Annotated in this window: 57 protein-coding genes and 2 pseudogenes (1 of these 59 cut by a window edge); 29 read left to right on the plus strand and 30 right to left on the minus strand. The window is 71.1% G+C overall.

Annotated elements, in window-relative coordinates:
• Window positions 1-149, minus strand: the start of a protein-coding gene (locus ACFWRV_RS11600) for a PLP-dependent aminotransferase family protein (RefSeq protein WP_384331908.1). The gene continues 1,195 nt to the left of window position 1, outside the view; only the first 149 of its 1,344 coding nucleotides appear in the window; it begins with the start codon at window positions 147-149; the stop codon falls past the left edge of the window.
• Window positions 150-330: 181 nt separating this feature from the next.
• On the opposite strand from ACFWRV_RS11600, the gene ACFWRV_RS11605 reads away from it, so the two are divergent.
• Window positions 331-978, plus strand: coding sequence for a LysE family translocator (locus tag ACFWRV_RS11605; protein ID WP_384331910.1), 648 nt, complete (start codon window positions 331-333; stop codon window positions 976-978).
• 14 nt (window positions 979-992) lie between these two features.
• Here ACFWRV_RS11605 and ACFWRV_RS11610 read toward each other — a convergent pair whose 3' ends face one another.
• Entirely contained in the window at window positions 993-2,051 is a 1,059-nt protein-coding gene (locus ACFWRV_RS11610) for a VWA domain-containing protein (protein ID WP_384331913.1), read from the minus strand.
• A 343-nt stretch (window positions 2,052-2,394) separates the two neighbouring features.
• On the opposite strand from ACFWRV_RS11610, the gene ACFWRV_RS11615 reads away from it, so the two are divergent.
• Window positions 2,395-3,105 carry a GntR family transcriptional regulator gene (locus ACFWRV_RS11615; protein ID WP_384331916.1) on the plus strand — a complete coding sequence of 237 codons (711 nt, stop codon included), beginning with the start codon at window positions 2,395-2,397 and terminating at the stop codon, window positions 3,103-3,105.
• Window positions 3,106-3,153: 48 nt separating this feature from the next.
• Here ACFWRV_RS11615 and ACFWRV_RS11620 read toward each other — a convergent pair whose 3' ends face one another.
• From ACFWRV_RS11620 to ACFWRV_RS11650, 7 genes are read right to left on the minus strand one after another with little or no spacing between them, the layout of a single operon-like run.
• Entirely contained in the window at window positions 3,154-4,155 is a 1,002-nt protein-coding gene (locus tag ACFWRV_RS11620; protein ID WP_384331919.1) for a proline racemase family protein, read from the minus strand.
• 1 nt (window position 4,156) lies between these two features.
• The gene (locus ACFWRV_RS11625; RefSeq protein WP_384331922.1) at window positions 4,157-5,062 is read right to left on the minus strand and encodes a dihydrodipicolinate synthase family protein; all 906 of its coding nucleotides are present in this window, start codon (window positions 5,060-5,062) and stop codon (window positions 4,157-4,159) included.
• A gap of 9 nt (window positions 5,063-5,071) precedes the next feature.
• On the minus strand, window positions 5,072-6,565 hold the full coding sequence (locus ACFWRV_RS11630; protein WP_384331925.1) for an NAD(P)/FAD-dependent oxidoreductase: 1,494 nt from the start codon (window positions 6,563-6,565) through the stop codon (window positions 5,072-5,074).
• Window positions 6,558-6,839, minus strand: a complete 282-nt coding sequence (locus tag ACFWRV_RS11635) for a (2Fe-2S)-binding protein (protein WP_384331928.1) — start codon at window positions 6,837-6,839, stop codon at window positions 6,558-6,560. Before ACFWRV_RS11635 ends, ACFWRV_RS11630 begins: the two co-directional genes overlap by 8 nt.
• A complete protein-coding gene (locus ACFWRV_RS11640; RefSeq protein ID WP_384332090.1) occupies window positions 6,836-7,996 on the minus strand; it encodes an NAD(P)/FAD-dependent oxidoreductase in 1,161 nt (386 codons plus the stop codon). Before ACFWRV_RS11640 ends, ACFWRV_RS11635 begins: the two co-directional genes overlap by 4 nt.
• 39 nt (window positions 7,997-8,035) lie before the next feature.
• Window positions 8,036-9,289: an FAD-dependent monooxygenase gene (locus ACFWRV_RS11645; protein ID WP_384331931.1), complete on the minus strand. Its 1,254-nt coding sequence runs from the start codon at window positions 9,287-9,289 to the stop codon at window positions 8,036-8,038.
• Window positions 9,286-10,683, minus strand: coding sequence for an MFS transporter (locus ACFWRV_RS11650; protein ID WP_384331935.1), 1,398 nt, complete (start codon window positions 10,681-10,683; stop codon window positions 9,286-9,288). Before ACFWRV_RS11650 ends, ACFWRV_RS11645 begins: the two co-directional genes overlap by 4 nt.
• 133 nt (window positions 10,684-10,816) lie before the next feature.
• Between ACFWRV_RS11650 and ACFWRV_RS11655 the strand changes: the two genes are divergently transcribed.
• Window positions 10,817-11,470, plus strand: coding sequence for a TetR/AcrR family transcriptional regulator (locus ACFWRV_RS11655; protein WP_384331938.1), 654 nt, complete (start codon window positions 10,817-10,819; stop codon window positions 11,468-11,470).
• A 70-nt stretch (window positions 11,471-11,540) separates the two neighbouring features.
• Here ACFWRV_RS11655 and ACFWRV_RS11660 read toward each other — a convergent pair whose 3' ends face one another.
• The 11 genes from ACFWRV_RS11660 to ACFWRV_RS11710 form a co-directional block, all read right to left on the minus strand.
• On the minus strand, window positions 11,541-12,698 hold the full coding sequence (locus ACFWRV_RS11660; RefSeq protein ID WP_384331941.1) for an agmatine/peptidylarginine deiminase: 1,158 nt from the start codon (window positions 12,696-12,698) through the stop codon (window positions 11,541-11,543).
• A gap of 69 nt (window positions 12,699-12,767) precedes the next feature.
• Window positions 12,768-13,565, minus strand: coding sequence for an ABC transporter ATP-binding protein (locus ACFWRV_RS11665; RefSeq protein WP_384331944.1), 798 nt, complete (start codon window positions 13,563-13,565; stop codon window positions 12,768-12,770).
• Window positions 13,558-14,646 carry an ABC transporter ATP-binding protein gene (locus tag ACFWRV_RS11670; RefSeq protein ID WP_384331948.1) on the minus strand — a complete coding sequence of 363 codons (1,089 nt, stop codon included), beginning with the start codon at window positions 14,644-14,646 and terminating at the stop codon, window positions 13,558-13,560. Before ACFWRV_RS11670 ends, ACFWRV_RS11665 begins: the two co-directional genes overlap by 8 nt.
• Window positions 14,643-15,503: an ABC transporter permease gene (locus tag ACFWRV_RS11675; protein WP_384331951.1), complete on the minus strand. Its 861-nt coding sequence runs from the start codon at window positions 15,501-15,503 to the stop codon at window positions 14,643-14,645. Before ACFWRV_RS11675 ends, ACFWRV_RS11670 begins: the two co-directional genes overlap by 4 nt.
• Window positions 15,500-16,459: an ABC transporter permease gene (locus ACFWRV_RS11680; RefSeq protein WP_384331955.1), complete on the minus strand. Its 960-nt coding sequence runs from the start codon at window positions 16,457-16,459 to the stop codon at window positions 15,500-15,502. Before ACFWRV_RS11680 ends, ACFWRV_RS11675 begins: the two co-directional genes overlap by 4 nt.
• Window positions 16,456-18,123 carry an ABC transporter substrate-binding protein gene (locus tag ACFWRV_RS11685; RefSeq protein WP_384331957.1) on the minus strand — a complete coding sequence of 556 codons (1,668 nt, stop codon included), beginning with the start codon at window positions 18,121-18,123 and terminating at the stop codon, window positions 16,456-16,458. The genes ACFWRV_RS11680 and ACFWRV_RS11685 overlap by 4 nt, the downstream gene beginning before the upstream one ends.
• Before the next feature lie 70 nt (window positions 18,124-18,193).
• Window positions 18,194-19,300, minus strand: a complete 1,107-nt coding sequence (locus ACFWRV_RS11690; RefSeq protein ID WP_384331960.1) for an agmatine/peptidylarginine deiminase — start codon at window positions 19,298-19,300, stop codon at window positions 18,194-18,196.
• Window positions 19,301-19,385: 85 nt separating this feature from the next.
• On the minus strand, window positions 19,386-21,134 hold the full coding sequence (locus tag ACFWRV_RS11695; RefSeq protein WP_384331963.1) for an urease subunit alpha: 1,749 nt from the start codon (window positions 21,132-21,134) through the stop codon (window positions 19,386-19,388).
• Window positions 21,131-21,841 (minus strand): urease subunit gamma, encoded by a 711-nt coding sequence (gene ureA / locus ACFWRV_RS11700; protein ID WP_384331966.1) that lies wholly within the window; start codon window positions 21,839-21,841, stop codon window positions 21,131-21,133. The genes ACFWRV_RS11695 and ureA overlap by 4 nt, the downstream gene beginning before the upstream one ends.
• Window positions 21,842-22,056: 215 nt before the next feature.
• Window positions 22,057-22,638 (minus strand): TetR/AcrR family transcriptional regulator, encoded by a 582-nt coding sequence (locus ACFWRV_RS11705; RefSeq protein ID WP_384331969.1) that lies wholly within the window; start codon window positions 22,636-22,638, stop codon window positions 22,057-22,059.
• A gap of 101 nt (window positions 22,639-22,739) precedes the next feature.
• A complete protein-coding gene (locus ACFWRV_RS11710; protein WP_384331972.1) occupies window positions 22,740-24,452 on the minus strand; it encodes a serine/threonine-protein kinase in 1,713 nt (570 codons plus the stop codon).
• Window positions 24,453-24,649: 197 nt separating this feature from the next.
• Here ACFWRV_RS11710 and ACFWRV_RS11715 point away from each other — a divergent pair, with 197 nt between their 5' ends.
• Together ACFWRV_RS11715 and ACFWRV_RS11720 are read left to right on the plus strand one after the other, a co-directional pair.
• Window positions 24,650-25,285, plus strand: a complete 636-nt coding sequence (locus ACFWRV_RS11715; RefSeq protein ID WP_384331975.1) for a TetR/AcrR family transcriptional regulator — start codon at window positions 24,650-24,652, stop codon at window positions 25,283-25,285.
• Window positions 25,286-25,453: 168 nt separating this feature from the next.
• Window positions 25,454-26,608: an agmatine/peptidylarginine deiminase gene (locus tag ACFWRV_RS11720; protein ID WP_384331978.1), complete on the plus strand. Its 1,155-nt coding sequence runs from the start codon at window positions 25,454-25,456 to the stop codon at window positions 26,606-26,608.
• A gap of 156 nt (window positions 26,609-26,764) precedes the next feature.
• Here the strand turns inward: ACFWRV_RS11720 and ACFWRV_RS11725 are convergent, their stop codons facing one another.
• The 5 genes from ACFWRV_RS11725 to aztB all read right to left on the minus strand — a co-directional run bounded on the left by ACFWRV_RS11725 (window position 26,765) and on the right by aztB (window position 31,610).
• Window positions 26,765-26,974 (minus strand): hypothetical protein, encoded by a 210-nt coding sequence (locus ACFWRV_RS11725; RefSeq protein WP_384331981.1) that lies wholly within the window; start codon window positions 26,972-26,974, stop codon window positions 26,765-26,767.
• 234 nt (window positions 26,975-27,208) lie between these two features.
• Window positions 27,209-28,417, minus strand: coding sequence for a zinc metallochaperone AztD (gene aztD, locus ACFWRV_RS11730; protein ID WP_384331984.1), 1,209 nt, complete (start codon window positions 28,415-28,417; stop codon window positions 27,209-27,211).
• Between the two features lie 88 nt (window positions 28,418-28,505).
• Window positions 28,506-29,471, minus strand: coding sequence for a zinc ABC transporter substrate-binding protein AztC (gene aztC / locus ACFWRV_RS11735; protein WP_384331987.1), 966 nt, complete (start codon window positions 29,469-29,471; stop codon window positions 28,506-28,508).
• Entirely contained in the window at window positions 29,468-30,703 is a 1,236-nt protein-coding gene (locus ACFWRV_RS11740) for a hypothetical protein (protein WP_384331991.1), read from the minus strand. Before ACFWRV_RS11740 ends, aztC begins: the two co-directional genes overlap by 4 nt.
• Window positions 30,704-30,713: 10 nt before the next feature.
• Window positions 30,714-31,610 (minus strand): zinc ABC transporter permease AztB, encoded by an 897-nt coding sequence (gene aztB / locus ACFWRV_RS11745; RefSeq protein ID WP_384331994.1) that lies wholly within the window; start codon window positions 31,608-31,610, stop codon window positions 30,714-30,716.
• Window positions 31,611-31,624: 14 nt separating this feature from the next.
• On the opposite strand from aztB, the gene aztA reads away from it, so the two are divergent.
• The 3 genes from aztA (at window position 31,625) to ACFWRV_RS11760 (ending at window position 34,243) form a co-directional block, all read left to right on the plus strand.
• Complete coding sequence (gene aztA / locus ACFWRV_RS11750; RefSeq protein WP_384331997.1) at window positions 31,625-32,368, plus strand: zinc ABC transporter ATP-binding protein AztA; 744 nt, start codon at window positions 31,625-31,627, stop codon at window positions 32,366-32,368.
• A gap of 204 nt (window positions 32,369-32,572) precedes the next feature.
• Window positions 32,573-33,328, plus strand: a complete 756-nt coding sequence (locus ACFWRV_RS11755; protein ID WP_384332000.1) for an SDR family NAD(P)-dependent oxidoreductase — start codon at window positions 32,573-32,575, stop codon at window positions 33,326-33,328.
• Window positions 33,329-33,397: 69 nt separating this feature from the next.
• Window positions 33,398-34,243 (plus strand): helix-turn-helix transcriptional regulator, encoded by an 846-nt coding sequence (locus ACFWRV_RS11760; protein ID WP_384332003.1) that lies wholly within the window; start codon window positions 33,398-33,400, stop codon window positions 34,241-34,243.
• A 101-nt stretch (window positions 34,244-34,344) separates the two neighbouring features.
• On the opposite strand, the gene ACFWRV_RS11765 is transcribed toward ACFWRV_RS11760, so the two are convergent.
• Window positions 34,345-35,064 carry a TetR/AcrR family transcriptional regulator gene (locus tag ACFWRV_RS11765; protein WP_384332006.1) on the minus strand — a complete coding sequence of 240 codons (720 nt, stop codon included), beginning with the start codon at window positions 35,062-35,064 and terminating at the stop codon, window positions 34,345-34,347.
• A gap of 123 nt (window positions 35,065-35,187) precedes the next feature.
• On the opposite strand from ACFWRV_RS11765, the gene ACFWRV_RS11770 reads away from it, so the two are divergent.
• The 15 genes from ACFWRV_RS11770 to ACFWRV_RS11840 all read left to right on the plus strand — a co-directional run bounded on the left by ACFWRV_RS11770 (window position 35,188) and on the right by ACFWRV_RS11840 (window position 78,906).
• Window positions 35,188-36,168, plus strand: coding sequence for an ABC transporter ATP-binding protein (locus ACFWRV_RS11770; protein ID WP_384332009.1), 981 nt, complete (start codon window positions 35,188-35,190; stop codon window positions 36,166-36,168).
• The gene (locus tag ACFWRV_RS11775) at window positions 36,161-36,958 is read left to right on the plus strand and encodes an ABC transporter permease (protein WP_384332012.1); all 798 of its coding nucleotides are present in this window, start codon (window positions 36,161-36,163) and stop codon (window positions 36,956-36,958) included. Before ACFWRV_RS11770 ends, ACFWRV_RS11775 begins: the two co-directional genes overlap by 8 nt.
• A gap of 639 nt (window positions 36,959-37,597) precedes the next feature.
• Window positions 37,598-38,503: a 3-hydroxyacyl-CoA dehydrogenase family protein gene (locus ACFWRV_RS11780; RefSeq protein ID WP_384332014.1), complete on the plus strand. Its 906-nt coding sequence runs from the start codon at window positions 37,598-37,600 to the stop codon at window positions 38,501-38,503.
• A complete protein-coding gene (locus ACFWRV_RS11785) occupies window positions 38,503-39,564 on the plus strand; it encodes an HAD-IIIC family phosphatase (protein WP_384332017.1) in 1,062 nt (353 codons plus the stop codon). The genes ACFWRV_RS11780 and ACFWRV_RS11785 overlap by 1 nt, the downstream gene beginning before the upstream one ends.
• Window positions 39,557-39,862: a phosphopantetheine-binding protein gene (locus tag ACFWRV_RS11790; protein ID WP_384332020.1), complete on the plus strand. Its 306-nt coding sequence runs from the start codon at window positions 39,557-39,559 to the stop codon at window positions 39,860-39,862. The genes ACFWRV_RS11785 and ACFWRV_RS11790 overlap by 8 nt, the downstream gene beginning before the upstream one ends.
• A complete protein-coding gene (locus tag ACFWRV_RS11795) occupies window positions 39,855-41,015 on the plus strand; it encodes an acyl-CoA dehydrogenase family protein (protein WP_384332023.1) in 1,161 nt (386 codons plus the stop codon). The genes ACFWRV_RS11790 and ACFWRV_RS11795 overlap by 8 nt, the downstream gene beginning before the upstream one ends.
• Window positions 41,012-50,890, plus strand: a complete 9,879-nt coding sequence (locus ACFWRV_RS11800) for an amino acid adenylation domain-containing protein (RefSeq protein ID WP_384332026.1) — start codon at window positions 41,012-41,014, stop codon at window positions 50,888-50,890. Before ACFWRV_RS11795 ends, ACFWRV_RS11800 begins: the two co-directional genes overlap by 4 nt.
• Window positions 50,887-52,152, plus strand: coding sequence for an ACP S-malonyltransferase (locus ACFWRV_RS11805; protein ID WP_384332029.1), 1,266 nt, complete (start codon window positions 50,887-50,889; stop codon window positions 52,150-52,152). Before ACFWRV_RS11800 ends, ACFWRV_RS11805 begins: the two co-directional genes overlap by 4 nt.
• Entirely contained in the window at window positions 52,149-56,798 is a 4,650-nt protein-coding gene (locus ACFWRV_RS11810; protein WP_384332032.1) for an SDR family NAD(P)-dependent oxidoreductase, read from the plus strand. Before ACFWRV_RS11805 ends, ACFWRV_RS11810 begins: the two co-directional genes overlap by 4 nt.
• Window positions 56,786-61,462, plus strand: a complete 4,677-nt coding sequence (locus ACFWRV_RS11815) for an SDR family NAD(P)-dependent oxidoreductase (RefSeq protein ID WP_384332034.1) — start codon at window positions 56,786-56,788, stop codon at window positions 61,460-61,462. The genes ACFWRV_RS11810 and ACFWRV_RS11815 overlap by 13 nt, the downstream gene beginning before the upstream one ends.
• Window positions 61,463-61,464: 2 nt before the next feature.
• Window positions 61,465-68,304: an amino acid adenylation domain-containing protein gene (locus ACFWRV_RS11820; RefSeq protein ID WP_384332037.1), complete on the plus strand. Its 6,840-nt coding sequence runs from the start codon at window positions 61,465-61,467 to the stop codon at window positions 68,302-68,304.
• Between the two features lie 50 nt (window positions 68,305-68,354).
• Window positions 68,355-71,597, plus strand: coding sequence for an amino acid adenylation domain-containing protein (locus ACFWRV_RS11825; protein WP_384332040.1), 3,243 nt, complete (start codon window positions 68,355-68,357; stop codon window positions 71,595-71,597).
• A 49-nt stretch (window positions 71,598-71,646) separates the two neighbouring features.
• Window positions 71,647-77,484 carry a beta-ketoacyl synthase N-terminal-like domain-containing protein gene (locus tag ACFWRV_RS11830; RefSeq protein WP_384332043.1) on the plus strand — a complete coding sequence of 1,946 codons (5,838 nt, stop codon included), beginning with the start codon at window positions 71,647-71,649 and terminating at the stop codon, window positions 77,482-77,484.
• Entirely contained in the window at window positions 77,484-78,248 is a 765-nt protein-coding gene (locus ACFWRV_RS11835; protein WP_384332046.1) for a thioesterase II family protein, read from the plus strand. Before ACFWRV_RS11830 ends, ACFWRV_RS11835 begins: the two co-directional genes overlap by 1 nt.
• 4 nt (window positions 78,249-78,252) lie before the next feature.
• Window positions 78,253-78,906, plus strand: coding sequence for a 4'-phosphopantetheinyl transferase family protein (locus tag ACFWRV_RS11840; protein ID WP_384332049.1), 654 nt, complete (start codon window positions 78,253-78,255; stop codon window positions 78,904-78,906).
• Window positions 78,907-79,504: 598 nt separating this feature from the next.
• Here ACFWRV_RS11840 and ACFWRV_RS11845 read toward each other — a convergent pair.
• A pseudogene (locus ACFWRV_RS11845) lies at window positions 79,505-79,711 on the minus strand (ATP-binding protein); the annotation flags it as partial.
• An 82-nt stretch (window positions 79,712-79,793) separates the two neighbouring features.
• A complete protein-coding gene (locus ACFWRV_RS11850; RefSeq protein ID WP_384332052.1) occupies window positions 79,794-80,180 on the minus strand; it encodes a WXG100 family type VII secretion target in 387 nt (128 codons plus the stop codon).
• Window positions 80,181-80,412: 232 nt separating this feature from the next.
• On the opposite strand from ACFWRV_RS11850, the gene ACFWRV_RS11855 reads away from it, so the two are divergent.
• From ACFWRV_RS11855 to ACFWRV_RS11870, 4 genes and pseudogenes are all read left to right on the plus strand, one after another.
• On the plus strand, window positions 80,413-81,588 hold the full coding sequence (locus ACFWRV_RS11855; RefSeq protein WP_384332055.1) for an RNase A-like domain-containing protein: 1,176 nt from the start codon (window positions 80,413-80,415) through the stop codon (window positions 81,586-81,588).
• 26 nt (window positions 81,589-81,614) lie between these two features.
• Window positions 81,615-82,175 carry a hypothetical protein gene (locus ACFWRV_RS11860; RefSeq protein ID WP_384332058.1) on the plus strand — a complete coding sequence of 187 codons (561 nt, stop codon included), beginning with the start codon at window positions 81,615-81,617 and terminating at the stop codon, window positions 82,173-82,175.
• Between the two features lie 115 nt (window positions 82,176-82,290).
• Window positions 82,291-82,531 (plus strand): annotated as a pseudogene (locus tag ACFWRV_RS11865) (hypothetical protein).
• 13 nt (window positions 82,532-82,544) lie between these two features.
• Complete coding sequence (locus ACFWRV_RS11870) at window positions 82,545-83,201, plus strand: contact-dependent growth inhibition system immunity protein (protein WP_384332061.1); 657 nt, start codon at window positions 82,545-82,547, stop codon at window positions 83,199-83,201.
• 551 nt (window positions 83,202-83,752) lie between these two features.
• Here ACFWRV_RS11870 and ACFWRV_RS11875 read toward each other — a convergent pair.
• Both ACFWRV_RS11875 and ACFWRV_RS11880 read right to left on the minus strand, forming a co-directional pair.
• Window positions 83,753-85,081, minus strand: coding sequence for a class I SAM-dependent RNA methyltransferase (locus ACFWRV_RS11875; RefSeq protein WP_384332064.1), 1,329 nt, complete (start codon window positions 85,079-85,081; stop codon window positions 83,753-83,755).
• A gap of 136 nt (window positions 85,082-85,217) precedes the next feature.
• Entirely contained in the window at window positions 85,218-87,266 is a 2,049-nt protein-coding gene (locus ACFWRV_RS11880) for an APC family permease (RefSeq protein WP_384332067.1), read from the minus strand.
• Between the two features lie 322 nt (window positions 87,267-87,588).
• Here ACFWRV_RS11880 and ACFWRV_RS11885 point away from each other — a divergent pair, with 322 nt between their 5' ends.
• Together ACFWRV_RS11885 and ACFWRV_RS11890 are read left to right on the plus strand one after the other, a co-directional pair.
• Entirely contained in the window at window positions 87,589-88,257 is a 669-nt protein-coding gene (locus tag ACFWRV_RS11885; protein ID WP_384332070.1) for a potassium channel family protein, read from the plus strand.
• Window positions 88,257-88,934: a potassium channel family protein gene (locus ACFWRV_RS11890; protein WP_384332073.1), complete on the plus strand. Its 678-nt coding sequence runs from the start codon at window positions 88,257-88,259 to the stop codon at window positions 88,932-88,934. Before ACFWRV_RS11885 ends, ACFWRV_RS11890 begins: the two co-directional genes overlap by 1 nt.
• Window positions 88,935-88,986 lie beyond the last annotated feature (52 nt).

The following is an 88,986-nucleotide window of genomic DNA, read 5'->3' on the forward strand; positions in this document are numbered from 1 at the left end:
AGCTCCTGGTAGACGCGCGAGGCGGTGGAGTCGGCGATGGCGTGGAGCCGGGCGAACTCCCGCTGCGGAGGCAGGCGTTCCCCTGGCCCGAGCCGGCCGGTCGCGATCTCCTCCGCCACGGTGTCGGCGACGGACCGGAAATCCTTCATGGGCTTCCCCCTCCCCTGGTGAACCGACGGAAAGGCATCGAAGCACAGCATTGCACCGAGTGCAATGTCCGCTATTGAACCGACTCGAAAAGCGAACCTAGACTCCGATTGCACCGAGCAGGGCGGTCGGTGCGCAGGGGCCGGGCTGTCCGGCTCCGGGTGAACAGGGCGGCGGACACGCATGGTTGAGCTGAGCGGGGTGCTGGGGGTCGGAATGATCGCCCTGGGCATGGTGCTCACCCCGGGGCCGAACATGATCTATCTCGTCTCCCGGAGCATCACCCAGGGGCGACGCGCGGGGGTGGTGTCCCTCGGCGGCGTGGCCGTGGGCTTCCTGGTCTATCTGCTGGCCACGAATCTCGGCCTGTCGGTGGTCTTCCTCGCGGTGCCCGAGCTGTACGTGGCCGTGAAACTGGCCGGCGCCGCCTACCTGGCCTATCTGGCCTGGACCGCCCTCAGGCCCGGCGGCGTCTCCGTCTTCGCCCCCAAGGAGCTGCCGCGCGACTCCCCGCGCAGGCTGTTCACGATGGGCCTGATGACGAATCTGCTCAACCCGAAGATCGCCATCATGTATCTCTCCCTCATCCCGCAGTTCATCAGCCTGGAGGCGGGAAACGTCCTGCTCCAGGGCTTCGTGCTGGGCTCCGTCCAGATCGCGGTGGCCCTCACCGTCAACCTGGGCATCGTCCTGGCGGCGGGAGCCATCGCCCTCTTCCTCGCCCGGCGCCCTTCCTGGCTCCGCGCCCAGCGCTATGTCATGGGCACCGCCCTGGGCCTGCTCGCGGTGTCGGTGGCGACGGACACCTCGGCGCCGGCGGCCTCGGGCTGAACGGCCGGGCGGGGTCAGAGCATGATGAGCAGGCGCGTATCGGCCTTGAGCTTCCTGTTCACCGAGCGGCTCTGGACGTAGACCTCCAGCTTGGGGTTGTTGCCGGCCTTCACGGAGACGGTCCCGCGGACCCCGGAGCCGAACAGCAGGTTGCGCGCCGCCTCGCCCGTGTAGGCGCGGTCGGTGTCCTTCTCGACCACGATGACCTCCTTGTCGGGCTGCACCTGGACCCGGGTGCCCAACTGGTAGTAGCAGGAGCCGCGCTCGTAGGTGACGCCCGGGTGCGAGTCGACGAAGGCCCGGATCTCCATCTCCTTGTCGACCTTCAGCAGCCGGTACTTGTCGGCCGCGACCGGTTCGAGGGTGGCCCGCACGTCGTCCACGGATATGTCCTGGCCGACGGCGAACAGGTTCTTCGTGCCGCGCACGCCCTGTTCGCGGCCGCGCAGGAAGCTGGTGGCGGCGGCGCGCACGGTGCCGATCGCGTCCTCGACGCCCTTCTGGGAGTCCGCGTCCCAGATCGCGATGTTGCCCGCCGGGAAGCCGTAGTTCTGGGCGGTGCGCTTGGCCAGGGAGTTCGGCACGAGGATCGCGGACGTCCAGTGCCCCGGGAGCCCGTTCATCTTCGCGGTGATCCGGTCGAGCCACGGGCCGAGGATGGTCATGTCGCCGTCGTGCCGCCGGTCGCCGCCGGAGGCGTTCTCCTCGCCGTCCGTCACCACGATCTGGAGGAAGCTGTGCTCGCCGTACTCCTCCCAGATGTGGCCGAGGTCGTCCAGGGACTTCAGTGAGGCCTCGATGAGGGCCGTGGCGCCGTTGTTGACCTTGTACAGCCCGCGCATGGACGGCAGGTGCTTCACATCCATGTCCCAGACCAGGTTCTCCACCCGGTGGTCGAAGGAGTAGAGGCTGATCCGGGTCTCGTGGCCGAGGCTGTCGGACTCGGCCTTCAGTCCCGCCACGAACTCGTCCACGACGCGGATCAGCTGACCCTGGTGCTGGTACATGGAACCGGAGGCGTCCACGACCAGAGCGACGTGATTCACCTTGTGCTGGATCCTGTTGGCGGACATGGCTGTGCCCCTTCTCCGGTGTTCCCCGAGTCCCCCGGTGCGTTCCCCGAGCGATGTTTCGACTGTATGGGGAGGCACTGACAACGGAGCCCGGCCGGCCGCGGGACCCCGCGCACGGCCGGCCGGGGCCCGTGGCGGTTCGGTTTGCCGCAGTCAGGGCTCAGCGGGAGGAGTTGGGCTGGGCCCGGGCCGAGGCGTGCGACCGGATCCGCTTGCCGGCCGGGGGAGGACGGTGCGGGTGGGAAGTCGCGCCCGTCTCGCCCCAACTGCGCTGGCCAGCAGGGACGACGCGCTGCGCAACGTGACATTGTAGAGTGCGGTCCCCTATCGCTGGAGGGAACGCATGGGCGAGCTGAAGTCCCGCAAAATCGTCTCGGTGCCGGAGCATCTGCGCGACCAGGTGGCCAACGCCCTGCGTGCCGGGCTGATAGCGGGGGAACTCCAGCCCGGCGTGATCTACTCGGCGCCCACTCTGGCCGCCGAGTACGGCGTCTCGGCCACACCCGTGCGCGAGGCCATGCTGGATCTGGCCCGCGAGGGCCTGGTCGAGGCGGTGCGCAACAAGGGGTTCCGGGTCACCGAGCTCTCCGAGCGGGACCTGGACGAGTACACCGAGATCCGCGCGCTCATCGAGATACCGGTCATCGGCCGCGTGACCCGCACCGCCTCCCGCGAGCAGTTGGAGGCGTTGCGCCCGGTGGCCGAGGAGATCGTGGCCGCCGCGCAGCGGGGCGACCTGATCGGCTACCTGGAGTCGGACCGCCGCTTCCACCTCGACCTGCTCGCCCTCGCGGGGAACGCGCGCCTCGTCGAGACGGTGGCCGACCTGCGGGGGCGCTCCCGGCTGTACGGACTCACCGACCTCTCGCAGGAAGGGGCCTTGGTGGGTTCGGCACAGGAGCACACCGCGCTCCTGGACATCATGATCGCGGGAGACGCGGAGGGGGCCGAGGAGCACATGCGCCGCCATCTCGCGCATGTGCGGACCCTGTGGGCGGCCCGGAATGGGGAGGCCGAACGCGTCGCCCCGCCCCGCAGGGCCGGCGCTCGCTGACCCCGAAAGCCGTTTGCCCAGGGGGCTGTTCCCCCGACCGGTGTGCGGTCAGACGGTGAATCCGGTCGGATACGGGTCCGTCGGATCGAGCAGATACTGCGCGGTCCCGGTGATCCAGGCGCGGCCGGTGACCGAGGGCAGGACGGCGGGCCGGCCGCCGACCGTGCTCTCCCCCAGGATCCGGCCGGTGAAGCGGGAGCCGATGAAGGACTCGTTGACGAAGTCCTGGCCGGCCTTCAGCAGTCCCCGTGCGTGGAGTTGGGCCATCCGGGCACTGGTCCCCGTCCCGCAGGGCGAGCGGTCGAACCATCCGGGGTGGATCGCCATGGCGTGCCGCGAGTGCTCGGCGGTGGAGCCGGGCGCCTCCAGGTAGACATGGTGGCAGACGTCGATCGCGGGATCCTCCGGATGCGCCACCGGGTTCTGCTCGTTGATCGCCCGCATGACGGCCAGGCCCGCGTCGAGCAGCCGCCCCTTCTCCGCCCGGTCGAAGGGGAGGCCGAGGTCCTCGGTGCGCACGATGGCGTAGAAGTTGCCGCCGTACGCCATGTCGTAGCGGACGGGACCGAACCCCGCCACCTCGACGACCTGGTCCAGCGCGTGGCTGTACGACGCGACGTTCTCCAGGGTGACGGACTCCGCGCGGCCGCCCCGCACGGCGACCCGTGCCGTGACGAGACCGGCGGGAGTGTCGAGGCGGATGAGGGTCTCCGGCTCGACCGCCTCGACCATGCCCGTCTCCACCAGGACCGTCGCCACACCGATGGTGCCGTGGCCGCACATGGGCAGGCAGCCGGAGACCTCGATGAACAGCACGCCGAAGTCGGCGTCCGGCCGGGTCGGGGGCTGGAGGATCGCGCCGGACATGGACGCGTGGCCGCGCGGCTCGCACATGAGCAGGGTCCGCAGCCCGTCGCGTTCCGCCATGAACCGCTGCCGCCGCTCGGCCATGGTCGCGCCGGGCAGGACGCCCACCCCGCCGGTGATCACCCGGGTCGGCATGCCCTCGGTGTGCGAGTCGACCGCGTGGTAACAGACCTTCGAGCGCACGTCAGTTCACCCCCGCGTCGACGAGGGCCCGGGTGGCGGAGCGCACGACGGCCTCGGTCTCCGGGGCCAGGGGCAGACGGGGCGGACGGCAGACGCCGCCGGGGCGGCCGATCATGTCCTGGCCGAGCTTGATCGCCTGGACGAACTCGGTCCTGCTGTCCCAGCGCAGCACCGGGTGGAGCCGTCGGTAGAGCGGGAGCGCGGTGTCGAGATCGCCGGCCAGCGAGGCGTGGTAGAGGTCGAGGCAGGCGCGCGGGAAGACCTGGGGGTATCCGGCCACCCAGCCCTTGGCACCGGCGACGGCCACCTCCAGGAGGGTGTCGTCGGTGCCGATGAGGAGGTCGAGACCGGGGGCGAGTTCTTGGATCGCGTAGCACCTGCGAACGTCCCCGGAGAACTCCTTCACGCCCACGATGAACCCCTCGGCGTGCAGCTTGGCGAGCAGTTCCGGGCGCAGGTCGACCTTGGTGTCGATGGGGTTGTTGTAGGCGGTGACGGGAAGACCGGCGGAGGCCACCATCGCGTAGTGCTCCAGGACGGCGCGGTCGTCGGCCCGGTAGGCGTTGGGCGGCAGGCACATGACGGCCTGACAGCCGGCGTCTCTGGCGAACCGCGCGTGCCGCCTCGCCTCGATCGCGCCGTACGCCCCGACGCCGGGCATCACGGTGAAGCCCTCGGGGGCGTTGGCGACGGCGGTCTCGACGACGCGGTCGCGCTCCTCGTACGTCAGGGTCTGGTACTCGCCCAGCGAACCGTTCGGGGCGACGCCGTGCAGGCCCTGTTCGGCGAGCCAGGCGACGTTGTCCCCGTAGGCGCCGTGGTCGACGGCGAGGTCCCGGCCGAACGGGAGGCTCGTCGCGACGATGACGCCGTGCCAGGGCATGCGGGTGCGGTCCGTGCGGTCCATAGGAGCTCCTCAGGTGTGATCGGCAGGGGGCTCGCCGGAATCGGCGAGCGCGCCGAGGGTGACGGGGGTCGCGATCAGCCGTTCGGCGGGGGTGTACGGCTCGTCGCGGGCGGAGACGAGGCAGTGCACGGCGGGTCCGCACATCCGGCCCTGGCACCAGCCCATGCCCGCCCTGGTCAGCTGTTTGACCTGCCGGTGGTCGGCTGCCGAGCCGTGGGCGCGGGCGGAGCGGACCGCCCCCGCGGTGACCTCTTCGCACCGGCAGACCGTGGTGTCGTCGGTCAGCCAGGCCGGCCAGGCCGGCGGCAGGGGATGCGCCTGCGCCAGGGCCCGGGCGAAGGCGCGGTGCCGGGCCACCGCCCGGCGTTCCGCGGCGAGGCGTCGCATGCCCGGCAGGCCCGGCGCGGAGAGGTCGGTGAGCACGGAGACGGCGGCGACCCGGCCTTCGCTCACCGCGAGGGCGGCCCCGCCCACACCGCAGGCCTCCCCCGCCGCGTAGAGGCCCGGCACCGTGGTGCGCTGTCCGTCGTCGACCTCGGCGGCCATCGTGCCGTCGCCCGCGTCGACGAGATCGCAGCCGAGCGGGAGCAGCAGGTCGAGCTGGGGGACGAAGCCCCAGCCGACGCCCACGGTGTCGGCCTCGGTCCGGCGTTCCGTATCCGGGAGCGGTGTCCCGTCGGCGTCCAGGGATGCGGTACGCACGACGGCGACCCGCCCCTCCTGTCCTTCGGCTCCTGCTTCGGCTCCTGCTTCGGCGCCGACGATCGCGGTACGGGTGCGGACCGGGATGCGGTGCCGGGCGAGGGCGCCCGCGTACCGGGCTGCTTCGGCCCACTTGGCGGGGTTGCGCAGCAGCGGTACGGGGCTGCGCAGCCAGGCCGAGGGCGCGGCCGCCTCGCACACCGCGACGACCTCGGCCCCGCGTGCGGCGAGGGCGGCGGCGACGGGCAGCAGGAAGGGGCCCGTGCCGCCGAGGACCACCCGGCGGCCGGCGACCACTCCCCCGCCCTTGAGCAGCGTCTGGAGCCCGCCGGCGGTGAGCACGCCGGGCAGGTCCCAGCCGGGGAAGGGGAGTTGGCGGTCGTAGGCGCCGGTCGCCACCAGCAGGGCCGGTGCGCGCAGCACGACGGCACGCTCCTCGGGGGCCCGGCCGCGGTCCACGGCGTGGACGGTGAAGCCGTCCGCCTCGCGGGCCGTGGTCCACACGGAGTGGTCGAGCAGCAGCGTGAGCCGTCCGGTGCGCTCGTGGGCGGCCAGGGCGGTGCGGAGGGCCCGGTAGGTGCGCAGGTCGTGGTGCAGGTCCTCGGTGGGGACGGCCTCGCGCGCGTGGTCCGGGGGGTGGCGCCAGAACTGGCCGCCCGGGGCGGGGCCCGAGTCGACGAGGAGGACCCGAAGCCCGCCGTCCAGGGCGGTGGCGGCGGCCGCCATACCGGCCGGTCCCGCGCCCACCACCACGAGGTCGCCGGACTCACGCAGCGCACCGAAGTCCGGGGGCTCACTCATCGTCGCCCTCCCCGGTCGTGACGGCCATGCCCGCGCGGGCCCGCACCAGGCAGGCGCGCTGCCCGCCCCTTCCGTCGACGGTCACCAGGCAGTCGTAACAGACGCCGATCCCGCAGAAGACGCCTCGGGGCCGCTGTCCGCCCCGGGTGGTCCGCCAGGCGACCCGCCCCGCGGCGACGAACGCGGCGGCCAGGGTCTGTCCGGCGACGAACGGCAACGGTTCGCCGTCCACGGTGACCACGGTCGCCGCCCTCACGTCGGGAGCCTCGGTCACGTCGGCACACCTCCGGTGGTGAGGAGTCGGTCGGGCAGGAGGCCGGTGTGGGCGCCCGGATCGGCGCCGCGCCAGGGCCGGCCGAGCAGATGAGCGGTGATCAGGGCGCCGGTGCCGGGGGCGAGGCCGATGCCCGCGCCCTCGTGGCCGCACGCGTGGAGGACGCCGGGGACGCGGGGGTCGGGGCCGACGACCGGCAGGTGATCGGGGCAGTACGGCCTGAAGCCGCGGTAGGCGCGGATCAGGTGGACGTCCCGCAGGAACGGGAAGAGGCGGCACGCCTGCGCGGCGAGCCGGGTCACCACGGCCGGGTTCATCGCGGTGTCGAAGCCGACGCGTTCGCGGCTGGCGCCGATCAGGATGGTGCCCGCGCGGGTGCCTTCGACGACGCACGAGGTCTCAAGACCCTCGTCGCTGGAGGCGACGTTGGCGACGTAGTCGGCGGAGTAGACCTTGTGCCGGATCATCGGCGGCAGTGGTTCGGTGACGAGGACGAAACCCCTTCGCGGCAGGATCTCGACGGGGGCGCCGAGGCGGCGGCCGACCTCGCCGCCCCACGTACCGGCCGCGTTGACCACGGCGTCTGCGGGCAGCACCGTGCCGTCGGCGGTGCGAACTCCGCTGATCCGTCCGTCGGTTGCGGTGACCGCGGCGACGGCCTCGCCGGTACGCACCCGGGCGCCGCGCCGGACGGCGGCCCGGAGCAGTCCGGCCGCCGCGAGGACGGGCTGTACCTGGGCGTCCTGCGGGTAGTGGACGCCGCCGGGGAGGCCGGGCGCGATGTGCGGTTCGAACGCGCCGACGCGCTCGACGGGTTCGGTCCGGACGCCGGCCGCCGCCTGGCGTGCGGCGAACGCGTGCAGGGCGGTGAGGCCTTCGGGTGTGCTCGCGACGACCAGGCCGCCCTTGTTCTCGAACTCAACCGCGTGTGGGCCGAGTTCCTCGCTCGCCTCGTCCCAGAGATCGCGGCTGAGCCGGGCCAGCTCCAGTTCCGGGCCGGGCTCCTTGTCGGAGAGGAGGATGTTGCCCTCGCCCCGGCTGGTGGTGCCCGCGCCGACGGGGCCCCGGTCGAGCACCGTGACGTCGAGACCGGCGCAGGCGGCGTGAAAGGCGCAGGCCGCGCCCACGATGCCCGCGCCGATGACCACGACTTCCATCGCCACCCCCAGGTGCAATGTCACATGCCATCGCCCAAGCTATACATCGGCATGGCCCGAGGACAATGCCGCCGACGGGGTGAACTCGGGCAGGACGAGGGCCGAATGGGCCGGCCGCCCCTCCGCGGCCGGGGGCATGGCGACGAGATCGCGCAGCAGGGTGTTGCGCTCCTCCAGGGCCCGGGCGGTGGTCGGGAAGAGCAGGGCGTCACCCGTGCCGACCAGGTCCTGATTGAGCGTCACGAACGCACGGCTGTCGCGTTCGTAGGCGGTGAAAGCCGCGGTGTGGTCCCGTTCCGACGCCAGGGAACCGGCCAGCATGTACGCGCCGACGAGCGCGAGGCTGGACCCCTGGCCGGTCAGGAACGAGGGCGCGTACGCGGCGTCGCCCACCAGCGCGACCCGGCCGCTGGACCAGCGGGGCATGCGGATCTGGCTGACCACGTCGAAGAACAGGTCGTCCGCCTCGCGCAGGGCCGCGAGCATGCCCGGGACCTCCCACCCGGCGTCGGCGAAGACCTCCGCGACCAGGTCCCGTTGGGCTTCCGGGTCGCGGAAGGCCCCCAACGGCGCCTCCGGGCGCGCGAAGTTCAGGAAGCCGTGCACGTCGTCGCCGTCCCCCACGGCGTACAACACCGCTGCCCGGCCGGGGGCGTTCCACATCGTGGTCTCGTGATCGAGCCCGAAGGTGTTGGGCAGGGTGAACCCGGCGAAGCAGTATCCGAGATACCGGTGGAAGCTCTCCTCCGGGCCGAACACGAGCCCGCGGGTGTGGGAGTGCAGTCCGTCCGCGCCGATCACCAGGTCGAACGTCCGCCGGCCGCCCCCGCGGAAGGTGACGTCGACCCCGCGAGGGTGCTGGTCGAGGGTGTCGATGGAGTCGTCGAACAGGAACTCCACATCGTCACGGACCGCCGCGTGAAGAGCACCGGCCAGGGCCCCGCGCCGCACCTCCAGGTCCGTTCCCTCGACACCGCCGGTGACGGCGTGCGGGGCGATCGAGGCCAGCTGGGCCCCGTCCTCGGCGAGGAAGGTCAGCCGGCGCAGGTCGATGTGGGCGTCCCGCAGTCGCGGCAGGATTCCCATCCTCCGGACGACGTCGAGCGCGGTGCCGCGTACGTCGATGGGGTAGCCGCCGTCGCGGAGCGCGCCCGCCTTCTCGACCACCGTGACGGCGAATCCGTAACGGTTCAGCCAGAACGCGAGGGCGGGTCCCGCGATACTGGCCCCGGATATCAGGACCGTACGCCGGGGACCGGCGGGGACATCCCTGAACTGATCGGTGCGGGTCATTCCTTGACTCCTTTGCTCATGGTGCGAAGGACGAGCAGGGACAGCGCCGTGACGGCGGCGGCCAGGACCAGGCCGGTGACGAAGGCCGATTCGGCCGGGATCTTCGACCCGGAAGGGGTTCCGGCGGTGAGGATCGCCCCGGTGACCTGCACGCCCACGGCGAAGCCGATCACGCGGGTCACCAGGACCAGACCGGTGGCGATGCCGGTGTCACCGCGGTCGACGGAGGTGGCGGTGCTGGTCACCATCGCCGTGACGCACAGCCCGTTGGCGAGCCCGACCAGCGCCTTGCCGGCGACGAGGTGCCAGATCTCGGTGTGCACGGCCGCCAGGCCGAGCAGGCCGGCGGTCAGGGCGAGGACCCCGGCGGTGACCACGGCGCGCGGGCCGAGACGCCGCACCCCGATTCCGCTGATCGGCCCGGCCAGCGACGCGGCGAGAGCACCGGGCAGCAGGAAGAAGCCGATCTCGGTGGCGCTCGCCCCGAATCCGTACGCGTCGGCGGGGACCGCGAAGAGTTGCGGGACGAGATAGGTCGCCGCCGAGGTGCCGACGCAGATCAGGAACGTCAGCACGCACGACGTGCCCACGGCGGGCCGGGTCAGCATCCGCAGATCGACCATCGGCGAGGGCGCACGGCGCTCGACGGCCACCCAGCCGGTCCCGAAAGCGGCCAGCAGCACGATGAGCGCGACGAGCGCGAGGGGCTGCGCGACGAGGTCGGACGCCAGGCCGAGGACCAGCATGAGCGTGACCAGCGTTCCGCTGAGGAGGACCAGGCCGGGCCAGTCGATCCCGGTGCCGTCCGGCCGGCGCGGCGGATCGTGCGGCATCAGCCGGTTCACCAGCACCGTGGCCCCGATCACGGCGAACGTCGGCAGCGCGAACATCCAGTGCCGGGACAGTCCTTCGGCGACGGGCCCGGCCGCCAGCGTGCCCGCCATGGCGCCTCCCACGAACAGCCCGCTGACCAACCCGATGGCCACCTTGGACTCCGCGGCGGGAAGGTGTTCGCGTACGAGGATGAACGACAGGGGCAGCGCCCCCACCATCGCCCCCTGCAGCACCTGACCGAGCAGCAGCACCGGCAGGTTCGGCGCCAGGGCGGAGACCAGACCACCGGCGCAGACCACCGCCATCAGCCGGACCACGACCCGTTTTCCGCCGTAGCGGTCGCCTAACTTGCCCGCGATCGGCGTGACGAGCGCACCGGTGACCAGGAGCACGATGCTGAGCAACGCCCCTTCGGCGGGGCTCATGTCCAGCTCGCGCTGCAGGAGCGGGAGCGTCGGCGTCACGACCGATTCCAGGGCCCCGGTGGCGACCGCCAGCGCACCGAGGGCCCCGACGGCCGCCTTCCCGATCGGGAGCGCGGGAGCGTGAGTTGTGGTCATGGACGTCCTTTCCGTCGCGGCCCGGCAGGAGGGGCCGGCAGGAGGGTGCGGCCGCACACGGCTCTACGGGCACGGCGCGCATCGAGCCAGAACTACACTACACCGTGCAGTGTAGTTCCGTTAGGATGAGCCCATGCCGACCACCAAGACCCTGCGCGAGGGGTCCGCACAGAAGCGGGCCGCGATCCTCACCGCGGCCCGGGAACTCTTCCTCGCCGACGGCTTCGACCGGTCCAGCGTCGACGCGGTCGCCGCCCGGGCCGAGGTCTCCAAGCGGACGGTCTACGACTACTTCGGCGACAAGCGGACGCTGCTGCGGGCGGTCGTCGACTCCGTCGGCCAGTCACTGATCACCACGATCCGGCGCACCCTCGACGACACCCTCACCGGGCTGACGGACGCCGAGGACCTGGAGGACGGACTGGTCACGTTCTCGATGCGCATCGCGACCGACATGCTCGGCTCGGCGGAGTACGCGACGCTGCAACGGCTGCTCAGGACGGAGTCGGACCACCTGCCGCACCGGGACTACAACTCCATGGCCGACACCCCCGACGAGGCGATCGCCGATCGGTTCGCCGCCTTCGCCGAGGCCGGGCTGCTCGACGTCCCCGACCCCCGGCTGGCGGCCGACCAGTTCCTCGCGCTGACCTTCGGCGTCGCACTGGACCGGCTCGGCTCCGCGAACGCAGCGCAGGACACCCGGGTACGGCCGCTCGTCGTCGAGGGAGTACGGACCTTCCTGCGGGCCTACCGGGCCGGTCGGGGCGCGAGCGGCACCGCCTGACGTCGGCCCGCCGGCCGGGCTCCGGCGGGGCCGCCCGCCGGAGCCCGGTCCGCCGCCGCAACGGCACGCCCTACGGCACCGGCTGCTGCTGGGTGACGCAGTGGATGCCGCCGCCGCCCGTGCCGAGGCGGTCGATGTTCAGCTGCTCGATCACGCGGTCCGGGTAGAGCCGGGCCAGCGTGGCCTTCGCCGCCGCGTCCGCGCGGGAGTCGCCGAAGTGGGCGCAGATGACGGCGTCGTTGCACAGGTAGTAGTTCGCGTACGAGGCGAGGAAGTCCGGGTGGGTGGAGCGGATCCTCTCGTAGTCCGGTCCCTGGAGTTGCAGGACGTCCATCGGGCCGCCACCGGCGGTCGTCGACCCGGTGAGGATGCGGTGCTGCTGCCGGGCGTCCTTGGCATAGGCGTCGTTGTCGGTCGCGAGGGGCATCTGGACGAGGGCCTCGCCCGGCGCGAGGAAGCGTGACGTGGCGTCGACGTGGTTGTCGGTGATGTCCTGCCCGTAGACCCCGTCGAACCAGATGACCTTGGACGCGCCGTACGCCTCGCACATCTCGGCCGTCAGCGTCCGCTCGGACATGCCGGGGTTGCGGTTGCGGTTGAGCAGGCTGCTGCGGGTCGCCATCAGGGTGCCCGCGCCGTCCTGTTCGATGGCGCCGCCCTCGCCGACGAAGTCGGCGGAGGTGAACGGGACGCCGACGTACGAGGCGATGTGTCCGGCGACGCGCGCGTCCTTGCGATGGGTCTGCTTGTTGCCCCAGCCGTTGAAGTTGAGGCCCACCGCGTCGAGGCCGCCGGCCCCGTCGGTGCGGAACACCGGGCCGGTGTCCCGCATCCAGCAGTCGTCGACGGGGATGGAGCTGATGACCGTCACCGACGTGCCGCACAGCGAGCGCGCCTTGGCCGCGCTCGCGGAGTTGGCGCACATGACGACCGGCTCGTACCGGGCGATGGTGCGGGCGATCAGCGCGATGTCGGCCTGGATGCCGGCGAGGCCTCCGCTGCTCCAGATCGCGGTGCTGTCGGGCCAGGCCATCCACGTACGGGTGTGGCGGACGTCCTCCACGGGGACGCGGAAGGCGCCGGCGGCGGGGCGGCGGGCCGGTGCCGCGCCCGCCCGGCTCTGGACGGCGGCCAGGGCCGCGCCCGCGGCGGTCAGCCCGGCGGCGGTCAGGAATCTGCGCCGGTTCGGCCCGGGCCTCGCAGGGGTGCGGTGGGTGTCGGTGCTCACGTGATGCCTCCTGTGGTCTGCCCGCGAGGGAGGGCGGGCGGTTTGCGGGGAAGGCTCGGTGACCGGCTGTCACAGAGCCCTTCGGGCGGCGGCGATCTGTTCCGGGTCCCAGCCGGGGTGCGGCACGGAGTCCAGGAGCAGTCGGGTGTAGGGGTGGCGGGGCGCGGTGAGCACGTCTGCGGTGACGCCCGCCTCGATGACCCGCCCGTGGCGCATCACGATGACGTCGTCGGTGACGCAGCGGACCACGCCCAGGTCGTGGGTGATGAAGAGGTAGCCGATACCGGTCTGTTCGCGGATGTCGGCGAGGAGGTTGAGGATCTGCGCCTGGACGGACACGTCGAGGGCGGCGACGGCCTCGTCCAGGACCAGGACGGCGGGCTCCACCGCGAGGGCACGCGCGATCGCGACCCGCTGGCGCTGACCGCCGGACAGCTGCCCGGGCCGCGCGTCGGCCGCCCGCGTGGCGAGGCCCACGTGGCCGAGGAGTTCGCGCACGCGGTGCGTGGGGTCCCGGTCGGGGAAGTGCAGCCGCAGGGTCTCGCGCAGGACCGTTTCGACGGATGTTCTCGGGTCGAGGGAGAGATAGGGGTCCTGGAAGACCATCTGTACCTCGCGTGCGCGGGCCAGCCGCCCGGCCCGCCCGCGTACCGCCGCCGGTCGGCGCTTTCCGCCCACGACGACCTCACCGGAGTCGGCCTGCTCCAGGCCCACGACGATCCGGGCGGTGGTGGTCTTGCCGGAGCCGGATTCGCCCACGATGCCGAGGGATCCGCCTCGGGGCAGGGCGAAGGACACCCCGTCCACGGCTCGTACGGTTCCGTAGGCGCGGGTGAGGTTCACGGCCTGGAGCACGGGCTCAGACATCAGCGGCTCTCCCTTCGAGGCCTTCACGTCCTTCGTGGGCTTCTGGGACTTCGGGGGCTTCGGGGGCTTCGGGTACTTCGGGGACGGGGAGGGCCGCAGGTCCTTCCATCCCTCCGAGGCGGTCGCTGTGATGGCAGGCGGCCCGGTGTCCGGGGCGGTCCGGGATCGACCGGAGGTCCGGCTCCTGCTGGTCGCAGGCTTCCGTGGCCAGCCGGCAGCGCGCGGCGAAGGAACAGCCGGTCAGGGTCGTCCGCAGGTCGGGCGGCTGGCCGTCGATGGCCGCGAGGCGGCCGGCGGGAGCGTCGAGCCGGGGTGTGGAGGCGAGCAGCGCCGCCGTGTAGGGGTGACGGGGGTGGGCGAACAGCTCGTGTGCGGGGCCGCTCTCGACGATCCGTCCGGCGTACATGACATAGACGCGGTCGCTGAGGGTGGCGGCCAGGTCGAGGTCGTGGGTGACGAACAGGAGTCCCGTTTCGAATCGCCGCTGGAGCCGGGCGAGAAGGGCGACGACCTCGGCCTGGGTGGTGACGTCGAGCGCCGTGGTCGGCTCGTCCGCGAGCAGCAGGGCCGGGTCGCCCATGAGGGCCCCGGCGATCATGACGCGCTGGAGCATGCCGCCGGACACCTGGCCCGGGTACCTGTCCAGGACGGAGTCCTCCACGCCCACGGCGTGCAGGAGCTCGGTCGCACGGGCGGTCGCGTCGGCCCGGCTCATGACCTTGGGCAGGACGACGCCTTCGGTGAGGAAGTCGCCGATGCGGCGCAGCGGGTTGATGGCCGCCCGCGGGTCCTGGAAGATCATGGCGGCCTCTCCCGTGCGCAGGGCGCGCACCCGCTCGGCGTTCATGGCGAGGACGTCGTCGCCGGCGACGGCCACCCTGCCCTCGACGAGCGCGCCGGGCGGAAGGAGGCGCAGGGCGCTGCGGGAGGTGAGGGTCTTCCCGGAGCCCGACTCGCCGACGAGGGCCACGGTCTCGCCCGCCGCCACGGTCAGGTCCACGCCGTCGAGCACGGGCCGCGCGGTGCCGGGCAGGGTGATGCGCAGCCCGTGGATGTCGAGTGCGTACGTCGTCGTGGTCATGGGGTTCTCCTGGCGACACGGTCGGCCCAGTGCTCGCCGACCACGTTGAACGCGACGACGGTCAGCACGATCAGGACGCACGGCAGGACCGCGGACAGGGGGTATCCGTGCTGGATGGCGGTCTGCCCGTCGAAGACCATGCGGCCCCAGTCGGGGGTGAGCGGAGGCACGCCGAGTCCGAGGAAGGAGAGACCGGCGAGGTCCATCAGCGCGTAGCCGAAGTTGATGGTGGCCTGGGCGAGGACGACCGGGGCGATGTTGGGCAGGATGTGGCGCACGCAGATGGCGAGCGGGGCGTGGCCCTGGACCTGGTAGGCGCTGACGTAGGGGCGTTCGCGTTCGGCGAGGACGAGGGAACGGGTGAGCCGGCTGACGTAGGGCAGGTACGCCACGGCCAGGGCGATGACGGGGGCGAGCAGCCCCTCCCCGTAGACGGAGATGATGAGGATCGCCAGCAGCAGGCCGGGGAAGGCGAAGACGAGCTCCGTGCCGCGGGAGAGCACGGAGTCGAGCCAGCCGCCCCGCCAGGCCGCGGCCATGCCGACGGCGACGCCGAGGACGGTGGAGAAGGCCACGACGCCGAGCGGGCCCAGCAGCGAGGCACGGGCACCGATGAGGAGCCGGGACAGGGTGTCCCGGCCCGCGGTGTCGGCGCCCAGGGGGTGGTCGCCGCCGGTGCCGGCGAGGGCGTCGCCGAGGTCGACCGCGTTGGGGTCGTAGGGGGCCAGCCAGGGGGCGAACAGCGCGGCGAGGACGACGAGCACGGCCACGCCCAGACAGAGCACGTTGAGCGGTGAACGGGCTGACGCGGAGCGGACCTTGGCGAGTCCGGGTCGGCGCGTGAGGGTGGCGGTCATGCCGATGCCCCCCTCGCGCCGAGAGTGATCCGCGGGTCGACCACCGGGAGCAGCAGGTCGACGACGAGGTTCACCGTCATGAACAGCGCCACGACGATCAGGGAGATGGCCTGCACGGTGGGGAAGTCCTTGGTGCTGGTGGCGAGTTCGAGGAGCTGGCCGATGCCGCCGATGCTGAACGCGGTCTCCACGAGGATCGTGCAGACGAGCAGCGTCGAGACGATCAGGCCGCCGGTGGTCAGCACGGTGCCCAGCGCGTTGCGCATCACATGACGGCGGATCACGTGCCGCTCGGGCACCCCGCGACTGCGGGCGACGGTGACGTGCTCGGCGCCGAGGGCTTCGAGCATGGCGGACCGGGTGACCCGGGCGAGCATGCCGATCAGGTACAGGGCGAGGGCCACGGCGGGGAGGGTGAGATGCCACAGGGTGTCGAGGAAGCCGTCACCGGCCCCGCTGCTGGGGAACCAGCCGAGCTTGACGGCGAACAGCCCCTGCAGCAGGACGGCCGCGACGAACGACGGTGTGCCGACGGCGACCGTGGTGCTGATCAGGACGGCCGTGTCGGTGGCGCCGCCGCGTACGGCGGCGATCCGGCCGAGGAGCAGGCCGATGGTCACGACCACGGTCAGCGCCATGGCGATCAGCAGCAGAGTGGTGGGGAGGCGGTCGGCGATCAGGCGGGAGACGTCGGTGCGGTAGGTGAGGGAGCGGCCGAAGTCGCCCTGCGCCATGTCGCCGAGCCAGCGGAGGTAACGGACGGCGAAGGGATCGTCGAGGTGGTACTGCGCGTTGATCGCGGCGACGGCTTCGGGCGAGGCCGACCGGCCCGTGAGCAGAAAGCTCGCCGGGCTGCCGGGGGCCAGGTACATCGCGCCGAACACGACGAACGAGGCGGCGAGGAGGGTGGCGGCCATTTCCGCCACCCGTCGTACGGCGAATCTCAGGAGGTTCACGGTGCGGCCCCCACATCGGCCGCCCACGGGTAGTACAGGTACGCGATGGTGGTGGGGGCGCCGGTGATCCGCCGGTTGAGGAACACGGAGGTGGGCCATTCGGCGACCGGGATCCACAGCAGGCGGCCGGCGGCGTGGTGCTGGAGCTTCGTCTCGATCTCCATGCGCCGCTCGGGGTCGTGGGCGGCGGTGGCCCGGTCGACGAGTTGGTCGTAGCGCCTGTCGCTGTATCCGGCGAAGTTGAGGTAGGCGCCGGTCCTGAAGTTGGCCAGCAGGTCCAGCGGGTCGGTGACGGAGTTGTAGTAGGTGAGCGGGAACATGTCGATGCCCTCGCGTGCGCCCGGGTCGGTGAACAGGGCGGTGAAGGCGTTGGGGGCGATGGACCTGAGCCGGATGTCGAGGCCGATCTGTGTGCCCGCCGCCTGCACGGCGGTCGCCAGGAGGGAGACGTCCTGGCCGATGGAGCTGGTGGCCACGGTCAGTGTGGCGCCGGACGCGCCGGCCTCCTTGACCAGCGCCCTGGCCTTTTCGAGGTCCGGCTCGGTCGGGGGCAGTCCGGCGAACGCCGCCTTCCGGGTCGGGTCCGACGCCCGGGCCCAGGCGGCGCGCGTGGTGAGCGAGGTGGTGGCGCTGCCCGCCTCGCCCAGTCCGGCCTTGACGAACCCGGACCGGTCCAGCGCCAGGGACAGCGCCCGGCGTACGCGGACGTCGCCGAGCGGACCTTTCAGGTTGGTGATGTTGACGTTGACCGTGCTGAGGCCCTCGCCGAAGTAGAGGGTGCCCGTGACGCTCCTGCTGAGACGGGCATAGCTCTCGGTGGGGATCAGATATCCGCCGTCGACCTCGCCGCTGAGCAGGGCGTTGGTCCGGGCCGACGGGTCGGTCAGGAAGCGGAACTCCACCTTGTCCGCCTTCGCCCCGGTCCCCCAGTAGGCGTCGAACCGGTCGAGTTCGACCGACTGGCCCTTGTGCCAGGCGCCGAGTTCGAACGGGCCGGAGCAGGCGAGGCCGCCGGTGGTTCCGTAGTCCCGGCCGGCTTTCTCCACACCTGCCTTCGAGGCCACGACGCCCGCTGCCGTCGCCATGTACTGCGGGAACTGGGAGTCGGGCTTCTTCAGCTTCACCGTGACCTGGAGCGGGCCGGTCCTGGTGATGGCGGTGACGTTCCGGAAGACCTGGGCCCAGGCGGCGGCGTTGTCCGGGTTCCGTTGCCGCCCGAGGCTGTGGACCACGTCGTCGGCCGACATCGTCCGGCCGTCGTGGAAACGGACGCCTTCGCGGAGGTCGTAGACCCAGGTGGTCGGGTCGGGGTGCGACTCCTTGCGGGCCAGGCCCGGCTCGACCGTGAGACCCGGGGTCCAGCGCATCAGGCTCTCGCAGACGTTGGACAGGATCGTGTTCTGCGGGTAGTCGAAGGCCACGGTGTAGTCCAGCGTGGGCGGTTCGGCGTACACCGCCCAGCTGAACGAGTCGATCGGCCCGGCGGCCCCGGGCGTGCCGGGCGACAGCGTGAAGAAGCTGCCGGAGGAGTCCGACGTGCCGTTCGGCGGTCCGGAACAGGCCGCCAGCACCGCGAGGGCGGACAGGGCGCCGGTCACCGCGGTGAACCGGCCGTACCGGCCGCGGCGGCGTCCGCCGGGGCGGAGCCGGGGTGGAATCGTCATCGTGGCACTCTTTCCGCGCGGCACAGGGATGGGCGGGGCGGCCGGTCCAACGGCCGGACGGTGGAGGGACTCACGCTGTGGGGTCCGAGGCGGGGGTCCGCTGGGCGGTCGGGGGTCGCTGGGCGGCAGGAGACTGCTGGGCGGCGGGGATCTGCTGGGTGATGCAGTGGACGCCGCCACCGCCGTACGCGATCGCGGGCGCCGCCACTCCGACGACCTTGCGGCCGGGATACGCCTCGGCGATCACCTGGAGGGCGGCCTCGTCCTGCGGGGCGCCGGCCACCGGGACGATCACACCGCCGTTGGCGAGGTAGAAGTTCAGGTACGACACCTCGACCTCGGTTCCGGCGATGCCGGCGCCCGCGGTCTGCGGGATGTCGATGATCGTCAGCGGCCGGCCCTGGGCGTCGGTCGTGACCTCCAGTACGGCCCGGTTGGCCCGCATCCGGGCGTGGTCGGGGTGCGCGGGGTCCTCGGGGAGCGAGACGACGACCGTGCCGGGGGCCGCGAAGGCGCAGACGCCGTCGACATGGCCGTCGGTCTCGGTGTCGAGGAGTCCTCCGTACGGAAGCCAGATCACCTTGGTGACGCCGAGCCGGGCCTTCAGCTCGGCCTCGATGTCCGCCCGGCTCATGCCGGGATTCCGGTTCGGGTGGAGCAGGCACTGTTCGGTGGTGATCAGCGTCCCCTCGCCGTCCACGGTGATCGCTCCGCCTTCGAGGATCATGTCGGAGTGGATGCGCTCGACCGCCAGGTGTTCGAGCAGCAGGCCGCTGACGCGGTCGTCGGCGTCGAAGGGCGCGTGTTTCCCGCCCCAGGCGTTGAACCGGAAGTCGACGCCCGCCCGGCGGCCGCTGCCGTCGAGGACGAACAGCGGGGCGCTGTCACGGAACCACGAGTCGTCGAGGGGCAGTTCGATGACGGTGACGCCGTCCCCGCACCACGTACGGGCGTCGTCGCCGCAGCCCGGGGGCGCGACCATGGTGACGGGCTCGAACGCGGCGACCGCCCGGGCCACGGCCGCGTACTCGCCCTTCACGGTGTCGAGGACATCGCCCCACAGGTCGGTGCGCGTGGGCCAGGCCATCAGGCACCCCTCGTGCTCGGACCACTCGGCGGGCATACGGAACGGTGCGATCATGTCGGACTCGTTTCTGTTCTCTGTGGTGATCAACATCGACTCTGTTCTCTGTGGTGATCAACATCGACGCATTAACTGAAAATTCAGTCAACATTGAAGGCAAGAGAGAGGAGGGAGGGACTCAGAGGAAATAGAGGCGGCTGAGGGAGACCTTGTCGGCCGGCTCCGAACGCAGGGGCTCCCCGTCCAGCGTGACCAGGCCGTCGCGCGCGTCGACCTGGACCTCCCCCGTACGTCTGTTGGCGATCATGTCCGCCGGGCCGATGCCGCGTGTGCCGCGCACGGCCACCCGCCGCCGGCGCGTCGCCATCGCGTCGTGAGGCCGGCCGGACGATCCCGATTCGGCGGCGGCGCGGCTGACGAAGGCCACCGAGAGATCCGCCGGCGCAGCCCCGTGGGCCCCGAACAGCGGCCCGAGCACGAGCGGTTCGCAGGCGTCGTTCGCCGCGTTGGGGTCGCCGGTCACTCCGTAGGCGGGAAAGCCGTTCTTCAGGACCATCTGCGGCTTCGCGCCGAAGAACGCGGGACGCCAGAGCACGATGTCGGCCATCTTGCCGACCTCGATGGAGCCGATCTCATGAGCGAGCCCGTGGGCGATGGCGGGGTTGATGGTCAGCTTGGCGATGTAGCGGAGCACCCGGGCGTTGTCGTCGTGCGGACCGTCGCCGTCCATGGGGCCCAGTTCGGCCTTCATCTTGCCCGCCATGGCGAAGGTGCGCCGGATCGTCTCCCCGGCCCGGCCCATGCCCTGCGCGTCGGAGGAGGTGATGGCGATCGCGCCGAGGTCGTGGAGTACGTCCTCCGCGCCCATGGTCCCGGCCCGGATCCGGTCCCGGGCCAGGGCCGCGTCTCCGGGCAGGTCCGTCTTCAGCGCGTGGACGGAGACGATCATGCCGTAGTGCTCGTCGATCGCGTCCCGCCCGAACGGCAGGGTCGGGTTGGTGGAGGAGCCGATGACGTTCGGCACTCCGGCCATCTTGAGGACGTTGGGGACGTGCCCGCCTCCGCAGCCCTCGATGTGGAAGGCGTGGATGGTCCGGCCCTCCAGCACGCTGAGGGTGTCCTCGACGGTGAGGCACTCGTTGAGGCCGTCGCTGTGCAGGGCGACCTGGACGTCGTGCTCGTCGGCGACCCGCAGGGCGGTGTCCAGGGCCCGGGTGTGGGCCCCCATGTCCTCGTGGACCTTGAAACCGCAGGCTCCGCCTTCGGCCAGCGCCTCCACCAGGGGGGCGGGGTCGGAGGACGAACCCCGCGCCAGAAAACCGATGTTGACCGGCCAGGCGTCGAAAGCGTTGAAAGCGTGCTTCAGCGCCCAGGGCGAATTGACGCCGACGCCCCAGGCGGGACCGATCTCCTGGCCGATGACCGTCGTGACACCGGACGCGAGGGACGCCTCCATGATCCGGGGCGAGAGCAGGTGTACGTGGGTGTCGACGGCGCCCGCGGTGGCGATCAGCCCCTCCCCCGAAACGATCGTCGTGCCGGTGCCGACGACGATGTCCACACCGTCGAGCGTGTCCGGGTTCCCCGCGCGGCCGATCGCGTGGATGCGGCCCTGACGGATGCCGACGGACACCTTGCGGATGCCCTGCACCGCGTCGATGACCAGGACGTTGCTGATCACCACGTCGCAGGTCTCGGACACCGCGGCGGCCTTGAGGTGCAGGCCGTCGCGCGCGGTCTTCCCGAAACCGGCGAGGAACTCGTCACCGGGCCGCTGGCTGTCGGACTCGACGCGCACCACGAGCCCGGAGTCGCCGAGCCTGACCCGGTCGCCCGCGCGGGGGCCGTGGACGGCGGCGTACTCCTGCGGGTCGATGTGCCGGCCGCCGGGCGCGCAGTGGTCGCTGTGCCGGGAGGGTCTGCTCATCGGGTCGCTCCCGACGGTCCGGGCGCCTCGGCGGCACCGAGGTACCCGCGGGCGGCGGCCCGGCGCAGGGCCTCCTCCTTGGCGCCGGGGGCGTCGAGGCGACCGTCGACGAGGCCGGCGAAGCCGATCGCCGTGCGCGCTCCCCCCATCGGTACGAGGCCGACCTCGACCGCGCTTCCGGCGTCGAACCGGGTCGACGCGCCCGCCGGGGCGGCGAGCCTCATGCCGTACGCGGCGGCGCGGTCGAAGCTCAGGCGCGGGTTCGCCTCGAAGAAGTGGAAGTGGGACGTCACGCTGATCGGCACCGGCGCCGTGTTGCGCACGATGAGCACCAGGTCCGGCTCGGGAACGGCGTGGGCCGGGCCGGGCAGCACGGCGCCGGGGGCGGCCTCGCCCGAGTGGCCTCCGCCGAAGGGGTCACTGACGACCGCGAGCCGGGTGCCGTCCTCGAAGACGGCCTCGACGTGGATCTCGGTGACGACGTCCGCGACCCCGGGGAGGATGTCGTCGGGGGTCAGGACGGAGCGGCCCCGCTCCAGCGCGGTGGCCAGCCGGTGCCCGTCACGGGCCGCCTCGCACACCGTGTCCGCGATCAGCGCGGTCGCTTCGGGGACGTTGAGGCGCAGACCTCGCGCACGGCGGGCGCGGGCCAGCTCCGCCGCGGTGAACAGCAGCAGCCGGTCCCGCTCCGTGGGCGTCAGCGGCATGACGGCCTCTGCCGGACCGCTTGGGCCCGTATACGGATCACCACTGTCAGGAACACGCTCTTCCTCCGGGGGGGTCGTTCGAGGTCGATCCACGCGCAGCTCTCAGAAGGCTCAGCGGGTCCTCGATGGCCCTCACTGTGGCACTGGCTGAAAATTCAGTCAATAGTTGAGGCGCGACGAGAAAAGAGATGAGAAAGGAAGGGAGAGGGAGCCCTCTACCGCTGTTCCAGGCCGGCCAGTTCCGCGGCGATGCCGCTCTCCATGAGGGCCCTCGCATGGTCGATCCCGACCCCGCCGCTGAGCCAGCGCATGCTCAGCCCCTCCAGCAGCGCCGTGAGCCGTTCGGCTGCGGCGGCCAGCTTCGCGGCAGGCGCCATCGGCCGCACCTGACCCAGCAGCGCCGCCACCTCCTGCACCCAGACGAGCGTGGCGCGGGCCAGATCCTCGCGCAGGGCAGGGTCGAAGACGGCGCTCGCCCGCAGCTCGCCCCAGGCCGCGCTGTTCTCGCGGACCTCTTCGGAGTCCTGCAACTCCAGCAGCAGGACCTGCTGGAGCTCCTCGCGCGGGCCGAGAGGCGGCGCGTCCGGGTCCCGGGCGTTCGTGTAACGCTCCGCCCGGTCGTTGATGAACTCCAGCGTGTGGCGCAGGATCCCGGTGCGGTCCTTGAAGTGGTAGTAGATCAGCCCCGTGGACACACCCGCTTCGGCCGCGAGTTCCTCCACACGCAGGCCGCGGACACCGCGTCGGGCGATCACCCGCGCGGCCGCTTCGAGAATCCGGGTATTGCGGGACGCCATGACGACCAACCCTATCGGGCCGACCGGCGTCTCCCGCGCCCGGTCGGCCGCCGGCGGGAGGCGGACGGCGGCAACCGGGCCCAGTAACGCCGCGGGGCTGGTCAGCCGCCCCGGGTGTAGTGGCTGAGAACGACCGTGACGGGGCCGTCGTCCTCCTCCGCCTCGGCGTGCACGAGCCGGACGATCACGATCTCCTCCCCGTCCGGGCTCCGGACGCAGAAGGGGCGCTCGTCGGCGAGGTCATCGAGGAGCAGTTCCGTGACCGGTTCCGTCTCGATGCCCCGCTCGCAGTCCGCCGGACCGAGGACGTACCCGGCCCCGACGAAGGCGTCGCTGTCCTCCGGCAGGACGAACGCGTTCCCGCTCCGGGCCAGATACCAGGACGACGTCTCGGCGGGGACCACTTCCCCGGCCCAGAGATCGAATTCGTAACTCTCGTCGGGGGCGGTCAGTTCGGCGTCCGCGTAGGCCGGCGTGTACCGGGCGGGAGGCGGCGGCGTCGACGCGGCGGAGGAGGCCGGCGGATCCGGTACGGGGGTCCGCGGGCCCGGTGGCGGCGGAGCTTGCGAGGAGTGCGCGTCGGCTCGGTCCGGACGGTCGCGGAAGTGCGGTACGGCGACGACCGCCACCAGGGCGAGCCCACAGGCCGCCCCCACCAGGGCGACCCGGACCCGTCGCCTCCTGCGAGGACGTCGCGCGTCCGGGTCGGCACCGGCACCCCGACCCGCACCGGCACCGGCACCCGAGCCGGCGGACGCCTCGCCGGTCGCTGCCGGGACGTCGCCGGTCGCAGCCGGAAGGTACGGGTCACGCGCCGCCTCCGCGGCAGGCGTGAACTGCGCCCGGGTGGGCGTCGGCCGGGCCCGGGTGGGCGCCAGGTGCACAGGGGTGGGCGGCCCGTGCTCGTCGCGCTGCCCGATCTCCCCGTACAGGCCCGGGGGAAGCCAGCCGGGGGTGAACCCGACGGACGGGGCGACGCGGGCGTGAGCGTGTACGGCCGCGATGAGGTCGTCCGGCGCCGGGCGCAGCTCCGGCTCTTTGGCCAGGCAGCCCCACAGCAGATCGCGCAGGTCGGGCACCACCCGGGAGAGGTCGGGCGGCTCGTGCGCCACCCGGTACAGGGTGGCCGACTCGGGCCCGGGCCCGAAGGGCGGCGCTCCACCGGCCACGTAGGCGGCGAGCGCGCCGAGCGCGAAGACGTCGGCGGCCGGGGTCACGGGCAGGCCCATGGCCTGTTCGGGCGCCATGTAGGCAGCGGTGCCGATGCGCACGCCGGTGCCGGTGAGGTGGGCGGCGTCGGCGGCACGGGCGATGCCGAAGTCGATGACGCGCGGACCGTCCTCGGCGAGCAGGACGTTGGCGGGCTTGAGGTCCCGGTGGACGACACCCGCACCGTGGATGGCCTGCAGCGCCTCGGCGATCCCGGCGACGAGCAGCAGCACCGTACGCGGCGGGAGCGGGCCGTGGCGCTGGACGGCCTGCTCCAGGGACGGGCCGGGGACGTAGGTGGTGGCGAGCCACGGGACCGGATCGTTCACCCCGGAATCGATCACCTGAGCGGTGAACAGTCCGTGGATACGCCGAGCGCTGGCGACCTCGTCGGCGAACCGCAGACGGAATCCGGGGTCCGCCGCGAAGTCCTCCCGCACCACCTTGAGAGCGATGGGACGCCCGCCCCGGGTGTGGGCGAGGTAGACCACGCCCATGCCCCCGGAGCCGAGCCGGGCGTGGAGACGGTAGCCGCCGATCTCCTGAGGGTCTTCGGCCGACAGCGCCGTGCGGACCGGGTGCGTCCCGGGAGGCTGAGTGGACATGCGCTGACTCTTTCGGCGAGGCGGAACAGGGGGACGGGGGCGGGAAGGGTCGGACGGGATGGGCGGGGCGGCGTCCGTGGCGGGACACGAGCACACCTGGCCCGTCGGACGATCGTGCACTTGACTAAAGTTTCAGTCAACACGCCATCGGCGTCGACCGGCGCCCCACGAGGGCGCCCCATCAGGAGGAGCACGCGTTGAGCGACCGCAGGACGGCCATTCTCGAAGCGGCGGCGACCGTCATCGCACGCCGCGGCGTACGGGGACTAAGGGTGGAGGAGCTGGCGGAGGAGGCCGGCGTCTCCAAGGCGCTGATCTATTACCACTTCGACGACCGCGCCGGCCTGCTCCGGCGGACCCTGGCCTTCGTCAACAACCGCGCCGAGCGGTACACCGCCGAGCAGTCGGCCGCGGACGCGCCGGCCGGTCCGCTCCGGAGGCTGGAGCAGGCACTCCTGCTGGAACTCCAGGACCTCCCCCACGTACGGGAGAACAGCACCGCCTGGGGCGAACTGCGCGCGAGCGCCGTGTTCGAGACGGAGCTGCGGAGCGAACTGGCCCTCGCGAGCGTGATCTGGATCCGGGAGGTGGCCGACCAGCTGGGCGAGGTCCGGCCGACGGCGCCGGAATCGGCGCTCGTCGCCTCCGCCGAGCGGCTGACCGCACTGCTGGAGGGCCTCAGCGCCCGGTGGCTCTGCGGCATCCTGCCCCTGCCGGACGCCCGCGCCGCGATGCGCGAGGGAATCGGGGTGGAGGTGGCCTGCCTCGCCCGGCGCGCGGCCGGGCCGGACGAGGCCGAGGACACGCCGTCGAGCCGAACCAACCTTGACTGACTTTTCAGTCAGTGTCAGAGTACTCCCAGCACCGAACCGGCGGACGCAGCTCACGCAGAGCGCAGCTGCCCGGACCCGGCCCCCGGGCCGGAGCCCTCGCGTCGTCGCGCCCTCGCGCGGTACCCCGTGCCGCCGGATAGTCTTTAACGTTCACGATCGGAGCACCTCGTGTCTCACCTTCCCCCCACCCGCCGTACGGTCCTCCGGACCCTTTCCGGGCTCGGCGTACTCGCCTTCGGCGCCGCGGCCTGCGGCCCGGAGGACTCCGCCTCCCTCGCCTCCGGCACCGGCGCCGACCGCGCGTCCGAGGGAGAGCGCCGGTTCGGCGCGGAGTGGGACAGCCACGCGCGCACCTTCATGTCATGGCCCGCCCTGGAATCGGTCTGGGGCGAGGACCTCCCGTACGTACGTGAGGACATCGCCCGTATCGCCCGGGCCATCGCGGAGTACGAGTACGTCGTCATGATGGCCAGGCCCGACCAGCGGAAGGCGGCCCAGCGGGCCTGCGGCTCGCAGGTCGAGGTCATCCCCCTCGCCGTGGACGACATGTGGGCGCGCGACACGGTCCCGGTCTTCGTCGAGGAGGGCGGCAAGGTCATCGGGGTCGACTTCAACTTCAACGGCTGGGGCGAGAAGCAGGAACACACGAACGACGCGCGCGTCGGCCGTACGTTCCTGTCGAAGTACGGGATTCCGCGGGTCGAGGCCCCTCTCGTCTCCGAAGGCGGCTCCTTCGAGACCGACGGGGAGGGGACGCTGCTGATCACCGAGAGCTCGATCGTCAACGAGAACCGCAACCCGGGCCTGAGCCGCGACGACATCGAGGCCGATCTGATCGAGACCCTGGGCGTCGAGAAGGTGGTGTGGCTGAAGGGCGTGCGCGGCGAGGACATCACCGACGCCCACGTGGACAGCCTCGTCCGCTTCACCGCGCCGGGAGTGGTGCTGCTGGACCAGGCGTTCCCCGGCACTCCCCCGGACTCCTGGTCACGCGCGGCCGACCAGGCCAGGGCGGTGCTGAGCAAGGCGACCGACGCCCGCGGCCGCCGCTTCGAGGTGATCGACCTGCCGCAGCCCGACCTGGACCGGATCACCGGCGAGGGAGACGACTTCGTGTCGACCTACGCCAACTTCTACGTCGCCAACGACTCGGTGTTCATGCCCCGGTTCGGCGACCGCAAGGCGGACGACCGGGCCCGGGGAATCCTCCAGGAGCAGTTCCCCGACCGCGACGTCGTACCGGTGGTGATCGACACCGTCGCCTCCGGGGGCGGTGGCATCCACTGCGCCACGCACGACCAGCCCGGCAAGCCGGTCGACTGACACCCGCCCGGCGCGGGGAACAGCGGGCCTCCTTCGGGGCAGGCGCTCACTGGACGGCAACGGCTGCCACGCCAAGCCGCTGCGCACCGCCAAGCGTCGGTGACCTCGAAAGACGCGCGGGTCCGGGAAGCCTCCCTTCCCGGACCCGCGTGGCCATCACGCGCCTGCGGCTGCGTCGAGGCGGCCGGCCTTGGCCTCCTCGATCAGGGACCCGAACTGGTCCGGGCTCATCTCCACCCGCTGCCCGAAGTCGTCGGTGATCACGATCCGGCGTTCGGGCGGGGCGCTCTCGTCCACGAACAACTGCGGGCAGCCGCAGTCGCAGTTCCCGCAGAAGGTGGCCAGGGGCTCGGGTGATGCGGTCATCGCGCTCTCTCCTCGACCTTGTCGGACCCCGGGCGGAGCCAGGAACCCGAGTACCGAGGTGATGCCCACGGTCCGGGCATCACACGCTCCGCCGGCGCTGGGCACGGAAGCACGGCGAGCCGGTCACGCGCACCCGGTGCTTCCGAAACCGCTGGGCCGACGGGAACCGGAAGGCTCCCCCGTACGACCTGTCACCGGTCGGCGGACCGCAGGGAGTGCTCGGCGCGGGACCGGTCAGTGGCCGTCCACCGTCCCGGACAGTTCGTTGGTGGCCTTCGGCAGCGTCACGGACGTCCGCTTCTCCCCCGAGTCCAGGTCGAAGGAGTGCAGTTGGCGCTTGCCCGGTTCGGAGACGTACGCCGTGTGGTCACGGACGAACAGGGTGGGCCTGGGCTGCTGCCAGTCCAGGGGCTCGGTCCAGTCGCCGACCGCTTCGATCTTCTTCTCCACTTCGCCGGTCTCCGGGTCGATGACGTGGAGGACACCGTTGGTGCCGAGCACGAGGGCTTCGCCGTGCGGGCCACGGGCGAGCGAGCGGAAGGAGTAGCTGGTGCCGAGGTCGACCAGCTTCATCTTCGCCGTACGGGTGTCGATCAGCGATATGCGGGTGGGGCGTTCCAGTTCCGCCTCGGGGTCGGTCTTGTAGTCGCCGAGCAGGATCGGGGAGACGTCGCTGCCGGCCTGGTTACCGGTACGGGCGTAGTCGCCGGGGGCGTCGGCCTTGGTGAACTCGCCGTCCTTGTAGAGCAGGACGCCGTCCTCACAGCCGAGGCCGACCACCTCGCCCTCGGCGGCGGCCTCGCCGTGGACGCCCGGGCAGTTCTCGGCGCGTGCGATCTCCTTGTCGTCCTTGTCCAGGACGAGGGCTCCGGTGCGCTTCTCCTCGGTGCCCAGGGTGGTGAGGAGTTCACCGCCGGCCAGTTCGATGGCGACACCGTGGTGGGCGTCGGCGGACGTGTAGCTGCGCCCCTGCGGCCGCTTGCCGCCGGCCAGGTCGGCGGGATCGAAGACGTTCACCTCGCCGGTGCCGTCGGTGAACAGGGCCGTCCGGCCGCCGTGCCGCACGACGTGGCCGGGCTTGGCACCCTTGAAATCGGCGTCCGTGAAGGTCTGCCGGGCCGCGTCGTACACGCGGAAGCCGCTGTCGGTGGAGATGACGACATGGTCCTTGTCACCCGCCGGGTTGACCCGGTTGAAGCCGGGCAGCTCGACGCTCTTCGCGAGCTTCAAGGTCTCGCCGTCGAGGACGTACAGTCCCCCGTCGTAGGAGGCGACCAGCGGGTTCTTCACCGCGACGGCCTCGCCGCTCTTCGCCTGCTTCGTCTGCTTCGGCCCGGCCTCGGACGCGGCGTCGCCACTGCCGCCGCAGGCGGTCAGCGCCATGGACGCCGTCAGCACGAGGGCGGTGCCCGTGAGCATTCCGGCGCGTGTCGACCTGTTCATCGTGTGTGTGTCCTCTCCGGCCCTCAGGGCACGGGATGGTGGGGTGGAGGGGTCGGCGTTCAGTAGGCCGGCCCTCGGGGGAAAGCGGTCAGTCGCCGGTGAGGCCCTCGGTCATGGCCGAGGTGTTGGCGCGCATCATTTCCAGGTAGGTGCCGGCGCCCTTGCCCTTCTCGGTCAGCGACTCGGAGTGGAGCGGGACGACGTCCACGTGACCGCCCATCTCCTGGCGCAGGACGTCGGCGAGCCGGGTGGGCTGGGAGGAGTCGGCGAAGACTGTGCGCACCTCGGCCCTCTCCATGGCCCGGGTGAGGGAGCGCAGGTCGGAGGAGCTGGGCGAGGCGAGCGTCGTGCCGCTGGGGATGACCGCGCCGATCACGCGGAAGCCGAAGCGGTCGGCGAGGTAGCCGAAGACGTGGTGGTTGGTGACCAGGGCGCGGCGGCCCTCGGGAATGGCCGCGAAGGACTTCTCCATCCAGGCGGTGAGGTCGGCGAGTTGCCCGTCATAGCGTTCGGCGTTGTCCCGCACGGCCTTCTCGTCGACGCCGTCCACGTGCGCGACCACCTGGTCGGTGATCAGGCCGGCCACCGTGCGCACGCGGTCGGGATCGGTCCAGAAGTGCGGGTCGGGCGCTCCGGCCCCGCCGCCCCGACCGCCCTCCTCGTCGGCGTGGAAGGTCAGGGGGTCGGCCGCCTCGCCCGCCGCGAAGGTGGCCACTCCCGATTCCCGGGCCGCCTCCACGTGCCGCAGGACGTTCTCCTCCAGGCCCAGGCCGTTGTGGACGACCAGATCCGCGCCCTCCAGTTCGGCGGCCTGCACGGCGGAGAGTCCGAAGGAGTGCGGGTCGGCGTTGGGTTTCATCAGGACGCTGACGTCCGCCTCGCTTCCGGCGATCTCCCGGGTGATGTCGCCGAGGATGTTGGTCGTCACCACGATCCGGGGGCGGTCGTCGTCGCCGCCGCCCGCGCAGCCGGTCGCCGTACCGGCGACGACGAGGAAGGTGACCAGGGTCAGCAGCAGGGCGCGCAGCCGCGCCGCCCTCACCCGTACGCTCATCGGCCCGTCTCCACCATCAGGGACGGCCGGACGTCCAGGTCGAAGGTGCGGGCGACCCGGAGTCCGTCGTTGTAGTCGATCTCGTACACACGGCTGCCGGCGGGATCGTTGAGGTAGGCCCTGCTCCGGTCGACCTCGATCACCGGTGCCCCGGTCCCGCCGCCGGCGGCCTCGGGGACGTCCTTCAGCAGACGGTCGGTGGCGGTGGTCTCCCGGCCGGTGGATATGTCGTAGCCGTGCAGGGCTCCGTCACGCTCCAGGACGACGAGCGGGGCGCCTTCACCCGCGGTGTTGGCGGCGACCACCGGGCCGGTCGCCACGCGCTTCCAGGCACGCTCGGTGACGTCCAGGATCCAGACGGCGTTCTTGCCCGCCCGGGCGGTGAGCGTGGTGCTGCCCGGCCGGTGCCGGAACTCCGCGGCCCGCTCCGGGCCCGGCACCTCCTCGCCGTACGGGATCTTCTCGGCGGTGAAGGCGCCGTCGTCCTCGCGGACGAGCAGGGCGCCGTCGGCGCAGCCGAGGACGACCCCCCGCCGGGTGACCGCGTCGCCCTTCGGGTCCTCGCACGCGGACCGGGGGGCGGCGACGCGCTTGCCGGACCGGTCGAGGACCACGGCCTGCGCGGGAGCGTCGCCGTCGCGCACGAGCGTGACCAGGTGTTCGGCGTACGGCACGACGGGACCGGCGTGGGTGCCCGGGAGTCGCTCCGGCGTACCGAGGGTCCCCTTCTCCAGTTCGGCGCGGCGGTAGGCCATCGCCGTCCCGTCCGCCGCCGTGGCGACGGTGACGCCCTGGTCGCTGCGGATGCTCGTGCCGGTGCCGCCCGGGAGCTCTCCCACCTCCTTGGTCTTCGCGCTGTAGTAGTGCACATGGTCTCCGTGGTCGACCATCCACGCGCCGCTGTCGAGGACGTGGGTGCCGTTCGGGCCGTGGAAGTAGCCGAAGCGGCCGTCCGTGGTGAGTTCGGTGACTCCGACTCTGCGCGCGGTGTCGTGGATCCTGCCGGTGATCAGGTCCAGCACGCGCGTGTCGCCGGAGTCGGCGTCACCGAGGAGGAGCCGGGACTGCTGCTCGGCGGCTTCGGTGGCGCCTTCCACGTAGCCGTGCGGAGCAGCGGGCGAAGTAGGGCTTTCGGTACGGGACTTGGCGTCGCCCTGGCTCGCGCAGCCCGCGGTCATGAGGACCGCGGAGAGGAGTACCGGTGCCAGGGGGACGTTCGTTCGGACGAACAAGGAGATCGCCTCAGGTTTCGTTCGGTCGGGTCGTGGGGGCGTTCGCGGTGAACGTGCCGGCCCGGGCGGGGAGGCCTGCGCGGCGCGTACGACGTCGGTGGTGGAACCCGGACGCCAGGTGGGACAGGAAGAAGAGGCCGACCGCGAGGGCCGAGACGGTCGCGCCGGCCGCCGTGCGCAGGTGCCAGGAGAGCAGCAGGCCGCCGAGGGTGGCGGCCGCGCCGAGGGCCGCGGCAAGGGCCATGACGCCGTGGACGCTTCGCGCCCATGGGAGGGCTGCCGCGGGCGGGGCGATGAGCAGGCCGAGAACGAGCAGCGTGCCCACGATGTGGAAGGAGGCGACGATGGCCAGGGCCAGCAGACCGAGCAGCACGGCGTGCGCGAGCCCGGGGCGCAGGCCGAGCGTCCGGGCCTTGCGCTCGTCGAACGCGAGGGCCAGGAAGGCGCGGTGGCCGAGCACGGAGACGACCAGCGCCAGCAGCAGCGCCACCGCGAGGAGGACCACGTCGCTCTCGCGGACGGCGAGGACGTCGCCGAAGAGGAAGCCGGTGAGATCCACGGCGAACGACTGCGAGCGCGACACGATGATGACGCCGAGGGACAGCATGCCGACGAAGAGCAGGCCTATTCCGGTGTCCTGGGACAGCCTTGGGGTGCGACCGAGGGCGGTGACGCCTGCTGTCATGACGGCCGCGCTCGCCACCGCCCCCACCAGCAGGTTGCCGCCGAGCAGCGCGGCGACCGCGACGCCCGGGAGCAGACCGTGGGACATGGCGTCACCGAGGAAGGCCATCCCCCTGAGCACCACCCATGTCCCGGCCAGGGCGCATATCGCCGACACCAGGATCCCGGCCCACAGGGCACGCTGCACGAAGGCCGCCTCGAAGGGGGCCGTCAACCACTCCATGCGATGACCCTACAATGACAATCATGTTCAATAACAGCGTGCCGACGCCGCCCGGCGGCGAACCACGGGGCGAGCGCGTCCGGTTCCACGACCTGAACGCGGGCTATCCCGGCCGTCCGGTGCTCCACCAACTCAGCTCGGTGATAACGGCGTTGACCATGACGGCGCTGGTCGGACCGAACGGCAGCGGCAAGTCCACGCTGCTCGGCGTCCTCGCCGGCGTGATCGATGCCACATCCGGTCAACTCCGCTACGCGGAAGGGCGCCCGCCGGCCTTCGTCCCGCAGCGCGGCGCCGTCGGCGACGCACTCCCCCTCACCGCACGGCAGACCGTGGAGATGGGCCGCTGGGCAGAGCGAGGGCTGTGGCGAAGGCTGGCCCGGCAGGACCGAACCGTGGTCGACTCCGCCATGGAACGACTGGGCGTCGCCGACCTCGCCGACCGCCGGCTCGGCGAGCTGTCCGGCGGGCAGCGTCAGCGCGTACTGATCGCCCAGGGCCTCGCCCAAGAGTCCGACCTGCTGCTTCTGGACGAGCCGACCACCGGGCTCGACCCCGAAGCCCGGAACCGGATCACGGCGCTGCTGACGGATCTGGTCGCCGACGGCACGACCGTCGTCCAGGCCACGCACGACCTGGAGGCCGCCCGCTCGGCCGACGCCTGCCTGCTCCTCAGCGACGGCCGGCTGGTCGGGCAGGGCCCACCCGGGCAGGTGCTCACGCCGACGGCCCTGTCCCGCGTCTGGCAGCCGGCGTGAGACAGGGGCTCCGGACAGAAGACCGGTGCGCCTGACCGCGCGGGCTCGGCACCAGGCAGGCCGCAGGTCGTGGCGGAGCCGTACGGGGGGATTCGCGATCCCTGGATCACTGCGGCCTTCATCCGCCCTTCGGCCTGCGACACCGTGGACGGATAGGCGGCGGACCGGCGGTCCTGCCCGCACCTCACGGAAAGGGAGCCCACCATGACGCGCATCGCCCTGATCACCGGAGCCAACCGCGGCCTCGGCCGCAGCACTGCCCTGCACCTCGCCGCAGCAGGCACCGATCTGATCCTCACCTACCGCTCACACGCCGAGGAGGCCCAGGCCGTCGTCGAGGAGGCCCGGAAGCTGGGCCGTACGGCGGTCGCCCTGCGGCTGGACACCGGGGACACCGCCGCGTTCCCGGCCTTCACCGCACAGGTGCGGGCGGCGCTGGCCGAGGAGTGGGGCCGCGAGGACCTCGACATCCTCGTCAACAACGCCGGACACGGCGTGCACGCACCCTTCGAGGAAACCACCGAAGAGCAGTTCGACGGGCTGATGGGCGTCCACGTCAAGGGCGTCTTCTTCCTCACCCAGGCGCTGCTGCCGTTGCTCAAGGACGGCGGGCGCATCCTCAACGTCTCCACCGGCCTGACCCGCTTCATCGCCGCACCCACCGCCGCCTACGCGGCGGCCAAGGGCGCGGTGGAGATCCTCACCCGCTACCTCGCCAAGGAACTGGGCCCGCGCGGTATCGCGGTCAACGCCATCGCACCGGGCGCCACCGGCACCGACTTCGGCGGCGGCGGCGTCCGTGACAACCAGGAGATGCGCTCCATGCTGAGCGGCGTCACGGCCCTGGGGCGTCCCGGAGAGGCCGAGGACATCGGCGCCGCGGCCGCCGCGCTGCTCGCCGAGGGCACGTCCTGGGTCACCGGGCAGCGCATCGAGGCGTCGGGCGGCATGCTGCTCTGACGCCCCACCCGAACAACACCACCACCACCGTCCCGGCCTCGGGTGCGGGGCATGAGGGAGACTGGAACCGTGGACCGAGTCCAACTCGCGGACTTCCTCCGCACCCGCCGCGAAGCCCTGCAACCGGAGGACGTGGGCCTGCCCCGCGGGCCGCGGCGCCGCACCCGCGGCCTGCGCCGGGAGGAGGCGGCGGCGCTGAGCGGGATGTCCACCGACTACTACAGCCGGCTGGAACAGCAGCGCGGGCCGCAGCCGTCGGAGCCGATGCTCGCCGCCATCGCCCGCGGCCTGCGCCTCTCCCTCGCCGAGCGCGATCACCTCTTCCGCATCGCCGGGCACAACACGCCCTCCCGCCCCGGCGATCTCCGCTCGGACCACATCACGCCCGGCCTGATGCGCATCCTCGGACGGCTGGACGACACCCCGGCGCAGGTCGTCAGCGACGTGGCGGAGACCCTCGCCCAGACCCCGATGGCCTCAGCGCTCCTCGGCGACCAGACGGGGTACACCGGACCCGAGCGCAGTCTCACCTACCGGTGGTTCACCGACCCCGCCACCCGGCTGCTGTATCCGGAGGAGGACCATCCGCTGCACAGCCGCTTCTTCACCTCCGGCCTGCGCGCCGCCTACTCCCGGCAGGGAGCGGGCGGTCGCGCCGAGGAGCTGCGCGACCGCCTCCTGGAGCGCAGCGACGAGTTCGCCTCGCTGTGGAGCGCGCACGAGATCGACGCTCCGCGCGTGGATCCCAAGCGTGTGCGCCATCCCGAGCTGGGCGTCCTCACCCTGCAGTGCCAGGTACTGGTGGACCCGGAGCAGAACCAGACGCTGCTGGTCTACACAGCCGCGCCGGGCTCGGCGGACGACGAGAGGCTGCGACTGCTGCCGGTACTGGGAGCACGACGGGTGGGCACCTAGCCGGCCAGGCCCGTCCCCGGCGCTCCTCCGGCCCGCCGGCGGAGCGGCGCCGTCGACCCGGGTCCTCCCGGCAGCGGCGCGGCTTCCCGACGGGGGCCGGTTCAGGCGTCCGGGGTGTCCCGGGTGAGCCGGCGCACCCACTCGATGTCCGGCAGGTGGGGAGCATGGCCGCCCCGGGCCGGTGACGGTTCGACGGCGGCGCTCTCCGGGTCGAGGAGGCGGCGCAGGCCGGTGCGCATCAGCCCGCCGTCCACGGAGGCGATGCCGCTCAACTGGAGCACGGAGACGCCCTGGTCGAGTGCGGTCATGAGCTGTGCGATGTCGTCGACGGGCAGGTGCTCGCCCTCCGGGCGCCCGGCAGCGGCGACCCGCCCGTAAGCGTTCAGCTGGACCTCCACGCGGGCTCGCAGCAGACCGATGAGCTTCTCGTCCCGGGCCGCGGTCGCGATGAACTCCAGCATGGCCAGACCGAAGCCCCGCACCATCTCCGCCGCGTCCTCCCCCGGCTCCGCGTCCGGCTCGGACAGCGCCGCGCCGGACGGTTCGGGCACCGCGAACGGGTCCCAGTCCGCGCCGCGCAGCGCCTGGAGATTGTGGTCCATCACCGCGAGGAACAGTTCGGCCTTGCCGCCGAAGTTCGAGTAGACCGCGCCCTTGGAGAACCCCGCCTCATTGGCGATTCCCTCCAGGCTCGCCCCGTGATAGCCGTCCCGGGCGAACGTCCCCAGTGCCGCCAGCGTCAGCGCCTCGCGGGTTTCCCGCTTCTGCTCGGCGCGGCTCTTGCGTACCCGGGGCGTCGTCATCGGGGCGAGTTGATCCATGCCCGCATCCTAGTTGACGTACCGACCGCATCGCGATACCGCTAGACTTTAGATACCCAGCGAATCTAAATACCGCTAGTATCGCAAGCACCCGGGCGCACCGGGGATGACGGAGGAACGCATATGAGTGACGCGGTGCTGGAGGTCGAAGGCCTCACCAGGAAGTTCGGATCGGTCGTCGCGAACGACGGGATCGACCTGAGGGTCAGGGCCGGCGAGGTGGTCGGCCTGCTGGGGCACAACGGCGCCGGCAAGACCACGCTGGTCTCGCAGATCGTGGGCCTGCTCAAGCCCGACAGCGGTTCGATCCGGGTGGCCGGCGCGGACGCGGTCGCGGACCCGGCGACGGCTCGCCGCTGCGTGGCACTCCAGCCGCAGTCGCAGGCGCCCATCGAGGGCCTGACGCCCCGCGGCGCCATCGAGATCGCCGGGCGGGTACGCGGCATGTCCGGCGCCGACGCGGCCGCCTCCGCCCGCAGGCTCGCCGAGGACCTGGACATCCACGAGTGGTTCGACCGGCGCGCCCTCCCGGACGGCCGGGGCGTGTCCGGCGGAGTGCGTCGGCTGACCGCGTTCGCGATGGCCGCGGTCGCGCCCGTCCCGCTGGTCATCCTCGACGAGCCCTCCAACGACGTCGACGCGGGCCGCAGGCGGCGGTTGTGGGACACCGTGCGCCGCCTCGGCGACGAGGGCGCGGGCGTACTGCTGGTCACCCACAACGTGGTGGAGGCCGAGCGCGTGGTGGACGAACTGGTCGTGCTCGACCACGGCAAGGTCGTGGCCGCCGGATCACCGAGCGACCTGCGTGGCCCCGGCGACAAGGACCTGCGGCTCGAACTCTCGCTGAACTTCGACGGGCCGGACCCCTCGGACTCCCCTACCGGTGCGCCGATCCCGTTCACGCGCCGGGTCCGGGTCGGCCGCCGGGTCCTGCTGACGCTCGGCCCCTCCGACGCCGAAGCCGCCGTCGCCTGGGCCACGAGGCTCCGCGCGGAGCACCTCATCGAGGAGTACTCCCTGGCGCCCGCCACCCTCGAAGACGTCTACCTCGCCGCCACCGCTTCGAGCGCGGCCGCCACTACGGAGGAAGCCGCCCATGTCTGAGGCAACCATGACCGCCCCCCGCACCCGGACCGCCCGTCCCGTGCCCCCGCGCACCGGCCTGGTGACGACCTATCTGACCCTGCTGCGCTGGAACATGGCCCAGATCGGCGCGATGCTGCCGCTGATCCTCGTCGTGCAGGCAGTGCTCGCGGCGGGCATCATCATCGGCTTCGGGTTCCTCATCGACGACCTCAACACTCCGGCCGCGCTGTTCCTGTCCACGGGCACCCCCACCGTGCTGCTGATGGTCATCGGTCTGGTGATGGTCCCGCAGGGCGTGGCGCAGTCCCGCACCAGCGGTACGTTCACCTACCTGCGGGCACTGCCGGTGCCCCGCCCGCTGCACCTGCTGGCCGACCTGACGGTGTGGCTGGTCGTCGCCCTTCCGGGCATCCCCGTCTCGGTGTTCGTGGCCTGGCTGTACTACGACCTCACCTACAGCTTCGACTGGCCCCTCCTGATCGCCGCTTCCGTGCTGACCGCGGTGATGGCGACCTCGGTGGGCTACGCGCTCGCCGTACTGCTCCCGCCGCTGCTCGCCCAGCTCGCCAGTCAGGTCCTGGTGTTCTTCGTGATGCTGTTCTCGCCGATCACCTTCCCCGCCGGCCAGCTGCCCGACTGGCTGGGGGCGGCGCACGACTGGCTACCGTTCCGCCCCGCGGGCGACCTGCTGCGCGCGGGGCTGGTGTCCGACGGCAGCACGGTGCACGGGACCGACATCGCCGTGCTGGTGGTCTGGTGCCTGCTCGGCGTCACGATCAGCGTGCGCGCGCTGGTCCGCCGGGCCTGAAGAATCCCGCCAGGCGGCCGGCGGAGGACGAAAGCCCTCCGCCGGCCGCAGACGTGTCCGAGGCGGGCGTCACCCCTCTGATCACGGGCCTGACCAGCGACTATCCGCCGGAAATCCCAAACCGGGCATAACCGATAATCCAGATCGCCGTTGCTTTACCGATGCTTTAACCACTCTTGGATCTACCTTTACTTGGTCTGGATCTGCCCCTATGCTTCCGACAGCGGAGATCGAAGAGCAGGCCAGCGCGAAGCACATGCGGTGCCGACCTGCTCCATCTTTTCTTGGGGGAGAAATGCGCAGTGGGGGCAGTCCGTCGTCAGCACGGATACACGGCAGGCCGAGGGCGTGGGGAGATGTCCGCCCTCCGACAGGTCTGCCGATAACAGCCCACTTCTAGGCCACCCATAGGTCTCTAAGGGCGCGCGGCCGGACGGCCGCCATTCTCAGGTGCAGTCGCAGGACGAGCACGAATCATTTGCGGCACTGGTTGCAGCAGATTCCCTGACACGGCTTCGCACCGCCATTTTCCGGCGTACGCACGCCATGCTCCGCGGCGTCCCTCCACGGGACCTCCGCAAATTCGGCATGGCCAGGGCGCATGTCTCCTCGTGAGGTATCGAGCAAGAGGTAGTGAGCATGGCCACGGTTGGAGTAATCGGTGCGGGTGTCATGGGCAAGGACGTCGCCCTCGCCTGCGCCGCTCGCGGATACGAAGTCATTCTTTGCGACAGTGAAGGATTAGTACTGAAGGCTGCTCCGGGACAGCTGCGCCGACTCATCAGGAAGTACCGCATGATGTCGGCGACCCTTTCGGAGTGGAACGCGGAAGAAATCCTCGGCCGCATCACCTGTAGCCCTGACCTCGACCGGATGGCCGACGCCGACTGGATCGTCGAGAACATCGTCGAGGACCGGGAAGCCAAACGGGAGCTCTACCTCCGGCTGCGCGACGTGTGTGGAGCGGACGTTCGCATCGCGGTCAACACCAGTTGTCTGCCCATCACCCGGATCGCCTCGCTCATGCCGTACCCGCAGCAGATCATCGGCATGCACTTCATGAACCCCGTCCCTCTGATCGACGGCGTGGAAGTGATCCGCGGACATCACACGTCGGACGGGACCGTGCAGGCGGCGGAATCCTTCGCGGCCTCTCTCGGTAAGCAGGCCATCGTCGTGAACGACATGCCGGGCTTCGTATCCAACCGGCTGTCCCACCTCTTCATGAACGAAGCCGCCTTCCTGGTGCAGGACGGCGTCGCGGACGCGGAAAAGGTCGACGCCGTCTTCACGCTCGGCTACGGGCACCGGATGGGACCCCTGGCGACAGCGGACCTCATCGGCCTGGACACCGTGGTCAACTCGCTGGCTGTCCTGTATGAGGAGTTCCAGGACACCAAATTCCGCTGCTGTCCGCTGCTGAAGAAGATGGTCGACGCCGGGCTGCTCGGACGGAAGAGCGGCCAGGGTTTCTACAGCTACGGCACGCACGCCGATCCGATTCCAGCCGGCCGCACGGGCCTGGCAGAAGCAGGGGCGCACTGATGCCGAAAGCCACCCGTTCCGTGGACGACCGAGCCGTGAAGAGCGCCAAGTGCGTCGTATGGGACCTCGACGACACCCTGTGGCACGGGACCCTGTCCGCCGACGACGACGTCACGTTGAAGGACGGCGTCCTCGATCTGCTCAGGACACTGGATTCCCGGGGAATCCTGCTCTCGATAGCCAGTAAGAACAACCACGACGACGCCATGCGGAAGCTGACGGAACTGGGCATCGCCGAGTACTTCCTCCACCCGCAGATCAGCTGGAACAGCAAGTCGAGTTCGGTCGCCGAGATCCAGAAACGGCTCAACATCGGCATCGACACGTTCCTGTTCATCGACGACCAGCCCTTCGAGCGCGACGAGGTCGCCTTCGCGTTGCCCGAGGTGGAGACCGTCGACGCGCTGGACTACCGCACCCTCGCCACGCTGCCCCGGCTGACGCCTCCCGTGGTGACGGAGGACGCAAGGCGGCGCCGCCTCATGTACCTGGACGACGAGCGGCGCCACGAGTCCGAACTGGCCTACCAGGGGCCGCGCGAAGACTTCCTGCGCGAACTCGGCATGGTCTTCGGCATCTCCGGGGCCGGCGGCGACGACCTGCTCAGGCTGGAGGAACTGACCAAGCGCACCAGCCAGTTGAACTCCACCGGCATCCACTACTCGTACGAGCAGATCGAGCGGCTGATGCGGGACCCACACCACGACCTGTGGGTCTGCGAGCTGACCGACCGGTACGGCTCCTACGGAAAGATCGGCATGGCCCTGGTGGAGAAGGGCCGGGACCGCTGGACGATCAAGCTCCTGCTGATGTCGTGCCGGACGGTCTCCAAGGGCGTGGGCACCGTTCTGCTGTCCTTCCTCGTCAAGCGGGCCGCCGAAGCGGAGACGCGCCTCTTCGCGGACTTCCGCCGCACCCCCCGCAACCGTCAGATGCTCCTGACGTATCAGCTCGCCAATTTCCGAGTGGCGTCGCAGGACGGCGACGACTACACGTACGAGAACGACCTCACTGTCAGTCAGGGCTATCCCGAATACATCAAGGTGGAAGTCAATGCCTAGCGAAGCGGTCATGGACGTCAAGACGGTCACGCCTGTCGAGGACAGCACAGTGGCGAAAGCAGCGACCACCGTCAGGAACTACGTACGAGCGAACATGAGCGCGCTGCGGGACGAGGACCTGCACGACGAGGACAACATCTTCGAGAAGGGATTCGTCACGTCGATCTTCGCGATGCAGCTCCTGGACTTCATCGAGACCACATTCGAGGTGGAAGTCCCGGACGACCGCATCACCCTGCAGAACTTCAGCTCGGTCCAGCGAATATCAAGACTGGTGGGTGAGCTGAAGAATGCATGAGGAGAAGGAAGATCCCTCCGGCGTACAGCAGCGCGCCCGTCACTTCGCCGAAACGGACATCGCGAAGCGTGCGTCCGAGTTCGACCGCAAGGAGCACCTGCCGAAGGACGTCATCACGAAGATGGCGGACGCGGGATTCCTCGGTGCGGCGGTTCCCGAGAAATGGGGCGGCCTGGGACTCGACCCGCTGGAGTACGGCGAACTCACCGAGTCGATAGGCAAGGCCTGCGCGTCCACCAGGGCACTGCTGACCGTGCACACCTCCTTGGTCGCCGAAACCCTCGTCGAGCGGGCGTCGAACCGGCTCAAGGAGAAGTACCTCACCGATCTGGCTCTCGGAAGAAGGATCGGGTGCTTCGCCCTCTCCGAGGCCGGCGCCGGTTCGGACGCCGCGTCGGTCACCACGGTTTACCGCAGGGAGCAGGACGTCTTCATCCTCGACGGGCGGAAGAAGTGGATTTCGTTCGCCGGCGTCGCCGATCTCTTCCTGGTGTTTGCGAAAGAGAACGACCTGACGAGCGCCTTCCTCGTCGAACGGAACACGCCGGGTGTGGAGATCCGGCCGATGTCCGGGATGCTCGGCAACCGGGCGGCGCACATGGCGGAGATCTCCTTCACAGGCGTCGAGGTCCCCGTCGAGAACCTCGTCTCCGGCATCGGCCTGGGGTTCGGGCTCGTCGCGAACACCGCGCTTCACCACGGGCGTTACAGCATTGCCTGGGCCGGAGTCGCCATCGCCCAGGCCGCGCTGGAGACGATGTGCGCCTACGCAGCCGAACGCGAGCAGTTCGGCGTGAAGATCGGCAGCCAGCAGCTGGTGCAGAAAATGATCGCGGATGCCGTCACCCAGGTCGGGGCGGCACGCGAACTCTGCCGCCGCGCGGGCCGACTGCGGATGGAACGCAGCACCGATGCGGTGATCGAGACCAACATCGCCAAGTACTTCTCCTCGACGATTGCCCAGCAGGTGACGTCGGACGCGGTGCAGGTGCTCGGCGGAAACGGCTGCTGGGACCAGTACCCGGCGGAACGGCTGTTCCGCGAGGCGAAGGTTCTGGAAATCATCGAAGGCACCTCGCAATTGCAGCAGTTGATGATCGCCGATCACGGGTTCAAGAAGTTCGCCGGCTCAGGGTCGGGGTGGGGGAAATGAAGCAACCGGACACCGGGCCGAACGCGCGACCCGCGTTCGTCTTCCCCGGACAGGGCGCGGTCTGGCCCGGCATGGCCGTCGAACTGCTGGACAGCTCACCGGTCTTCGCCCGGCGGATGGGCGAGTGCGCGGACGCCCTGGCGCCGCATGTGGACTGGTCGCTGATGGACGTGGTCCGGTCGGCGGACCCCGGCGTGTACGAGCCGGTGAACGTCTCGGTGCCCGCGGTGTTCGCGGTGCAGACCTCCCTGGCCGCCCTGTGGCGGTCCCACGGAGTGGAGCCGCATGCCGTCACCGGTGCCAGCCTCGGCGAGGTCGCCGCGGCGCTCTGCGCCGGCGCGTTCTCCCTGGACGAGGCGGCGAGAGTCATCGCCGTCTGGAGCGAGGCGCAGGCACGCGTGCGGGCCTCCGGGGCCATGGCGATGCTGGCCCTCTCCCCGGACGAGGCGCGGGCACGGCTGGAGCCGTTCGGCGACGCCCTCGGCATCGCCGGTGTCATGGCCCCGCGTGCGGTGGTGGTCGCAGGCGATCTGGACACGATCGTGCGGCTGGTCGCCGAGGCGCGAGCCGGCGGAACGTACGCACAGCGGCTCTCGATCCGCGTCGCGGTCCACTCGCCGCAGATGGAGGAGCAGCGCGACTGGCTGTTGGCCTCCCTGGGCGAGATCGACCGGCGGACCTCCGAGATCCCCTTCTACTCCGGCGTGACCGGCGGCCTGCTGGACACGGGTCTGCTGGACGCCGGCCACTGGTACCGCAATCTGCGCCGGAGCATGCTGTTCGAGCAGGCCACCCGAAATCTGCTGGACGACGGGCACACAGCCCTCGTCGAGCCGAGCCCGCACCCCACGCTGGTGACCGCGATGCGCTCGACGGTGGAGTCGGCGGGCAGCACTGTGCCGGTGACCGGAACCCTGGCCCGCGGACAGCAGGGCATGGACCGCTTCCTGTCGTCGCTGGCGGAACTGGCACCAGGCGCGTCCCCCTCCCCCGAGGGCCCACGTGCGACCGGGACGACCTGTCGCGCGGACGCACCGCGGGAGCCGATGCCCGCCGCGGACGCGTTGGTGGAGGCCGTGTGCGCGCTGGTCGTCGCCGGAGTGCGAGGCGAGACGCCGCCCGCGGTGACCGTCGGCGAACTCACCCTGAGCAGCCACGATCACGAGACCGGCCTCTTCGACCTGGGCTTCGACTCGCTGAGCCTCGTCTCGCTCCAGGAGAGTCTGGAGCGCCGCCTGGGCGTTCGTCTGGAGAGCACCTTCACCCTCGACCACCCGACCGTCGGCGCGCTGGTGAGGGAGCTGGCGCCGAGGGCGCGGCAGCAGGACACCGGGCGCCGGGAACCGGCCCCCTCCCGCGCCGAGGCCCCCTCCGAGCCCGTGGCGCTGGTCGGGATGTCCTTCCGGCTGCCCGGCGGCATCGGGGACCGGGAGCGCTTCTGGCAGGTGCTGAGCGAGGGCATCGACGTCGTGGGTCCCGTCCCCGCCGACCGGTGGCGGCACAGCCCGCTGGACACCACCCCGATCACCACCACGCAGGGCGGCTATCTCGACGACGTCGACCGGTTCGATCCGCTCTTCTTCACCATCTCGCCGAAGGAGGCACAACTCCTCGACCCCCAGCAGCGGCTCCTGCTCGAACTGACCTGGGAAGCCTTCGAGGATGCCGGGTTCGACCCCCTCACCGTCGGGGACGAGCAGCGCATCGGTACCTACGTCGGCATCTTCAACAACGACTACCAGCAGGTCGGGGCGGATCTGGGGCACCCGCCCGACGCCTACACCTACACCGGCAACATGGCCAACGCGGCGGCCGGCCGCATCTCGTACGCCTTCGGCTTCCGCGGCCCCAGCATGGCCATCGACACGGCGTGCTCCTCGTCGCTGTACGCGGTGCACATGGGCATGCGGGAGCTGCGCCAGGGCGGCTGCGACATGGTCGTCGCGGCCGGGGTGAACCTGATCCTGAGCCCCGAGGGGCATCTGTCCTGGTCCCGGCTGAGCGCCCTGTCGCCGAGCGGGCGCTGCCGGAGCTTCGACGACGGCGCCGACGGCTACATCCGCAGCGAGGGCGGCGCGGTCGTCGTCCTCAAGCGGCTCTCCGACGCCGAGCGCGACGGTGACCGCGTCCTGGCAGTCCTGAGCGGTTCCGCGATCAACCACAACGGACGTAGCAGCGGCTTCACCGTGCCCAACGGCCGGGCGCAGGCCGAGGTGGTCCGCAGCGCCCTGAGCGACGCGGGCCTCGGCATCGACGACGTGTCCTACGTGGAGACGCACGGTTCGGGCACGCCGATCGGCGACCCGCAGGAAGTGAACGCGCTCGCCAGGGTCTTCGCGGACCGTAAGGCCAAGTTGCCGATCAGCAGCATCAAGTCCCATCTCGGGCACCTGGAGTCCGCCGCCGGGATGGCCGGGCTGTGCAAGGTCGTCCTCTCGATCGAGCACGGCCGGCTTCCCGGCACCCTGCACTACCGCACGGGCAACCGCCGGATCGACTGGGACCGGATCCCGATCGAGGTGGTTGCCGAGGAGACCGCGTGGGAGCCCGCCGAGGGTCCCCGGCGGGCGGGCATCACCTCGCTCGGGGTCAGCGGAACCAACGCCCACGTGATCGTCGAGGAGTACCGGCCGAACCGGCGTCCGGAGCCCGCGGCGGAGACCGGCCAGGACGGCGCCCCGCACCTGATCACCGTTTCCGCCCAGTCACCCGCAGCGCTGCGGGTGAGCCTGCGGAACCTGGCCGCGTGGAGCCGCGCCGGCGACGCTCCCCCGGCCGACATCGCCCGCACCCTGGCGGCGCGCGCCGCGCTCAAGCACCGCAGCGCCCTGGTCTGCGAGACGACGGCCGGCCTCACGGAGGCGGCCGAAGCGGCGGCCGCCGACAACACCGAGCTCCCCGAGGGGCGGGGCGCCGGAGAGGTCTTCGTCTTCTCCGGACAGGGCACGCAGTACCCCGGCATGGCGCGCGAACTCTACGACCGGGCCGAGCTGTTCCGCCGCGAGATGGACGACCTCGACGCCGCCTTCCTGCGGGCCGGGGGCGCATCGCCGCTGGCGGCCATGTTCGGGGACGACCCGGACGTGTTCGCGTCACCGCTGCGCACCCAGCCGATGATCTTCACCGTGGAGCTGGCGCTCGCGCGGTACTGGCAGCGGCTCGGCGTCACCCCGGCCGCCGTGCTCGGGCACAGCATCGGCGAGTACGCCGCGGCCTGCTTCGCCGGGGTCATGAGCGGTGAACAGGCCGTGGACCTGGTGCTGCGTCGGGCCAGGGTCATGGAGGACACGCCGCGCGACGGCGGCATGGCGACCCTGCTCTGCTCCCGGGAGCGGGCCGAGGACCTGCTGCGTGAGTTCCCCGAGGTCACGGTGGCCGCCGTGAACGCGGCGGAGAACGTCACCGTCTCGGGGCGCGCGCCGAGTCTCGACCGTGCGCTGCGCAAGGCCCGCAAGCAGCGGATCTTCGTCGAGCGCCTGGACATCTCCCACCCGTTCCACTCACCGTGGATGGCCCGGGGGGCGGCGGAGCTCCACGAGCAGATCCGCGACCAGCGGTTCGCAGCACCGCGGATCCCGTGGATCTCCGCACAGACCGGTGCGGCGGTGACCCGGGACGCGATGGTCACGGCGGAGTACTGGAGCCGCCACCTGGTCGACCCCGTGCTGTTCACGTCGGCCGTCGACACGGCGCTCGGCCGGGGCCACCGGGTGTTCGTCGAGGTCGCGCCCATGGCGACGCTGGGCGGACTGATCGCCCAGGACGCGGCGGAGAACGTGGTGAACGTGCCGAGCCTGCGCAAGGGCCGCTCCGACGTCCGGCAGTTCCTGGAGAGCGCGGGGCTGCTCTGGCGGCTCGGCAGCCCCCTGGACCGCGGGCTGCTGCCGGCCGCGCCCGGCAGACATCTCAGGGACCTCCCCCGCACCCCGTTCGACAGACAGCGGATCTGGTACGGCGACCTCACCGGAAAGGACGGTGTTCCGATGTCTCCCGGCATCGAGAGCGGGACCGAGCACGGCAGTACGCACGCCATCGAGCAGGTCTTCGAGGAGTCCCCCGTGCGGGACTCCGCCAGGACGGCGGAGCGCGCGGCGGCACGGCGCGAGACGGTCCGGGCCTTCCTGACCGGGGCGCTGGGTGAGATCACCGGCGCCGCCGCGGACACCATGGAGGACTCGCTGGAGCTGTTCGCGCTCGGCGTCGACTCCCTGATGCTCGTCCAGCTGGGCAAGCGGATCGACCGGCAGTTCGGCGTGGCCTTCCCGATCCGGATGTTCTTCGAATCGCTCCACACGGTCGGCCAGTTGACCGACTTCGTGGAAGCCAAGCGGCCCGCCGAGCCTGCCCCCGGAACCGAGCAGCAGCCCGCTTCGGCGCCTGCTCGGACGACGCCCGCAGCCGTCCCGGTCACCCCCGCCCAGCCCGCCCTCACCGAGCACCCCCCGGAGTCGCCGGCAAGCGGCCTGGAGGCCGTGGTGCAGGCGCAGTTGGCGCTCATGCGCGAGCAGCTCAGCCTGCTGGGCGGCACTCCCGCCCAGCCCGACCGTCCCGCAGGGCCGGACGCCGACGCCTCCGCTGGGGCGAGCGCGCCCTCGCGGACCGCGACCAAGGTCGGCTCGTACCACAACAACATCACCCTGAGCGACGACGGGCTCAGCGGGCAACAGGCCGCCTTCCTGGCGGACTTCGTGGCGCGGTACGTGGCGAGGACCCGCCGGTCGAAGGAGTACGCCGACGCCTACCGGGGGCGGCTCGCGGACTGGATCGCCTCCCTCAACTTCAACCCGAGCCTGAAGGAGACCGTCTACCCGGTCGTCGCGGATCGCTCCGCCGGCGCGTTGTTCCGGGACCTGGACGGCAACGAGTACATCGACACCGCCATCGGCTACGGCGTCCACCTCTTCGGGCACAACCCTGCCTTCGTCGCCGAGGCGGTCCGCGCCCAGCTCGACCACGGCTACGAGCTCGGCCCGCAGAACCGGCTGGCCGGTGAGGTCGCCGAAACCATCTGCCGGATGACCGGAGCCGAGCGGGTCGCCTTCTCCAACACGGGCACCGAAGCGGTGATGGTGTCGCTGCGGCTGGCCAGGGCGGTGAGCGGCCGGGACAAGATCCTGCGCTTCACCAATTCCTACCACGGCAGTTCGGACGGGGTGCTCGCCGAGACCGACGGCACCGGGACCGTCCCGCTGACCATCGGGGTCCCACAGGGCATGGTGGAGAACACGCTGGTGCGCCCATACGGGAGTCCCGCCTCCCTGGACTGGTTGCGGGAGAACGGCGCGGAGCTGGCCGCCGTGCTGGTGGAGCCCGTGCAGTCCCGCAACCCCGGGCTCCAGCCGGGAGAGTTCCTGCGCGCCCTGCGCGAGATCTGCACCGAGCACGGGATCGCCCTCGTCTTCGACGAGATGATCACCGGCTTCCGGGTCGAACCGGGCGGCGCACAGGCGCACTTCGGCGTCCGCGCCGACATGGCCCTGTACGGAAAGCTGGTGGCGGGCGGCCTGCCGATCGGCATCGTCGCGGGCCGCAGCACGTACCTCGACGCCGTGGACGGCGGGGCGTGGGCGGACAGCGACGATTCCCAGCCCGCCGTGCCGACCACCTTCTTCGCCGGGACCTTCTGCAAGCACCCGCTGGCGATGGCCGCGTGCAAGGCCGTGCTCGCCCGTCTCGAAGAATCCGGGGCCGAGACGCTGGCCGAACTGAACGCCTTCACTGACGAGTTCGCCCGCCGGGCCAACGCGTACTTCGTGGAGGCCGAAGTGCCGCTCTCCATCGCGCACTTCGCGTCGATGTACAAGTGGGAGCCGGTCACGCCGACGGACGTGACGCAGGCGACTCTCACCCAGAACCTGTTCTTCAAGCTCCTCAACCACCACGGCGTGTACGTCTGGGAGCGCAGGACGGCCATGTTCTCCACCGCGCACACCCGGGAGCACCAGGACCGCATCCTCGCCGCGATCCGGACGAGCGTGGAGGAACTGCGCGCGGGCGGATTCGAGTTCCGCAGGCGGGCGGGCGTCGTCACGCCCCTCTCCGCCGGGCCGGCCACCACGGGCACGGCGTCCGTACCCGCCGTGGCCACTGCCCCGGAGGGGCTCACGGACGTCACCTCGCTGGAGCAGCGGGTCTACCTCCTGTCCCGGATGCGCGGCGGCAACGAGCCGTACCAGATCGTCTTCGGCCTGCGCCTGGACGGCCCCCTCGACCTGGACGCACTGGCCGCCGCCTTCCTCGCGGTCGGCCGCAAGCACCCCAACCTCCGGCGGTACTACGAGGTCGGGCAGAGCGGCGTCAGGGCCAGGACCGCGCCCGAGGTCAGCCCCGAGTTCCACTTCTTCGACCGGCCCCAGGGCTCCTCGCCGACCGTCGACGACGTCCTCGCGGTGATGAACGCGCCGATGGACCTGGCCAGGCCACCGCTCTGGCGCTACGGCGTGGTCGCCGAAGCCGACGGAACCCACCTGCTGGTGGTCTCCTTCCACCACATCGCCGTCGACGGCCGGTCCATCGAGATCATCTTCAACGACCTGTCGGACCACCTGACGCAGGGCGGGCTGCGGAACGCGGAGCACTCCGACGACTACTCCGCCTTCGTACGCGCCCTCGCGGGTGCGGCGGAGCGGCCCGAGTACGCGGAGCACCGGCGCTGGTGGCGGGAGCAGTTCACAACCCTCCCCCAGCCGCTGAGCCTCCCCACGGACTCCCCCGCACCCGAGGTCAACGACTTCGCGGGACAGCGGCACTACTTCCGCGTCGACCCCGACCTGCACCGGGCCGCCACCGCCGTGATGCGCGGGGAGCGCACGACGCCGTCCGTCTTCTACCTGACGCTGTGGGCGCTGCTGCTCGCCAAGGCCACCGGCGACGACGACCTGTGCGTCGGCGTGCCGATGGACCAGCGCATGCTGGGGTCCTTCGAACAGACGGTCGGGATGTTCGCCGAGTCGCTTCCCCTGCGCATCCGGCCGACCGCCGGCACCCCGTTCTCCGCACTGCTGCGGGAGGTCAGGGAGACCAGCCTCGGCGCGATGAGCCACTCGCTGCACCCGTACAGCCTTCTGGTCCAGGAACTCGGGCTGGTGCGGGACCACGGCCGCAACGCACTGTTCGACACCATGTTCATCTACACGGATGCCCGGACCCGGGCGCGCCGCTTCGGCGAGGCCACCGCCACGACCGTGGACCTCGGCGCACGGGGTTCGATGTTCGCCTTCACCCTGGAGCTGACCGAGCGCGACGGCGGACTAATCGTCGACCTCAACCATGCGCGTGTGTACGGCGAGGAGCGCGTCGCCGCACTGATGCACTGGTTCCGGGTGCTGCTGGCACAGGTCGTGCAGGATCCGCACCGCACGGTGGGCGAGCTCTCGCTGCTCGACGAGGCGGCCGGTGAACGCCTGCTGGCGCTGGGTACCGGACCGGTCGTCAGCGATACAGCGCTGCTGCCCGAGCTGTTCCGTGCGGCGTGCGAGAAGCACGCGCGGGAACCGGCGGTACGGTTCCGGGGCCAGGATCTCTCCTACGGGGAACTGGCCGCACGGGTGGATCGGCATGCCGCCCTGCTGCACCGGCACGGCGTGCGCGGGGGCGACGTGGTGGGGCTGCTGCTGGCGCCGTCGCCCGACCTGATCACCCTCATGCTGGCGGTGAACCGACTCGGCTGCTCCTGGCTGCCGATGGACGTCGGGACGCCGCGCAAGCGCCTCGCCGGCTTCGTCGGGACCGCCCACCCGGCCGTGATCGTCTGCGAGGAGGAGGGCGCGGCCGCGGACCTGGGGGCCCCGGTGCTGGTCCTTCCGGCGGACGGCGCTCCGACGGCGGACAGCAGGACGCCCGAGGCCGACGACACGGCCCCCGCGGCCGGTGAGACGGCGTACGTGATCTTCACCTCCGGTTCGACCGGCACGCCCAAGGGCGTCACCGTCACCAACGAAGCCCTCGCCAACTTCCTCCGCGGGACGCCCGACGCGCTGAGGTGGGGCACGCGCAAGGCCGTGGCCTGCCTGACCACGCCGTCGTTCGACATCCACCTCCTGGAGACGCTGGCGACACTCGTCAGAGGCGGCACGGTGGTGGTGGCAGACCGGGACGAGGCCAGGACCCCGGCGGGCATCGCCGAGTTCGTGGTCCGCAACGCGGTCGACTACCTCCAACTGACCCCGACCCGGCTGCGACTGCTGCACGCCGACCCGGACGCCGCCTTCGAGGCGCTGGACGCCCTGGAGAAGCTCGTCGTCGGCGGCGAGGCGTTCCCCGAGGACCTGCTCGACGGTCTGCGCTCCCACGCGTCACTGGAGGTCTTCAACGTCTACGGCCCGACGGAGACCTGCATCTGGTCCAGCGTCAAGGACCTCTCCGGTGACACCGCCGTCAGCATCGGCGCGCCGATCGACAACACCACCCTGTACGTGCTCGACGGCGACCTGCGCCTGGTGCCCGAGGGCATGGCGGGCGACCTGTGGATCGGTGGTCTCGGGGTGTCGCCCGGCTACCTCGGCCGGCCCGACCTCGACGACGAGGTCTTCCGCGACGACCCGTACCGCGCGGGGCGGATGTACCGCAGCGGCGACCGGGCCGTGTGGCGGGACGGCGAGATCCACTGCCTGGGCCGGTCCGACAACCAGGTCAAGGTCCGCGGCCACCGGATCGAGCTGGAGGAGATCGAGCTCGCCGTCACCGGACACGAGCGGGTCACGGCCGCCGCCGCGGTCGTCGACGAGCTCGCGCCGGGCAACCGGGTGATCCGCGGCTTCTACCAGGCCGGGCCGGACGGGCCCCTGGCCCAGGAGGAACTGCGGGACTTCCTCGCGGAGCGACTGCCGCACTACATGGTCCCCGCCACCCTCACCCCGGTCGCCGGCATCCCGATGACCACCAGTGGGAAGGTCGACCGCCCGGCGCTCGCGCGGCTTTTCGTCGAGCAGCCGCCGCAGGATCCGGGAGAGACCGCCGGGGCCGGCGTGGACCGGGAACTCGTCGCCGCGTGGAAGCGGATCCTCGGGGACGTGCCCCTCGGCCAGGACGACAGCTTCTTCGACCTCGGCGGCAACTCCTTCAGCCTGATCCTGCTGCTCAAGGATCTGGACGCGGTCTTCCCCGGGCTGCTGGACGTCAGCGACCTGTTCGCCCATCCCACGCTCGGCCGGCTTCGCGCCCACATCGAGGCCAAGCTGGCCCGGCGGGCGCAGGGCGGGACGACGGCCGACACCGGGGTACGGATTCCCGGCAGCTGGTTCGCGAAGGCGGGCCGGGGCGGCGGCCGGGTCGAGGCGACTCTGTCGCCGCGCGTCAGGGAGGGCCTGACCCGGCTGCGCAAGGACGTGGACCGGGACACCGGGGACCTCCTCCTCGCCACCTTCGCCCTCACCCTGGGCAAGGTGCTCGACCAGGACGCCCTCACCGTGTGCGTCGTACGCGGCGCGGACACCGTCATCCCGGTCGGCTTCGACTTCGCGGGAAAGGGCGACCTCCGAGAGGTCCTGGACGACGACCGGCACCGGCCCGACGAGGCACACCGGGTCGACCTCGGCGCCTTCACCGCGGGCCGCAACGCCGGGGGGAGGGTCTCCGTCGCCGTCTGCGACAGCGGCCGCACCGACCAGGCCCGTCTGCTGCGCCACTTCGACCTCGTCCTGGGGGTCGACCTCCCGACCGGCCCCTCGGTCGTCGGCGCCGCCCCGTCGGGGCTCGGCATCGGTTTCGCCCGGAAGATCGACTCCGCCGCCGCGGAGCGGCTGCTGAGCGGATACGTCCGGCTCCTGGGCGCACTGAGCGAGCCCTCGCAACCGGCCCCGGCTTCCGCCCCGGCCGCCCCGGGGACAGGTCCGTCGCCCGCATCCAAGAAGTCCAAGAAGAAGGACAACTCGTGAACGACCTCGTGATCGTGTTCCCCGGCCAGGGATCCCAGTTCCCCGGCATGGGCAAGACCTGGTTCGACGCGCACCAGAGCGTCCGGGACCGCTTCCGGCAGGCGTCCGACATCCTCGGCCACTCGCTGGAGGAGCTCTGCTTCACCGCGCCCCCCGGCGAACTGACGAAGACCGTGAACGCGCAGGTCGCACTGCTGGTTCTCGGTCACTCGATGTACGAGGTGCTGCACGCCGAGCGCACCCCGCCGGTGTCCGCCATGGCGGGGCACAGCCTGGGCGAGATCACCGCCCTGCTCGCCGCTGGCGCGCTGTCCTTCGAGGACGCGGTGCGTCTGGTCAAGGTGCGCGGCGAGGCCATGCAGCTCTGCGCGGAGGAGAACGGTGCCGGGATGGTCGCCGTCCTCGGCACGCCTGTCGCCGAAGTGGAGAAGTACGTCGCGGAGTTCAACGCGGCCGGCGAGGGCGTCGCCCGCACCGTGCAGGTCTCCAACTACAACGCCGAGCGGCAGACCGTGCTGTCGGGCGCGCTCGACGACCTGAAGGACGTGACCGCCCACCTGGAGGAGCGCGGCTGCAAGGTCGCCCGGCTCAACGTGGGCGGCGCGTTCCACAGCACGTTCATGGCGAACGCCGTCCCCGCGTACGTACGGGCCATCGAGGCGATCGAGTTCTCGCAGCCCTCCGTCCCGGTGTACAGCACGGTCACCGGCCGGATGTACTCCGGCGTGCAGGAGATCAAGGACGCCCTGTCGGTCCAGCTCACGAGCCCGGTGCGCTGGAGCACCGTCGTCTCCGCACTGGCGGATCGGGAGGTCGCCCTGTGGCTGGAGGTCGGCCCCAAGCAGGTGCTCACGAAGCTGCTGCGGGACGCCGTGGACGGCGGGGCGGTGCACAGCCTCGACACGGAACCCGACGAGGCGTACGCGGCCCTCGACGTGCTCGTGGAGCGCAAGCGGCGCGAACCCGGCCTGGTCGGCCTCTGCCTCGGGGCCGCCGCCGCGACGCGCAACCGCAACTTCGACGAGCAGCAGTACGAGGACGGCGTAGTGCTGCCGTACCGGCAGCTCCAGGAGCTGGGACAGGTGGACAAGGACGCCCTCTCCGACGTCCAGAAGACCGCCGCCCTGGAACTCCTGCACACGATCATGACGACCAAGCAGGTCCCCGAGACGGAGCAGCGGGAGCGGATCGCCGCGCTGCTGGCCCGCACCGGAGACACCCACCTGCACACGGCCACGGTCGCGGGGGTGCCCGCCGGATGAAGCCCCTGCTGGGAATCGGCGATCTCGACCTGTCGCCCCTGCCCGACGACTCCGACGCCCTGATCACCCGCACCGCGCCCGAGCGCGCTGACGGTCCCGTCGCCATCATCGGCATGAGCGGACGCGCGGGCGCGGCGGCTGACCTCGACCAGTTCTGGGCGATGCTCCTGCGTGGCGAGGAGGCCGGCACCGGTCTCTCCGCCGAACGACGTGCCGACGTCGAGGCGTACCTCGCAGCCCGGGGAGCGGTCACGCCCGTGGCCCCCGATCGGTACATGAAGGGAACGCGGCTGCCCTCGGTGGCGGAGTTCGACCACCGCTTCTTCTCCCTGGCCCCGCAGGAGGCCAAGACCATCGACCCGAACCAGCGCATCTTCCTGGAGACGGCGTGGGCCGCCCTGGAGGACGCCGGTTACCTGAACAAGGAGATCCGGGGCGAGCGGGTCGGCGTCTACGCCGGGATGTCCGCGGACTTCGGCGAGGACTACCGGGCGGTGATCCAGGCCGTCGCGCCGGACGCGCCGGAGGTCTCCGTCGCGGGCAACGTCAAGTCCATCATCGGGAGCAGGCTCTCGTACCTGCTCGACCTCAAGGGCCCCTCGCTGCTCATCGACACGGCCTGCTCGTCCGGTCTGGTGGCCGCGTACACCGCCTTCCGGGCGGTGCAGAGCGGCGAGTGCACGATGGCTGTGGTCGGGGCGGCCAACACGGACCTGCTGCCGGTCACGGCAGACGCCTCCGGTATCGGGTTCAAGGACATCCAGGACACCTCGTCGTCGGACGGGCGCACCCGGACCTTCGACCGCGCGAGCGAGGGCACCCGTCCCGCCGAGGGGTGCTTCGTCTTCGTGCTCAAGGCCCTGGACCTCGCGGAGCGGGACGGCGACCACATCCACGCCGTCGTCCTGGGCGGCGCGGTCAACCAGGACGGCGCGTCCAACGGCCTCACCGCACCGAACGCGGACGCCCAGGCCGACCTGATCGAGGCGGCCCTGAACGACGCCGGGGTCGGCGCGGAGCAGATCGGCTACATCGAGGCGCACGGCACCGCCACCCGGCTCGGCGACCCCATTGAGGTCAGCGGGATCACCCGGGCCTTCGCCCGCCAGACGGCCCGCAAGCAGTTCTGCGCCATCGGCACCGTCAAGACCAACATCGGGCACATGGACAACGCCTCCGGTCTGGCCGGGCTCGCCAAGCTGGTCCTGTCGATGAAGCACCGGACCCTGCCCGCCAGCCTCCATTTCGAGGAGCCGAACCCGAACATCACCTTCACGCAGACCCCGCTGTACGTGAACGACGGCACGGCGGTGTGGACCGACGCCCCGGAGAAGCCCCTGTACGCGGGGATCAACAGCTTCGGGCTGAGCGGCACCAACTGCCACCTGGTGGTGCGCAGTCCGGACCCGGTCCCCGCACGGGACCGGGCGCAGGGGGCGGGGGCGGAGTGCCTGCTGCTGCCGCTGAGCGCCCGTGACGCGGCCGGCCTGCGACGGCTCGTCGAGCGCTACCGCGCCTTCCTGGCCGCGCACGAGGACGTGGACCTCGCCGACCTCGCGTACACCGCGTCGGTCGGCCGTCTGCACCACCAGGCTCGCGCCGCGTTCACCTTCGCCTCCCGCGCCGAACTGGCGGAACTGCTGGGTCGTTTCCCCACGGCCGCACCGTCCGCCACCGCCCCGGACACCTCCGAAGCCGCACCCTCCGACCTCGTCCACGGAGAGTTCCGCGCGGTCCTGGAGCGATCGGCCACCACCGGCCCCGGCGCACTCACCGGGGACGAGCGCGCCCACCTGAGCGACCGCGCCGCCGAACTGCTCGCGACGGGAGCGCAGGACCGGGACGCCCTTCGCCGCGTCGCCGCCCTGTACGTGCGGGGCGCCGAAGTCGACTGGCACTCCATCGCCCCTGCGGACGCCCGGCGGATCCCTCTTCCCACCCATCCTTTCGAGCGCACCCGGTGCTGGATCGAGTCCGGCCACCGCCGCCCCGCCGGGCTGACCGGGGACGCCGCACTCCTGCGCTCCTGGGACCGGGACGTCCTGGTGTCGCGGATCGGTCCGGACACGATGTGGGAGCTGGCCGAGCACCGCATCCAGGGCGTCAGTGTGCTGCCCGGTACCGGTCTGGTGGAGATGATCGTGGAGACCCTGCTGCGGCTGGGCCGCGGCACGGCGACGACGCTGCGCAACATCCGCTTCGAGCTGCCCCTCGCCGTCGCCGACGGCACCCGGGCCGAGGTGCACGTCGTCGTCGAGACCGGCGGCGACAGCGGCCGGATCACCGTCGCGACCCGGCAGCCGGACGGCGAGTGGGTGCGCAACGCCACCGCCGAACTGCTGGACTCCCCGGTGTCCCCGGCGACGTACGACATCGAGGACGTACGGGGCCGGATGACCCGTGACCTCGTCCTCGACGACGGCGTGGACCGGGCCAACGGCCTCATCATCGGCGAACGCTGGACCGGCAGCGTGCTGTACGGCCTGGCGGACGACGACGGGACCGAACTCCTCTACGCGCACGAACTGCCCGCCGCCTACCGCGACGAGGCCCGCGACTACGTCCTCCATCCGGCCCTGTTGGACGCGCTCATCAACGCGCCCAACACGGTCTACGAGGAGGACCGGCTCTACCTGCCCTTCTCGTACGGCCGCCTCACCCTCCACCGGCCCCTGCCCGCGCGGGTGTTCACCCACTTCCGCAAGCGGCCGGAGTCACTGCCCGGCCAGCTGTACGTCTTCGACGTGTGCGTGGTCGACCCGGAGGGGCACGTCGTGCTGACCGTGGACAACTACTGCATCAAGTCGGCGGCCGATCTCGATCTGACGCCAGGCACGGAGTACGGCTGGGTCCCCTCGTACCGGCGGACGACGACGGCGCCCGCCCCGGCCCCGGGGCGGGGACCCGTCCTGCTCGCGGGGCGTTTCGGCGACGCCTTGGAGGCCCTGGCCAAGGAACTCCGGGCGGCCGGGCACGACGTGGTTGAGGTGCCCGACGCGAGGGACCCGGTCGCTCTCGACCGGCTCGGCGGCCACCGCGCCTTCGCCTTCGGCCTGCTCGGCGGCGCCCCGGCCGACCCTGCCGCCCCGCTCGCCGACCGGACCGTCGGGCCGGTCGAGGACGTCCTCGCCCTGCTCGGAGCCGTTTCGGAGCGCCGGTGCGCCTTCGACGAGGGCCTGCTGGTGTTGACCCGCAACGCCTTCGCGGTGACGGGCCGGGAGAGCACCGTCGACCCCGGCCAGGCCGGGGTGGCGGGCCTGGCCCGCGTCGCGGCACTGGAGTACCAGGGCCTGACGATCCGCTGCTTCGACGGCGATGAGCACACGGGGCCCGCCCGGGTGCTCGCCGAGGCCCGCGCCGCCGGCCGGCCGCCGTTCCTGCTGGATCGCGAGGGGCAGAGTTACGAGCCCCATCTCGCCAAGTCGCCGGTTCCGCTGCGGCCCGAGGGCGAACTGCCGCTGCCGGCCGACGGTGCGGTCCTCGTCTCGGGCGGCACCGGCGGGCTCGGCACGGCGGTGGCACGGCAGTTGGCCCGTCAGGGCGCTCGCAGGCTCGTCCTGTTGGGCTCGCCCGTCGCGGACCCGGCCCGCGAGCCCCACCTGGACGGCGTCCACGCGGAGATCGCCGCCGAGGTCGAGCACTTCGAGATCGTCCGGCTGGCCCTGGAGGACAGGGAGTCGGTCGAGCAGGCGGTGCGGGACATCCGTGCCCGGCACGGCCGGATCTCCGCCGTGCTGCACCTCGCCGGACGTCCGGGCATCGGTTTCCTGCACACCAAGAGCACCGAGGCGTTCCGGGACGTCTACCGGCCGAAGGCCCTGGGCGGTGTGCACCTGCACGAGGCCACCCTCGCCGACGACCTGGAACACTTCGTGGTGTTCTCCAGCATCGCCGCCCTCGAACCCGCCGCCGGGCAGGCCGACTACACGGCCGCCAACCTGGCCCTGGACAGCCTGGCCCAGTTGCGCGACCGCACCGGGTCGCCCGCGCTCAGCGTCCAGTGGCCGACCTGGCGCGAGACCGGCATGGCGATGCGGCTGGACGCGGTGGACGAGGACGAGGCCTTCACGCCGCTGGACACCGCCGAGGCCGTCGATCTGCTCGCGGCCCTGATGTCCCGCCCGGACCACCCGACCGTTCTCATGCCCGGCCGGATGCGCGCACCCGTCGCCGCCGGCAGAGCGGACCGCGACCGCCCTGCGGCACCCGGGGACGGCGGCCGCGAGGTCGTGCTGCACGGCATGGAGCAGGTCGGCGAGATCGAACGGAGCGTCGCCGAGATCTGGGCGGCGACGCTGGACGTCCCCGAGGTCGACGCCTACGACGATTTCGGGGAACTCGGCGGGAATTCCCTGCTGATCGCGCAGATGTCGAAGCTCTACGACGCACGCTATCCGGGCCTGATGGACGTCGTGGACCTGTTCCGGTACACGTCCGTCGCGGCGCAGGCGGCCCACCTCAAGGAAAAGCTCGGAATCACCCCGGTCGAGGCAGCCGAAGCAGCTGCCGATGTGCCCGTCGCGGCTGTGGCGGCTGTGGACGACGGTGAGATCGACCGACTGCTGGACCTTGCGGAGCAAGGCGTGGTCTCCACCGAAAGTTCTCCCGGCTTTATTCAGGAATCGGAAGTCACATGGAAAATGTGAAGGCATTCATTCTCTCCCAGGTCGCCAACCGGCAGCTGGGCAGGGAAGACGCCAAGAAGCTGCTGCTGGAACTCTCGGCCACCCACGTGCAGCAGGACATCGCCGTCATCGGACTGGCAGGCCGGTTCGCCGCCGCCCCGAGCGTCGACCGGTTCTGGGAATACCTGAGCGTCGGCCACCGCTGCATCCGGGACTTTCCGCAGGCGCGAAAGACCGAGATGCTCGAAATGCTGCGGAACCCCTATTACACGGAGCTGATCCTCGGGGCGCCGATAGCCGAGTCCGACATCGACCGGATGCACGCCCCGAGCGGATATCTGGACCGGATCGACCAGTTCGACGCCCGCTTCTTCGGCATACCACCGCTCGAAGCCGACTACATGGACCCGAACCAGCGGATCGCCCTGGAGGTGGCCCAGGAGGCGCTGGAGAACGCCGGTTACGGCGGCGACAGCGTCCGGGGCTCACGGACAGGCGTCTTCCTCGGCAGGGACCAGACGAACCACTCGTACTACCGGATGCTCTCGGAGAACCACCCGATGCAGCTGGCGGGCTCCTGGGAGGGGCTGGTGGCCAGCCGGATCTCCTACCAGCTCGACCTCAAAGGCCCTTCGCTGATGACCGACACCGCCTGCTCGGCGGGGGCGGTCTGCATCCACCAGGCGATCCAATCGCTGCTGCTGGGCGAGTGCGACATGGCGCTGGCCGGCGGTATCAACCTCTCCCAGGGCGGCGAGGTGAAGGCCGAGTTCCTGGCCAGCATGTCGCTGGGCAGCGTCGAATCCCACGACGACCTCGTCCGCACCTTCGACGCCGAAGCCAACGGAACGCTGTGGGGCGAGGGCGCGGGCATCGTCCTGCTGAAGCCGCTGCGCCGCGCGCTGGCCGACCGCGACCACATCCGCGCGGTCATCAAGTCCTCCGCCGTCAACAACGACGGCGCCTCCACCAGCATCACCGCCCCCGACGCGCTGATGCAGGAGAAGGTGATCCTCGACGCGTGGGCCAAGGCGGACATCGCCCCGGAGACGCTCTCCTATGTGGAGGCGCACGGCACCGGCACGGTGCTCGGCGACCCGATCGAGATCAAGGGCCTCACCAACGCGTTCCGCAAGCACACCTCCCGCAAGCAGTTCTGCGGCATCGGCTCGCTCAAGACGACGGCGGGCCACCTGGTGGCGGCGTCCGGCGCGGCGTCCATCGCCAAGGTGGTGAAGTCCCTGGAGACCGCCACCCTCGCCCCGTCGGCCAACTTCAGCGTGCCCAACCCGTACATCGACTTCACCAACAGCCCGCTGTACGTCAACGACCGGCTCACGCACTGGGAGAGCGGGGGCGGCCCCCGTCGCGCCGGGATCAGCTCCTTCGGTTTCATCAGGACCAACTGTCACATGGTCCTCGAAGAGGCTCCGAAGTACGCGAGCGAGCCCGCCCGCCGCAGCCGCTACCCCTTCACCCTCAGCGCGATGTCCGAAACCGCCCTCGGTGAACTCCTCGACGGTTACGCGCAGATGCTCGCGGGCGAGTGCCCCTGGTCCCTCGCCGACATCTGCTACACCTCCGCGCTCGGCCGGGGCCACTACGAGCACCGGGTACTGATCGTCGCGTCGGGCAAGGCGGAACTCGCGGAGTCCCTCGACCGGCTGCGCCGACACGGCCCCGGGACCGACGAGCAGCGGGGCGTCTTCCACGGCGTGCACGCCGTCGTCAGCGACAAGAAGACCTCGCGGGAGCCGGGCGACCTCACCGCCCGGGAGGCCCGACGCCTCTCGGACGAGGCGAACGCCGCGCTCGCCGAGCACCGCGCACACGGCGAACCGGCCACTCTCGCGTCCGCCGCCACCGCCTACGTCCGGGGCGCGGCCGTCGACTTCGGCCGTCTCTACGCGGACGAGGCCCGCCGCCGGGTGCCCCTGCCCACGTACCCCTTCGAGCGCACCCGGCACTGGGCCAAGCCGATGAAGACGCAGGTCCGGGGCTTCGGCCGCGGTCCCGAGCATCCGCTGCTCGGTGTCGAGACCACCCGCACCGCCGACTCGGCGGTCTTCGAGAACTCCCTGTCCGCGCAGACCCACTGGGTGCTCGCCGACCACCGCATCGACCACCGTCCGGTGGTCCCGGGCACGACCTACCTGGAGATGGCCCGCGCCGCCTACGTGGCGGTGGCCGGCAGCGGGGCGATGCGTTTCGAGAACGTCTTCTTCCTCACCCCGCTCGCCGTGGAGGACGGCACGTCCGCCACCGTGCGCACGGTGCTCGACCGCGCCGGGGACGCCTATGCGTTCCGGGTGGAGAGCCGGCGCGGCGACGAGTGGCTCCGGCACGTGGAGGGCCGGGTCGGCGCTTCGGCCGGGTCCGTCCCGACGGCCTCACCGGACCTCGACGCGGCCAAGCGCGCCGCCACCGAGGTCCTCGACCCGTACCCGACCGAGACCGACACGGGGGTCTTCCAGTTCGGCCCGCGCTGGGACTCGGTGCGCGCCCTGTGGCGCAGCGCGCCCGACGGGCGGGCCACCGCCCTGCTGGGGCTCCCAGCCGGCACGGACGACGAGACTGCCGTCTACGGCCTGCACCCGGCCAAGCTGGACAACGCGGTGAACCTCATCTCGCAGAACAGCGGGCAGACGTTCCTGCCGTACATGTACAAGCGGTTCGAGCTGTACGGGCCCATGCCGGCGACCTTCCACACGACGATCCGCACCGTGCGCGACGACAGCCGCGCCGGCGAGACGATCACCTACGACGTGGATCTGACCGGTGCGGACGGGCGGGTCTTCGCCCGGATCACCGACTACACCGTCAAGAAGGTCGACTGGGAGCGCTTCAGCCTGGACGGCCCGCGCCGCTACCTGGAGACCGTCTGGGTCCCCGCACCCGCGGCCGAACAGCCGGCCTCCGACTCCGCGGTGTGGGCCGTGCTCGCCTCCGGGACGGAGGAGGGCCGCGGCCTCGTCGCCGAAGTGACCGCCCAGGGCCACCGCGCGGTGCCGGCCTATCTGACCGGGACCACCGACGCGGCGCGGGACGCCTTCGCCCCCGACGAGGCCGGCATCCGCCTGCTGTGCGAGCGGCTGCGCGCCGAGGGGGTCCAGGGCATCCTGTTCGCCACCGACCTCACGGCGGACGGGGGCGCCTCCCACGAGGAGCGCCGGGCGCGGGGCGTGGACGCCCTGTTCGCCCTCTACCAGGGCCTGTTGACCCACCGGGTCAAGCCCGCCCTGGGCCTGCGAGTGCTCGGCCGGGACATCTGGGACGTCGGCGTCGGGACTCCGGGGGCCGACCCGTACGCCGCTGCCACGTCGGCGCTCGCGCTGGTGATCGGACAGGAACACCTCGCGGTGGACGTTCTCGATGCGGGCACCGGTACGGACCTCGCCCGCGCGGTCCGCGAGAGCCTCGGCGCGGCAGGTCCGCTGCCCAGGGCCCTGCGCGGCTCCGCGACGTACGTACGGGAACTGCGGCGGGCCGAGACGAACGAGACCCCGGACGACACCCTGTACCGGGACGGAACCTTCCTGATCACCGGCGGCACGGGCGGCCTCGGCCTCGCCCTCGCCCAAGAGATGGCGCGGCAGGGGGCCACCCGGATCCTGCTCGCCGGCCGCCGCCCGCCGACCGGGGAGGCAGCCGCCCGGATCAGCGGGCTGGCCGGCGCGGAGCACGTGCTCTGCGACGTCTCCCGGGCGCAGGAGGTCCGCGACCTCGGCGACCGGCTCCGCGCCGAGGGCGTGGTGCTCACCGGCGTCGTGCACGCCGCGGGCATCGCGGGCGACGGATTCCTCGCCACCAAGGAGGCCGCCGTCTTCCGGGACGTACTCGCCGCCAAGGTCGACGGCAGCGTCGCGCTCCTGGACCTGGCCCGGCAGCACCAGGACGCGTTCCTGGTGTTCTTCTCGTCGATCACGGCGCTCACCGGCGGGCGCGGTCAGGGCGACTACTGCGCCGCCAACGCCTTCATGGACTCCCTCGCCGCCCGGGCGCGGTCCGAGGGGATCCGGGCGCTGTCCGTCAACTGGCCGTCGTGGACCGAGGTCGGCATGGCCGCCGCCTACGGTCTGGGCACGCACGACGCCCCCTTCGTGGCGGTGTCGGTCGAGCGGGGGCTGTCGTGGCTGGCCCACTTCGTGGCGCACCCGGCATCCGGTGTGGTCCCGTCGGATATCAACCCGCCGGTCCTGAAGGACCACCTCGGCGAACTGCCCTTCCGGCTCGGCGCTGAACTGTCGGCGGCGCTGGAGAACGCCGCCGTGGCGGCGGAGGCCCAGGGCCGCGACGGGGCCGAGGCGCGTCTCACCGGCCAGTCGGACCCGACGCCCACCGAAGTGCGGGTGGGCGGGATCTACGGGGCGGTCCTCGGCCTCGCCGAGGTCGATGCCCACACCAGCTTCCAGGACCTGGGCGGCAACTCGCTCGTGACGGCGCAGCTGCTCGCGCTGGTCGACGAGGCGTTCCCGGGAGCGGTCGACATCGCCGACCTGTTCTCGTACGCCACGGTCGCCGACCTCGCGGGCTACATCGACGAACAACTGCCTTCGGCGGACGAGGGCGAGAAGGCCGGGCCGGACGCCCTGGAGAACGCCTCGCTCCTGGAGGCCCTGGACGAGATCGGCGATGCCGAACTGACCAGCCTCTTCGCCGAGTCCGAAGTCAGCGGGGGGAATTGAGCATGGCGACACCACCGGACGGCACGAAGGCCGACGTCAAGAAGGAACTGCTCAAGTTCCTTCTCCTCCAGGTCAAGGACGACCGCCTGGACGTCGGCCTGGCCAAGGAGTTCATCAAGGCGATCGGCACTCCGCAGCAGGCCCGCGACGGCGACGAGCCGGTCGCCGTCGTGGGCATGGCCTGCCGCTTCCCCGGAGCACCGGACAAGGAGGCGTTCTGGGCCAATCTCCTCGAAGGCCGCGAGCACATCGGGGACTTCCCCAAGGCGCGGGAGGAGGACCTGCGCAGGGTGGACACCGCGTCCCGGCTCCGCAGGGGCGGCTACCTGGAGCGGATCGACCTCTTCGACCCCGAGTACTTCGGCATCCCGCCGCAGGTCGCCACGGAGATCGACCCGTACCACCGGAACCTGATGGAGGTCCTGATCGAGACGGCGGAGGATGCCGGGTACACCAAGAGCGGGCTGTACGGGGCGAACGTCGGCATCTTCGTCGGTAACGACCACACCCACCGGATGAGCACCTCCTACCTCCAGTTCCTCTCGCAACGGGACTTCTCCGCCTTCACCGGCTCCTGGTCCGGCATCCTCGCCAGCCGCCTCGCCTACCACCTGAACCTGAGGGGGCCGGCCACCGTCGTCGACACCGGCTGCTCGTCCGGGCTGGTCGCCCTGGACACGGCCGTGAAAGCGCTGCGGCAGGGCGACTGCGACACCGCGTTCGTCGCGGCCGTCAACCTGCTGCTCGCACCGACGAGCATCGGAGACGGCGCGGAGTCCGGCGACTGCCGGGTGCGGGCCTTCGACAGCGGCGCGAACGGCACCGTGTGGAGCGAGGGCGTGGCCGGGGTGTACATCAAGCCCCTGTCGCGCGCCGTCGCCGACGGCGACCACGTCTACGGCGTGGTCCTCGGCAGCGCCGTCAACAACGACGGCCGCAGCAACGGCCTGACCGCCCCCAGTGCCAAGGCGCAGAAGGAGCTGCTGGTCAAGGCTTGGAAGCGGGCAGGCATCCCGCCGGAGACGCTGTCCTACATCGAGGCGCACGGCACCGGCACCGCCCTGGGCGACCCCATCGAGATCAAGGGGCTCACCGGTGCGTTCGCCGAGTTCACCGCGAAGAAGCAGTTCTGCGGGCTGGGTTCGGTCAAGACCAACATCGGGCACTTGGTCGGCGCGGCCGGCCTGGCTTCGCTGATCAAGGTCTTCCTCTGCCTCGACCGGGGGGTCATCCCCGGCTCGCTCCACTTCGACGTTCCCAACGACCTCCTGGACCTCCCGCGGTCCCCCGTCTACGTCCAGGACCGCACGAGCGCCTGGGAGTCCACGACGCCGCGCAGGGCAGGGGTGAGCAGCTTCAGTCTCAGCGGGACCAACTGTCACGTCGTGCTGGAGGAGGCACCCGCCGCCGCTCCCCGCCCGCAGCCGTCGGGCGGCTTCCTCTTCCCGCTCTCCGCACGCAACGAGGAACTCCTCGCCGAGACCGCGGCACGGCACCTGGCCCACCTGGACCGGAATCCGGAGTACCGACTCGACGACGTCTGCTTCACCGTGCAGACCGGCCGCGAACACCAGCCGGTGCGGGCGGTCGTTCTGTGCGACAGCCGCGCGGGGCTGCGCGAGGGACTCAGCCAGGTGACACGGGCGTACGAGGGAGGCGGCAGGACCACCCCGGGCTGCGGGACCCGGACGAACGACCGGGACGGGCAGACCGAGCGGTTCCGCGTCCTGCGCGGCCCCGCCGCCACGCCGCTCCCGGAGCCGTACCGCCACCTCGCGGACGCCGTCACCGGCTGGTTCGCCGCCCGGCCGCGGCCGTTCGCCGCCCTGCACCAGGACGCCGACGCCCGCCGGGTCCCCCTGCCGGCCCAGCTCTTCCACCACGTACGGCTGTGGGACGAGAGCACCCGCCCCGCGCTCGTCGACGCCGCCGAGCCGCCGGACGCGGAGGACCCGAACCCGCTGTCGGAGCCGTCGCGCCTGCACGGCGAGGAGGACCCCGCCCCCGCCCGCCGAGCACTCGCCCGGGTCTGGTCCGACGTCCTGGGCTACCCGGTGGTCCGGGGCACGGACGACTTCTTCGCCCTGGGCGGGGACTCCATCTCCTCGCTGCGCATCACCCAGACCCTCAACGCCGTGTTCGCCCTGGAGATACCTCCCGCCACGCTGCTGGCCGACCGGGTCTTCGACGACTTCGCCGAAGCGGTGGTCCGGGAGCACGGGTTGACCGACGCCCTCGTCCGGTCCGTCCTGGGCGACCCCGAGCCCCTCCCCGTCGCACCGGAAGTCCCCGGAGGTCCGGAGCCGGAGGCGTACGAACTGCCCCTCACCGCCGCCCAGCGCAGCGTGTTCTTCGCGAGCCGGCGCGACGAGGAGTCGGTGGCCTACAACGAGGGCGGTCTCGTGGTGCGCCGCGACACCCTGGACGCGGCCGCCCTGGAGGCGGGGCTACGGGTGCTCGTCGCCCGGCACGACAGTCTCCGCGCGACGTTCCACACCGCCGACGGCGTCCCCTTCCAGCGGGTCCACCCGAACGCCCCGGTCTCCGTGGAAACGCGGCGGCTCGCCGCGCCCGGACCGGGCGAGAGCCACGAGAGCCTGGCCCGCGCGCAGATGCGGGACTTCGTCCGCCCGTTCCGGCTGGACACCGCACCCCTGCTGCGTGCCGCGTGCTTCGCCTTCGACGACGGCGTGACGTGCCTGGCGATCGACATGCACCACATCGTCACCGACGGCGCGTCCATGGGCGTCCTGTTCCGTGAACTGGCCGCCGTCGCGGAGGGAACGCCGCTGCCTCCGCTGCCGAAGAGCTATCGCACCGCCTGGGGCGAGCTGCTGAGCCGTCAGGAGCGCGGCGCCCTGACGGCCCAGCGGAAGCACTGGGCCGGCGTGTTCGCCGAGGAGCCGCCCGTCCTGCGCCTCCCCACCGATCTGCGCAGGAGCGACACCATCACGGCCCGGGGCGCGAAGCTGTTCACCACCCTGGACGGTCCGCTGCTCGACGCCGCGAAGCGCTGGGCGGCCGCGCACGACATCACCCCGTACATGCTGTTCCTCGGGGTGTTCCAGCAATTGCTGTCCCGGGTCTGCGGGCAGCGCGACATGGTGATCGGCGCGCCGGTCATGGGCCGCCCCGACCTGACGTACCAGAGTCTCATCGGCATGTTCGTCAACACGCTGCCGCTGCGCCTCTCCGCCGGCCCTCAGACCGGGATCGACGCGTTCTTCCGCGCGCTGAAGTCGACCGTGCTCGACGCGTTCGCGCACCAGGACTACCCGCTGGAACTCATCGTCGAGGACCTCGCCCCGCCGCGCGAACCCGGGCGGCGACCGCTGTTCGACGTCTGCTTCGTCCATCAGAACGCCGACATGGGCATGCGCGGCGAGCGACTCGTACCGTACGACGACGGCAGCGCCAAGTACGACCTGACGCTCAGCACCCGCGAGACGGACGACGGACTCGTCCTGATGTGGGAGTACGCCACCTCCCTGTTCCGGCCGGAGACGATCGCGCTCTGGGCCGAGCGCTACGAGCAGCTGCTGCGTTCCGTGATCACCGCCGAGGACGGCGACCGGCTCGACGGGCTCGCGCTCGTCCCCGCGCGGGAGCAGGAGCTGCTGCGGCGGATCGCCGAGGGCCCGGCCGGACCCGTCGGGAGGCGGGACATCGTCCGCCTCTTCGAGGACCGGGCGTCGGCCGACCCGGACAAGGCCGCACTGATCAGCGGCGAAAGCCACGCGGACGGCGGCTCGTTCGGCGAGGGCCGCCTCTCGTACGGCGAACTCAACGCCCGCGCGAATCGGATCGCCCACGGACTGATCCAGCAGGGCTCGGCTCCCGGATCCCCGGTCGCCCTGCTGATGGACCGTTCCTTCGACATGGTTGCCGCAATCCTGGGCGTACTGAAGGCGCGCTGCCACTACGTCCCGCTCAACACCGGCTTCCCCGCCGACCGGCTGCGGCTGATCGTCGAGGACTCCGGAGCGGGGGTCCTGCTCGCGTCCGCAGCCCGCCTGCCGGCGGCAGCCGGCGTCGCGTCCGAGGGCCTGCGGATCCTGGCCCTCACCGACGTGCAGGACTACGGAAGGGCCGCGCCGGGTTCGGACGGCGGCACCGCCGACCCGGGCCTGCCCGGTGGCGCGGACGATCCGGTCTACATCATGTACACCTCCGGCACCACCGGGGCCCCCAAAGGCGCCCTGATCCGGCAGCGGGGCGTGCTCAGGGTGGCGCACCGGGCCGCCTTCGCCGACGCCGACCCCAGCGACACCTTCCTGTTGCTCTCGGACTACTCGTTCGACGGCTCCGTCTACGACATGTACGCGGCGCTGGTGAACGGGGCCTCGCTCGTCGTCACGGACCGGGAGTCCGTGCTGGACGTGCACCGGCTCGGGGAGACCATCCGGCGGCACGGGGTGACCCGGTTCTTCATCACCATGTCGATGTTCAACACGCTGGTCGACTACGCACCCGACGCCCTCACCGGGGTGCGCCGGGTGATCTGCGGGGGCGAGGCCGCCTCTCCCACGCACATCCGCAAGGCCTTCGACCTGCTGGGTCCCGGCCGCATCGCCAACGGTTACGGCCCCACGGAGACCACGGTGTTCGCCGCCGTGCACGTCTTCGACACGCTCGACGACCACGACGCGATCCCGATCGGCAACGCGATCACCGGCACCTCGCTGCGGGTTCTCGACGACCGGATGCGACCGGTGCCGATCGGCACGGTAGGCGAGCTGTACATCGGCGGCTCCGGCCTCGCCGACGGCTACCTCAACCGCGCCGAACTGACCGAGGAACGGTTCGTCACCTCAACCGAGTTCGCCGGTGAGCGGCTCTACCGGACCGGCGACCTCGCCACGTTCCGGAGCAACGGCCTGCTCTACTACCACGGCCGCGTCGACCAGCAGGTCAAACTGCGCGGCTACCGCATCGAACCGGCCGAGATCGAGGCCGCCGCCCTCGCCGAGCCGTACGTCGGGTGGGCCCACGCCGGCGTTCACGCGTCCGGCGCCGGCGGCAGGACACTGTGCCTGTGGGTGCGGTACTCCGACGAGGCCGAGCGGGACGGCTCACGGCTGCGCTCCGCGCTGCGGCGCAGGCTGCCCGACTACATGGTGCCGCCGCTAGTCGTGGCGACGGACAAGGTGCCGCTGAACAAGAACGGCAAGGTCGATGTCGCGGCCCTCCCGGAGCCCGTGGCCACCCGGGGTGGATCGACGGCCCGCCCGGTGGGCGAACTCCAGCAGCGGATGGCGGCCGCGTGGTCACACGTGCTCGGCGTCCCGGTCGACGACATCGACGCGAACTTCTTCGAACTGGGCGGCGACTCCATCAAGGCCATGCAGATCGTGGCCAAGTTGAAGGAGCACGGCATCGAAGTGCGGGCCATGGACCTGCTGGAGCACCAGACGACGCGTCTGCTCGCCCAGCGGGCGGCGGACACCGCCCCGGCCGCCTCCCACGGCCCCGGCCACCCCCAGGAGCCGCTGTCCGGTCCGGTCCTGCCGGGTCCCGTGCAGCAGGACTTCCTCGCCGTTCCCGAGAACCACGCACAGGTGTACAACCAGAGCCTGCTGATCACGCTCGACGCCCCCTGTCCGACCGAGCGGCTGGCGTCGGCCGTCCAACGGTTGGTGCGCTACCACGACATGCTGCGGATCGAGATCGACGCCCTCGGCGGTCTGCGCATCAGGGACGTCGACGCTGCGGGGCTGCTCCATGTACGGGAGGCTCCGGCGGACCTGGCCGAGGCGGACCTGCCCGGGTACCTCGCCGATCTCCAGGCCCAGGTGGACGTCCAGGGCGGCGCCGTCGTCGCCCTCGCTACCGGGCTGGGCAAGCAGCGGCGGCAACTCGCCCTCGCCGTGCACCACATGGCCGTCGACGTGGTGTCGTGGGGAATCCTGGTGGAGGACCTGCTCACCTGCCTGTCCGACCCCGGCTCCGTCCTTCCCCCGAAGACCATGCCTTTCCCCGCGTGGACCGCGGAGCTGCGGCGGCACACCGAGGAGGGCGGTTTCCACGCGCAGCTCCCCTACTGGAAGGAACTCGCACGGCGGGCGGAGCACACCGGGCCGCTGTTCGAGACGGACGACGAGTGGCTCGTACGCGGCGAGAGCGACGCCGAACTGCTGCGGCTGACGGTGACGACGGCGGACGGCGCATCGCTCTTCGACGCCGCGCGCCGCAGCCACGGCGCCGGCCCCGCCGACGTGCTGGTCGCCGTGGTGGCCCGGGCGTTGAGCACCGTGTGCGGCCGGAACCAGGTCCTGCTGACCATGGAGGGGCACGGCCGCGAACCCCTCGCCCACGAGCACGACCTCAGCCGTACGGTGGGCTGGTTCACCAGCACCTTCCCGCATCTGGTGGACGTGGCGGACGACGTCCGGGAGACCGTCGCCTCGGTACGGGACTCCTTCGCCCGCCTCCCCGCGAAGGGCGTCGGCTTCGGCCCGCTGCTGCGGTTCGGCGGGCGGGACGACGCGACCCTGGCGCGGGTACGCCCGCAGGTGAGCTTCAACTACCTGGGCGACCAGACCGAAGGCCACGTCGGCGTCACGCACCTGGCCAGGGACCTGACCACCGACGCGGCCCACCGCTCGCCGTGCGTCCTGGACATCACAGCGCACCGGACGGGCGACAAGGTGGTCGTCGAGGTCCGCCATCCGCGCGCGTGGACGCGGAACGGCACCGGGCCCGCCGTCGCCGAGGCGATCCGGGCCTCCTTCCACCAGGTCAGCGAGGTGCTGACGGACACGGACGGGCCCGTCGTGCACGCCCCCTCGATCGACCGGCACGTGGTCGACGACATTCTGGCCGACCTCCTCGACGACATCTAGGCACCGAGCCCTCAGGGCACTGGGACTCCGAACGGGACACGTACTCACTCATGGTTGAAAAGAACAATATCGAGTCGATATCGGGCCTCGCCGCGATGCAGAAGGGAATGCTGTTCACCTACGTGGCCGACGGCGCGTCGGACGCCTACGTCGAGCAGTTCGACTTCACCGGAGCCGGCGACATCGACTCCGGTCACCTGCGCGAGGCGCTGGCCGCCCTGTCGCGCCAGTACGACATCCTCCGCTCGGTCTTCTCCTTCCGGAACACCGACCACCCGTACCAGGTCGTGATGAAGGAATGGACGCCCCCGCTCGACGTCCTCGACCACGCGGCGTCCCCCGACCCCGCGCACGCGCTCGCCGCGTTCAAGGAGGCCGACCGCGCCCGGGGCTTCGACCTGAGCAAGGACGTGCTCCTGCGCGCCACGCTGATCCGCACCGGCCCCCGGCGGTGGCACCTCGTCCTCACCTTCCACCACATCATTCTGGACGGATGGTCGCTGGGCCCCCTGTTCGGAGCCCTGTTCGGCCACTACGACTCCCTCGTCCGCACGGGCACGGCCGCCCGGCACCCGCAGGTACGCCCCTACAGCGACTACGTGGAGTGGGCCGGGCGGCAGGGCACGGAAGAGGCCCGCCGGTTCTGGACGGACGAACTCGACGGCTACGAGCGGCCCGCCGGGCCGCCCGCCGTGCGCACCGCCGACGGATTCCGAGCCGCCACCCACCGGTTCGTGCTGCCGGACGAGCTGTACGACGGGCTGAAGCGCTTCGCTCGGGAGAGCCGCGTGACGCAGAGCGCGGTGTTCCAGGCCGCCTGGGGCGTCGTCCTGCAGAAGTTCCACTACACCGACGACGTCGTCTTCGGGAGCGTGGTCTCCGGCCGGGACATCGACCTGGACGGCGTCGGCGACATGGTCGGCCTCTTCGTGAACACCCAGCCGGTCCGGGTGCGGACCGCGCGGGACACCTCCTTCGCCGACCTGTGCCGCAGCGTGCAGGACGGATACCGCAGAGCGGTCCCGCACCAGCACTTTCCGCTGCACGAGGTGCAGGCGGCCACGCCGCTCAGGAACGCCCTGCTCGACCACGTGGTCGCCTTCGAGAACTACCCGCTGATCGAGAAGCTCCAGGACTTCGGCGCGGGCGACGAGGGCCTGCGGCTGGAGAACGTCGAGGTCTTCGAGCGGACCGACTACGACTTCCACGTGGTGGTCACCCCGCTCGCGGAGTTCGGGGTGACCTTCTCCTACAACGCCCGTCTGTACGCCCCGGAGGTACTGGACACGCTGCAGGCCGCCCTGGTCCGCGTGCTGGCGGCGGCCGTCGGCGACCCGGAGGTCCTGGTCCGCCGGATCGGGATCGCGGAGCCGGCCACGGCCGCTCCCGCGGCTGTGACGCCGCTCGCCGCGAAGCCGTCCCTGGTCGACCACTTCGACGCGGTCGTCTCGGCCCACGGCGAACGGACCGCCCTGGTGTGGCGGGACGCGGAGTTCACCTACCGTCAGCTCGACCGCTGGTCGGACGCCGTGGCCCGCCGGCTGCGCGAACGCGGCGTAGCCCCCGGCACGGGCGTCGGCGTGCTGTCCGACCGCCGCCCCGAGCTGATCGCGGCGATGCTCGGCGTGCTGAAGAACGGCAACCACTACGTACCCGTCGACACCAAGGACGCGGCCCCCCGGATCGCCCAGGTCCTCGACGACGCGGACGTACGCCATCTGTGCACCGTGGGCGCTTTCGCCGCACTGGTCCCGGACGGCGTGGAAGCCGTCCGCGTCGATGAACTCCACCAGAGCGAAGCAGAGTTCACCCGGGCCTCGGGAACGAGCGACGACATCGCCTACCTGATGTACACCTCGGGCTCGACCGGGCGGCCCAAGGGCTGCCACATCACGCACCGGAACGTCCAGCGGCTCTTCACCGACCAGACGTACTTCGCGTTCGGCGACGACCAGGTCGTCCTGATGACCAGCTCGCCCGCCTTCGACGCCTGCACCTTCGAGATCTGGGGGACCCTGCTGTTCGGCGGGAAGCTGATCCTGCCCGATGAGGTGGACGTCCTCGACGGCGGCCGGTTGCACGCTCTGCTCACCCGTCACCGGGTGCGTTCCCTGTGGCTGACCGCGCCCCTGTTCCAGCAACTGTGCGACCGGGGCCCGGAGATCTTCCGCCCGCTCGAGCACCTCCTCGTCGGAGGCAGCGCGGTCCCCAAGCACCACACGGCCAAGCTGCTCGAAGCCTGCCCGGGCATCCGGGTCAGCAATGGCTACGGCCCCACGGAGAACACCGTCTTCTCCGTGGTCCACCGCATCACCGCCGGTGACCTGGACAGGGAGCGCATCCCCATCGGGCAGGCCCTGAACCACACCTCCGCGCACGTCGTGGACAACGGGCTCAATCCCCTGCCGCCGGGGGCCGTCGGCGAACTGTGTCTCGGCGGCGAGGGGCTTTCGCCCGGCTACCGCGAGCGGCCGGAGCTGAACCGTGAGAAGTTCGTCACCGTCCCCGCCCTGCCGGGCGAGCGCCTCTACCGCACCGGTGACCTGGTCCGCGCACTGCCCGACGGCGTCCTGGAGTACCTGGGACGCACCGACGACCAGGTCAAGATCAACGGCTTCCGGGTCGAGCTGGGGGAGGTCGAGTCCGCACTCGCGTCGGTCGACGGGGTGGCCGGAGCCGCTGTCCTCGCGGTCGAGGAGAACGGGGCGAAGAGCCTGCGCGGGTACTACCTGTCCGAGGGCGCGAGCGGCCCTGACGGCCCGGGCGGTGCGCTGAGGCCCGAGGCCGTCCGGGAGGCGCTCACCGCTGTGGTCGCCGGATATCTGGTGCCGGCGGTGCTGGTGCCCGTCGAGAAGTTCCCCCTCACCAAGAACGGCAAGGTCGACCGCCGCCTCCTGGAGACGGTGCGTCCGCCGGCCCCGGCCGCCGCCGGGCGCACGATGCCCCGTGGTCCCGCGACCGAGACGGAGCGGACGCTGTTCGCCCTCGTGGCGGACCTCCTGCCGGGCGTCGCCCTCGACAGCGACCGCAACTTCTTCGACCTCGGGCTGAACTCGCTGAACCTGGTGACCCTCAGCAACCGGCTGCGCAAGCGGCTGGGCCGCGAGGTGCCCGTGCCCCTGTTCTTCGAGCACACCTCGCTCTCCGCCCTGGCCACCGCCCTCGACGCCCCGGGCCCGGACGAAGGGGGCCCCGTCGGCAGCCCCCAGGAGGCGTCCGCCGAGGAGCGCGAGGAGGAAGAGGCGCTGAACGCGGGCCGATTGCTGACCCAGTTCGACTTCGACGACGAATGACGCAGCAGGACGAGAAGACTGAGCGAGAAGCGGGAAGAGGAACACGACAGTGCCTGAGCACAAGGAATCCGAGCGCGGCCACACCGGGCTGGAGCTGGCAGTCATCGGGATGGCGGGGCGGTTCCCGGGTGCCGAGAACCTCGACGACTTCTGGAGCAACCTCGTCGAGGGAGTCGACGCGGTGTCCCGCTTCACCGACGGGGAACTGATCGCGGCGGGAGTCTCCCCGGAGGACCTCGCGGACGGGAACTACGTCCCGGCCCGGGGCGTCTTCCCGCGCCTGGAGAGCTTCGACTCCACGTTCTTCAACTACACCCCTGCGGACGCGTCGATGCTGGATCCGCAGGTCAGGGCCTTGCACGAGGAGGTCTACCACGCCCTGGAGGACGCCGGATACTCGGCGGAGGGGCGCAGTGAGTCCATCGGGCTCTTCCTGGGAGCGACGAACAACGTGCCCTGGGAATCGCACACCCTGCGCACGGCCCTGTCCCGGTCCGGGATGCTGTTCGCCGGAATGCAGCTCAACGACAAGGACTTCGCCGCCACGCGGATCGCCTACGCCCTCGGCCTCAAGGGACCCGCGCTCGCGCTGCACACCGGCTGCTCGACCTCGCTGGTCGCCGTCGACATGGCCTGCCGGTATCTGTGGACCGGCGCCTGTCAGATTGCCGTGGCCGGCGGGAGCGGCCTGACGCTCCCGCACCGGCGCGGCTACCGCTACCAGCCCAACATGATCCACTCCCCCGACGGCCGCTGCCGGGCGTTCGACAAGTCGGCGGCGGGCACGGTGGAGGGCAACGGCGCGGGAGCCGTCGTGCTCAAGCGCCTGGAGACCGCCCTGCGGGACGGGGACCGCATCTACGCGCTGATCAAGGGCTCGGCGACCAACAACGACGGCAACCGCAAGGTCGGTTACGCCGCGCCGAGCATCGAGGGCCAGGCCGAGGTCATCCGCAAGGCGCACCGCGTCGCCAAGGTGACCCCGGCCCAGCTGTCGTACGTCGAGACGCACGGAACCGGAACAGTTCTCGGGGACCCCATCGAGGTCGAGGCGCTGCGCAAGGCATTCGGCCCCGGCCCCGCGGGCACCGTCGGCATCGGCTCGCTGAAGTCGAACATCGGCCACCTGGACACCGCGGCGGGAGTGGCTTCGCTCATCAAGGCGTGCAAGATCGTCGAGAGCGGCACGGTCCCGGAAAGCCTCCACTTCGAGGAACTCAACCCCGTCATCAGCCTCGACGGCAGCCCCTTCTACGTGGTGGGACAGCAGGAGGAACTGCGGCGCAAGCAGTCTCCCGCCCAGCACGCGCTGCCGGTACGGGTGGGCGTGAGCGCGTTCGGGATCGGCGGCACCAACGCCCATGTGGTCCTGGAGGAAGCCCCCCGCCCGAAGCGCCCGGCCCCCACCTCCGCCGCCCGGCGCCACCACACCTTCGTCCTGTCCGCCGCCTCTCCCGACGCACTCGTACGGCTCAAGGGAGACGTCGCCGAGCACCTCGCCGCACATCCGGACACCGACGGCGGCGACCTCGCCTGGACCCTCCAGAACCGCCAGCGGCAGCTCCCCTACCGCTACGCCGCGGACTTCGACGACGTCGGCCGGCTCACCGCGCGCCTGCGGGAGTCCCTGGACGCCGACGAGCGACCGGCGCACCTGGGGCGCGCCACCCGCAGCAGCGTCCACTTCCTCTTCACCGGCACGGGCTCCCAGCACCTCGGCATGGCCCGCGACCTCTACGCGCACGAGGAGGACTTCCGCGCTCACCTCGACGAGTGCTTCTCCCTGGCGGAGTCCTCGGGCAACCCGGTGCCCCGCGAGGTCTTCTTCGGCGACGACGCCTCCACGGAGAAGCGGCTGAACTCCATGGAGACGGCTCAGATCGTTCTGTTCATGCTGGAGTACTCCGTGGCCAGGACCCTGATCGGGTGGGGCGTCACGCCCAAGGGAATGATCGGCCACAGCACCGGCGAACTGGCCGCCGCCTGCGTCGCCGGGGTGTTCTCCCTGGCGGACGGCATCCGCCTCGTGCAGGCCAGGGGAGGCCTCATGGCGGCCACTCCCGAAGGCGCGATGACCTCGGTGAAGGCGGCGCGGGGCACGGTCGCCGCGCTGCTGCCCGACGGCCTGGTGATCGCCACGGTCAACAGCCCGCAGGACTGCACGGTCTCCGGATCGATCGCGGACGTACGGGAGTTCGAGGAGCGGTGCACGGAGCGCGGAATCGAGTTCAACCGCGTCAAGGACCTCGCGCACGCGGCCCACTCCCCGTACATGGACAGCATGCTGGACGGGTTCCGCGAGGTGGCGCGGCAGGTGACGTTCGGTCCGCCGAGGATTCCGTACGTGTCGAACGTGACCGGCACGTGGATCACGCCGCAGGAGGCCATGGACCCCGAGTACTACTGCGCCCACATCCGGCGGACGGTGCTGTTCGAGGAAAGTGTCGAGACGGTGCTGGCCCGGGGGGATTCCCTCTTCGTGGAGGTGGGCCCCGGCAAGACGCTGTCGTCCTTCGTACGGACCATCGGCCGCGCGAGCGGCAGAGACGTCACCGCCGTCAACATGCTGCGCCACCGCATGGAGACGCTCGGCGACGACGCGCATCTGGCCCGCGTGGTGGGCAGGTTGTGGGAGGCCGGGGTGGCGCTGAACTGGAGGGCGTTCCACAGCGCGCACCCGCACCGCAAGCTCCAGCTGCCGCTCTACCCCTTCGACAGGACCGAGTACCCGGTCGACGTGACCGAGTTCCACCGGATGCTCGCGGACGTCGGCGACCACGCCGGCCACCCGGCCGGAGGGGGCGCGAGTCCCGGCGTGGCGGAGGGAAGACCGGGCACGAACAGCGTCACGGCCTCCCTGTCCGCCGCCTCCGCGGCCCCGGGCCCCGCACTCGCCCTGACCTGGTCGCGGACCCTGCTCCCCCGGCTGAGCAAGAGGGAGAAGCCGCGGCTGCCGGTGGTCTTCACCGACAACGCCCCGAAGCTGCGGCGGGTGCTGGAGGAACTGCCCCACTGGCGGACCCTGTACGTCACGTTCGGAGCGGCATACCGGTTCGACGGCGCCTCGGGAGCCGTCGTCCGCGCCGACCGTCCGGAGGACCTGCGGCAGCTCCTCGACGACCTGGACACGAACGCCCTCGCCGGTGACTCCTTCCTCATCCATCGTGAGGACCACGCCGCCGCCGTGCGCCTCGCACGCGACCTGTGCGCGGCCGCGCCCGGGATGCGGAACCCCGGAGTGACGGAGCTGCTGCTCCTGGACAGCGGCGACCACCTGCGGAACCGGCCCGACTTCCTGCCCCGGATCATCGGCCTGAACCACGAGGTGCCCGGATTGCGGACCCGGGTGCTGCGCTGCGACGCGCCGCTCACCGGCCGCGGAGGACGGGCGGCGTGGCGCGAGGGCCTGCGCCGCGAACTGCGGCGCGACGGTGCCCAGGAGGCCGCGGTCCGCTACACCGGGGGCGAACGCTTCACACCGGTGATGGCTCCGCTGCCCGGCCACCAGGAGCCCCCGGGAGCCCGCACCGGACGGACGGCGGTCCTGTGCCGGTCCGGCGACACGGGGCGGGTGCTGGCGGCGCTGGCCTCCGGCCCGCTGGACCGGGCAGTCCACCTGCTGCCCATCGGCACGGACGGCTTGCCCGCGCGGGCCCATGAGGGCACGGGGCGGATCACGGTCGCGGAGGGTGTCACCGGAGCGACCTGGTCCACGGTGACGTCGACCGCGGCCGCACGGTTGCACGAGCTGGACGGGATCGACGAGATCGTCCTGTGGGACACACCGCACACCCGAGAGGGGGAGGGATTCGGGCACGCCGAACGGCGAGAGCTCGCCGGGGCGCTGCGCGACGCGGCCGGCCGGCGGGGGGCCGGTCTGAAGATCCTGTCCCGGCCCGAACTCGACCGGCACGGCTGGGACGCGGGGGTCACCCGCTGGTTCGCCGAGAACGAGCTGATCGACGCCGCGCTCCGGCAGACGGGGGCGGTGACGAGGCTCTACTCCTTCGCGCATGTCGTCGACGACGGCTTCTCCGCGCTGCGGCTGCTGGCACGGCTGTGCGACTCCGGCATCCCGGTCGCGTATCACGGCATGGAGATCACGGCTCTGCGGCCGGTGCCTCCGCAGCCCGGGGAGGAAAGCGGCTCGTCGGCGGGCGATGGCCCGCAGCAGGGGCAGCAGGACGTCACCACGCTCATGCGACGGGAACTGACGGATCTGCTCGGCTTCGACGACATCGACACGAGGGACGACATCTTCGACATCGGTCTGGACTCGGTCCGACTGGTCCGCTTCCTCAGCGTGCTGGAGGAGCACGGCCACAAGGTCCTCGCCGGAGAGGTCTACAACCACTCCAGCATCGAAGCCCTGGCACGCTTCCTCGCCGCGCGCACGCGGGAGGAGCCCGAGGGAGAGCCCGCAGCGGCCACCGGGGCGACCCCCGCGGAAACGTCGGAGGCCGGGGCACCGGAAGTCACCACCGACAACCCCGCCGACGACCCCGCCCCCGACCTGGCCGACGTCTTCCGCACACTCGACGCGCACACCCGGCAGTTGCGCACCGCTCTCGCCGGACAACCGGTGAAGTGGACCTATCCGGTGACCGCCATGCAGAAGCACCACTTCGCGAGCGGCAGTGGACTCCAGCTCTACGTGCTGGAGTTCGACGAGCCCGTTGATGCCGACGCCCTGGAGCGCGCGCTGCGCGACGTGATCGGACGGCATGGACTCCTGCGGAGCTTTCTGACGCGTTCCTTCGGCAGGCTGCGGTGGAAGGAGTTCGAGGCCCCGACGAGCATCGCGCTGCCGAGGGCCGACCTGTCCGGGCTGCCCCCCGCGCAGCAGAAACGGGCACGGGCCCGGATCGTCGGCCGGGAGTGGAGCCCGGCCACCGACTTCCTGGACAAGCCCCTCTACGAGGTCGCACTCCTCACGTACCACGAGAGGGCCCACGAACTGCTGTTCCGCTTCGACCACTCGATCTTCGACGCGGCTTCCGGCCAGACCCTCAGGACGGACCTGCTGAGGCGGTACGAGGAGCTGGTGTCCGGCACCGGCCGGGCGATGCCCGCAGCGAAGAGCTTCCGGCACCTGCAACGCCGCATCCGCCAGGGCCCCGTGAACATCACGGCCGCCGGGATCATCGAGAAGTTCGACCTCCGGCGGTACGCCCGCGCGGGCAGGACGATCCTGGAGAGGTCGGCCCCGTATGCGGGCGGTCCGACGCACCGGGTCCGCCACGTCGTGGATCTCGACGGGTTCCGGGACGCGGACGGCACGGAGGCCGAGCCGTTCTCGCTGGCACTGCACCTGTATGCGCGGACGGTGGCCAGGCTGCTCTCCGTGGACGAGGTCTCGGCGGAGCTCGTGGTCCGCGCCCGCAGCTTCGGGGACGAGGACTTCGGTGAGGTCATCGGGATGGCGCTGGACAGCCTGCCGCTCGTGGTCCCGGTGGACGGCAGTGGCTACGACGACGGTCTGGCCGTTGCCGTCCAGGACAAGATCCGTGCCCTGGGCAGACACCACATCGGATTCCTGGACCTCGGCCACGACGTGCGCTCCCGCCTCGCCCACCACGAGGCGGTGGCGGCGACGAAGGGGCTGGGAGGCCGGGCCTCGTGCGTGTTCAACTTCGCCGGTCAGGCGGAGGGGGAGTACGACGCGGCCTGGGAAGCGGCGCTGGACCAGCCGTCGGGGACCGAGGGGGCGGACGGCTACGCCGACTGCTTCTGCGCGGCGAGGACCGGCGACGGCCGCCTGGAGCTGTTCGTCATGTCCCGCTGGGCGGACGGGCCCGAGAAGATCAGCAGCATTCTGGCCGAGGAAGCCCGCCGCCTCGTGCGGGATCGCTCGGCACGACACGAGACCAGCATGAGGAGTTCCTGATGAGCGATGTGCGACAGATCCCCCTGGTGTGCTTTCCGCACGCCGGTGCGGGCGCCCTCTACTACGGAAAGTGGCGGCACACCTTCCAGGACGGCATCGACCTGCGCATCGTCGAGTACCCTTTCCGGGAGCGCCGGCTGCGCACCCCGATGCCCTCCTCGGTGGAACTGCTGGCGGGAGAGATCTTCGCCGAGTTCGCCGACGTGTTCCGGGGCCCGTACGCCGTCTGGGGCCACAGCATGGGCAGCATCATCGGCTACGAGGTCGCGAAGCTCTGCCAGGAGCGCCTGGACAACCCCCCGCTGGTGTACTTCGGTTCGGGCTCCTCGGCGCCGAGCGGCTCCCGTTTCACCCGGGTACGGGACCTCGACTCGACGGCGGGCTTCAACGACGTGCTGCGACGTTACGGGGGCGTCGGCGAGGAGATCCTGCGGGATGCCGGTTTCGTGAAGTACATCGCACCGGTCATCGAGGCGGACCTGCGGCTGATGGGCGGTTACGTGGACACGGCGAGGGAGAAGCTGCGGTGTCCGATCGTCCTCATGCAGGGCCGGGAGGACGCGGTCACCTCGGGCCCCTGGGCGGAGTACACCGACGCGCCGCTGGAGGTGTTCGAGTACGTCGGCGGACACTTCTTCCACGACGCGCACCGGGCGGAGATGGCCGGACTCATGGAGTCCCGGATCCACACCCGCTGGCAACTCGCATCCGCCTCGCCCGACTTCACTCTCCCGGCGCCCTCGACCGCTCCCGGGCGCCGGTGACTCGATGTCGACGGTCCTGGTCTTCGACATCGACCGGCTCCCGGACACCGGTACGGCCCGCTTCCGGCGGGCCGTACCGGCCGACCGGCGGGCACGCGCGGACAACTACCACTTCCCGGACGACCGCAAGCGGTGCCTGGCCGCAGGGGTCCTGCTGCGCTACGCCCTCCTCGTCCACCACGGACTGCGGGAGGACGAGCTGCCCCTGTCCCGCAACAGATTCGGCAAGCCGTACCTGGCCCACCGCCCCGACCTGCACTTCAGCCTGTCGCACTCCGGCAGGTGGGTGGTGTGCGCGACGAGCGGCAAGCGGATCGGCGTGGACATCGAGCACGTCGACGCGGGGACCCGCGACATCGCCCACCGCTTCACTCCGGACGAACACGCCTACGTCGCCGCCGCACCGCCCGCGGAACGGGCCCGGCGCCTGATCCAGATCTGGACATTGAAGGAGAGCTATCTCAAGTGTGTAGGAAGCGGCCTGACCACACCCCTGAATTCCTTCAGCACCCACCCCGCCAGCCCCTCTCCGGCCCCCGGCCTCTTCTTGAAGCAGATCCCCCACGAATGCGACTACTGGCTGGCCGAGTGCGGTGAGGACGACAGCTCCATCGACCTCCGGCACACCGCGGCCGAGGACCTCCTCGCCGTCTGCTGACCGGGAGACGGGGCACCCGGAGGTCAGGCGCCCTTCGTAGCCGGCTCAAGGGGCCGGCTACAGGTGCAGTCCCACATGGTTCACGATGAACCGCTTCTCCTCGGAGTCGAGGGAGAGTAGATGCGTCCCACCTCGTTGGGCGAGACGGTGTCCGTACCTCCGTGGGCCTGCGCGGGAAACCTCGTCCCTTCCTGGTGCAGGATGGTCACGACACCCAGCTAGCGACCCACGGCGGCGGGCCCGAGCTCTCTGGGCGTCCTGTCCCGGCGCGGCCTGCATCGCCATCGCGACGCCGCAGGAGACCGGTGACCTCGTCCTGATGTGCTCGCACCGCCCTGACCGAACGTCGTCCGTCCGACCCGGACCATGACACGCGCCGTCTTCTCCTAGCTGCGCAACGCTGTTTCGGGGAAGCCGCCCGAGGCGCCCCGGCCACGCCGGACTCCAGGACTACGTCGACCACCTCGCGGCCCGCCTGGACAACCCGCACCAACGACGCGACGCTCCTCGCCTGCGCCGGATCGGCACGTAGGGCCGGGGCAACGCGCGGGAAACAGGGTCCGACCGAGGACCCCAGCGGCGACCTCGATGTACCGGCCGGAACACGGCCGTGCGGGGCGGCGTTGGCTGCGAGTTCCGCGACGAGCAGCGCGGTGGCGCCGGATGCCTCGCTGCCGTGCGGCACGCCCCATGCGTCGAGCTGGTGCAGCAAGAGCCGACGGGCAAGGTGCGCGCAACGCTGGGTGAAGCTGAACCGCTGGAGGAACTCAGCCGCGAAGGGTTGCGCATGGCCGGTGCGCGGCACAGGCGGTCACACCCGGCCGATCACGTCCGGAGACGGCATTGTGGAGGAGCTCGGACCGTGTCGAGGGGACACTCTCTGTGCTTCAGAGGTCTTGCAGGCGACTGCGCGGCGGCTGGTGCGACGGAGTTGACAAGGCGTCCGCGGCTGCTTCTATGTCGACGTCGACCTGGACTCTGCGGAACTGTTCAAGGGTCTCGAGCTCCTGGTCCGTGAAGCCGCCTTCGCTCAGACGAATTGCCTCCGCCAGGAATTGAATGGTCAGCCCAATGCGAACGGCATCCTCCGCGGCGCCGCGGTGGAGCGATCGATAGGACGTGGCAGTGGGGCCCTGCCAGCCGGTCTCGATGCCGTCGACGATCTCGTCCATGCGCTTGAACTGCTTGCCGACATACTCGCGCATGTCATCCAGATCGTCCGCCAGTTTTTTCAACTGCGACGAGGTATAGGCGAGTTTGGGCTCATCACCCATGCCGGTCCCCCACGTTTGAACCTGTGTTGCAAGCCGACCAACCCTACCAACACGAACACGACTTCACAGGCATCGGGTGTCACGCACACGCGCACCTTTATCACCTCTGCCGCCGAGGGGCCATGCTTCGAATTGGGCAGATACGTGACCCGATGCCCGCACGGACTCCGCAGACGTTTACGCCTATCCGGAACAGCACTATCTCAACTCGCTCTGCCGCAGCTGGATGAGAGTGTCCGTCACTGCATCGCTGGGGGCGGACCAACTCACCCAGGCTGTCGGTGCCATCACCAACCACCAGCAGGCCGAGCGGGAGGCCGCGATGCGGACCTTCTGCAGCGCCCTTTGGGGAGGAACGGCCTGGGGGCAGCGTCGGCACGGCTACCAGTGGGCGCAGACCGCAAACTCCGGTCCGGGCACGCCACGCGTCCCCACAGGGAGTCAGCCCGTCCTGGCCGTAGTGAAAGACACGGCCGATGACATCGCCACCATCCTGCGCGAGTACGCGGAAGCCGCCGTCGCCCTGAACCGCGACGTCAAGGACGAGCTCGACCGCGCCATGTGGAAAGCCGCCAAGGACATCATCGAGGACCTGGCCAAGCCCAAAAACCTGAAGAGCGCGCTCGGTGCCGCCACATCTCTCCTCGGCAGCGGCGCCGGCCTGCTCCTGTCGTTCGACGTCAAGACGGTACTGAACCTCGACACCGGCAAGCTGAACGGGATCGTCGCCAAATACACCGGCATCCTGGACGGTCTGACCACCCGCATGAGGGCGCTGGACGGGCCGCTGGGCGAGGCGTACCGCAGCGCCCCTAAGTTCGAGGCCGGCGTCGCCCGTGCGCACGGCTTCGGTACCCGGGCCCTGGAGGAATTCAAGGACTCGAAGGTCTGGCTGAAGGTTGATTCGAACGGCAACTACGACCTGAATCTCGCTGCCAACGAATATATGGAGAATGGCCATACTTTGGACAAGCACGTCGGAAAGACGGACGAGCAGTTGGCGCAGCGCCTGCGTGACCAGCAGTCGGGCGGCCCGACAGCGTCCTGGCCCCACGGCAAGCCGATGCCCAGCGGCTCCTCCGCCTTCCCGAGCTACCAGCGCGCCGAGGAATTGACCGAGCGCAACCTCAACACGAACAAGGCCGCCATCGAGGCATGGATCAAGGGGCCTCCGCCCGCCTCCAACGGCGACGTCAAGTCGTTCTACGACACGGTGCCCAGCGGCGAGACCAGTGGCCGCATAGTGAGTAAGCAGCCGGTGGACCCCAACGCCCCTCTGTCCGGGTACAAGCAGGGCAGTCTGAATGCCAAGGCGTACGGCGTGAGCGGTGTCGACACGCGTATCCGCTACGACAGCAGCCGCAACCCTCCGTTCACTGTCATGACGTCGATGCCCTCCAAGCCCTAGCGAAAGCCGAGAAAGGCCAGCACCACATGTCCGACGACCAGACGTCCTGGGAAGCCGCGGTACGCCACTTGTACGAGGACGCGTACCCGTACGACGCCACGGGCCCGCGTCGCCACGAGAACTGGGTCCTCGACGTCCTCGCTCTGATGGCACGGACCCCGGACCCCCGCGGTTGGACCGGTCTCGATGACGCGGCTCAGAACTCGGAGCGCGAGGCGTCCCCCACCTACCCCTTCGTCGCCCACCCGCCGGAGTACATCGCGAGCCGCCTCCAGGAGATCGATCGAGACAGCGCCGAGAACCTGCTCCTCGCCCTTACCGACGACGGCTGCACCCTGTCCAACCTGAGTCGCTTCGCCGAAAGCGAGACGGAGCTTCGGGCGATGGCGCGCACGATCCTCACGCGCTACGGGGACTCCGCCAGTTTCCACACCAACGTCAATAAGCCCGGTCACGTGAGCGGCACGCTCGACTTCACATCGTCGGGCTGGGCGTACAGCCCGTTGAGCGTGTACTCCGAGGACTACGGCCTGATCGTCGTCTCGGACACCGAGGTAGGCATGTTCTGGAACTTCGCCGACTACTGAACCGCCTGCCACCCGTGGGAGCTCGGCTCCTGACGAGGCAATTTGAGAGGATGCCCCCCTATCCCGATCCGCCTCCTATCCCGACCGGGAGACCGCCCAGTGGGCCGCCCAGCAGGTGGTGACCGCCAACGAACAGGCCGTCCACCGCTGGCTCGCCCAGAACACCCGGGTCCGCCTCACCCTCGAGGCAGCCTGGCCGTCCCGTGAGGAGCCCGTGGGCCGGGTCCAGCTGGAGGGCGACCTGCTGGCCGGCCCGCGGCCCCGTCGACGTGCCCGCGGCGCGCGTGGTGCTGCGCCGCGAGGCGACGAGTCCGCTCGGCTTCGTCGTCCACACGACCGTCCCGTTCTACCTGTAGGGGTCACACGCACATGTCCATGAAACCCCTCGAACACGACCGGCGGTATGGCGAGCTGGACCAGGTGATGCGCGCGTATCTGGGTCAACCGGCCGACGACGCCCCGGAGCGGCGCAGTCGCGCCCTGGACGCGTATCTCCGCCATACCTGGCGTACCCGCCCCTCGGCCATCGCAGAGGCGGAGCGACAGCTGCGCGAGTACAGCCGCAATCCTCCAGGCCGCATCCGACAGGAGCTGGGTGAGTTCTACTCGATCCCGGACACCGGAAAGCCCCAGTCGGACATCGGTGACTGGCTGATGCTGCTAGCCGACCACCTGAAGAGGAGCATCGAGGAGGGCGACGCCCCCGAGCCATCGTCCCCGCAGACGCACTGGGAGTGGCACGCCCGCTTTCCGGAGACCGCGCAACTGCTGGGGGGCTGGTTCTCGCAGGACATCGTCGACGAGTTTCGCAGCCACGACGCCGCAGTCGCCGACTACGCCGCTACCACAAACCCGCAGTTGGTCGCCCGCCTCGTGGGGGAACTGCACGAGTTGCTCGCCCTCCCTCTGGACGAGGGGGACTACGCCCTGGCTGCCGCCGAGCTCGGCATGGAGGTCGGCCCGCCGGAACCGTTCTCCCACGGCGCCTGGTTCCAGTCGCTGGCGGCGGCGCTCTCCGATATCTGATCCGGCTGAGCGGTCGCGGACCGGGCTCTCCACAGCCGCAGGATGGCACGAACATGGACAACACTGGCCGAGCCCTGGCGAGACCCAACCTGAAGGTCCGTCCGGCCGGTGACCGCAGTCTTTGAGAACATCGCCAGGGCCTCAACAGCGCAACCCGGAGGAGACGCAGGCGATGCGCAGTCCGAAGGCGAATGTATCTCAGCGCCCTGACCGCACCGACCGGGACCAGGACGGCTAAACCGACCTGGCCACCCGGGCGGCCAGATGGCTGGCGGCGGCCAGGAAGCCTCTCCTCCATGATGACGCGACGACCCGTACTCCGGCGTGGGTTCGAAGCTCATCTGACGCACCATAAGAACGAGCGTCAGATGAGCGTCGAGCCCGTCATGCGCCATTGCCAGCGAAGGCCGCCGCAGACCGCTTGACCCTGCACTCTTGGGTGAAGCCGCAGGTCAGAGCAGTGTGCCTGGACGGCCGCGTGCTCTATGTCGTGTCCGGTGGGAAACATGTCGAGCGTCCCGTCGCGCCTGAGAACCCGAGAAAACTGCAGTTCAGAGCCCCTTTGCAACAGGCTCCAGGATCGCCACGCACTCCACATGATGCGTCATCGGAAACAGATCGAACGCCCGCAACGTCCGCACCCTGTACCCGCCCTCCCGGAAGTACGCCAGGTCCCGTGCCAGCGCAGCCGGGTCGCAGGCCACGTAGGCGATCTTGCGGGCGCCCAGGCCCGACAGGTGCTTGACGACCTGCTTGCCCGCTCCCGCGCGGGGCGGGTCCAGGACGATCAGGTCGCACTCCGTGATGCCCGTCCGGGGCAGGACCTGGTCGACCTTGCCGTGTTCGATGCGGACCCGGTCCAGGTCCTTCAGGTTGTGGCGGGCGTCCTCGACCGCGCGCTTGCCGGACTCGATGCCGAGGACCGCGCCCTTCTCGCCGAGGCGCTGGCCGATGGCGCCGGCGAAAAGGCCGACGCCGCAGTAGAGGTCGAGGGCCGTGTCGTTCTTGCGGGGCAGCAGGCCCTGCATGACCGCGCGGACCAGGGTGTTGGCCGCCTGCGGGTGGACCTGCCAGAAGCCGCCGGAGCCGACGCGGTAGGTGCGGTCGTCGGCGCGTTCGCGGACGAAGGCGCGGCCGTGGACGCGGTGGACGCCGCCGTCCTTCTCGTCGACGCGGAGCACGGAGACCGGCTTGTCCAGCTCGACCAGGGGGAGGCGGCCGCCGGGCTTCGGGGTGAGGATGACCTGGCGGTCGTTCGAGCCGGTGGCGGTGATGGCCTCCACCGCGGCGATCTGGGGCCACTCGCGCTTCTCGACGCCGAGCTCCGAGACGCCCGGCGCGGCGATCAGGCAGTGGTCGATCGGCTGGACGTCGTGCGAGCGGTGCTTGCGCAGGCCCGCGCGGCCCTCCGCGTCGACGGCGTACTGGACCCGGGTGCGCCATGCGGGCACCTCGCCCGGCGGGAGCTTGTCGCCCTCGGCCGGCATGACCGTGCCGTCCCAGCCGGCCTCCTCGGGGGTCAGGCCCGCCAGGCGCTGAAGCTGCTCGGCGATGACCTCGCCCTTGAGGCGGCGCTGCGCGCCCGGCTTGGCGTGCTGCCAGTCGCAGCCGCCGCACATGCCGGGACCGGCGTACGGGCAGGGCGCATCGACGCGGTCCTTGGACGGCTCGATGATCCGTACGGCGTCGGCCCGCAGGAAGCGGGAGTCCGTGTCGCCGTCGGTGACCCTGGCGATGATCTTCTCGCCGGGGAGCGTGTGGCGGACGAAGAGGACCTGGTTCTCCGCGGTGCGGGCGATGCAGTGGCCGCCGTGTGCGACGGGCCCGACCTCGACCTCGTACTCCTCCCCGACCAGCGACGACGTGGGTTCGTTCTGCATGAGGGGAGGCTCCAGTGAGGAAGGGGATGAGCGGTCGGGCATGCTGCCGGACAACAGCCCACCAGTCTACGTGGGCCCGGTCGGGGTGGTTACCAGGACCGGTCCCACGCTCTCCCGCCCACTCCCCCGTCCGGGCTCACCCCTTGCGGTTCGGCTCCTTGTTCCGACGCTCCACCGGGCCCCGGCGGACCGACCCCGGAGCGTTCCAGTCGGCGCGCCTGCGGGCCCGCTTCTTCGCCGCCTCGGAGGACTGGAGCTGGTACGGGACGGAGGTCACCATGACGCCCGGTGTGAAGAGCAGCCGGCCCTTCAGTCGCAGGGCGCTCTGGTTGTGCAGCAGGTGCTCGTACCAGTGCCCGACCACGTACTCGGGGATGTAGACGCTGATCACGTCGCGCGGACTCTGCCGGCGCAGGCCCTTCACGTACTCGATGACCGGGCGGGTCACCTCGCGGTAGGGCGAGTCGAGGATCTTGAGGGGGACGTTGATGCCGCGTCGCTCCCAGTCCTCGCGCAGCGCCTTCGTCTCGTCCGGGTCGACGCTGATGGAGAGCGCCTCCAGGTGGTCGGCGCGGATCAGTTTGGCGTAGGCGAGGGCGCGCAGCGTGGGGCGGTGGAGTTTGGAGACGAGGACGATCGCGTGGACGCGGGAGGGACGCACGCTCTCGTCGGCGGGGGTCTCGTCGGCGGCGATCTCGGCGGCGACCCGGTCGTAGTGCTTCCGGATCGCGGTCATCGTGCCGTAGAAGATGACCATGCCGAGCAGGGCCACCCAGGCGCCGTGCGTGAACTTGGTGGCGAGGACGATCACCAGGACCATGCCGCAGAAGAAGGCGCCGAAGGCGTTGATGGCCCGGGAGCGGATCATGTGGCGGCGCTTGGCCTGGTCCCGTTCGTCGACCAGCAGGCGGTTCCAGTGCCGCACCATGCCGGTCTGGCTCAGGGTGAAGGAGACGAACACCCCGACGATGTAGAGCTGGATCAGCTTCGTGGAGTCGGCGCCGTAGAGCCAGACGAGCAGGATCGCCGCGCCCGCCAGCAGGACGATGCCGTTGGAGAACGCGAGGCGGTCGCCGCGGGTGTGGAGCTGGCGCGGCAGATAGCGGTCCTGGGCGAGGATCGAGCCGAGCAGCGGGAAACCGTTGTACGCGGTGTTCGCGGCGAGGAAGAGGACCAGGGCGGTGGCGGCCGCGAGGACGATGAAGAGGAAGGAGCCGTGGCCGAAGACCGCCTCGGCGACCTGGGCGATGACCGGGTCCTGGGTGAAGTCCGCGCCGACCGGGACGCCGTCGCGGATCAGGTCGACCGCCGGGTTCTCGGCCATCTTGACGTCGGTGGCCAGGGCCAGGCCGATGATGCCGCAGAACATGGTGACGGCGAACAGGCCCATCATGGCGAGCGTCGTCGCGGCGTTCTTGCTCTTCGGCTTCCGGAACGCGGGCACCCCGTTGCTGATCGCCTCGACCCCGGTGAGGGCGGCGCAGCCGGAGGAGAAGGCCCGCAGGAGGAGGAAGACGAGCGCGAAGCCGGCCAACCCCTCGTGTTCGGGCCTGATCTCCAGGTCGGAGGTGGGGGCGTGCATCGCTTCGCCGAGGATCAGTCCGCGGAAGGCGCCCCACAGGATCATGAGGAAGACGCCGACCACGAAGAGATAGGTGGGGATGGCGAAGAGCTTCCCGCTCTCCTTGACGCCGCGCAGGTTCATCAGCGTGAGCAGGATGATGGCGCCTATGGCGCAGAACGTCTTGTGCTCGATGACGAACGGGATCGCGGAGCCGAGGTTCTCGACCCCGGAGGAGATCGACACGGCGACGGTGAGGACGTAGTCGACGAGGAGGGCGCTGGCGACGGTCAGTCCGGACTTGGGGCCGAGGTTGGTGGTCGCGACCTCGTAGTCGCCGCCGCCGCTCGGGTAGGCGTGCACGTTCTGCCGGTAGGAGGCGACGACCGTGAACATGAGGACGACGACCGCGACGGCGATCCAGGGGCTGAAGTGGTACGCCGACACCCCCGCGATGGACAGCACGAGGAGGACTTCTCCGGGTGCGTACGCCACCGAGGACAACGGGTCGGACGCGAAGACGGGGAGCGCGATGCGCTTGGGGAGCAGGGTTTCCCCGAGCTTGTCGCTGCGCAGCGCCCGGCCGATCAGGATCCGTTTGGGCAGGTCGGTCAGTTTGGACACGCAGAGGATCGTAAGCGGAGCCCGTGGCCGGAACGCACACCCTTTCGACGTGGCCCCGCAATCTCCTGCGGTCGGAGGCAATTGCCCCACCATTCCTTAACGCGATCCTTGCGCGCGTCGGCCCTGTTTTGCTTTTCCTTTACCGGAGTGCGCGCCGATACGGCGACTCGGATGCGGCAGGGACCTCCCCGGCGCATAAGCTCGACCCCGGGCCGCACCGCGGGTGTGCGCCCCGTTGTTTGCCCAGCAAGCTGAGAGAGAAGTGTGAGCAGCGTGTTTTCGCAGGTCAGCCGGATGACCAGGACGGCGGGGTAGGCGCACAGTGCACATCGTCATCATGGGCTGCGGGCGCGTCGGTGCCGCTCTCGCACAGACCCTGGAGCAGCAGGGGCACACCGTCGCGGTGATCGACCAGGACCCCACGGCGTTCCGTCGCCTCGGGTCCGGATTCGGCGGCCGCCGGGTCACCGGGGTCGGCTTCGACCAGGACACCCTCCGCGAGGCGGGGATCGAGGACGCCGGGGCCTTCGCCGCGGTGAGCAGCGGCGACAACTCCAACATCATCGCGGCCCGGGTGGCCCGCGAGATGTTCTCCATCGAGAACGTCGCGGCGCGCATCTACGACCCCCGGCGCGCCGAGGTCTACCAGCGCCTCGGCATCCCCACCGTGGCGACGGTGCGCTGGACGTCGGACCAGATGCTGCGGCGGCTGCTGCCGTCGGGCGCGGAGCCGCTGTGGCGCGACCCGAGCGGGGGTGTGCAGCTCGCCGAGGTGCACACGACGCCGTCCTGGATCGGGCACAAGATCAGCACGCTCCAGGAGGAGACGGGAGTCCGTGTGGCCTTCCTCACCCGGTTGGGCGAGGCCATACTGCCGACCTCGCAGACCGTTCTCCAGGAGGGCGACCTGGTCCACGTGATGATGCGTACGGACGAGATCGCCAAGGTCGAAGAGGCCTTCGCCCAGGGTCCCGAGGAGGACGGTCACTGATGCGTGTGTCGATTGCCGGGGCGGGCGCGGTGGGCCGTTCCATCGCCGCCGAGCTGCTGGAGAACGGGCACGAGGTGCTGCTGATCGACAAGGCTCCGACCGCCATCTCGGTCGAGCGGGTCCCGATGGCCGAGTGGCTGCTCGCGGACGCCTGTGAGATCACGTCGCTCGACGAGGCGGCGCTGCAGCGGTGCAACGTGGTGATCGCCGCGACCGGGGACGACAAGGTCAACCTGGTCGTCTCGCTGCTCGCCAAGACCGAGTACGGCGTGCCGCGCGTGGTGGCCCGGGTGAACAACCCGAAGAACGAGTGGCTGTTCAACGAGTCCTGGGGCGTGGACGTCGCCGTCTCGACGCCGCGTCTGATGTCGGCCCTGGTCGAGGAGGCGGTGAGCGTCGGTGATCTGGTCCGGCTGCTGCGCTTCAGCCACGGCGACGCCAACCTGGTGGAGCTGACCCTCCCGCCGGAGTCGGCGCTGGCCGGTACCCGCGTCGGGGATGTGGCCTGGCCCGAGGACACCTCGCTGGTGACGATCATCCGGGGTACGCGGGTTTTGACGCCGAGCCCCGAGGAGTCCCTGGAGGCCGGGGACGAGCTGCTGTTCGTGGCCGCGCAGGCGCGCGAGGAGCAGCTGGAGGACCTGCTGTCGGTCCGGCGGGGTCCGGAGGACGACTGACCGCGGGAACGCCGGAACGAGGAGGGGCCCGGACCGCTCAGCGGTCCGGGCC

Origin of the sequence: Streptomyces sp. NPDC058576, assembly GCF_042718715.1 — a bacterium.
In the GTDB taxonomy this organism is placed as follows: Bacteria; Actinomycetota; Actinomycetes; order Streptomycetales; family Streptomycetaceae; genus Streptomyces.

Bases quoted from the DNA above. Each gene is read 5' to 3' on its own strand.
- aztB (WP_384331994.1), bottom strand. From the start codon at position 31,610: ATGGAGTGGTTGACGGCCCCCTTCGAGGCGGCCTTCGTGCAGCGTGCC.
- ACFWRV_RS11815 (WP_384332034.1), top strand. From the start codon at position 56,786: ATGGAAAATGTGAAGGCATTCATTCTCTCCCAGGTCGCCAACCGGCAG.
- ACFWRV_RS11625 (WP_384331922.1), bottom strand. From the start codon at position 5,062: ATGGACCGCACGGACCGCACCCGCATGCCCTGGCACGGCGTCATCGTC.
- aztA (WP_384331997.1), top strand. From the start codon at position 31,625: ATGACAATCATGTTCAATAACAGCGTGCCGACGCCGCCCGGCGGCGAA.
- ACFWRV_RS11780 (WP_384332014.1), top strand. From the start codon at position 37,598: ATGGCCACGGTTGGAGTAATCGGTGCGGGTGTCATGGGCAAGGACGTC.
- ACFWRV_RS11765 (WP_384332006.1), bottom strand. From the start codon at position 35,064: ATGGATCAACTCGCCCCGATGACGACGCCCCGGGTACGCAAGAGCCGC.
- ACFWRV_RS11725 (WP_384331981.1), bottom strand. From the start codon at position 26,974: ATGACCGCATCACCCGAGCCCCTGGCCACCTTCTGCGGGAACTGCGAC.
- ACFWRV_RS11615 (WP_384331916.1), top strand. From the start codon at position 2,395: ATGGGCGAGCTGAAGTCCCGCAAAATCGTCTCGGTGCCGGAGCATCTG.
- ACFWRV_RS11785 (WP_384332017.1), top strand. From the start codon at position 38,503: ATGCCGAAAGCCACCCGTTCCGTGGACGACCGAGCCGTGAAGAGCGCC.
- ACFWRV_RS11875 (WP_384332064.1), bottom strand. From the start codon at position 85,081: ATGCAGAACGAACCCACGTCGTCGCTGGTCGGGGAGGAGTACGAGGTC.
- ACFWRV_RS11630 (WP_384331925.1), bottom strand. From the start codon at position 6,565: ATGAGTGAGCCCCCGGACTTCGGTGCGCTGCGTGAGTCCGGCGACCTC.
- ACFWRV_RS11795 (WP_384332023.1), top strand. From the start codon at position 39,855: ATGCATGAGGAGAAGGAAGATCCCTCCGGCGTACAGCAGCGCGCCCGT.
- ACFWRV_RS11705 (WP_384331969.1), bottom strand. From the start codon at position 22,638: ATGGCGTCCCGCAATACCCGGATTCTCGAAGCGGCCGCGCGGGTGATC.
- ACFWRV_RS11610 (WP_384331913.1), bottom strand. From the start codon at position 2,051: ATGTCCGCCAACAGGATCCAGCACAAGGTGAATCACGTCGCTCTGGTC.
- aztD (WP_384331984.1), bottom strand. From the start codon at position 28,417: ATGAACAGGTCGACACGCGCCGGAATGCTCACGGGCACCGCCCTCGTG.
- ACFWRV_RS11605 (WP_384331910.1), top strand. From the start codon at position 331: ATGGTTGAGCTGAGCGGGGTGCTGGGGGTCGGAATGATCGCCCTGGGC.
- ACFWRV_RS11835 (WP_384332046.1), top strand. From the start codon at position 77,484: ATGAGCGATGTGCGACAGATCCCCCTGGTGTGCTTTCCGCACGCCGGT.
- ACFWRV_RS11710 (WP_384331972.1), bottom strand. From the start codon at position 24,452: ATGTCCACTCAGCCTCCCGGGACGCACCCGGTCCGCACGGCGCTGTCG.
- ACFWRV_RS11810 (WP_384332032.1), top strand. From the start codon at position 52,149: ATGAAGCCCCTGCTGGGAATCGGCGATCTCGACCTGTCGCCCCTGCCC.
- ACFWRV_RS11655 (WP_384331938.1), top strand. From the start codon at position 10,817: ATGCCGACCACCAAGACCCTGCGCGAGGGGTCCGCACAGAAGCGGGCC.
- ACFWRV_RS11665 (WP_384331944.1), bottom strand. From the start codon at position 13,565: ATGTCTGAGCCCGTGCTCCAGGCCGTGAACCTCACCCGCGCCTACGGA.
- ACFWRV_RS11755 (WP_384332000.1), top strand. From the start codon at position 32,573: ATGACGCGCATCGCCCTGATCACCGGAGCCAACCGCGGCCTCGGCCGC.
- ACFWRV_RS11800 (WP_384332026.1), top strand. From the start codon at position 41,012: ATGAAGCAACCGGACACCGGGCCGAACGCGCGACCCGCGTTCGTCTTC.
- ACFWRV_RS11675 (WP_384331951.1), bottom strand. From the start codon at position 15,503: ATGACCGCCACCCTCACGCGCCGACCCGGACTCGCCAAGGTCCGCTCC.
- ACFWRV_RS11775 (WP_384332012.1), top strand. From the start codon at position 36,161: ATGTCTGAGGCAACCATGACCGCCCCCCGCACCCGGACCGCCCGTCCC.
- ACFWRV_RS11685 (WP_384331957.1), bottom strand. From the start codon at position 18,123: ATGACGATTCCACCCCGGCTCCGCCCCGGCGGACGCCGCCGCGGCCGG.
- ACFWRV_RS11890 (WP_384332073.1), top strand. From the start codon at position 88,257: ATGCGTGTGTCGATTGCCGGGGCGGGCGCGGTGGGCCGTTCCATCGCC.
- ACFWRV_RS11850 (WP_384332052.1), bottom strand. From the start codon at position 80,180: ATGGGTGATGAGCCCAAACTCGCCTATACCTCGTCGCAGTTGAAAAAA.
- ACFWRV_RS11820 (WP_384332037.1), top strand. From the start codon at position 61,465: ATGGCGACACCACCGGACGGCACGAAGGCCGACGTCAAGAAGGAACTG.
- ACFWRV_RS11650 (WP_384331935.1), bottom strand. From the start codon at position 10,683: ATGACCACAACTCACGCTCCCGCGCTCCCGATCGGGAAGGCGGCCGTC.
- ACFWRV_RS11770 (WP_384332009.1), top strand. From the start codon at position 35,188: ATGAGTGACGCGGTGCTGGAGGTCGAAGGCCTCACCAGGAAGTTCGGA.
- ACFWRV_RS11840 (WP_384332049.1), top strand. From the start codon at position 78,253: ATGTCGACGGTCCTGGTCTTCGACATCGACCGGCTCCCGGACACCGGT.
- ureA (WP_384331966.1), bottom strand. From the start codon at position 21,841: ATGCCGCTGACGCCCACGGAGCGGGACCGGCTGCTGCTGTTCACCGCG.
- ACFWRV_RS11825 (WP_384332040.1), top strand. From the start codon at position 68,355: ATGGTTGAAAAGAACAATATCGAGTCGATATCGGGCCTCGCCGCGATG.
- ACFWRV_RS11695 (WP_384331963.1), bottom strand. From the start codon at position 21,134: ATGAGCAGACCCTCCCGGCACAGCGACCACTGCGCGCCCGGCGGCCGG.
- ACFWRV_RS11790 (WP_384332020.1), top strand. From the start codon at position 39,557: ATGCCTAGCGAAGCGGTCATGGACGTCAAGACGGTCACGCCTGTCGAG.
- ACFWRV_RS11640 (WP_384332090.1), bottom strand. From the start codon at position 7,996: ATGGAAGTCGTGGTCATCGGCGCGGGCATCGTGGGCGCGGCCTGCGCC.
- ACFWRV_RS11645 (WP_384331931.1), bottom strand. From the start codon at position 9,289: ATGACCCGCACCGATCAGTTCAGGGATGTCCCCGCCGGTCCCCGGCGT.
- ACFWRV_RS11690 (WP_384331960.1), bottom strand. From the start codon at position 19,300: ATGTTGATCACCACAGAGAACAGAAACGAGTCCGACATGATCGCACCG.
- ACFWRV_RS11860 (WP_384332058.1), top strand. From the start codon at position 81,615: ATGTCCGACGACCAGACGTCCTGGGAAGCCGCGGTACGCCACTTGTAC.
- ACFWRV_RS11870 (WP_384332061.1), top strand. From the start codon at position 82,545: ATGTCCATGAAACCCCTCGAACACGACCGGCGGTATGGCGAGCTGGAC.
- aztC (WP_384331987.1), bottom strand. From the start codon at position 29,471: ATGAGCGTACGGGTGAGGGCGGCGCGGCTGCGCGCCCTGCTGCTGACC.
- ACFWRV_RS11670 (WP_384331948.1), bottom strand. From the start codon at position 14,646: ATGACCACGACGACGTACGCACTCGACATCCACGGGCTGCGCATCACC.